The 110,604-nt window shown below is 68.9% G+C and carries 119 protein-coding genes and 1 riboswitch (2 of these 120 cut by a window edge); of the genes, 83 read left to right on the top strand and 36 right to left on the bottom strand.

Features of this window, described 5'->3' with window-relative positions:
* Both thrC and ABTW65_RS13690 read left to right on the top strand, forming a co-directional pair.
* Positions 1-77, top strand: the 3' portion of a protein-coding gene (gene thrC, locus ABTW65_RS13695; RefSeq protein WP_350660845.1) for a threonine synthase. Its footprint begins 1,195 nt before the window's first position; the window shows 77 of its 1,272 coding nt (coding positions 1,196-1,272); its start codon lies off the left edge, out of view; it ends in the stop codon at positions 75-77.
* Positions 78-118: 41 nt separating this feature from the next.
* Complete coding sequence (locus ABTW65_RS13690; protein ID WP_350660843.1) at positions 119-1,039, top strand: SGNH/GDSL hydrolase family protein; 921 nt, start codon at positions 119-121, stop codon at positions 1,037-1,039.
* Positions 1,040-1,146: 107 nt separating this feature from the next.
* Here ABTW65_RS13690 and ABTW65_RS13685 read toward each other — a convergent pair whose 3' ends face one another.
* From ABTW65_RS13685 to ABTW65_RS13660, 6 genes are all read right to left on the bottom strand, one after another.
* Positions 1,147-2,769: an AMP-binding protein gene (locus ABTW65_RS13685; RefSeq protein ID WP_350660841.1), complete on the bottom strand. Its 1,623-nt coding sequence runs from the start codon at positions 2,767-2,769 to the stop codon at positions 1,147-1,149.
* A gap of 74 nt (positions 2,770-2,843) precedes the next feature.
* The gene (locus ABTW65_RS13680) at positions 2,844-4,412 is read right to left on the bottom strand and encodes an AMP-binding protein (RefSeq protein WP_350660839.1); all 1,569 of its coding nucleotides are present in this window, start codon (positions 4,410-4,412) and stop codon (positions 2,844-2,846) included.
* 17 nt (positions 4,413-4,429) lie between these two features.
* Positions 4,430-5,680, bottom strand: coding sequence for an RNA polymerase sigma factor (locus ABTW65_RS13675; protein ID WP_350660837.1), 1,251 nt, complete (start codon positions 5,678-5,680; stop codon positions 4,430-4,432).
* Positions 5,681-5,694: 14 nt separating this feature from the next.
* Positions 5,695-6,033 carry a YciI family protein gene (locus tag ABTW65_RS13670; protein WP_350660835.1) on the bottom strand — a complete coding sequence of 113 codons (339 nt, stop codon included), beginning with the start codon at positions 6,031-6,033 and terminating at the stop codon, positions 5,695-5,697.
* Positions 6,030-6,377 (bottom strand): YciI family protein, encoded by a 348-nt coding sequence (locus ABTW65_RS13665; RefSeq protein WP_350660833.1) that lies wholly within the window; start codon positions 6,375-6,377, stop codon positions 6,030-6,032. The genes ABTW65_RS13670 and ABTW65_RS13665 overlap by 4 nt, the downstream gene beginning before the upstream one ends.
* A complete protein-coding gene (locus ABTW65_RS13660) occupies positions 6,374-6,739 on the bottom strand; it encodes a YciI family protein (protein ID WP_350660832.1) in 366 nt (121 codons plus the stop codon). The genes ABTW65_RS13665 and ABTW65_RS13660 overlap by 4 nt, the downstream gene beginning before the upstream one ends.
* A 128-nt stretch (positions 6,740-6,867) precedes the next feature.
* On the opposite strand from ABTW65_RS13660, the gene ABTW65_RS13655 reads away from it, so the two are divergent.
* The 16 genes from ABTW65_RS13655 (at position 6,868) to ABTW65_RS13580 (ending at position 26,223) form a co-directional block, all read left to right on the top strand.
* Positions 6,868-10,731, top strand: a complete 3,864-nt coding sequence (locus ABTW65_RS13655) for a Pls/PosA family non-ribosomal peptide synthetase (RefSeq protein ID WP_350660830.1) — start codon at positions 6,868-6,870, stop codon at positions 10,729-10,731.
* Between the two features lie 168 nt (positions 10,732-10,899).
* Positions 10,900-12,234: a M1 family metallopeptidase gene (locus ABTW65_RS13650; RefSeq protein ID WP_350660828.1), complete on the top strand. Its 1,335-nt coding sequence runs from the start codon at positions 10,900-10,902 to the stop codon at positions 12,232-12,234.
* A gap of 27 nt (positions 12,235-12,261) precedes the next feature.
* Complete coding sequence (locus tag ABTW65_RS13645) at positions 12,262-12,783, top strand: GNAT family N-acetyltransferase (RefSeq protein ID WP_350660825.1); 522 nt, start codon at positions 12,262-12,264, stop codon at positions 12,781-12,783.
* Positions 12,784-12,858: 75 nt separating this feature from the next.
* A complete protein-coding gene (locus ABTW65_RS13640) occupies positions 12,859-13,557 on the top strand; it encodes a response regulator transcription factor (protein ID WP_350660823.1) in 699 nt (232 codons plus the stop codon).
* Entirely contained in the window at positions 13,554-14,969 is a 1,416-nt protein-coding gene (locus tag ABTW65_RS13635; protein WP_350660821.1) for an ATP-binding protein, read from the top strand. Before ABTW65_RS13640 ends, ABTW65_RS13635 begins: the two co-directional genes overlap by 4 nt.
* Before the next feature lie 101 nt (positions 14,970-15,070).
* Entirely contained in the window at positions 15,071-15,637 is a 567-nt protein-coding gene (locus ABTW65_RS13630; protein ID WP_350660819.1) for a hypothetical protein, read from the top strand.
* Entirely contained in the window at positions 15,634-16,725 is a 1,092-nt protein-coding gene (locus ABTW65_RS13625) for an efflux RND transporter periplasmic adaptor subunit (protein ID WP_350660817.1), read from the top strand. The genes ABTW65_RS13630 and ABTW65_RS13625 overlap by 4 nt, the downstream gene beginning before the upstream one ends.
* Positions 16,718-17,407: an ABC transporter ATP-binding protein gene (locus ABTW65_RS13620; RefSeq protein ID WP_350660815.1), complete on the top strand. Its 690-nt coding sequence runs from the start codon at positions 16,718-16,720 to the stop codon at positions 17,405-17,407. The genes ABTW65_RS13625 and ABTW65_RS13620 overlap by 8 nt, the downstream gene beginning before the upstream one ends.
* Complete coding sequence (locus ABTW65_RS13615) at positions 17,404-18,612, top strand: ABC transporter permease (protein WP_350660813.1); 1,209 nt, start codon at positions 17,404-17,406, stop codon at positions 18,610-18,612. The genes ABTW65_RS13620 and ABTW65_RS13615 overlap by 4 nt, the downstream gene beginning before the upstream one ends.
* A gap of 207 nt (positions 18,613-18,819) precedes the next feature.
* A complete protein-coding gene (gene groL / locus ABTW65_RS13610) occupies positions 18,820-20,454 on the top strand; it encodes a chaperonin GroEL (protein ID WP_350660811.1) in 1,635 nt (544 codons plus the stop codon).
* A gap of 255 nt (positions 20,455-20,709) precedes the next feature.
* Positions 20,710-21,582 carry an alpha/beta hydrolase family protein gene (locus tag ABTW65_RS13605; protein WP_350660809.1) on the top strand — a complete coding sequence of 291 codons (873 nt, stop codon included), beginning with the start codon at positions 20,710-20,712 and terminating at the stop codon, positions 21,580-21,582.
* A 287-nt stretch (positions 21,583-21,869) separates the two neighbouring features.
* A complete protein-coding gene (locus ABTW65_RS13600; RefSeq protein WP_350660808.1) occupies positions 21,870-22,445 on the top strand; it encodes a hypothetical protein in 576 nt (191 codons plus the stop codon).
* Positions 22,446-22,447: 2 nt separating this feature from the next.
* Complete coding sequence (locus ABTW65_RS13595; protein WP_350661251.1) at positions 22,448-22,978, top strand: nucleotidyltransferase family protein; 531 nt, start codon at positions 22,448-22,450, stop codon at positions 22,976-22,978.
* Positions 22,979-23,052: 74 nt separating this feature from the next.
* A complete protein-coding gene (locus ABTW65_RS13590) occupies positions 23,053-23,931 on the top strand; it encodes an AAA family ATPase (RefSeq protein ID WP_350660806.1) in 879 nt (292 codons plus the stop codon).
* 35 nt (positions 23,932-23,966) lie between these two features.
* On the top strand, positions 23,967-25,100 hold the full coding sequence (locus tag ABTW65_RS13585; protein WP_502890577.1) for a vWA domain-containing protein: 1,134 nt from the start codon (positions 23,967-23,969) through the stop codon (positions 25,098-25,100).
* Complete coding sequence (locus ABTW65_RS13580) at positions 25,093-26,223, top strand: XdhC family protein (protein ID WP_350660802.1); 1,131 nt, start codon at positions 25,093-25,095, stop codon at positions 26,221-26,223. Before ABTW65_RS13585 ends, ABTW65_RS13580 begins: the two co-directional genes overlap by 8 nt.
* A gap of 12 nt (positions 26,224-26,235) precedes the next feature.
* On the opposite strand, the gene ABTW65_RS13575 is transcribed toward ABTW65_RS13580, so the two are convergent.
* Positions 26,236-26,694, bottom strand: coding sequence for a GNAT family N-acetyltransferase (locus tag ABTW65_RS13575; protein WP_350660800.1), 459 nt, complete (start codon positions 26,692-26,694; stop codon positions 26,236-26,238).
* A gap of 139 nt (positions 26,695-26,833) precedes the next feature.
* Between ABTW65_RS13575 and ABTW65_RS13570 the strand changes: the two genes are divergently transcribed.
* The 12 genes from ABTW65_RS13570 (at position 26,834) to ABTW65_RS13515 (ending at position 46,188) form a co-directional block, all read left to right on the top strand.
* A complete protein-coding gene (locus tag ABTW65_RS13570; protein WP_350660798.1) occupies positions 26,834-28,060 on the top strand; it encodes a transcriptional regulator in 1,227 nt (408 codons plus the stop codon).
* Between the two features lie 98 nt (positions 28,061-28,158).
* Positions 28,159-28,674 (top strand): (2Fe-2S)-binding protein, encoded by a 516-nt coding sequence (locus tag ABTW65_RS13565; RefSeq protein ID WP_350660796.1) that lies wholly within the window; start codon positions 28,159-28,161, stop codon positions 28,672-28,674.
* Entirely contained in the window at positions 28,671-31,148 is a 2,478-nt protein-coding gene (locus ABTW65_RS13560; protein ID WP_350660794.1) for a xanthine dehydrogenase family protein molybdopterin-binding subunit, read from the top strand. The genes ABTW65_RS13565 and ABTW65_RS13560 overlap by 4 nt, the downstream gene beginning before the upstream one ends.
* Entirely contained in the window at positions 31,145-31,999 is an 855-nt protein-coding gene (locus tag ABTW65_RS13555) for an FAD binding domain-containing protein (RefSeq protein WP_350660793.1), read from the top strand. Before ABTW65_RS13560 ends, ABTW65_RS13555 begins: the two co-directional genes overlap by 4 nt.
* Positions 32,000-32,002: 3 nt before the next feature.
* A complete protein-coding gene (locus ABTW65_RS13550) occupies positions 32,003-32,716 on the top strand; it encodes an SRPBCC family protein (protein WP_350660791.1) in 714 nt (237 codons plus the stop codon).
* A 107-nt stretch (positions 32,717-32,823) separates the two neighbouring features.
* On the top strand, positions 32,824-34,305 hold the full coding sequence (locus ABTW65_RS13545; protein ID WP_350660788.1) for a flavin-containing monooxygenase: 1,482 nt from the start codon (positions 32,824-32,826) through the stop codon (positions 34,303-34,305).
* A gap of 162 nt (positions 34,306-34,467) precedes the next feature.
* On the top strand, positions 34,468-35,436 hold the full coding sequence (locus ABTW65_RS13540) for an AraC family transcriptional regulator (protein WP_350660786.1): 969 nt from the start codon (positions 34,468-34,470) through the stop codon (positions 35,434-35,436).
* Between the two features lie 175 nt (positions 35,437-35,611).
* Entirely contained in the window at positions 35,612-35,857 is a 246-nt protein-coding gene (locus tag ABTW65_RS13535) for a hypothetical protein (RefSeq protein WP_350660784.1), read from the top strand.
* 1,182 nt (positions 35,858-37,039) lie between these two features.
* Positions 37,040-45,016, top strand: coding sequence for a DNRLRE domain-containing protein (locus tag ABTW65_RS13530; protein ID WP_350660782.1), 7,977 nt, complete (start codon positions 37,040-37,042; stop codon positions 45,014-45,016).
* Entirely contained in the window at positions 45,016-45,270 is a 255-nt protein-coding gene (locus tag ABTW65_RS13525) for a DUF8617 domain-containing protein (RefSeq protein WP_350660780.1), read from the top strand. Before ABTW65_RS13530 ends, ABTW65_RS13525 begins: the two co-directional genes overlap by 1 nt.
* 74 nt (positions 45,271-45,344) lie before the next feature.
* Positions 45,345-45,776, top strand: a complete 432-nt coding sequence (locus tag ABTW65_RS13520; protein WP_350660778.1) for a hypothetical protein — start codon at positions 45,345-45,347, stop codon at positions 45,774-45,776.
* A gap of 163 nt (positions 45,777-45,939) precedes the next feature.
* Positions 45,940-46,188 carry a hypothetical protein gene (locus tag ABTW65_RS13515; protein ID WP_350660776.1) on the top strand — a complete coding sequence of 83 codons (249 nt, stop codon included), beginning with the start codon at positions 45,940-45,942 and terminating at the stop codon, positions 46,186-46,188.
* Between the two features lie 33 nt (positions 46,189-46,221).
* Here ABTW65_RS13515 and ABTW65_RS13510 read toward each other — a convergent pair whose 3' ends face one another.
* The 7 genes from ABTW65_RS13510 to ABTW65_RS13480 all read right to left on the bottom strand — a co-directional run bounded on the left by ABTW65_RS13510 (position 46,222) and on the right by ABTW65_RS13480 (position 52,013).
* Complete coding sequence (locus ABTW65_RS13510) at positions 46,222-46,953, bottom strand: tetratricopeptide repeat protein (RefSeq protein WP_350660774.1); 732 nt, start codon at positions 46,951-46,953, stop codon at positions 46,222-46,224.
* Complete coding sequence (locus ABTW65_RS13505; protein ID WP_350660772.1) at positions 46,950-47,852, bottom strand: VWA domain-containing protein; 903 nt, start codon at positions 47,850-47,852, stop codon at positions 46,950-46,952. Before ABTW65_RS13505 ends, ABTW65_RS13510 begins: the two co-directional genes overlap by 4 nt.
* A complete protein-coding gene (locus ABTW65_RS13500) occupies positions 47,849-48,922 on the bottom strand; it encodes a VWA domain-containing protein (protein ID WP_350660770.1) in 1,074 nt (357 codons plus the stop codon). The genes ABTW65_RS13505 and ABTW65_RS13500 overlap by 4 nt, the downstream gene beginning before the upstream one ends.
* Complete coding sequence (locus tag ABTW65_RS13495) at positions 48,913-49,416, bottom strand: hypothetical protein (RefSeq protein WP_350660768.1); 504 nt, start codon at positions 49,414-49,416, stop codon at positions 48,913-48,915. The genes ABTW65_RS13500 and ABTW65_RS13495 overlap by 10 nt, the downstream gene beginning before the upstream one ends.
* A complete protein-coding gene (locus tag ABTW65_RS13490; RefSeq protein WP_350660766.1) occupies positions 49,403-50,290 on the bottom strand; it encodes a DUF58 domain-containing protein in 888 nt (295 codons plus the stop codon). Before ABTW65_RS13490 ends, ABTW65_RS13495 begins: the two co-directional genes overlap by 14 nt.
* 11 nt (positions 50,291-50,301) lie before the next feature.
* Entirely contained in the window at positions 50,302-51,315 is a 1,014-nt protein-coding gene (locus ABTW65_RS13485; RefSeq protein ID WP_350660763.1) for an AAA family ATPase, read from the bottom strand.
* 86 nt (positions 51,316-51,401) lie between these two features.
* Positions 51,402-52,013, bottom strand: coding sequence for an alpha-ketoglutarate-dependent dioxygenase AlkB (locus ABTW65_RS13480; RefSeq protein WP_350660761.1), 612 nt, complete (start codon positions 52,011-52,013; stop codon positions 51,402-51,404).
* 89 nt (positions 52,014-52,102) lie between these two features.
* Between ABTW65_RS13480 and ABTW65_RS13475 the strand changes: the two genes are divergently transcribed.
* Positions 52,103-52,873 (top strand): GntR family transcriptional regulator, encoded by a 771-nt coding sequence (locus tag ABTW65_RS13475; protein WP_350660760.1) that lies wholly within the window; start codon positions 52,103-52,105, stop codon positions 52,871-52,873.
* Positions 52,874-52,896: 23 nt separating this feature from the next.
* Here ABTW65_RS13475 and ABTW65_RS13470 read toward each other — a convergent pair whose 3' ends face one another.
* On the bottom strand, positions 52,897-53,247 hold the full coding sequence (locus ABTW65_RS13470) for a DUF8819 family protein (RefSeq protein WP_350660758.1): 351 nt from the start codon (positions 53,245-53,247) through the stop codon (positions 52,897-52,899).
* Positions 53,248-53,324: 77 nt separating this feature from the next.
* On the opposite strand from ABTW65_RS13470, the gene ABTW65_RS13465 reads away from it, so the two are divergent.
* The gene (locus tag ABTW65_RS13465; protein ID WP_350660756.1) at positions 53,325-53,582 is read left to right on the top strand and encodes a DUF4031 domain-containing protein; all 258 of its coding nucleotides are present in this window, start codon (positions 53,325-53,327) and stop codon (positions 53,580-53,582) included.
* 41 nt (positions 53,583-53,623) lie between these two features.
* Here ABTW65_RS13465 and ABTW65_RS13460 read toward each other — a convergent pair whose 3' ends face one another.
* From ABTW65_RS13460 to ABTW65_RS13425, 8 genes are all read right to left on the bottom strand, one after another.
* On the bottom strand, positions 53,624-54,871 hold the full coding sequence (locus ABTW65_RS13460) for an MFS transporter (RefSeq protein ID WP_350660754.1): 1,248 nt from the start codon (positions 54,869-54,871) through the stop codon (positions 53,624-53,626).
* Positions 54,872-54,911: 40 nt separating this feature from the next.
* Positions 54,912-55,529, bottom strand: a complete 618-nt coding sequence (locus ABTW65_RS13455; protein WP_350660752.1) for an HD domain-containing protein — start codon at positions 55,527-55,529, stop codon at positions 54,912-54,914.
* Positions 55,530-55,546: 17 nt separating this feature from the next.
* Positions 55,547-56,743 carry a phosphoglycerate dehydrogenase gene (gene serA / locus ABTW65_RS13450; RefSeq protein WP_350660750.1) on the bottom strand — a complete coding sequence of 399 codons (1,197 nt, stop codon included), beginning with the start codon at positions 56,741-56,743 and terminating at the stop codon, positions 55,547-55,549.
* A 74-nt stretch (positions 56,744-56,817) separates the two neighbouring features.
* Entirely contained in the window at positions 56,818-57,681 is an 864-nt protein-coding gene (locus ABTW65_RS13445) for a L,D-transpeptidase family protein (protein WP_350660748.1), read from the bottom strand.
* Between the two features lie 132 nt (positions 57,682-57,813).
* Positions 57,814-58,470 carry an exonuclease domain-containing protein gene (locus tag ABTW65_RS13440; RefSeq protein WP_350660746.1) on the bottom strand — a complete coding sequence of 219 codons (657 nt, stop codon included), beginning with the start codon at positions 58,468-58,470 and terminating at the stop codon, positions 57,814-57,816.
* A 48-nt stretch (positions 58,471-58,518) separates the two neighbouring features.
* On the bottom strand, positions 58,519-58,929 hold the full coding sequence (locus ABTW65_RS13435; protein ID WP_350660744.1) for a hypothetical protein: 411 nt from the start codon (positions 58,927-58,929) through the stop codon (positions 58,519-58,521).
* A gap of 37 nt (positions 58,930-58,966) precedes the next feature.
* Complete coding sequence (locus ABTW65_RS13430; protein ID WP_350660741.1) at positions 58,967-59,263, bottom strand: DUF2087 domain-containing protein; 297 nt, start codon at positions 59,261-59,263, stop codon at positions 58,967-58,969.
* A complete protein-coding gene (locus ABTW65_RS13425; RefSeq protein WP_350660739.1) occupies positions 59,260-60,267 on the bottom strand; it encodes a TIGR01777 family oxidoreductase in 1,008 nt (335 codons plus the stop codon). Before ABTW65_RS13425 ends, ABTW65_RS13430 begins: the two co-directional genes overlap by 4 nt.
* A gap of 92 nt (positions 60,268-60,359) precedes the next feature.
* Between ABTW65_RS13425 and ABTW65_RS13420 the strand changes: the two genes are divergently transcribed.
* Together ABTW65_RS13420 and ABTW65_RS13415 are read left to right on the top strand one after the other, a co-directional pair.
* Positions 60,360-60,974 (top strand): hypothetical protein, encoded by a 615-nt coding sequence (locus ABTW65_RS13420; protein ID WP_350660737.1) that lies wholly within the window; start codon positions 60,360-60,362, stop codon positions 60,972-60,974.
* Positions 60,971-61,594, top strand: a complete 624-nt coding sequence (locus ABTW65_RS13415) for a TetR/AcrR family transcriptional regulator (RefSeq protein ID WP_350660735.1) — start codon at positions 60,971-60,973, stop codon at positions 61,592-61,594. The genes ABTW65_RS13420 and ABTW65_RS13415 overlap by 4 nt, the downstream gene beginning before the upstream one ends.
* 13 nt (positions 61,595-61,607) lie before the next feature.
* Here ABTW65_RS13415 and ABTW65_RS13410 read toward each other — a convergent pair whose 3' ends face one another.
* Positions 61,608-62,510, bottom strand: a complete 903-nt coding sequence (locus ABTW65_RS13410) for an aminoglycoside phosphotransferase family protein (RefSeq protein ID WP_350660733.1) — start codon at positions 62,508-62,510, stop codon at positions 61,608-61,610.
* 54 nt (positions 62,511-62,564) lie between these two features.
* Positions 62,565-62,861, bottom strand: coding sequence for a DUF1905 domain-containing protein (locus ABTW65_RS13405; RefSeq protein WP_350660731.1), 297 nt, complete (start codon positions 62,859-62,861; stop codon positions 62,565-62,567).
* 73 nt (positions 62,862-62,934) lie between these two features.
* Here ABTW65_RS13405 and ABTW65_RS13400 point away from each other — a divergent pair, with 73 nt between their 5' ends.
* The 3 genes from ABTW65_RS13400 to ABTW65_RS13390 are packed head-to-tail and all read left to right on the top strand — an operon-like array spanning position 62,935 to position 64,342.
* A complete protein-coding gene (locus ABTW65_RS13400; RefSeq protein WP_350660729.1) occupies positions 62,935-63,399 on the top strand; it encodes a pyridoxamine 5'-phosphate oxidase family protein in 465 nt (154 codons plus the stop codon).
* Positions 63,389-64,042, top strand: coding sequence for a hypothetical protein (locus ABTW65_RS13395; RefSeq protein WP_350660727.1), 654 nt, complete (start codon positions 63,389-63,391; stop codon positions 64,040-64,042). Before ABTW65_RS13400 ends, ABTW65_RS13395 begins: the two co-directional genes overlap by 11 nt.
* 42 nt (positions 64,043-64,084) lie before the next feature.
* Positions 64,085-64,342, top strand: coding sequence for a hypothetical protein (locus tag ABTW65_RS13390; protein ID WP_350660726.1), 258 nt, complete (start codon positions 64,085-64,087; stop codon positions 64,340-64,342).
* A gap of 7 nt (positions 64,343-64,349) precedes the next feature.
* Here ABTW65_RS13390 and ABTW65_RS13385 read toward each other — a convergent pair whose 3' ends face one another.
* Entirely contained in the window at positions 64,350-65,999 is a 1,650-nt protein-coding gene (locus ABTW65_RS13385) for a DNA repair helicase XPB (RefSeq protein ID WP_350660724.1), read from the bottom strand.
* Between the two features lie 9 nt (positions 66,000-66,008).
* A complete protein-coding gene (locus ABTW65_RS13380; protein WP_350660722.1) occupies positions 66,009-68,003 on the bottom strand; it encodes a helicase-associated domain-containing protein in 1,995 nt (664 codons plus the stop codon).
* Positions 68,004-68,285: 282 nt separating this feature from the next.
* Here ABTW65_RS13380 and ABTW65_RS13375 point away from each other — a divergent pair, with 282 nt between their 5' ends.
* From ABTW65_RS13375 to ABTW65_RS13365, 3 genes are all read left to right on the top strand, one after another.
* Positions 68,286-69,113 (top strand): PP2C family protein-serine/threonine phosphatase, encoded by an 828-nt coding sequence (locus tag ABTW65_RS13375; RefSeq protein WP_350660720.1) that lies wholly within the window; start codon positions 68,286-68,288, stop codon positions 69,111-69,113.
* On the top strand, positions 69,110-71,044 hold the full coding sequence (locus ABTW65_RS13370) for an FHA domain-containing protein (RefSeq protein ID WP_350660719.1): 1,935 nt from the start codon (positions 69,110-69,112) through the stop codon (positions 71,042-71,044). Before ABTW65_RS13375 ends, ABTW65_RS13370 begins: the two co-directional genes overlap by 4 nt.
* A 126-nt stretch (positions 71,045-71,170) precedes the next feature.
* Positions 71,171-72,316, top strand: coding sequence for an RDD family protein (locus ABTW65_RS13365; RefSeq protein WP_350660716.1), 1,146 nt, complete (start codon positions 71,171-71,173; stop codon positions 72,314-72,316).
* 78 nt (positions 72,317-72,394) lie between these two features.
* On the opposite strand, the gene lepB is transcribed toward ABTW65_RS13365, so the two are convergent.
* Positions 72,395-73,159: a signal peptidase I gene (gene lepB / locus ABTW65_RS13360; RefSeq protein WP_350660714.1), complete on the bottom strand. Its 765-nt coding sequence runs from the start codon at positions 73,157-73,159 to the stop codon at positions 72,395-72,397.
* A gap of 113 nt (positions 73,160-73,272) precedes the next feature.
* Between lepB and ABTW65_RS13355 the strand changes: the two genes are divergently transcribed.
* Genes ABTW65_RS13355 through ABTW65_RS13345 form a run of 3 tightly spaced genes read left to right on the top strand, consistent with a single transcriptional unit; the run spans position 73,273 to position 75,914 of the window.
* Complete coding sequence (locus ABTW65_RS13355; protein ID WP_350660712.1) at positions 73,273-74,355, top strand: nitrate- and nitrite sensing domain-containing protein; 1,083 nt, start codon at positions 73,273-73,275, stop codon at positions 74,353-74,355.
* Positions 74,356-74,364: 9 nt separating this feature from the next.
* On the top strand, positions 74,365-75,210 hold the full coding sequence (gene larE, locus ABTW65_RS13350; protein ID WP_350660710.1) for an ATP-dependent sacrificial sulfur transferase LarE: 846 nt from the start codon (positions 74,365-74,367) through the stop codon (positions 75,208-75,210).
* Positions 75,207-75,914 carry a M50 family metallopeptidase gene (locus ABTW65_RS13345; RefSeq protein ID WP_350660708.1) on the top strand — a complete coding sequence of 236 codons (708 nt, stop codon included), beginning with the start codon at positions 75,207-75,209 and terminating at the stop codon, positions 75,912-75,914. The genes larE and ABTW65_RS13345 overlap by 4 nt, the downstream gene beginning before the upstream one ends.
* On the opposite strand, the gene ABTW65_RS13340 is transcribed toward ABTW65_RS13345, so the two are convergent.
* On the bottom strand, positions 75,911-76,309 hold the full coding sequence (locus ABTW65_RS13340; RefSeq protein WP_141806239.1) for a cold-shock protein: 399 nt from the start codon (positions 76,307-76,309) through the stop codon (positions 75,911-75,913). The genes ABTW65_RS13345 and ABTW65_RS13340 overlap by 4 nt on opposite strands.
* 461 nt (positions 76,310-76,770) lie before the next feature.
* On the opposite strand from ABTW65_RS13340, the gene ABTW65_RS13335 reads away from it, so the two are divergent.
* The 5 genes from ABTW65_RS13335 to ABTW65_RS13315 all read left to right on the top strand — a co-directional run bounded on the left by ABTW65_RS13335 (position 76,771) and on the right by ABTW65_RS13315 (position 82,434).
* Positions 76,771-80,085 (top strand): sensor histidine kinase, encoded by a 3,315-nt coding sequence (locus tag ABTW65_RS13335; RefSeq protein WP_350660706.1) that lies wholly within the window; start codon positions 76,771-76,773, stop codon positions 80,083-80,085.
* Complete coding sequence (locus ABTW65_RS13330; RefSeq protein ID WP_350660704.1) at positions 80,082-80,477, top strand: roadblock/LC7 domain-containing protein; 396 nt, start codon at positions 80,082-80,084, stop codon at positions 80,475-80,477. Before ABTW65_RS13335 ends, ABTW65_RS13330 begins: the two co-directional genes overlap by 4 nt.
* A 28-nt stretch (positions 80,478-80,505) precedes the next feature.
* Positions 80,506-80,856 carry a DUF742 domain-containing protein gene (locus ABTW65_RS13325; RefSeq protein ID WP_179659719.1) on the top strand — a complete coding sequence of 117 codons (351 nt, stop codon included), beginning with the start codon at positions 80,506-80,508 and terminating at the stop codon, positions 80,854-80,856.
* Between the two features lie 13 nt (positions 80,857-80,869).
* Complete coding sequence (locus ABTW65_RS13320) at positions 80,870-81,448, top strand: GTP-binding protein (protein ID WP_008360949.1); 579 nt, start codon at positions 80,870-80,872, stop codon at positions 81,446-81,448.
* Between the two features lie 176 nt (positions 81,449-81,624).
* Entirely contained in the window at positions 81,625-82,434 is an 810-nt protein-coding gene (locus ABTW65_RS13315; protein ID WP_350661249.1) for a DUF3027 domain-containing protein, read from the top strand.
* A gap of 2 nt (positions 82,435-82,436) precedes the next feature.
* Here the strand turns inward: ABTW65_RS13315 and ABTW65_RS13310 are convergent, their stop codons facing one another.
* Positions 82,437-82,823, bottom strand: coding sequence for a DUF2530 domain-containing protein (locus ABTW65_RS13310; protein WP_350660703.1), 387 nt, complete (start codon positions 82,821-82,823; stop codon positions 82,437-82,439).
* Positions 82,824-82,913: 90 nt separating this feature from the next.
* Between ABTW65_RS13310 and ABTW65_RS13305 the strand changes: the two genes are divergently transcribed.
* From ABTW65_RS13305 to ABTW65_RS13265, 9 genes are all read left to right on the top strand, one after another.
* Positions 82,914-83,063, top strand: a complete 150-nt coding sequence (locus ABTW65_RS13305) for a DUF1059 domain-containing protein (protein ID WP_091052351.1) — start codon at positions 82,914-82,916, stop codon at positions 83,061-83,063.
* Positions 83,064-83,140: 77 nt separating this feature from the next.
* Positions 83,141-83,602: a MarR family winged helix-turn-helix transcriptional regulator gene (locus tag ABTW65_RS13300; protein WP_350660701.1), complete on the top strand. Its 462-nt coding sequence runs from the start codon at positions 83,141-83,143 to the stop codon at positions 83,600-83,602.
* The gene (locus tag ABTW65_RS13295) at positions 83,599-84,849 is read left to right on the top strand and encodes an MFS transporter (protein WP_350660699.1); all 1,251 of its coding nucleotides are present in this window, start codon (positions 83,599-83,601) and stop codon (positions 84,847-84,849) included. The genes ABTW65_RS13300 and ABTW65_RS13295 overlap by 4 nt, the downstream gene beginning before the upstream one ends.
* Positions 84,850-85,112: 263 nt before the next feature.
* Positions 85,113-85,484, top strand: a complete 372-nt coding sequence (gene rpsL, locus ABTW65_RS13290) for a 30S ribosomal protein S12 (protein ID WP_091052356.1) — start codon at positions 85,113-85,115, stop codon at positions 85,482-85,484.
* Between the two features lies 1 nt (position 85,485).
* Complete coding sequence (gene rpsG / locus ABTW65_RS13285; RefSeq protein WP_141806234.1) at positions 85,486-85,956, top strand: 30S ribosomal protein S7; 471 nt, start codon at positions 85,486-85,488, stop codon at positions 85,954-85,956.
* Positions 85,957-86,039: 83 nt separating this feature from the next.
* Positions 86,040-88,154, top strand: a complete 2,115-nt coding sequence (gene fusA, locus ABTW65_RS13280) for an elongation factor G (RefSeq protein WP_350660697.1) — start codon at positions 86,040-86,042, stop codon at positions 88,152-88,154.
* A gap of 84 nt (positions 88,155-88,238) precedes the next feature.
* Positions 88,239-89,432 carry an elongation factor Tu gene (gene tuf, locus ABTW65_RS13275; RefSeq protein WP_160026986.1) on the top strand — a complete coding sequence of 398 codons (1,194 nt, stop codon included), beginning with the start codon at positions 88,239-88,241 and terminating at the stop codon, positions 89,430-89,432.
* Positions 89,433-89,594: 162 nt separating this feature from the next.
* A complete protein-coding gene (trmB, locus tag ABTW65_RS13270) occupies positions 89,595-90,323 on the top strand; it encodes a tRNA (guanosine(46)-N7)-methyltransferase TrmB (protein WP_350660695.1) in 729 nt (242 codons plus the stop codon).
* Between the two features lie 57 nt (positions 90,324-90,380).
* Positions 90,381-91,007, top strand: a complete 627-nt coding sequence (locus ABTW65_RS13265) for a hypothetical protein (protein ID WP_350660693.1) — start codon at positions 90,381-90,383, stop codon at positions 91,005-91,007.
* Here the strand turns inward: ABTW65_RS13265 and ABTW65_RS13260 are convergent.
* Positions 90,994-91,845, bottom strand: coding sequence for an RDD family protein (locus tag ABTW65_RS13260; protein ID WP_350660690.1), 852 nt, complete (start codon positions 91,843-91,845; stop codon positions 90,994-90,996). The two genes, ABTW65_RS13265 and ABTW65_RS13260, sit on opposite strands and share 14 nt — an antisense overlap.
* A 23-nt stretch (positions 91,846-91,868) precedes the next feature.
* On the opposite strand from ABTW65_RS13260, the gene ABTW65_RS13255 reads away from it, so the two are divergent.
* The 5 genes from ABTW65_RS13255 to ABTW65_RS13235 all read left to right on the top strand — a co-directional run bounded on the left by ABTW65_RS13255 (position 91,869) and on the right by ABTW65_RS13235 (position 95,523).
* Entirely contained in the window at positions 91,869-92,864 is a 996-nt protein-coding gene (locus ABTW65_RS13255; protein WP_350660688.1) for a stage II sporulation protein M, read from the top strand.
* 39 nt (positions 92,865-92,903) lie between these two features.
* Entirely contained in the window at positions 92,904-93,470 is a 567-nt protein-coding gene (locus ABTW65_RS13250) for a helix-turn-helix transcriptional regulator (protein WP_350660686.1), read from the top strand.
* 2 nt (positions 93,471-93,472) lie between these two features.
* Positions 93,473-94,114 (top strand): nucleotidyl transferase AbiEii/AbiGii toxin family protein, encoded by a 642-nt coding sequence (locus ABTW65_RS13245; protein ID WP_350660684.1) that lies wholly within the window; start codon positions 93,473-93,475, stop codon positions 94,112-94,114.
* Complete coding sequence (locus ABTW65_RS13240; RefSeq protein ID WP_350660682.1) at positions 94,111-94,575, top strand: hypothetical protein; 465 nt, start codon at positions 94,111-94,113, stop codon at positions 94,573-94,575. The genes ABTW65_RS13245 and ABTW65_RS13240 overlap by 4 nt, the downstream gene beginning before the upstream one ends.
* A 31-nt stretch (positions 94,576-94,606) precedes the next feature.
* Positions 94,607-94,712, top strand: a riboswitch (guanidine-I (ykkC/yxkD leader).
* Between the two features lie 34 nt (positions 94,713-94,746).
* A complete protein-coding gene (locus tag ABTW65_RS13235) occupies positions 94,747-95,523 on the top strand; it encodes a class I SAM-dependent methyltransferase (RefSeq protein ID WP_350660680.1) in 777 nt (258 codons plus the stop codon).
* A 6-nt stretch (positions 95,524-95,529) separates the two neighbouring features.
* On the opposite strand, the gene ABTW65_RS13230 is transcribed toward ABTW65_RS13235, so the two are convergent.
* The 5 genes from ABTW65_RS13230 to ABTW65_RS13210 form a co-directional block, all read right to left on the bottom strand.
* Positions 95,530-96,831: a DUF58 domain-containing protein gene (locus ABTW65_RS13230; RefSeq protein ID WP_350660679.1), complete on the bottom strand. Its 1,302-nt coding sequence runs from the start codon at positions 96,829-96,831 to the stop codon at positions 95,530-95,532.
* 91 nt (positions 96,832-96,922) lie between these two features.
* Positions 96,923-97,906: an AAA family ATPase gene (locus ABTW65_RS13225; RefSeq protein ID WP_350660676.1), complete on the bottom strand. Its 984-nt coding sequence runs from the start codon at positions 97,904-97,906 to the stop codon at positions 96,923-96,925.
* Complete coding sequence (locus ABTW65_RS13220; RefSeq protein ID WP_350660674.1) at positions 97,903-99,045, bottom strand: DUF4350 domain-containing protein; 1,143 nt, start codon at positions 99,043-99,045, stop codon at positions 97,903-97,905. Before ABTW65_RS13220 ends, ABTW65_RS13225 begins: the two co-directional genes overlap by 4 nt.
* On the bottom strand, positions 99,042-99,653 hold the full coding sequence (locus ABTW65_RS13215; protein WP_350660672.1) for a DUF4129 domain-containing protein: 612 nt from the start codon (positions 99,651-99,653) through the stop codon (positions 99,042-99,044). Before ABTW65_RS13215 ends, ABTW65_RS13220 begins: the two co-directional genes overlap by 4 nt.
* A complete protein-coding gene (locus tag ABTW65_RS13210) occupies positions 99,650-100,648 on the bottom strand; it encodes a glycerophosphoryl diester phosphodiesterase membrane domain-containing protein (protein WP_350660670.1) in 999 nt (332 codons plus the stop codon). The genes ABTW65_RS13215 and ABTW65_RS13210 overlap by 4 nt, the downstream gene beginning before the upstream one ends.
* A gap of 516 nt (positions 100,649-101,164) precedes the next feature.
* Between ABTW65_RS13210 and rpsJ the strand changes: the two genes are divergently transcribed.
* The 21 genes from rpsJ to rplO form a co-directional block, all read left to right on the top strand.
* Positions 101,165-101,473 carry a 30S ribosomal protein S10 gene (rpsJ, locus tag ABTW65_RS13205; RefSeq protein WP_008360994.1) on the top strand — a complete coding sequence of 103 codons (309 nt, stop codon included), beginning with the start codon at positions 101,165-101,167 and terminating at the stop codon, positions 101,471-101,473.
* Positions 101,474-101,483: 10 nt separating this feature from the next.
* A complete protein-coding gene (gene rplC, locus ABTW65_RS13200; RefSeq protein ID WP_350660667.1) occupies positions 101,484-102,140 on the top strand; it encodes a 50S ribosomal protein L3 in 657 nt (218 codons plus the stop codon).
* 2 nt (positions 102,141-102,142) lie between these two features.
* The gene (gene rplD, locus ABTW65_RS13195; protein WP_350660665.1) at positions 102,143-103,036 is read left to right on the top strand and encodes a 50S ribosomal protein L4, sunset domain variant; all 894 of its coding nucleotides are present in this window, start codon (positions 102,143-102,145) and stop codon (positions 103,034-103,036) included.
* On the top strand, positions 103,033-103,329 hold the full coding sequence (rplW, locus tag ABTW65_RS13190) for a 50S ribosomal protein L23 (RefSeq protein ID WP_008360999.1): 297 nt from the start codon (positions 103,033-103,035) through the stop codon (positions 103,327-103,329). The genes rplD and rplW overlap by 4 nt, the downstream gene beginning before the upstream one ends.
* Positions 103,330-103,345: 16 nt before the next feature.
* Positions 103,346-104,182 carry a 50S ribosomal protein L2 gene (gene rplB / locus ABTW65_RS13185; RefSeq protein WP_091052382.1) on the top strand — a complete coding sequence of 279 codons (837 nt, stop codon included), beginning with the start codon at positions 103,346-103,348 and terminating at the stop codon, positions 104,180-104,182.
* 3 nt (positions 104,183-104,185) lie between these two features.
* Positions 104,186-104,467, top strand: a complete 282-nt coding sequence (gene rpsS, locus ABTW65_RS13180; RefSeq protein ID WP_008361004.1) for a 30S ribosomal protein S19 — start codon at positions 104,186-104,188, stop codon at positions 104,465-104,467.
* Positions 104,464-104,883: a 50S ribosomal protein L22 gene (gene rplV / locus ABTW65_RS13175; RefSeq protein WP_160027010.1), complete on the top strand. Its 420-nt coding sequence runs from the start codon at positions 104,464-104,466 to the stop codon at positions 104,881-104,883. Before rpsS ends, rplV begins: the two co-directional genes overlap by 4 nt.
* A complete protein-coding gene (rpsC, locus tag ABTW65_RS13170; RefSeq protein WP_350660660.1) occupies positions 104,883-105,716 on the top strand; it encodes a 30S ribosomal protein S3 in 834 nt (277 codons plus the stop codon). Before rplV ends, rpsC begins: the two co-directional genes overlap by 1 nt.
* A gap of 3 nt (positions 105,717-105,719) precedes the next feature.
* A complete protein-coding gene (gene rplP, locus ABTW65_RS13165; protein ID WP_183544361.1) occupies positions 105,720-106,139 on the top strand; it encodes a 50S ribosomal protein L16 in 420 nt (139 codons plus the stop codon).
* Positions 106,139-106,381, top strand: coding sequence for a 50S ribosomal protein L29 (rpmC, locus tag ABTW65_RS13160; RefSeq protein ID WP_008361011.1), 243 nt, complete (start codon positions 106,139-106,141; stop codon positions 106,379-106,381). The genes rplP and rpmC overlap by 1 nt, the downstream gene beginning before the upstream one ends.
* Positions 106,382-106,383: 2 nt before the next feature.
* A complete protein-coding gene (gene rpsQ / locus ABTW65_RS13155) occupies positions 106,384-106,662 on the top strand; it encodes a 30S ribosomal protein S17 (protein WP_091052388.1) in 279 nt (92 codons plus the stop codon).
* A gap of 172 nt (positions 106,663-106,834) precedes the next feature.
* Positions 106,835-107,203 carry a 50S ribosomal protein L14 gene (gene rplN, locus ABTW65_RS13150; RefSeq protein ID WP_008361015.1) on the top strand — a complete coding sequence of 123 codons (369 nt, stop codon included), beginning with the start codon at positions 106,835-106,837 and terminating at the stop codon, positions 107,201-107,203.
* A complete protein-coding gene (gene rplX, locus ABTW65_RS13145) occupies positions 107,203-107,562 on the top strand; it encodes a 50S ribosomal protein L24 (protein WP_091052390.1) in 360 nt (119 codons plus the stop codon). Before rplN ends, rplX begins: the two co-directional genes overlap by 1 nt.
* Positions 107,563-107,564: 2 nt before the next feature.
* Entirely contained in the window at positions 107,565-108,125 is a 561-nt protein-coding gene (gene rplE, locus ABTW65_RS13140) for a 50S ribosomal protein L5 (protein WP_091052391.1), read from the top strand.
* Between the two features lies 1 nt (position 108,126).
* Positions 108,127-108,312 (top strand): type Z 30S ribosomal protein S14, encoded by a 186-nt coding sequence (locus tag ABTW65_RS13135; protein WP_011757321.1) that lies wholly within the window; start codon positions 108,127-108,129, stop codon positions 108,310-108,312.
* A gap of 86 nt (positions 108,313-108,398) precedes the next feature.
* Positions 108,399-108,806, top strand: a complete 408-nt coding sequence (gene rpsH, locus ABTW65_RS13130; protein ID WP_179659690.1) for a 30S ribosomal protein S8 — start codon at positions 108,399-108,401, stop codon at positions 108,804-108,806.
* 22 nt (positions 108,807-108,828) lie between these two features.
* A complete protein-coding gene (rplF, locus tag ABTW65_RS13125; RefSeq protein WP_350660654.1) occupies positions 108,829-109,383 on the top strand; it encodes a 50S ribosomal protein L6 in 555 nt (184 codons plus the stop codon).
* Positions 109,383-109,766 (top strand): 50S ribosomal protein L18, encoded by a 384-nt coding sequence (gene rplR / locus ABTW65_RS13120; protein ID WP_008361025.1) that lies wholly within the window; start codon positions 109,383-109,385, stop codon positions 109,764-109,766. The genes rplF and rplR overlap by 1 nt, the downstream gene beginning before the upstream one ends.
* A 34-nt stretch (positions 109,767-109,800) precedes the next feature.
* The gene (rpsE, locus tag ABTW65_RS13115) at positions 109,801-110,412 is read left to right on the top strand and encodes a 30S ribosomal protein S5 (RefSeq protein ID WP_141806211.1); all 612 of its coding nucleotides are present in this window, start codon (positions 109,801-109,803) and stop codon (positions 110,410-110,412) included.
* Positions 110,412-110,594 carry a 50S ribosomal protein L30 gene (gene rpmD, locus ABTW65_RS13110; protein ID WP_008361029.1) on the top strand — a complete coding sequence of 61 codons (183 nt, stop codon included), beginning with the start codon at positions 110,412-110,414 and terminating at the stop codon, positions 110,592-110,594. Before rpsE ends, rpmD begins: the two co-directional genes overlap by 1 nt.
* A 1-nt stretch (position 110,595) precedes the next feature.
* Positions 110,596-110,604, top strand: the 5' end (the start) of a protein-coding gene (gene rplO, locus ABTW65_RS13105; RefSeq protein WP_350660651.1) for a 50S ribosomal protein L15. It continues 432 nt past the right edge of the window; 9 of the gene's 441 nt are visible here — the first part of the coding sequence; the start codon lies at positions 110,596-110,598; the stop codon falls past the right edge of the window.

Below are 110,604 nucleotides of genomic sequence, written 5' to 3'. Positions count from 1 at the left end.
GCGGCATCGTTGGCCCCCGCGCCACCATCGCCCCCAACTACGACGCTTTCGAGGAAGCCGGGCTCTCCCAGGCGTAGGTTAATTTCGCGTTCACATCCGTGGGGTACACCTAAGGAATGTGAACACCACGAAGACGAGTGAAGAGGCCAAGTGGCTCGGCATGGTCGCCGCCACCGCCGGGGTCGCCGGCGCAGTCGGTGTGGTGGGGGCGGCGGCCGGTGCCGGATTCGTGACGCTGCTGAAGAGACAGGCGGCGCACGCGCGCGACGTGATCGGCAAGCCCCTCGGTGAGGAGGCGATCGATGCCGACAAGGTCTACAAGAAGACCTACGGAGGTACGCCGGTCGAGCTCCTCATCCTCGGCGACTCGATCGCCGCCGGGCTGGGTGCGGAGACCAGGAGCGGCACCCTCGGCGCCCGGCTGGCCAAGGGCACGGCCAAGGCTCTGCTGAGGCCTGTGCGGCTGCGTACGGCGGCCGTGGTCGGGGCCGAGACGTCGATGGTCCCCGCGCAGCTCGAGTCGCTGCCGGAGGGCTACCGGCCCGATGTCGCGGTGGTCATCGTCGGTGGGAACGACGTCACCCATCGGGTGCCGCAGAAGGACTCCACCCGGGTGCTGGGGGAGGTCATCGACGCGCTGCGCGAGCGTGGTGCCGAGGTCGTCGTCGGCACCTGCCCGGACGTAGGCGCGGTACGCCCCCTGCCGCAGCCGCTGCGCTCGCTCGGGCGCAGGATCGCCAAGCAGTTGGCCGAGGGACAGCGAGAGACCGCACTGGCCCGGGGCGCCCACGTCGTCTCGCTCTCCGAGGTCGTCGGCCCGTTCTTCATCACCAACCCCGACGAGATGTTCGCGATCGACCACTTCCACCCCAGCGCGATGGGCTACAAGCGCACCGCCAAGGCGATGCTGCCCTCCGTACTCGCCGCCCTCGGGCAGGTCCACCAGGTCCCGTTCGGACACCACCTGCCCGAGCTCCCGCCCGAGGCGACCGAGCCGCCGGATCCTGACACGAACACCGGTCGAGTCGGCTCGTCATAACGCGCCGACTCGGCGAGCTCTCACGTTCCCGGTCCACGATCGGCTCCTATGGGCTGATATCGACTCATTCGATGAAGGTGCGGATATCAGCCCATGGGGCCTCTGGGTTAGCCCGTGGGGGTCCTACTCGCCGTGTCGGTGTCGTCCTCGCCCGGGATCTTGCCGCCGGTGCTGAGCATGTCGGCGGTGAGGCCGGTGGCGGCGCGGTAGTCGACGGTCCCCGCCGGCGTACGCGGCACCGACTCGACCAGCAGGACGAGCTTGGGCTCGTGGGACTCCCCGAGCCGGTCGCGGGCGTGCTTGCGCAGGTCGGCAGCGGTGGTCTCGGTGGACGGGGCGGGCTGCACCAGCGCCGCGACCTGCTGGCCCCAGCGCGGGTGGGGCATGCCGAAGACGGCGGCGTCGACGACGTCCTCGTGGGCGAGGAGCACGCCCTCGATGGTCTCGGGGTGGATCTCGAGGTCCCCGGTGCGTACGAGGGTGGCGGCCCTGCCGAGCAGGGTGATCGAGCCGTCCTGCTCGCGGCGGGCGAGGTCGCCGGGGAAGGTCCAGCGCCGGTTGTCGACCAGCTTGATCGCGGTGGCCGAGCGGGCGTTGTCCTTGTAGTAGCCGAGAGCCGACGGACCGGAGCGGGCCAGCAGGCCCTCGACGCCGGGCGCCGCCGGGGTGAGGTCGGGGTTGAAGACCTCCACCTCCGGACCCACCATGAACCGCGCCTCGCCGGGCACGAGCGCCGTGCCGTCGTCGGCGCGGGAGCCGGTGACGCCGGTCTCCAGGGTGCCGTAGGAGTCGACGATGACCCGGCGGGCGAAGGCGTTGCGCAGAACGCCGAGGACGCCGTCGGAGAGCGGCGCCGCGGTGTTGGAGACCCCGGCGAGCGAGTGCAGCGGCCAGCGCTTCTTGCCGGTCAGCCGGGCCTTGGCGACCGGTCGCGCCTGGGCGTCGCCGAGGAGCGTGATCGCGGTGGCGCCGGCCTGCTCGGCGAGGTCGAGGAAGGCCTCCGCCGAGAACGACGCAGAGGTGTCGAGCACCGCGGTGCCGCCGGCGACCAGCGCCCGCAGGAGCAGCAGCTGGCTCTGACCGTGCAGCAGCGGACCGCCGGCGAGCAGGACGACACCCGAGTCGCGAGCGGCGGCCTCGGCGGCGAGCCCCGCGACCGACGGGATCGGAGCGTTGCGGCGGACGGTGTTCAGCGCCGCCCAGATCAGGTCCTCCTGGCGCCAGACCGCACCCTTCGGGGTGCCCGTGGTGCCGGTGGTGAAGATGATGTGCCAGTCGCCGGGCGTACGTCCGACGCTCGGCCGCTCCTTGGACGCCGCGGCGACCTTGGCGTCGTAGTCGGGGCCCAGGACCACGCGGTGGTCCAGTTTCAGGTCGAGCTCGTCGAGGTCATCGGTGAACTCGGGGGAGACGATGGCCGCGACGCAGTCGGTGGCGGCGTACGTCCTGGCGAGCTCGTCGCGCCGGTAGGCGTGGTTGATGTTGACTGGGATCGTGCGGGCCTTGAGGCACCCGTAGAGGGCGTCGACCCACTCGATCCGGTTGGTCGCGTGGACGGCGACCTGGGCACCCGGCTCGAGGCCGACGCTCAGCAGGTGGTTGGCCAGGCGCGTGGCACGCTCGTCGATCTCGGCGTACGAGTAGGCGCGGTCGGTGGTGACGACTGCCGTGCGGTCTGGGATCGCATCGGCCATCGCTTCCAGGATGTCGGGCAGTGTGAGGGGGATCACGGCGGACACAGAGACGTAGGCTTTCCAGGGGTAGGGCCGTACGGCACCGAACCGTACGTCGGATCAGCCGGTCGTCACCTACGCGCCTCGAGCAGCTCGGCAGCGACCGTAGCGCTCGCACGATAGTCCACCTTGCTCACGGGCGTGCGGGGGACTCGCTCCACGAGCAGGATGTCCTTTGGCACCTTGTAGGCGGAGATGAGGCTGCGGCAGTGCTCGCGGAGCGCGTCGGTCGAGGTCGCGGCGCCCTCGCGGAGCTGCACGAGAGCGGTGACCTGCTGGCCCCAGCGCTCGTGCGGGGTGCCGACGACCGCGGTGTCGAAGACGTCCGCGTGGCGAAGCAGGACCGACTCGACCTCCTCGGGGAAGACCTTCTCGCCGCCGGTGTTGATGCAGCCCGACCCGCGGCCCAGGACGGTGATCGAGCCGTCCTCCTCGCGCCGCGCGAAGTCGCCCGGGATCGACCAGCGCTGTCCGTCGACCTCCTTGAAGGTCGCGGCGGTCTTGACCGGGTCGTTGTAGTAGCCCAGCGGGATCGATCCGGTGCGCGCGAGCATCCCGGTCTCACCCGGCGCGCAGGGCTTCATGTCGGTGTCGAAGACCTGTACGTCCATCCCCACCTGGAACTTCGGCGCGGCCTGCGCGCCCTCGTTGCCGTCGTCGACCTGCATGCCGGCCGCCCCGGACTCCGAGGCGCCGTAGGAGTCGAGGATGTAACGGCCAGGCAGCGCCTCGCGGAGCTGGGTGCGGACGCCCGCGGAGAGCGGGGCGGCGCCGTTGGAGACCGCGAACAGGCTGCTCAGGTCCCATCGCTCCGGCTCGCGCAGGATCGCCTCGGCGACCGGGCGGCCCATCGCGTCACCGAGGAAGGTGAGCGAGTTGACCCCGGCGGCCTGGACGAGGTCGAGGATCGTCTCGGGCGACCAGGTCGGCTCGGTGTAGAGCGAGACGGTGCAGCCGGCGACATGGCCGTTGCCCATGATCCACTGGCTGCCGCCGTGCATCATCGGGCCGCAGGCCAGCAGCACCATCGGTGACTCCTGTGCCGCGGCCTCCTCGGCGAGCTGCTCGACGGTGTCGAAGGGCGCTCCGAACCGGCTCGCGTTCATCGCTGCCCGGATGATGTCCTCCTGGCGCCACACGACGCCCTTCGGCATCCCGGTGGTGCCGCCGGTGTAGATGACGTAGCGGTCGTCGGGGCTGCGCTCGATGTCGGGGCGCTCCTTGGATGCGGCGGCGACCGCGGCGTCGTACTCCTCGCCCATCACCAGCGTCGGGATGCCCAGGCCGAGCGCGGCGACCGCCTCTACGTGCTCCGGTCCGATGATCGCCGCGACCGCGTCGGAGTTGCGGTAGAGGTGGTCGAGCTCGTCGTGGAGGTACTTGTGGTTGATGTTGATCGGCACCGCCCGCGCCTTCATGCACCCGTAGAAGGCGTCGACCCACTCGATCCGGTTGCGGGAGTGGACGGCGACGTGGTCGCCCGGCTTGATGCCCTGCCCGAGGAGGTGGTTGGCCAGCCTGGTCGCGCGCTCGTCGACCTCGGCGAAGCTGTAGGCGTGTTCCATCGTGAACACGGCGGTGCGGTCGGGGATGGCGTCGGCCATCGCCTCGAGGATGTCGGGGAGAGTGATCGGGGTCACAGCACCGAGTGTGACAACTAGAACGTGTTCTCGTCTAGCGATTGGGGTGCAAAACCTTCCAAGTCACCCCGTCGCCGGACGAGGTCGGCCCGCTCCGGCCCGTGCGTGCATAGCGCGATGGCCTCCGCATACGCCTCGATCGCGTCGTCGTGACGCCCCGCCCGCTCCAGCAGTTGGGCACGTACGGCAGGCAGCCGGTGTCCCGGGAGAGCGACCGAGTCCAGCGCCGCGAGCCCGGCCTCGGCGCCGTTCGCCTCGGCCACCGCGACGGCCCGGTTGAGGCGTACGACCGGAGTGTCCTGGAGCGCGAGCAGCTCGTCGTAGCGATCGACGATGCGCTCCCAGGCGGTCGTCTCGGAGCTGGGGGCGAGGGCGTGCTCCGCGGCGATCAGCGCTTGGAGGAGATACGGGGCAGGGGCCGCGTGGGCGAGCGGGGTGAGGATCGCGAGGGCCTCGGCGATCTCGTCGGTCCGCCAGCGAGTCCGGTCCTGGTCCGGGAGCAGGACGAGGGCGCCGTCCGGTCCGATCCGGGCAGTCCGGCGCGAGTGCTGCAGCAGCATCAGGGCGAGGAGGGCGTCGATCTCCTGGTCCGGCTCTGGAAGGACCGACCGCAGCACCCGAACCAGCCGGATCGCCTCGCCCGCCAGGTCGGTGCGTACGACATCGGGACCGGTGCCGGGGGCGTAGCCCGCCGTGAACGCGAGATAGGCGACCTCGGCGACGATCCCGACCCGGCCGGCGAGATCTGCGGGCACCTCGAAGGAGGCGCCCGCGAGGCGCTTCCGCGCTCGGGTCAGCCGCGCCGCCATCGTCGCCTTCGACTGCAGGAAGAGGCGCCCGATGTCCTCGGTGGAGACGCCGAGAACCAGCCGGAGGGTGAGAGCCGCGGCGGCTTCGCGGGACAACGTCGGGTGGGCGCAGAGCAGCACCAGCCGCAGCCGCTCGTCGGTGACCGTCTCGCCGCCGGCCCCGAGCGGCACCGTGGCCAGCACCTGCTGCGCCTCCTGGGTCAGCGCGGCGTCGACCACGAGCAGCGGCATCTTGCGGGCCAGCACCTCCTCCGAGCGCATCCGGTCTACGATCCGCCGCCGCGCGGTGGTGAGCAGCCACGCCGGTCCGTTGACGGGCTCGCCGTCGATGGGCCAGCTCCTGGCGGCCGCCTCGAAGGCGTCGGCCAGGCCGTCCTCGGCCAGGTCGAGACGGCGGAACTGCGCGACGAGCAGGGCCAGCAACCGGCCCCACTCCTCGCGCAGCACCTTCTCCAGCATCGCCGTGGGTCGCCCTAGTCCGCCGCGCGGATCTCGATCGCCGACTCGACCGTGGCGAGCAGCCGGCAGCACTCGGCCAGGTCGTCGCGATCCTCGGACTCCACGACGTAGAGCCCGGCCAGGTGCTCGGCCGTCTCGGTGTAGGGACCGTCGGTGACGCCGGAGGAACGCACGGTCACCGCCGTCGACGGAGCGGCGAGCACCGCGCCGTACCCCCATAAGATCGTGTGGCCGCGCTCGGCGAGCAGAGCCGTGAACTTCTCGTGGACGGCGAACAACGCGTTCCGGTCCTCCTCCGGCTTCGCCTGCCACTCGGCCTCGACGTTGGGGATGAGCAGGTAGTAGCGAGTCATCGGATCTGCATCCCCTTCGTCGGGCGGATCTCGACCGCGAAGTACTTCGGAAGCAGCTTCGCGAGGGCGACGGCGTCGTCGATCGTGGGCACGTCGATCACGTAGTAGCCGCCCAGCTGCTCGACCGACTCCGCGAACGGGCCGTCGGTCACGGCACCGTCCTCGTGGACGGTCAGCGACGTGGTGGCCGGCTGCAGGGCGTCGCCGTCGATCAGCTCGCCCCGCTCCGCGACCGCCTTCGCGAAGGCACTGAAGTCTGCGTACGCGGTCTGCTTCTGCTCCTCGGAGAGGGCGTCCAAGCGGGCCTCGTGGTCGGGACCACCGATCAGCAGGAGATACCTCATGCGGACGTCCCCTCGTGCTCGACGACCTCGCGGACCTCGAGCGCCGTCTCGAGCTCGGCGAGCACCTTGCAGCACTCGAGCATGTCGTCGGCGTCGTCGGTCTCGATCGTGTAGAAGCCGGTCACGTGCTCGACGGTCTCGGCGAACGGGCCGTCGGTGATCACGACCCCGTCACCGGTCTTGCGCAGCGTCTTGGCCTTGCTGGAGTGGTGGAGCTCGGCGCCGCCGGTGACCTTGTGGCCGCGTTCGGCGAGCAGCTTGGCGAACCTGCCGTGCACCTCGTATCCGGCTGCCTTCTCCTCCGGCGACGACTCGGCCCAGAAGGCCTCGTTCGTCGGCAGCAGCACCATGTATCTGGTCATCGTGATCCCTTTCGTCCGCTCGGATTGAGTCTGTCATCGGGGATGACGGGTGGGACAAGGCCAAATCGACACCGGGAAGGAACGAAGATGTACGTCATCCGTTCAACTATCACCGGAAGGCTCCGCGTGTGACCGACCCCCTGCTGCGAGGCGACCTCGCGCCCGAGCCCCGGACGCTCGTCGACATCTTCCGGGCCACCGCGGCCCAGGTGCCCGACGAGCCGGCCGTCGACGCGGGCAACGGGCTGCTGACGTACGCAGAGCTCGAGGAGGCCGCCGACGGGCTGGCAGCCGAGCTCAACGCCGCCGGGATCGGGCCGGGGGACAAGGTCGGGCTGCGGATCGCGAGCGGCACCACCGACCTGTACGTCGCGATCCTCGGCATCCTCTGCGCGGGCGCTGCCTATGTGCCGGTCGACGCCGACGACCCCGAGGAGCGGGCCCGGCTGGTCTTCGGTGAGGCGAAGGTCGCCGCGGTCGTGACCAACGACCTGCGAGTCACACTGATTCCGATGGGCGGGCCTGGCGATCCCGGCGAGGCACGCGAGGAACGTGAGCCGGAGGAGCCGTCGACCGAGGACGACGCGTGGGTGATCTTCACCTCCGGGTCGACCGGCACCCCGAAGGGCGTCGCCGTCACCCACCGCAACGCCGCCGCGTTCGTCGACGCCGAGGCGCGCCTCTTCCTCCAGGACGCGCCGATCGGGGTCGGCGACCGGGTGATGGCGGGTCTCTCGGTGGCCTTCGACGCGAGCTGCGAGGAGATCTGGCTGGCGTGGCGCTACGGCGCCTGCCTGGTCCCGGCCCCACGGGCGCTGGTGCGCTCCGGGGTCGACGTCGGCCCGTGGCTGGTCGCGAACCAGATCACCATCGTCTCGACGGTGCCCACGCTGGTCGCGCTGTGGCCGGCGTCCTCGCTGGACCGAGTCCGGCTGCTGATCACCGGCGGCGAGGCGATCCCGCCCGAGCTCGCCGCCCGACTGGTCACGTCCGACCGGGAGGTGTGGAACACCTACGGCCCGACCGAGGCGACGGTGGTGGCCTGTGGCGCCCAGCTGACCGCCGAGGGGCCGGTACGGATCGGCCTCCCGCTCGACGGCTGGGACCTCGCCGTCGTCGACCCTGCCACGGGCGTCCCGGTCCCCGAGGGCGAGACCGGCGAGCTGATCATCGGCGGCGTCGGCCTGGCGCGCTACCTGGACGCGGCCAAGGACGCCGAGAAGTACGCCCCCATGCCCACCCTCGGCTGGGAGCGCGCCTACCGCTCCGGCGACCTGGTCGTCAACGACCCCGCCGGGTTGCTATTCGGCGGGCGCGCCGACGACCAGATCAAGCTCGGCGGCCGGCGCATCGAGCTCGGCGAGATCGACAGCGCCCTGCTGCAGCTGGACGGGGTCGTCGGGGCCGCGGCGGCTGTGCGGAGGAGCGCCGCGGGCAACAGCCTGCTGGTGGGCTACGTCACCGTCGACGACACCTTCGACCAGGCCACCTCCGTCGCCCGGCTCCGGGCCGACATGCCGGCGGCCCTGGTGCCGCGACTGGCCGTGGTCGACAGTCTCCCGACGCGTACGAGCGGGAAGGTCGACCGCGACGCACTGCCGTGGCCGCTCGCCTCGGGTGCGGGTTCGGGGGAGGGGCTCAGCGACACCGAGGCCTGGCTCGCCGGGCTGTGGAACGACGTCCTCGGCGCCGAGGTCACCGGGCCGACGGCGGACTTCTTCGACCTCGGCGGCGGCAGCCTCACCGCGGCGCAGATGGTCAGCCTTATCCGCGAGCGCTTCCCCGAGGTCGCGCTCGGCGACATCTACGACCAGCCGTTGCTCGGCGCGCTGGCCACCTACATCGACGAGATGGGCAGCTCCGCCGCGGTCTCCGAGCACGAGGTGCCGGCCGTACGCCTCAAGACCCAGGTCGCGCAGGTGGTCGCGACGATCCTGCTGCGCTGCCTTGCGGCACCGCGCTGGCTGACCTGGATCCCGCTCGGGTCGACGCTCGCCCAGCCGTGGGCGCCCTGGCTGCCCTCGCTCAGCTGGTGGGTCCTCGTACCGGCCGTCCTCGCCTTCCTGACCCCGCCCGGCCGGATGCTGCTCGCCGCGGGCGCGGCGCGACTCATCCTGCACGGCGTACGTCCGGGGGATTACCCCCGCGGCGGCAAGGTCCATCTCCGGCTCTGGCTGGCGACGCACGCCGTCGACGAGCTCGGCGCGCACGGTCTCGCCGGGGCACCGTGGATGCTCTGGTACGCCCGGCTGCTCGGCGTGCGGATGGGCAAGAACGTCGACCTGCACAGCCTCCCGCCGGTCACCGGCATGCTCACCCTCGGCAAGGGCTGCTCGATCGAGCAGGAGGTCGACCTCTCCGGTCACTGGATCGAGGGCGACGTGCTCCATCTCGGCGAGGTCGAGGTGGGTGAGCGGGCCAGGGTCGGGGCGCGGTCGACGCTGCTGCCCGGCGCCGGGGTCGGCGACGACGCCGAGGTCGGACCGGGTTCGGCGGTCTTCGGCGTGGTGCCGGCGGGCGAGTTCTGGTCGGGTTCGCCGGCTGGCCGCGCCGCCCGGGAGGCGCGCGGCCCGTGGCAGCCGCCCGAGGCGCGAGCCCGGGTCTGGATGCTGCTCTACGGCATCGCGGCCGCCGTCCTCGCCCTGCTCCCTGCGGTCGCCATCGGCGTCGGGGTGCTCGTCGGAGTCGCCCTCGCCGGCGTGCCCACCTCCTACACCGACATCGGGGCGCTGCTCGCCTGGAGCCCGGTCGCGGTGGCGGCCGGCTGCGCCACGCTTGCCGCGCTGATCTGGGCGGTGGTGCGGCTCGCGGGCCTGGCGATCGCCCCCGGCGTACATCCCGTACGCAGCCTGGCCGGTGTCGCGGTCTGGTCGACGATGCAGGTGCTCGACGAGGCGCGCACCTGGCTCTTCCCGCTCTACTCCTCGACGCTGACGCCGCTGTGGCTGCGGGCGCTGGGGGCGAAGATCGGCAAGCACGTCGAGGCCTCGACGGTGCTGATGATCCCCGGGCTGACGCAGGTCAACGACCAGAGCTTCCTAGCCGACGACACCCTGATCGGCGGCTACGAGCTCGGCGGCGGCTGGCTGCGGGTCGAGCGGGTGAAGATCGGCAAGCGGGCCTTCGTCGGCAACTCGGGGATGGCGGCGCCGGGCCGGAAGGTGCCGAAGGCGTCCCTGGTCGCCGTGCTCAGCGCGGCCCCGCGCCGCAAACGCGCGCAGAAGGGGGAGAGCTGGCTCGGCTCGCCGCCGGCACCGCTGCGCCGGGCCGCCGGCGAGACCGACTCGGGACGTACCTATGACCCGCCGGTCCGGCTCAAGATCGCCCGGGCGCTCGTCGAGCTGGCCCGGCTGGTGCCGCAGACGCTCGCGATCCTGCTCTACGCCGGCGTCGGCTACGTGCTCGTGAGGGTCTGGGAGGCGACCGACCTCCTCGTCGCGATCCTGGTCGCAGGGCCGGTGCTCGCGGCCGCCGGAGCGGTCGCCGCCGGCATCACGGTGGCGGCGAAGTGGCTGCTCGTGGGCCGCATCCGGGCCGGGTCGCACCCGCTGTGGAGCTGGTTCGTGTGGGCCAACGAGCTGGCCGACACCTTCGTCGAGGTGCTCGCCGCGCCCTGGTTCACCGGAGCCGTGTCCGGCACCCCGGTGCTCAACCTCTGGTTCCGAGCGCTCGGCGCGAGGATCGGCCGCGGCGTGTGGATCGAGACCCACTGGCTGCCCGAGACCGACCTCGTCGAGCTCGGCGACGGCGCCACGGTCAACGCCGGCACCGTCGTGCAGACCCACCTGTTCCACGACCGCGTCCTGGCCCTCGACGAGGTCGTCCTCCGGCGCGGCGCCACGCTCGGGCCCAACTCGGTGATCCTGCCCGCAGCCGCCATCGGCCGGCATGCGGTCGTCGGCCCGGTCTCGCTGGTCATGCGCGGGGAGAGCCTCCCCGACAAGACCCTGTGGATCGGCAACCCGATCGGCCCGTGGGACCAGGCGGCCTAAGAGGGTGCCTCTGAACCCGGATACGCCGACCAGGCGCCGTCCATCGCGCGCCCTGGCGGCGTTGTCGTCGGTCGACGGCCAACCCCGGGCCGCCTCCCTCCTCCGCCTTGCCAGGCCACACGCTGAACGACACCTGCCTCGACGCCGAGTTCAGAGCCACCCTCTAACATGACCGCCGTGCCGAAGCTCCCCGCAGCCGACCCCTACCTTCCTGGTCACGGGGATCCGTCGTGGAGCGCGACCCACTACGACCTCGAGCTCACCTACGACCTGGTCGGTAACCGGCTCGCGGGCACGGCGACGATCCGCGCGGTCGCCGTCGAGGACATCAACCGCGTCGTCCTCGACCTCGCTCACCTGCGGGTGCAGAAGGTCGCGATCGACGGCCGCCCGCCGGCCAAGTGGGCCCACAATGACCACCGCCTGGTGCTGAACCTCCGCTCGCGGATCGCGGCCGGCGAGGAGTTCGTGGTCACGGTCAGATACTCCGGCAAGCCCCGCCCGGTGGTGCTGTCCCACCACGGAGACGCCGGCTGGGAGGAGCTCGACGACGGCGTCATCGTCGCAGGTCAGCCGCATGGTGCGCCGACCTGGTTCCCGTGCAACGACCGTCCCTCCGACAAGGCCCGCTACGCGATCAGCGTGACCACCGCGCCGGGCTATGCGGTCATCTCCAACGGCGAGCTGACCTCCCGCGTACGCCGCGGCAGCGGGGAGACCTGGCGCTACTGGCAGGCCGAGCCGATGGCGACCTATCTCGCCACGGTGCAGATCGGGCGCTACCGGGTCGTCGACATCGCGACGAGCGAAGGGCCGGGCGGCCGGGTGCCGATCCGGGCTGCGTACCCGGTCGACGCCACCGCCGGGTTCGAGGCCTCCTTCGGGCGCCAGCGGGAGATGATGGCCTACTTCACCTCGGTCTTCGGCCCCTACCCGTTCGCCTCCTACTCCGTCGTGGTCACCGACGACGAGCTCGAGATCCCGCTCGAGTCGCAGTCCCTGTCGACCTTCGGGCGCAACCACCTCACCGGCGAGTGGTCGGAGGTACGCCTCGTGGCCCACGAGCTCGCCCACCAGTGGTTCGGCAACGCGGTGACGCTGCGCGAGTGGCGCGACATCTGGCTGCACGAGGGTTTCGCCTGCTACAGCGAGTGGCTGTGGTCCGACGCCTCCGGGGGCCGCTCGTGCGGCGAGCACGCGCGCCACCACCACCGCCGGCTGAAGGCGCTGGCGCAGGACCTGGTCCTCGCCGACCCCGGTCCGGCGGACATGTTCGACGACCGCGTCTACAAGCGCGGAGCGCTCACCTTGCACGCACTGCGGCGCACCGTCGGCGACGAGGCCTTCTTCAAGATCCTGCGCACCTGGGTCGCCCGGCACAGCGGGGGAACGGTCACCACCGCCGATTTCGAGGCCCTCGCGGCCGAGGTCTGCGGCCGCGACCTCACCCCGCTCTTCGACGCCTGGCTACGCCGGCCGGCGCTGCCGGACCTGCCCGCCTGATTGTCGCTCTGCCGTATTTTGGGGCTCGTGCCTGAGCTGACCTTCCGTGATGCCAACTTCTCCGACGTGGACGCCCTGGTCGGGCTGATCGAGTCGGCCTACCGCGGCGACGCCTCCCGCGCCGGGTGGACAACCGAGGCCGACCTGCTCGCGGGCCAGCGCACGGACCCCGAGGGCGTACGCGAGGTGATCACCGCTGCCGGATCTCGCCTCCTCGTCGCCGAGCGGCCGGGCGAGATCGTCGCCTGCTGCCAGCTGCAGAAGCGCGAGGCGTACGTCTACTTCGGCATGTTCTCGGTCTCGCCGCAGCTGCAGGGTGCCGGCGTCGGCAAGGCCGTCATGGCGGAGGCCGAGCGGATCGCGCGCGAGTGGGGTGCGGAGGAGATCCGGATGACCGTGATCCGTCAGCGCGAGGACCTGATCGCGTTCTACGAGCGGCGCGGGTTCGTTCGTACGGGAAGCTTCGAGCCGTTCCCCTACGGCGACGAGCGCTTCGGCCGCCCGCTGCGTGACGACCTCGAGTTCGCCGAGCTCGCGAAGCCTCTCTGACTCTGGCCCTGTGACCAAGCTCTGCCGGGCTGCGGCTTTCATCTCCTCTCAGGATCCCGAGGGATCCTGAGAGGCGTGACCACGACCTCAGCCGAACCTGTCCGGGTGCTGCTCGTCGACGACGAGCCGGACGTGCGCACGAGCCTCAAGGGCGGGCTCGCCTTCGAGGGGTACGCCGTGACCACCGCCGCGGACGGCGGCGAAGCGCTCGGGCGTCTCTCCGAGGACGTACCGGACCTGGTGATCCTCGACATCGGGCTGCCCCACATCGACGGCCTGGAGGTGTGCCGGCGGGTGCGCTCGCGGCATCTCGACGTGCCGATCCTCCTGCTCACCGCCCGCGACGGCACCGAGGAGCGGGTGACCGGGCTCGACGCCGGGGCCGACGACTACCTGGTGAAGCCGTTCGCTCTCGAGGAGCTGCTGGCCAGGATGCGTGCGCTGCTGCGCCGCCGGGCCGGTGCCGGGGACAGGCTGCTCCGCTTCGCCGGGATCGTCGCCGAACCCGCCCTGCGCGAGGTCACCGTGGACGAGCGGCGCGTGGAACTGACCCGCACCGAGTACGACCTGCTCGAGCTCTTCTTGCAGAACCCGCGCCGCGTGCTCTCCCGCGACACCATCCTCCGCGAGGTCTGGGGCTTGGACTTCGACTCCGGCTCCAACACGCTCGACGTCTTCGTCGGGTGCCTGCGCCGCAAGACCGAGTCCGGCGGCGGGCCGCGCCTGATCCACAACGTACGAGGTGTCGGCTACGTCTTGAAGGAGCCGTCGTGAGGCAGTGGCCGATCCGGGCTCGGATCGCGCTGCTGTCGGCGGTGGTGGTGGCCCTGGCGATCGTGCTGGCCAGCGTCTTCGCGTGGACCGCGACCCGGGCCACCCTCTTGCGCCAGATCGACAGCTCGCTCGGCGACCGGCTGGTCATCCGGGGCACGATCGACGAGGACGGGAAACGGGTCACGGCGTTCAGCGAGAGCCTGACCGAGCGGATGTGCGAGGACCCGCCCATCCTGCCGCCGGACCTGGCCGCGGAGGACGCGCCGGTGCCGCAGGTGCAGCTGGTCAAGGGCGACGGGACGACCTGCCTGCTGGGCAAGCAGAAGCGGCTGGTCGAGCCCAACGCCGAGGAACGGGCGGTCGCCGAGTCCGGTAACGGCGAGGTCGTCCGTGACACCACCACCGACGAGGGCACGCGGGTCAGGGTGCTGACCAAGCCGGTCGAGCCGGGGCTCGCCGCCCAGTCGGTGCGCTCGCTGGAGGAGGTCGACGCGACCCTGCGCAGCCTGGCCGGGCTGCTCGGCCTGGCCAGCCTGCTGGGGGTGCTGTTCGCGGCGTTCGCGGGCATGCTGCTGGCCCGCTATCTGGTGGGCCCGATCGAGCGGCTGACCGCGGCCGCCGAGTACGTCGCCGCGACCGACGACCTCGACGTACCGCTCGACGTCGAGCGTGCCGAAGGCTCCCGCGACGAGGTGACCAGGCTGAGCGCCGCCTTCCACGCCATGATGACCCGGCTGGCCGGCTCTCGGCGGCGCCAGCAGCAGCTGGTGGCCGACGCCGGTCACGAGCTGCGTACGCCGGTGACGAGCCTGCGCACCAACGTCGAGTGGCTGATGCGGCTCGACGACAGCGGCCGGCCGCTGCCGCCCGAGCAGCGCCGCCGGGTGGCGCAGGCCGTGCTGGGTCAGGTCGAGGAGCTGGCCGACCTGGTCACCGAGCTGAGTCACATGGCCCGGGGCAACGGCGATGCCGGCGACGACGTCGCGCCCGGTCCGGTCCAGGTCGACGAGGTCGTGCTGCGAGCCGTCGAGCGCGCCCAGCGGCGGGATCCGTCGCGCCGTTTCGACCTCGACCTCGAGCCGCACCAGATCACCGGCGACCCGGCGGCGCTGGAGCGGGCGGTGGTCAACCTGCTCGACAACGCGCTGAAGTTCTCCGACGGGCCGGTCTCGGTCGTGGTGCGCGACGATGAGGTGTACGCCGCCGACCGCGGCCCCGGACTCTCCGACGCCGAGGCGGCGCTCGCCTTCGAGCGCTTCTGGCGCGCCGAGACCGACCGCGAGCTGCCCGGCTCGGGCCTCGGGTTGGCGATCGTCGCCGAGGTCGCCGCCCGCCATGGCGGCACACCGTTCTTCCGTGCCCGAGAGGGCGGCGGGAGCGAGGTCGGCATCCGGTTCTCCGAACGTCACTGACCTTCTTCACGGACCTCTCAGGTTGCCCAGCGAAGACTCACAAAGCGGACTCCTAGCGTCGGCGTCATCCGAAGGACGGACGAGACGACCAGGAGGACCAGATGCGACGGATGACCGTGGCGATCGGTGCTGCGCTGTTGGCGATCACGCTGGCTGCGTGCGGCGGCGGCGCCGACGACGGTGGCGTGGCCACCCTCAGCGACAAGGATGCCGACAGCTCGGCGAGCCCCTCGGCCGACGCCGAGGACGTCGAGCAGCAGTGGCTCGACTTCGCGGCCTGCATGCGCGAGAACGGCGTGGACATGCCCGACCCGGAGTTCAGCGAGGACGGTGGGGTGCGGATCCAGGGGCAGGGCGGCAAGGGTGGGATGCCCGACCCGGAGGTCCGCGACAAGGCGATGAAGGCGTGCGAGGACAAGCGTCCCGAGGGTGGCATCGGAGGTGAGCGCGACCCCGAGCAGGTCCAGGAGATGCAGGACCGGGTGCTCGAGTTCGCCGCCTGCATGCGGGAGAACGGCGTGGACGTACCCGACCCGGACTTCAGCGGTGGCGGCGTCATGATGCGGATGCCCGAGGGCATCGACCCCGAGGACCCGAAGGTGCAGGCCGCCGAGAAGAAGTGTGCCGAGGAGTCCGGCATGGACGAGATGCGGAAGGGTCCCCAGTGAGCGCCCGCGCGCCCCGTCGCCGGGGCCGGACGGTGCTGGCCGGCGCGGCCGTGCTGCTGGTGGTCGCCGGGCTCGGCGTCGTCGGCTTCGCGGGCTACACCCGCTTCCTCACGCCCGCCGAGGGTGCTGCGGAGGAGACGCCGTCGGGGAGCACCGCGAGCGTCGAGCGGCGTACCCTCGCCGACGTCGAGCAGGTCAGCGGCACCTTGGAGTACGACGACTCCTTCGACGTCGTCAGCTCCGCCCAGGGCACGCTCACCGAGCTGCCGGAAGAGGGCAGCGTCCTCGAGCAGGGGGACGTGGCGTACCGCGTCGACGACGTGCCGGTCATCCTGCTCACCGGATCCACCCCGATGTGGCGTCCGCTCGACCTGGGCTCCGAGGACGCCAAGGACGTACGTCTCCTGGAGCGCAATCTGAAGGAGATGGGCTACGACCCCGGCACCGTCGACAAGGACTTCACCGAGTCGACGCAGTCGGCCCTCTACGACTTCCAGTCCGACCACGGCCTGGCGGAGACCGGCACGGCCGACCCGGCCGACTTCGTGATCACCCCGGGAAAGATCCGGATCGGGGCGCACAAGGCGACCCTCGGCCAGCAGGTCGGACCGGGCGGCGGCGCGGGGCTCTACCAGGCAGCCAGCACCGACCAGGTCGTCGCGGTCGGTCTCGACCCCGACTCCGAGGCGCTCGCCAAGGTCGGCGCCGCGGCGACCGTGACCCTGCCCAGCGGCAAGGAGGCGAAGGCGAAGATCACCTCGGTCGGCGCCCTGGAGCAGTCGACGGGCAACGAGGGCGAGACGACCTCGGTCATCCCGATCACCCTCACCCTCGATGATCCGAAGCTCGCCGAGGGGATGAGTCTGGCCACCGTGTCGGTAGACCTGACCAGCGAGACGAAGAAGGACGCTCTCGCGGTGCCGGTGACGGCCCTGGTCGCTCTGGCCGAGGGCGGGTTCGGTGTCCAGAAGGTCACCGGCGACACCGAGACGCTCACCGGCGTCGAGGTCGGGCTCTACGCCGACGGCTTCGTCGAGATCACTGAAGGACTGGCCGAGGGCGACACCGTGGCGGTGCCCGATGAGTGAGCGCGCGAGCGTCCTGGAGATGCGTGACGTACGCAAGAGCTACGGTGACCTGGAGGTCCTCCACGGTGTGAACCTGCAGGTCAGCGCGGGGGAGCAGGTCGCCATCGTCGGCCCGTCGGGATCGGGGAAGTCGACCCTGCTGCACATCGTCGGCACCCTGGAGCGACCCACGAGCGGGGCGGTGGTGATCGACGGGTACGACACCACCGAGCTCTCCGAGGCCGAGCTGGCCGGGCTGCGCTCGCACCGTGTCGGGTTCGTCTTCCAGAGCTTCCACCTCATCGACGGTCTGTCCGCGACCGAGAACGTCGCGCAGGGCCTCCTCTACAGCGGCGTACGCCGCGCCGAGCGCATGCGCCGGGCCCGCGAGGTGCTGGAGCGAGTCGGCCTCGGTCATCGGCTCGGCCACGACCCACGGATCCTCTCCGGCGGCGAGCGACAGCGGGTGGCGGTCGCGCGGGCGCTGCTCAACCGGCCGGCCATCGTCTTCGCCGACGAGCCCACCGGCAACCTGGACAGCCACTCCGGCGAGGAGGTGCTCAACCTCTTCGACGAGCTGCACCGCGACGGCACCACGATCGTGGTGATCACCCACGAGCACGAGGTCGCCGCGAGGATGGCCCGCCAGGTCGAGATCCGTGACGGCCTGATCACGCACGACTCCCTGGTGGTGGCGGCATGAGCGGACGTACGCGGGTGGGGTCGTCCCGGGTCTCCATCTCCGACCAGGCCCGCGCCGGAGGCCGGGCGCTGCGGGCACGCAAGCTGCGCAGCCTGCTCTCCGCCTTCGGCATCGCGATCGGAGTGGCCACCGTCGTGGCCGTGCTCGGAATCTCCCGGTCATCCCAGGCCGACCTGCTCGAGCAGCTGGACTCGTTGGGGACCAACCTGCTCGAGGCCAAGGCGGGGGAGGGGTTCGGGATGGGCGGTGACACCGCGATGCCGCAGACCGCGGCCACCCAGGCGCGCAACATCGAGCCCGTGGAGGGCGTCGCCCAGGTCACCGACCTGTCGGCCGCTCCGCTGCGCAGCTCGCTGGCCGACCCCTACCGAACCAACGGGCTCTCGGCGAAGGCTGCCACCCCGGACACCCTCGACACCCTCGCGGGGGAGATGGCCGAGGGCCGGTTCCTCGATGCGGCGGTCGACGACTTCCCGGTCGTGGTGCTGGGATCGGTTGCCGCAGAACGGCTCGGGATCACCTCGGTCGGGAGCGGGGTCTCGGTCTGGATGGACGGACGGGCCTGGCAGGTCGTCGGCATCATGGAGCCGCTGCCGCTCTCCCCGGACCTGGACCGGGCGGCCCTGGTCGGCTACGACGCCGCGGAGGTCTATCTCGACGACGAGCTGGACCCCTCGCTGCTCTACGTGCGTACGGCCCCGGACGCGGTGGACGCGGTCAGCGGCGTACTCGCGGCCCAGGTCAATCCCGAGGCTCCCGAGAACGTCGACGTCTCGCGTCCCTCCGACGTGATCGCGGCCAAGGCCGCGGCCGAGGACGCCTTCACCTCGCTCTTCCTGGGGCTGGGCGCGGTCGCTCTGCTGGTCGGCGCGGTCGGCACCGCCAACGTGATGGTGATGTCGGTGCTCGAACGGCGCCGCGAGATAGGTCTGCGCCGGGCGCTGGGCGCCACCGGACGCCACATCCGCACGCAGTTCCTGGTCGAGGCCGTGCTGCTCTCGCTGGCCGGCGGCGTACTGGGGGTGATGGCCGGGGCCGTGATCACCTTCGGGTACGCCAGGTGGAAGGCGATCACCTTCGCGATGCCACCGGAGTCGGTCGGCTACGGCCTGGCCGCGGCCCTCCTGATCGGCATTCTGGCGGGCGTCTACCCGGCCGCCAGAGCCGCGCGGCTCTCGCCGACAGAGGCGCTGAGAGCGGCGTGACCGACACCCGTCGGCGCTTGCACTCGCAGGGGTCGAGTGCTAAACATGAGGCTGGCACTCTTACCATGAGAGTGACAACAACCGGACCGGTGACGTTGAGGCGTCGCGAGCGGCAGGGAAGGGTTCTGCCGGGAGTGGCGTCGTCCGTCGCGGGCAACCCATCGGACCGGATCCAACGAACTTCCCAAGTGAAGGATCGCAGGAGCAATGCCGAAGCTCATCGCTTTCAACGAGGAGGCCCGCCGGGGTCTGGAGAAGGGTCTCAACACCCTCGCCGACGCCGTCAAGGTCACCCTCGGTCCCAAGGGCCGCAATGTCGTGCTCGAGAAGAAGTGGGGTGCCCCCACGATCACCAACGATGGTGTTTCCATCGCCAAGGAGATCGAGCTCGAGGACCCCTACGAGAAGATCGGTGCCGAGCTGGTCAAGGAGGTCGCGAAGAAGACCGACGACGTCGCCGGTGACGGCACGACGACCGCGACCGTTCTCGCCCAGGCGCTCGTCCGCGAGGGCCTGCGCAACGTCGCCGCGGGTGCCAACCCGGCCGGCCTGAAGCGCGGCATCGAGGCGGCCGTCGACGCCGTCACCGAGCAGCTGCTCGCCCAGGCCAAGGACATCGAGACCAAGGAGCAGATCGCTGCTACCGCCTCGATCTCCGCTGCTGACACCACCGTCGGCGAGATCATCGCCGAGGCGATGGACAAGGTCGGCAAGGAAGGCGTCATCACCGTCGAGGAGTCGAACACCTTCGGGCTCGACCTCGAGCTGACCGAGGGTATGCGCTTCGACAAGGGCTACATCTCGGCCTACTTCGTGACCGACCCGGAGCGTATGGAGACCGTCCTCGACGACCCGTACATCCTGATCGTCAACTCGAAGATCTCCAGCGTCAAGGACCTGATCCCGGTCCTGGAGAAGGTCATGCAGACCGGCAAGCCGCTGGTCATCCTGGCCGAGGACGTCGACGGCGAGGCTCTCTCGACGCTGGTCGTCAACAAGATCAAGGGCACCTTCAAGTCCGTCGCCGTCAAGGCTCCGGGCTTCGGTGACCGCCGCAAGGCCATGCTGCAGGACATCGCGATCCTCACCGGTGGTCAGGTCATCTCCGAGGAGGTCGGCCTCTCCCTGGAGACCGCCGGCATCGAGCTGCTCGGCCAGGCCCGCAAGGTCGTCATCACCAAGGACGAGACCACCATCGTCGAGGGTTCGGGCGACCAGGGTCAGATCGAGGGCCGGGTCAACCAGATCCGCGCCGAGATCGAGAAGTCGGACTCCGACTACGACCGCGAGAAGCTCCAGGAGCGCCTCGCCAAGCTGGCCGGCGGCGTGGCCGTCATCAAGGTCGGCGCGGCCACCGAGGTCGAGCTCAAGGAGCGCAAGCACCGCATCGAGGACGCTGTCCGCAACGCCAAGGCTGCTGTCGAGGAGGGCATCCTCGCCGGCGGTGGTGTCGCGCTGATCCAGGCCGCCGCCGTTGCCTTCGAGAAGCTCGAGCTCGACGGCGACGAGGCCACCGGTGCCTCGATCGTCAAGGCCGCCATCTCGGCGCCGCTGAAGCAGATCGCCATCAACGCCGGCCTCGAGGGCGGCGTCGTGGCGGAGAAGGTCGCCGGCCTCCCGCAGGGCCACGGCCTCAACGCCGCCACGGGTGAGTACGTCGACCTGCTGGCCGCGGGCATCATCGACCCGGCCAAGGTGACCCGCTCGGCGCTGCAGAACGCCGCGTCGATCGCCGCGCTGTTCCTCACCACCGAGGCCGTCGTGGCCGACAAGCCGGAGAAGGCCGCCGCTGGTGGCGACCCGACCGGTGGCATGGGTGACATGGGCGGTATGGGCTTCTGAGCCCGTCTCGCTAGAGCACACGCGAGTGCCCCCGCCGTTGGCGGGGGCACTTGTCGTTTCTCTGGTGTCGTGGCGGCGAGGGTTACTCTCGACGGCATGGGCCTGAAGGCTGCGTCGGCGCTGGCGATATCGGCCGTGCTTCTCGCCGGATGCGGCGGCGAGCCAGCTGCTGCGCCGTCGTCACGGGCAGCGACACCGTCACCCTCGGTGTCACCAACCGCGCCTTCGCCGAGCCCGTCGGAGACGCTGCCACCGGTGACCGACAAGGTCTCGCTCCCGCAGCTGATGCGAGAGGACTTCCCGGGCGGGGAGGTGAAGGTGCTGCGGGAGGCGGGGAGCACGGATGCCTACCGGCGCTTCGAGATCAGCTACCCGAGCGGCCCGCTGACGATCACCGGGGTGCTCTTCCGGCCGCGCGGCCAGGGGCCGTTCCCCGGGGTGGTCTTCGCGCACGGCCACATCGACACCGACATCTACGTCACCGGGCAGGGGCTGCGGCGGGAGCAGGACCGGCTGGCGCGGGAGGGCTATGTCGTCCTGCACACCGACTACCGCGGCCACGCCGGATCGTCCCCGATCCCGGAGGGCACCGAGGAGGACGAGAGCCGCCTCGGCTACACCCGCGACACCATCAACGCCGTCCAGGCGATGAAGCGGCTTCCGTACGTCGACCCCGACCGCACCGCGCTGCTCGGCCGCTCCATGGGTGGGGGAGTGGTGATGAACGCGCTCGTCGCCCAGCCGGGGCTGGTGCGGGCCGGGGTGACGTACGCGTCGGTCTCCTCCGACATCGTCGACAACATCAACCGGTGGGCGGTGCCTTCGCGGCCTGACGAGGTGGCCCGGCTCTACCGGCAGTACGGCGATCCGGAGACGGAGCCGGAGTTCTGGGAGGGGCTGTCGGCGCGGACGTACTTCGACCGGATCGAGGTCCCGCTCCAGATGCACCACGGGACCAATGACGAGTCCTGCCCGATCAGGTGGGCATACACCACGCGGGACCTGCTGGAGACCGCGGGCGTACGCCAGCGGCTGTGGGTCTACCCGGGAGAGCAGCACGCCTTCGGCCCGCAGTGGGACCTCTCGATCCGGCGGGTCATCGGGTTCCTCGATCGTCAGCTGGCATGACCTGACCAGGCGTCGAGGAGGGGCCCAGCGGTCCCATCTTTTTGGGGACTTTCGACACTGTCTCGACAACAGCTCGGTAACGCAACATTGGTGCTCCACACAGTGGCCGACTGCGGGGAAGCGTCTGGATCTGGGGGGCTTTGAAGCCCAAGGGAATATCCGGGTGAAGTTCTGCAGCGGCGGGCGGGGTCAGGGCTCTTCGAAGCCAGGGCCCCGCCTGCGTGTGTCAACCTGCGGACCTCCGGCGGGTCCCCGGATGGCACCCACTCATGAGGCATGATGTTGGCATGAGCGTCGACCTCGGACCTAAGACCGGGATGCAGCCGCCGCGGTCACCATGGCGTTGGGTTGCGGCCGTGGTCGCCGCCGCGGTCGTGCTCGTCGCGATCGTCGCCTCCTTCGGCCTCCTCAGCTCCGACGACACTGCCGAGGACCCCGACGCCGCGCCGCCGTCGCCGACCGCGACGGTCACCGAGACCGCGCCGGTCCCTTCGTCATCCGCTCCGGCTGGAGGCGCCGGGACGACCGAGCTGACTGTCGTCGCGGACGCCGCCCGGTGCATCCCGCCGACGTCGAAGTGGCTCTCCCAGAACGCCGCGCTGGCCTTCGAGGGCACCGCGGAGAGCGTGACCAAGAGCGAGGCCGTGCTGCGGGTGAAGACGTGGATGTACGCCGATGGCGTCGGTGGCACCGACACCGTCAGGATCACCCTGCCCGCGCCGAGCACGATCCCGATGCCCGAGTTCGAGAAGGGCAAGAACTACCTGGTCGCGGCCAAGGGTGATGCCCAGGTCATCGGCTGTGGCTACAGCGACGTCAAGAGCGCGAAGCTGCAGAAGCTCTACACCGCCGCGTTCAAGTGACGATGGTCGCCGGCCTGCTCCTGGCCGCCGGCGCGGGTCGGCGGATGGGGATGCCCAAGGCACTGGTCGACGACTGGCTGGTGCGGTCGATCGACGTATTGCGCGAGGGTGGCTGTGACGACGTACTCGTCGTGCTCGGCGCCGCGGCCGACGAGGCGCGGGCGCTGCTCCCGGTCGATCAGCGGGTCGTCGTCGCCGAGGACTGGGACGAGGGGATGGGGGCTTCGCTGCGGGCCGGCCTGGCGGCGCTCGGACCGGAGATCGAGGCGGCCGTGGTTCATCTTGTCGATCTTCCGGATGTTGGGGCTGACGTGGTGGCGCGGGTGGTCTCGACGGGCTCCCTCGCGGTGCTCGCCCGGGCGGCGTACGCCGGGGTTCCGGGTCATCCGGTGCTGATCGGGCGCGATCACTGGGCGGGGGTCATCGAGGCAGCCGTCGGCGACCAGGGCGCCCGAGGCTACCTGAAGACCCATGACGTACGCCTGGTCGAATGCGGCGACCTGGCAGGCGGGGACGACGTCGACCGGCGCTGAACGAAAATTCGTTCGCCCCCCTCGTAAGAGGTTGTCCAACCCTGAGCCAACGCTTCGCGTTCTAGGCTCAGGTCATGGACCTGACGCCCCGGGAGATCGCTGACCGCCTGGCGGCGACCGGATACCTGGCCGACCCGGAGCTGGCGACGGTGACGTTCCTCGGGCTGAGGATGCAGCGGCCGCTGCTGCTCGAGGGCGAGCCCGGGACCGGGAAGACCGCCCTCGCGGAGGCCGTCGCCGAGGCGCTCGAGCTGCCGCTGGTGAGGCTGCAGTGCTACGAGGGGATCGACGCCACCCAGGCGCTCTACGACTGGGACTTCGCCCGCCAGATCCTCCACCTGCGTGCCCTCGAGGCGTCCGGTGGCGCGGGGGAGGTGGAGGAGGCCGAGAAGTCCCTCTACGACGAGCGGTTCCTGCTCGCCCGCCCGGTGCTGGCCGCGCTGCGTCAGGCTCCGTCGGTGCTGCTCGTCGACGAGGTCGACCGGGCCGACGACGAGTTCGAGGCGTTCCTGCTCGAGGTGCTGTCCACCTACCAGGTGACGATCCCGGAGTTCGGCACCGTCGCGGCCACGGTCCCACCGGTCGTCGTGCTCACCTCCAACCGCACCCGCGAGCTCCACGACGCCCTCAAGCGCCGCTGCCTCTACCACTGGATCGATCACCCCGGCCTGGCCCGCGAGATCGAGATCGTACGCAGCCGAGCCCCCGAGGTCGCCGACGAGCTCGCCCGCCAGGTGGTCACGGTGGTCCAGCAGCTGCGCGGCGCCGAGGGCGCGAACGCCCTGCTCAAGCCCCCGGGGGTCGCCGAGACCCTCGACTGGGCCCGTGCTCTGCACCATCTCGGGGTGTCCGAGATGGACCTGGAGAGCGCCGCCGCGACGCTCGGCGCGCTCGTCAAGCATCGCGAGGACGCCGACCGCGTCCGGGCTGCACTGGACCGGCTCCTGACGTGAGCGACTTCTCTGGCAAAACTGGCACTTCTCAGGCAATGCAACACCTGAGAAGTGCAGGAATACCCGGTGAACCGGGTATTCCGACAGCGATCTTCCTCGGCTTCACCCGGGCGCTCAGGGCGGCCGGGGTGCAGGTGACCCAGGACCGCGCCCACGGGTTTCTGCAGGCGACCGCGATCGTCGGCGCCGGAGACCCGACCGCCACCTACACGGCCGGCCGGGCGACGCTGTGCGCCGGCCCCGACGACCTGCGCCGCTACGACCAGGTCTTCGAGGCCTGGTTCGGGTCGACCGCGACGCTGCCAGGGCCGCAGGGGCCGCCGCGTACGGTCTCGGTCACCTCCACCCTTCCCGAGACCGAGCCGCAGGAAGGCGAGGGAGAGGGCGAGGAGACCGACGACCTCATCAGGGCACGCGCGAGCGAGATCGAGACCCTGCGCCATCGCGACGTCGCCGACCTCGACCCGGCCGAGCAGGAGCGGGTCGCAGCACTGATCGCGCGGCTCCGCCCCCGGGCACCACGGCGGAGGACGCCGCGGCAGGACCCCTGGCGGCGAGGGCGCGTCGATGCGCATCGCACCCTGCGGGCCAGCCTGCGACACCTCGGCGAGCCGGCCGGGATCCACTACCGCAGGCGCGGTGAGCGGCCGCGCCGCGTCGTGTGGCTGATCGACGTGTCCGGCTCGATGAGCTCCTACGCCGACGTGCTGCTGCGGGTCGCCCACCGGGTGAGCTCGACGACCGGGAGTGGGGCGGTCTTCACGATGGGCACCAGGCTGACCAACGTCACCCGCGCGCTGCGCCACCGCGACCCCGACCGTGCACTCGTCGCGGCCGGCGAGACGGTGCCCGACTGGTCGGGCGGGACCCGGCTCGGTGACAACCTGCAGGCCTTCCTGCGGCGACACCAGGGACTGGCCAGAGGCGCGGTGGTTGTCATCGCGAGCGACGGCTGGGAGCGCGGTGACACCGCGCTCCTCGAGGAGCAGGCGGCGAGACTGCACCGTCTCGCTCATCGCGTGGTGTGGGCCAACCCACATCGTGGCAAGGTTGGATATGAACCACTGCAGCGAGGCATCGTCGCGGTGCTGCCGCACGTGGACGACTTCGTCGCCGGACATTCCCTGGCGACGTACGAGGATCTGGTGGAGGTGATCGCGCGTGCGTGACGTACTCGACGATCTGATGAAGTGGTGGGAATCCGGCGAGACCGTGGCGGTGGCCACCGTGGTGGCGACGTTCCAGTCGGCCCCCAGGCCGCCGGGCGCCTCGATGCTCGTCGGCCCCGACGAGAGCGCGGTCGGCTCCGTCTCCGGGGGCTGTGTCGAGGGCGCCGTCTACGAGGTCGCCCGCGAGGTCGCGGAGACCGGCGTCCCGGAGCTCAACCGCTACGGCGTCTCCGACGACGACGCCTTCGCGGTCGGGTTGACCTGCGGCGGCATCCTCGACGTCTTCGTCGAGAAGGTGTCCCAGGAGACGTTCCCTGAGCTCGGCGAGCTCGCCGAGGACGTACGCAGCGGCAGCCCGGTCGCCCTGGCGACCGTCATCGAGCACCCCGACCCCGAGATCCTCGGGCGCCGCGTACTCATCCGCCCCGAAGGGGTCAAGGGGTCGCTGGGCAGCGCCCGGATGGACGACGCCGTGCACGACGACGCGCTGGGGCTCTTGGCTCACGGCACCAACCAGACGCTGTCGTACGGCATCGACGGTGAGCGCCGCGGCGAGGGCATGCGGGTCTTCGTCTGGTCCTTCGCGCCCAAGCCCAGGATGCTCGTCTTCGGCGCGATCGACTTCGCCGCCGCCGTCGCCCGCGTCGGTGCGTTCCTCGGCTATCACGTCACCGTCTGCGACGCCCGCCCCGTCTTCGCCACCAACTCGCGCTTCCCCGAGGCCGACGAGGTCGTCGTCGACTGGCCCCACCGCTTCCTGAACCAGGAGGTCGAGGCCGGCCGCATCGACCAGCGCACCGTGATCGCCGTCCTCACCCACGATCCGAAGTTCGACGTACCTCTTCTCGAGGTCGCCCTCCGCCTCCCCGACATCGCCTACGTCGGCGCGATGGGCTCCCGCCGCACCCACGAGGACCGCCTCGCCCGACTGGTCGATGCCGGCCTCACCGACGAAGAGATCGCCCGCCTCAGTAGCCCCATCGGTCTCGACCTCGGCGCCCGTACGCCGGAGGAGACCGCCATCTCCATCGCCGCCGAGATCATCGCCGGCCGCTGGGGCGGCTCCGGCGAGCGCCTGGCCAGCACGCAGGGCCGGATCCACCAGGACGTGGAGTACCGCTGACGCGCGGGTGCGCTACAGCTCCTTCTCGTAGTAGAGGGCCTGTGGCCCGGAGCCGCGGCCCTCGTGGTTGTCGAAGCCGAACTTCTCGTACAGCGCCCGGGCCGAGGTGTCGTCCTCGCTCGTCCCCAGGTCCATGTACGTCGCGCCGCGGGCTTTCGCCTCGTCGATGATCGCCTGCAGCAGGATGGTGCCGAGGCCGTGCCCTCGGCGGTCGGGCACGACATAGAGCTCGGCGAGGTAGGCCTCGAGCTCGTCGGCCGTGGTCTGCAGGCGAAAGCGGGTGATGCCGTGGCCGACCACGGGGTCGCCGATCAGCATCACCGTCGTGTCCCCGTTCTCGACGAGCCGGCTGAGGTGCTGGGCGAGCTCGTCGGCCGGCGGGGCGGAGTAGGCGTACTCGGTGTTGAAGTCGATCTGCAGTCTGGCCGCGGTCTCGAAGTCGGCCCAGGTCGTGGCGGTGCGCGTCTTCATGCACCCACTGTGACACCGCCGTGGGAGCCGCGATGGAGCGTGGCGTGAGCGGGTACCACCGAGGGGATCGTGAGGTGCGTCACAGGGTGCTACCTTGGCAGAACCGAGCCTCAAACGGCCGAGCTCCAAAGGGGGAGTGATGGTTCGTAGCGATCTGCAGGAGCGCCGTGTCAGCGCGGCGCGGGCGTGGACCGCCTTCGTGGAGAGCGGCGATGCCGCCGAGGACTTCGTCAGGCCGGAGATCCTGACCAGCTGGACGCGCTCGGCGACGGCCGTCAGACCCGACGTGCGCGAGGCGCCGCTGGCGGACGAGGACGAGACGCGCGAGATGTGGCGCGGGTCGCCCCTCCAGGTGGCGGTCGAGCGGGTCGAGGAGGAGCTGCGGTGCACCGCCGACGACGGCGACCTCGTCATCGCGGTGACCGACCCCGACACCCGGGTGCTGTGGACGTACGGCGGGAGGGTGATGCGGCGGAAGGCGGAGTCGGTCAACTTCGTGCCGGGCGGCCGCTGGGACGACGAGAGCGCCGGCACGAACGCGCTCGACCTCGCCAACCGGAACAACGCCCCGACGATGGTCTTCGGACCCGAGCACTATGCGGAGGTCGTGCACAACTGGGTCTGCTGGGCCGCGCCGCTCCACGACCCGGTCACCGGCAAGCACCTCGGTGTGCTCGACCTCTCCACGACCTGGGACCGCACCCACCCGATCGGGCTGGCCACCGCCCGCGTGATGGCGCGGCTCATCGAGGGCGCGCTGCCGAAGATGCCGACCCAGCGGGGCACCGACGAGGCGATCGAGCAGCCGGGTCTGGTGCTGACGCTCCTCGGCACCGCCGAGACCTGGCTCGACGGGCAGCGGCTGCTGCTCAACCGTCGCCAGACCGAGATCCTCGCCCTGCTCGCGCTCCACCCCGAGGGCCTCTCGCTGGAGCGGCTGCACGCGATGGTCTACGGCGACCAGGCGGTCACCTTCTCGACGCTCAAGGCCGAGGTCTCCCACCTGCGCCATGCCCTCGGCGGCCAGGTCGCCTCCCGTCCTTACCGCCTGCTGATGCCGGTCGTGACCGACGTCGAGCAGGTCCTCGCGCTGGTCCGGCACGGCCGGGTGGCCGCTGCTGTCGAGGCGTACGGCGGTGATCTTCTGCCCGGCACCAACAGCCCGGCGCTGGCCGAGATGGCCGAGTACGTCGCGGTCGCGCTGCGCGAAGCGCTGATCGCCGACCCGCAGCCCGATGCGGTGCTGAGCTACAGCGAGCTGGCTCCGTACGACACCGAGGTCGTCGACGTCTGTCTGCGCCGCCTGGGCGGCAGCGCGCACCCCGCGTTGCCCCTGCTCAGGGCGCGCCTGGCTGCCAGCCGCTGACCAAGAAGGGGTACGGCACCCGAGCAGCCAACCGGGGCCCAACCCTGCGCGTCCTACTGTGATCTGGCCCACACAGTGACGTCTGGCAGGGAGACAACATGGCCCGGATCAGCATGCGCGTCGACGGTATGAAAGTCACCGACGACGTCGAACCGCGAACGCTGCTCGTGCAGTACCTTCGCGAAGGACTCGGCAAGACCGGCACGGTGATCGGTTGCGACACCAGCAACTGCGGCGCCTGCACGGTCCATCTCGACGGTGACTCGGTGAAGTCGTGCAACGTGCTCGCGGTGCAGGCCGACGGGTGCGAGGTGACCACGATCGAGGGCCTCGCCGACACGGTCGAGAGCGACCTCCACCCGGTCCAGGAGGCATTCCGCGAGTGCCACGGCCTGCAGTGCGGATTCTGCACGCCGGGCATGATCATGCAGTCCGTCGACCTGCTCAAGCGCAACCCTCAGCCCAGCGAGGAAGAGATCCGCGAGGGCATCGAGGGCAACCTGTGTCGCTGCACGGGCTACCACAACATCGTCCGCGCGGTGCAGTACGCCAGCGGCCACCTGGCCACGGCTGCCAGCCCCAAGGGCGCGACCGAGGAGGTGGACGCGCTGTGACCGCCGTAGAAGCTCGTCCGGAGCAGACCAACGAGATCGGCCGCGACCGTCGCCGCAAGGAGGACGCGCGCCTGATCACGGGACGGACCCGCTGGACCGACAACATCAACCTGCCCGGGATGCTGCACCTCGCGATGGTGCGCAGCCCCTTCGCCCACGCCCGGATCACCGGCATCGACACCAGCGCCGCGGAGGACTCCGAGGGCGTGGTGACCGTGCTGGCCGCCAAGGACTTCGACGAGAGCCTGGGCGTCTGCATCAACGCCTGGCCGATCACGCCCGACCAGAAGACGCCGGCCCACCCGCCGGTCGCCACCGACCGGGTCACCTTCGCCGGTGAGATCGTCGCGATCGTGGCTGCCCGGTCCGCGGCCGCCGCACGAGACGCCGCCGAGATGGTCGAGGTCGACTACGAGGAGCTCCCCGCGGTCGTCTCCCTCGAGGAGGCGGTCAAGGACGAGGTGCTCGCCCACCCCGACCTCGGCACCAACAAGTCCGCCCTGTGGGTCTTCGACAGCGCCCAGGCCGGCACCGGTGGCAACGTCGACGAGGCGATCGCCTCCGCGAAGAGCGACGGCATCGTCATCGAGCGGACCTACCGCCAGCAGCGCCTGATCCCGGCGTTCATGGAGCCCCGCAGCGTGGTGTGCGACCCGACCGGCGAGCAGATCACCGTCTGGAGCGCCACCCAGATCCCGCACATCCTGCGGTTCGCGTTCGCCGCGACCACAGGCGTGCCCGAGTCGAAGATCCGGGTGATCGCGCCCGACGTCGGCGGCGGCTTCGGCGGCAAGCTCCAGCAGACGCCGGAGGAGATGATCGTCTTCGCGATCGCCCGCCGGCTCGGCAAGCCGGTCAAGTACACCGAGACCCGCTCCGAGTCGCTGCTCTCCGCTCACCACGGTCGCGACCAGATTCAGAAGCTGACCCTCTCGGCCACCAAGGACGGCCAAGTCACCGGCCTCAAGGTCGAGCTCGACGCCAACCTGGGGGCGTACGTCGCCATCGTCGGCGGCGGTGTCCCGGTCCTCGGCGCGTTCATGTTCAACGCGATCTACAAGTTCCCGGCCTACCAGTTCAACTGCCAGACGGTGTTCACCAACACCACCTGGACCGACGCCTACCGCGGCGCGGGACGGCCGGAGGCGACGTACGCCATCGAGCGGCTGATGGACGAGCTGGCCGCCGAGGTCGGGGTCGACCCGCTCGAGATCCGGGAGAAGAACTGGATCAAGCACGAGGAGTTCCCGTTCACGACCATCGCCGGTCTGACGTACGACTCGGGGAACTACGAGGCGGCGACCGCCAAGGCGAAGGAGATGTTCGGCTATGACGAGCTCCGTGCCGAGCAGCAGCAGCGCCGCGCCAACAACGACCCGGTCCAGCTCGGCATCGGCATCTCGACGTTCACCGAGATGTGCGGCCTGGCTCCGTCCCGGGTCCTCGGCAGCCTCGACTACGGCGCCGGTGGTTGGGAGCACGCTCAGGTGCGACTGACGCCGACCGGCAAGGTCGAGGTCATCACCGGGGCCAGTGCGCACGGACAGGGCCACGAGACCGCGTTCAGCCAGATCGTGGCGGACCGTCTCGGCGTGGCTTTCGAGGACGTCGAGGTGCTCCACGGCGACACCCAGATCGCGGCCAAGGGCTACGACACCTACGGGTCCAGGTCGCTGGTCGTGGGTGGTGAGGCGCTGGTGCGGGCTGCCGACAAGGTGCTCGAGAAGGCCAAGCCGATCGCGGCCCACCTGCTCGAGGCGAGCGTCGACGACATGGAGTTCACCGGCGGAAAGTGGACGGTTCGCGGCACCGACCAGGGGATGTCGATCGGCGAGCTGTCCACGGCGGTCTTCGCCGCGCACAACCTGCCCGACGGCGTCGAGGCCAACCTCGACTCCGAGGCCACCTTCGACCCGGAGAACTTCAACTTCCCGCACGGAACCCACCTATGCGCGATGGAGGTCGACACCGAGACCGGCCAGGTGAAGATGCGGAAGTACGTCTGCTGCGACGACATCGGCAACATCATCAACCCGCTCATCGTCGCAGGTCAGGTGCACGGTGGCCTGGTCCAGGGCATCGCCCAGGCACTGTGGGAGGACGCGGTCTACGACGACGCCGGGACGCTCGTCTCGGGGAGCTTCGTGGACTACCTGCTGCCGACGGCGGCCGACACGATCAGCTTCGACATCGACCACACCACCTCGCCCGCGACCACCAACACGCTCGGCACCAAGGGCGTCGGCGAGGCCGGCACGATCGCCTCGACGCCGGCAGTGGTCAACGCGGTAGTCGACGCGCTGCGCCCGCTGGGCGTGCACGACGTCACCATGCCCTGCACGCCCGAACGGGTGTGGCGGGCGATCAACGAGGGTTCGGCCGGTGGCGAGACCACCGGTGCGGCCGCACCACACTTCGACCAGTCGACGGGCATGTCCGGGAACGTCGACCGCACGGAAGGAGACGTCCAGTGATTCCCGCATCGTTCGACTACGTCGCCCCGACCACGGTCGAGGAGGCACTGGCCGCCCTCGCGCAGTACGGCGACGAGGCCAAGATCATCGCCGGCGGGCAGAGCCTGCTGCCGGTGCTGAGGATGCGCCTCAACGCTCCGGAGTGGGTCATCGACCTCGGTCGCATCGACTCGCTCCGCGGCGTACGCGACGAGGGTGCGGCGATCTTCGTCGGCGCCATGACGCGCCACTGTGACGTCGCGACCGATCCTCTGGTCGCCGAGCACGCGGCGCTGGTAACGCGTGCCACGGCGACGGTCGCCGACGAGCAGGTACGCCACCGCGGCACGTTCGGTGGCGCGCTCGCCCACGCCGACCCGGCGGGCGACCTCGGAGCCCCGGCTCTTGCCCTGGACGCCGAGTTCGTCATCGCCGGGCCGGCCGGCGAGCGGGTCGTCCCGGGTGCGGAGTTCTTCCAGGGGCTCTTCGAGACGGCCGTCTCGGAGGACGAGCTGCTCATCGGCGTACGCATCCCGAAGCACACCGGATGGACGGCCCACTACGAGAAGTTCGTCCGGGTCGCCCACCAGTGGCCTATCTGCGCTGTCGGCGCGACCCTCAAGGTCAACGGCGGCGTGATCGAGGGCGCGGCGATCGGTCTCACCAACATGGGCTCGACCCCGTTGCGTGCCGCCGGCGTCGAGCAGGCGCTGGTCGGCCAGCAGGCCACCGAGGAGGTCGTACGCAACGCCGCGGCCCTGGCCGCGGACGGCGCCGAGCCGCCCTCCGACCTCAACGGCGACGCCGACTACCGGCGTCATCTGGTCACGGTGCTGACCCGGCGCGCCATCACGAAGGCGCTCGGGGGCTGAGGCGTGGACCTGACGCACCAGTTCACGGTTCCGACCTCGGTCGAGGAGACCTGGAACAGCTTCCTGGACATCGGCTCGATGGCCGAATGCTTCCCGGGAGCCCAGGTCACCTCGGCCGAGGGCGACACCTTCACCGGCACGGTGAAGGTCAAGCTCGGTCCGATCGCCATGGTCTACGCCGGCTCCGGCACCTTCGTCGAGAAGGACGAGGCCGCCCGCCGCCTGGTCGTCGAGGCCAAGGGACGGGACAAGCGTGGCAACGGCACCGCCGGTGCCAACGCGACGCTGACGATGGCCCCGGAGGGCACCGGCACGAAGGTCGAGGTCGTCACCGATCTCGCCGTCACCGGCAAGCCCGCCCAGTTCGGGCGCGGGGTCATGCAGGACGTCTCCGACAAGCTGCTCGGCCAGTTCGTCGCGTGCCTGGAGTCGAAGTCCGCCCCACCGTCGGTCGAGCCCGCGAGCGAAGCGAGCGGTGTCGAGACCAACACGGCTCCATCGAGCGCGGGAGGGGACCGTGTTGGTCTCGACACGCCTCCGCCTAGCGGCTCCGGCGGCTCGACCAGCACGGGGCCGAAGCACGCCCAGCAGCCCGAGGCGCTCGACCTCGGCGCCACGGTCGTACCGGTGCTGATCAAGAACTACGGGAAGAAGATCGCCGTCGGGGTGGCCGTCATCGCGGCGGTGGTGATCGTCTACAGGCTCCTGCGAGGTTGAACCCGTCGCGCAAACCGGATACCACCCGCGCAACGTGGATAGCGAGGGCCGTTCGACCTCTCTAGCGTTTCCATGACGCAGATCCCGCTGCGAGAGGAAACAGAAAAGTGAAGATCGCGGTCATCGGTGCCGGGTTCGCAGGCGTTGCCTCGGCCAAGGTGCTCACCGAGCTCGGTCATGACGTCACCGTCTACGAGAAGGCCCCGGATGTCGGCGGCGTCTGGAGCCGGACCCGTCGTTACCCGGGCCTGACGACGCAGAACAACAAGGACTCCTACACGCTCTCGGACCTGAGGATGCCCAAGGTGTTCCCGGAGTGGCTCAGTGGCGAGCAGGTGCAGAGCTACCTCGAGATGTACGTCGAGAAGTTCGAGCTCGCCCCGATGATCAAGCTCTCCACCGAGGTGCGGAGTGCCCAGCCGGCTGGAGGGGGCGGCTGGGACATCGCCGTGGCAGGTGAGGACGGCGAGACGACCGAGCACCACGATCACCTGATCGTGGCCAGCGGCGTCTTCTCGGAGCCGTTCGCCCCTGCGTACGACGGGGTCGACGAGCTCGAGGCCGCCGGCGGCCGGATCCTCGCCGCGAGCGAGCTGCACGACCTGGAGACCGTCAAGGGCAAGGACGTCGTGGTCGTCGGCTACGGGAAGTCGGCCTGCGACGTGGCCGTCGAGATCGCCAAGGAGGCGGCCTCGACCACCGTGGTCGCACGGCAGCTGCTGTGGAAGATGCCCCGCAAGATCAAGGGCGTCCTCAACTACAAGATGCTGCTGCTCACCCGCCTGGGGGAGGGGCTGTTCCCCTACCAGAGCATCCGCGGGGCCGAGAAGGCCCTGCACGCGGGCGGATCGAAGATGGCCGGCTCGATGGTCGGCAGCGTCGAGTCGGTCACGAGCAGCCAGCTCAAGCTGAAGAAGCTCGGGCTGCTGCCCAAGGGCCAGTTCACCGACATCGCCCGCTCGACGGTCTCGCTGGCCACCGAGGGCTTCTTCGAGGGCGTCGAGGCCGGTGACATCGCCGTCGAGCGCGACACCGAGATCGCCGCGTTCGTGACGAAGGACGGCAAGCCGTACGCCGAGCTCGCCAACGGCCGGGCGGTGCCCGCCGATGTCGTGGTCACGGCGACCGGCTTCAAGCAGGAGCTCCCGTTCTTCTCCGAGGAGATCCAGGACCAGCTCACCGACGACAACGGCGACTACCAGCTCTACCGCCAGATCCTGCCGCTGAGCGTGAAGGACCTGACCTTCGCCGGCTACAACTCCTCGTTCTTCTCGCCGCTCTCGGCCGAGATGAGCGCCGTCTGGATCGGCTCGCACCTCGGTGGCGGCCACGAGGTCCCGCCGGTGGAGGAGATGGAGGCCCACGTCACCGCGCGACTGGCCTGGATGCGGGAGCGCACCGACGGCCACCACGCCCGCGGCACCAACATCATCCCATTCTCGATGCACAACATCGATGAGGTTCTCGGAGACGTCGGCATCGACGTCAGCAAGCGGGTCAAAGCAGTGCAGTGGCTGCTGCCGATCGACCCGAAGGCGTACGCCTCCATCACTCCCAGACTCGTGGAGAAGCTGGCAGCGAGGAGCTAGTACGGCGAGATGCCGGTACTCCTGGGTGGGACCGGCATCTCGTTCGGGCCGGGTCAGGACCTGGGCTGGGACCTTAGACAGTGATTGCGCCGTGTTCGCGTTGACACGGTGCGGGCTCCGCTACGCTCTTCGGTCAATCGAGCCACGCGCCAGGAGCCTCCATTGCCCCGTCCCCTGCTGGGCCGCCACACCGTTGTCGCCACCACTGACGTGGACCAGGCCAGAGAAGCCGTAGCCGAACGATTCTGTGCCCATTACCTGGCGCTGACCAAGGCCGGTTCCCACCTCGACATGGTGCACAACGCCGCGCCGCTGGGCGAGGACGTGATGCTCAACTACATGCGCTACGGCGACGAGGTGCGGATCACTCCGGGCACCTTCGACGACTTCTACCTGATCCAGCTCCCGCTGGCAGGCAGCGCCAAGGTCAAGGTGGGGGAGCACGTCGTCCTCGCCGACCGCACCCGCGCTTCGATCGGCTCGCCGACCGAGCCGGTCGACATGCTCTGGTCCGACGGCTGCGAGAAGCTGCAGGTCTACATCCGGCGCAGCGCCGTCGAGGAGGCGGCCGCAGGCATCGGCGGCTCGGGGCCGGTGGTCTTCGACCCCACGCTCGACCTCGGCCGGCCCGAGGTGCGCGACTGGCTGAAGATGGTGCGGATGGCCTACGACAACGTCGAGGCCGGTGGCTCGCTGATGAGCTCTCCGCTGGTGGCAGCGCCCTACGAGCAGGCCCTCATCGGAGGACTGCTGACGATCCAGGCCAACACGTCCCTCGAGATCGTCTCCGAGACCGGATCCCCCACCATCTCCCGTGCCGTACGCATGGCCGTGGACCTCCTCGAGGCCCACCCCGAGCGCCCCTGGAAGGTCGCCGAGCTCGCCCAGAAAGTCGGCGTCTCCACCCGCACGCTGCAGGAGGCGTTCCAGCGCGACCTCGACACCACCCCGCTGGAGTACTGGCGGCGTACGCGGCTCGACCGCGCCCACTCCGACCTGCTCGCCGCCGACGCGACCGCCACCTCGGTCACCGAGGTCGCCGCCCAGTGGGGCTTCTTCCACCTCGGCCGGTTCTCCCAGGCGTACCGGGCACAGTTCCAGGAACTCCCGTCTCAGACCCTCATGCGATGACTACGCGCCCCCTCTGAATCGATACCACCATGACGGGCTGGCGATTCACGGCCTCGATCCGCGGAGGTTGCGCGCGCTCAGCACTTGAAGGCGAATACCAGAAGGCCATGGCGACGTGTGGGCCGCGCATCGATCCGCTCCTGAAACTGTCCGCTATATCGGGTACGCCTGCCGCATGACCGTGCAACTGCTGGAAGGCCCAAGCCGCTGCGCGATGGCGCAGACGAGCTCGCCGCAGCAGTCGGCCTGGTCGACTAACGCGCGAATCTCTTCGCGCCATCGAAGAGGCGTTCCTCTCGGCCATCCGGACGATCGGCTCGCCGACCAGACCCGCCATCGCAGCCTCAACGTCCTCCTCGACCGCCACATCCGGCCCCTCAAAACCCTGGCTGCCACTTCCAGCAGCGACCTCGGACTCTGAGCGAACAGCGCCGATGGCCGCCGCGGTCGAGAGGGGACGTCTGGTCCGGAGAGCGGCACATTGGGTGACCTTGAGTAAAGACTTCCGAATTGCCGTGGCGGCCGATGCGGATGCCCGTATAGGTTCCTGGCTCGCTGCTCGGGCACGACTTTGATTCGTTCTGTACGCGTGTGTAGCCGTTTTCGCGTACAGATCTCCCCCACTGCTTCTCTCCAGGAGTTCTCGTGCCTTCTGTGTCTCGAGCGATCGTTCGCGCTGTTTTGACGTCCGTGATCGGACTGTTGAGCGTGGTGCTGATGCTGACAGGGCTGGCGTTGCCGGCGACCGCTGCGCCTCCGGCTATGGCCGGCGCCGCTGCTCCGCGGGTCGCACAACTGAAGGCGCCAAGTCCGGCGGTGGCGGCGAAGCCGTCGGCGCGGTTGAAGTCGGCTGCAGCCACGGTGGGGGAGAAGCGTCGTAAGGATGCGGGTTCGGTCAAGCCGTATCGGGTGCGGGAGTTGGCGGGCCAGCGGCGCGAGCGGTCGACGACGCATCTGATGTCGGATGGGACGCGTCAGGTCACGTTGAGCACGGCGCCGTTGCACTGGCGTAAGTCGTCTTCGGATGAGTGGCAGCCGATCGAGACCGAGGTCGACCCGGGCGCTGGCGCGACGGCGTTCGCGAACGAGTCGAACGTGTTCGAGACCCGCTTCGGCAAGTCGCGCCACGATCTGGCCTCGGCCACGGGCGATGGCTGGTCGGTCTCGCTGGGCGCGGTCGGCCAGGATGGGAAGCTGACGCCCGAGGCGAAGGGTTCCCAGGTCGATGTCGACGATGTTTTCGGCTCGGCCGACCTGCGTTACACGGTGGCGGCGGGTGAGTTGAAGGAGGAGATCCTTCTTCCCGATGCCGCGGCCGCCCCGGCTGGGGGTTTCGCCTTCGCGTTGGACATCAAGGGTCTGGTTGCCCGAGAGATCGAGGGTGGTGCGATCGGTCTCTACAAGAGCAAAGAAGCCAAGCGGCCGCGGCTGGTGCTGCCGGCGCCGTTCATGACGGATGCGGCCGGGGTGCGTTCGGATGCAGTGACCCAGAAGTTGGGTGAGACCGAGGACGGCACGACGACGGTGACGGTCACACCTGAGGCGGACTGGCTAGGCCAGAAGTCGCGGGAGTGGCCGGTCAGCATCGACCCCACGCTGGTGTATGCCGGACGCCACGGATGGTCAGGACACCTCGATCGCTCAGGGTGCGCCCACGACGAGCTATCCGGGGGCCTCGACGATCACGGTCGGAAAGGGCACCTCGGGTCTATTCCGTGGGTTGTTCAAGTTCGACACCTCGGCGATCCCTACCGATGCGCAGGTCTATGCCGCGCAACTGCGGTTGCACTTCTCGTCGGTGCACAACACCGAGACCGACCCGATCGAGATGCGTGCCTATCAGGTCACGAAGGCGTGGACTGAGGACACCGCGACCTGGGACGGGATGAACACCTCGTTCACGAACATCAACTACTTCAACCAGTTCCTGGTCGATGACTCCGACAGCGGCGCGACCTCGTTCAGCGGTCCGTGGAAGGACGCCGCAGACACTGGGGCGATCTACGGTTCGTACTCCTCGCTGGGCTCGGGGACCACGGCCGACACGTTCGACTGGAACGCGAAGCTGCCGTGGGCAGGGCTCTACGAGACCGACATGCGCTACCTGCCGGGCGCCTCGCGAGGGACGCCGACCTACACCGCGACCGGTGATCAGGGCACGAGCCTCTCGGTCGGGATCGACCAGACCGCGACGGCGGGGCCGTGGATGCGGGTCTCGACCCAGCAGCACTTCGCCCCGGGCGCGACGGCCCGGATCCGGATGACCCGCCAGAGCGGTTCGACCGCGACTGCGCCGATGGCGGATGCGGTGCGGTGGATGGAGTACGCCCGCGCGTTCAAGGGCGCGACGCAGCGCGATGGCTGGCACACCTACGGTGTGGGGTCGATGGTGCAGAATTGGGTGGAAAACCCGGCATCGAACTTCGGGCTGACGGTCAAGGCCTACAACGAGTCCACCACCCCGCTGGGTGGCCCGTACTACCACTCCAGCGATGCCCCATACGCCACGGAGGCCGAGGGCGACACGCGTCCGCAGCTGGTCGTGGTCCTTGGGCAGCCCGGCCCGGTGCAGAGCGTCCCGTCCACAGTGCACGCCGATGGCCCGGAACTGTCGTGGTCCTCGGCCTCGGACCCGTCCTTCGCGCAGGACGATGATGTCGCGGAGTATCAGATCTTCCGTGGCTGCGTGTCGCTGCCGCAGGCCGCGTGCGCGACTCCGGTGGGTGAGGACTTCACCACCGAGTACGCCCGCAACGGAGCGTTGAAGCTGGTCGGCACGGTCCCGGCGGACACGCTGCAGTTCCGTGACGACACCGCGGTTGCCTCGACCGGGACCGAGAAGGCGTCCTACCGCTACTGGGTGGTTGCCCGCACCGTGGCCGATACCCAAGCTCCGTCCTCGGGTGGTAGTGCTGAGGAGGGCCGCGACGGCACGGCGGTGGGGGCGCCTGTGACGGTCCAGACCCCACAGGAGGGCCGGATCGCACGGATCTTCACCGCCAGCCCAACGGTGGATGTCGCAGACACAACCCTGTCGGCCGCGAAGCCGACCACGAACCTGCCCAACCCCGATGAGGTCACCGCGGGGGACCGGACCTGGGTGCAGGCCGGCAACAACCACGCCACCTACGGTGATGAGCGGGCGGTGTTCGGGTTCGACACCTCCCCGGTCAACCGGCGAGTCAAGGTGACCTCAGCCTCCTTCGAGCTATGGAAGTCCTCGGGGACCGGTGCCACCTCGACCTACGACCTGCACGAGCTGACCAGCGGGTTCGTCGAGAACCAGGCAACCTGGCAACGGGCCTCGACGGCGCAGGACTGGACCGATGGTGGCGCCTACAAGGCCACCGCGGTCGCCTCGGCGAGCATCGGCAACGGCCCAGACAGGGTGACCTTCGACAGCACCGGGTTGAAGTCTACGGTGCAGGGCTGGGTCGACGGGACCGCGGGCGCCCCGAACGGGCTGCTGCTGAAGATCCGCGACGAGGCAGCCTCGACCCATCGAGTCTGGTTCTTGAACAGCGAGGCACTCGATCCGAACCTGCGGCCCCGGCTGCGGGTCGAGCACCTGGTCAAGAACGACGACCAGGTCTTCGAAGCGCCCACCATGCCGCAACGCTTCGTGCCGGGCACGATCACCCGCGTTCCGGTGACGGTCACCAACACCACCGACACCGCCTGGCCATCGACCCTGGAACTCACCTACCGGTGGACCGAGCCCGATTCGCCCCAGGACATCACCGTCGAGGGTGACCGGCTCAAGGTCGCGGTCGGGCGGGTGTTGGAACCGGGAGAGTCGGTCGACCTGACCCTGCCCGTACGTACCCCGATCAACTCCGACACCGGGTCGAAGCGACTTGCCTATGACTTCTACCTGGACCTGCGCAACACAACCGACGGCACCTGGTGGTCCGCAGCGCATGCCTACAAGCCAGGTGGTGGCCAGAATTCCACGCCGGGTTGTGCAATGGTTGCGACCGGGTTGCTGTGCCAGGACCGCTATGTCGAGTCCGCGACCTCCAACGCGCTCGGGTTGGAGAAGTTCGGTACCTACACCGGTGAAGAGACCGGTGCCGGCTCGCAGGTCTTGACGAACCTGTCTTCGGGCAACGAGTCGTGGTCCTATGAAGCGATCTCGAACCCGTCGGTCGGCCCGTCCGCCTTCGTGCGTGCCACCTACAACTCCAAGGATGCGACAGACGCGGGCGCAGGCTGGGGTATCTCGATCCAGCCCGGCACCCTGACCCGTCTCGGGTCGAGGCTCTCGGTCCCCACAGGTGGATCGACCAACAACCTGATGACCTTCGTCGATGGTGACGGCACCGGCCACACCTACAAGATCCACGACGACACGACGACTCCCAACATTCTCGAGTACGACCGTCCCGCGGGGGTGGCGTTGGAGTTGCATCGCGATGCGACGGCGCCGGTGCGGGAGCAGTGGGTGTTCACACGTCCGGACGGAACCCGGTTCTTCTTCGCGCAGCAGGATGCGCCTGAAGAGAAGGACCCCGCCACGGGCCAGGTGGTTGCGACCGCGGTGGATGCCGGGCTGCAGACTGCGGTCGTCGACACATATGGCAACCGGCTCTCCTTCGGCTATTCGAGCACCGGTGACCGCCTGGAGACGGTGAAGGACTCCCAGGGTCGTACGGTGCTGTCCCTCAACTGGGATGCTGCTGGTCTGACCTCGATCACCGACATCGCCGGCCAGAAGCTGTCCTTCGGCTACAACGCGGCCCACATGCTGACCAGCCTGAGCGACACCGCGGTCCCGGTCGAGGGGGTGTCCACAGCGCCGGTGAAGCGGTTCGGGTTCACCTACACCAACGACTCGGCCAACTCGAACACGTTGATGACCTCGATCACCGACCCGAGGGACAACGTCTCCCGGATCGCGTACTTCACCTCGACGGAGAACTCTGCCTACGCCAACTGGCCCAAGACGTTCACCGACCGCCGAAACAAGACCACCGACTTCACCTACTCCGACCCCGACGGCTCCGAGGGAGTGGACAACCGCGCGGTGGTCACCGACAACAACACGACCGCCTCCCCGGGCGGCGGCACCCCAGGTAGCCCGGGGGACACCGTCACGACCTACCGGGTCGACGGGTACGGCCGGACCACCTCGGTGACCGACTCGCTGCAGCAGACCACCAAGCTCGGCTGGGACAAGGACCACAATGTGATCCGGCTCGAGGAAGCCAACGGCGCGGTCTCGACATGGGACTACGACAACCGCACCGGCTATCCCCTGACCATCCGTGATGCCCAGGCCGTGAAGACCGGGGGAGCCGGGGTCAAGCTGACCTATGAGCGACTCCCGAACGCACCGGGCGCCCCGACAGCGTTGAAGACCAAGACCAGCGCCGCCGGCCGGAAATGGACCTTCACAAACGACCCAGCCACCGGTGGGTTGAAGAGTGTGGCGGACCCGCTCGGAAACACGACCAGCTACACCTACAAGCCCGAGGGTCTGCTGGCCACGGCGACCGATGCGAACGGCGCGGTCACCACCTACAACACCTACGACGTCTCCGGGATGCCGACCAAGGTCACCTCGCAGATCACGGCCACGACCGACAGGTCCTCGTCGATGACCTACGACCCCCGCGGCAATACGCTGACCGTCACCGACCCACTCAACAACGTCTCAACGGTCGAGTACGACGGGTTCGGCCGCCCGACCAAGGTCACCACCCCCGGCGATGACTCCGCTCCAGGCTCGCCGAAGGCCACCCGTACGACGGTGTCGGCCTACGACCTCAACGACAACCTGACCTCCTCGACCGCCGCCAACGGCGCGGTCACCACCAGCACCTACAACGCGGCTGATCTGCCGACTCGGCAGGCCCTGCCGGACAACAACACCACCGGCAGGGCCATCACCACCTCCTACGACGACCTGGGTCAGCTGATCGAGCAGACTGCCCCCGAAGGCGTGGCCACCACCAGCAACGCCAACGACTTCGTCACCCGGTACGTCTACAACAAGGTCGGTCAGCAGATCCGCGTCGATGTTCCGTTCGTCGACACCGACGGGACCAGCAAGACCGCCACCACGACGTCGAGCTACGACACAGTGGGGAACCTGGTCATGACCGTCGACCCGGTCAAGAACGCCACCACCGCGGACTCCGACTACACCGCCAAGGTCGGCTACGACCTCAACCACCGCCCCATCACCTCAACGGACGCGAAGGGGTACGTCACCAAGACCGAGTACGACGCCGACGGTCTTGTGACTGCGACCGTAGACCCGCGCGGCGTCCGGGTCCGCAAGGTCTACGACACCGCCGGCCGCCCGATCGAGACCCACGTCCCACACACTGCCTGGGGAGCCACGTCCGCGAGGGACCAGGTCACCAAGACCGCCTACGACAAGGTCGGCCAGGTCATCAAGACCACCAGCCCCACCGGTCGCGCCTCGGAGACGATCTACAACCTGGCCGGCGAGGTGACCCAGACCAAGGCGCCGTTCAAGAGCGGTGATGCGGCTTACCCGAACCCGACCTCGACGTTCTTCGAGTACGACGCCGCTGGCCGTTTGAAGCGTCAGTCGCAACCCACGTTCGACGCCACTGCCCCGGCCGCCGCGGATCAGTGGACCAACTTCACCTACTTCCCCTCGGGCGAGATCAAGACCACCACCGACCCGCACGGCCTGGCTACCTCTTACCTCTATAACCAGCTCGGCCAGCAGACACAACGCAAGTTCAACAACCCCAACGCTGACGCGGCATCGACCCGCACCACTTCGATGTCGTATTACCCCGACGGGTCGGTGGCATCCAACGATGACCAGGCACCCCGTGAGCTGATCAAGTACTACAGCAACGCCAACAGTTCCATGTTCACCGCCGCACCCAGCGCTGCTTGGACCACGGTGAGCAACACGGGTCAGGACTCCAACATCGACGGCTCCAACTACGTCTGGCATGCCGCTGCAGCCGCCGGATCCACCGGTGCGTCAGATACGGCGACATGGAAGGTGACCCCGGACAACAACGACACCTATGAGGTCAGGGCCTCCTGCCCGGTCCGCGCCGACACCACCACCGCCGCGGTTTACACCATCAACACCGCAGATGGTGCCAAGACCGCCACCGTCAACCAGAAGACTTGCACCAGCGCCCAGAAGTGGATGTCCCTCGGGACCTACCGGTTCGATGCCGGCATCACCAAGACCGTCGTCCTCAAGCCGTCTGCGGACGGTGTCGTGGTTGCCGATGGGGTGTCCCTGGTCCCGTCGGCTGCTGGCCCGAGCAAGGCGTATGCGTACACCTATGACCGCAACGGTCTGACCACCGAGGTCAAGGACAACACCCCTGGTGCGAAGTCCGACACCTACCGGACCAGTTACGACGGCCTCGGTCGGGCCAAGTCCTCCACCGAGCTTGCTGGCACGACGACCAGGCGCACCACTTCCTACACGTACGATCTGAACTCGAACCTGACCAGCACCTATGCCGACCGCAAGTTCGATGCTGACACGGGTTCTGGGAACCTGGCTGCGACTCGTTACACCGGATATACCTACGACGTACGCAACATGGTCGCCACCGTCGCCACTGGCCCCCAGTCGACCTCTGCAAACAGTCGCTACTCCTACGAGTACGACTCTCGCGGGCTCCCGGTCTCGCTGACCAAGCCCAACGGGAACCGGGTCGGCTACAGCTTCTACGAGGACCGGTTGCTGCGGACCTCCGATGAGCGCACCAGCGCGGACCGCGGCAAGCAGGTCGTCGCGGCCCACACCCTGGATTACAACGAGGATGGTCAAAAGTCCTTCGATGTGGCCAAGCTCGATCAGGCTGGCTCTACCGGGACCCTGGATCAGCGCTCGACGTTCGCCTACACCCCCGCCGGGCGGCTCGCCTCGGTCGACAAGACCGGCGCGGATGCAGGAGACGATGAGACCTACGTCTATGACGCGGCCGGGAACACGACCAAGCAGACCATCGGGGCGATCACCACGACCTCGACCTTCGACCGTGACCGCCTCTCGAGCAGCGTGGTCACCGGCGCCGGTACCACTTACAGTCGCTATGACCCCTACGGGCGTTTGATCAGTCGGGACAACGCCGGCCAGACGATCGAGCGTTACGCCTACGACGGGTTCGACCGAACTATCCGGGAGCAGCGCTATGACTCCGCGGGTGTCTTGCAGCTGACCAAGAACCAGTCCTTCGACCCCTTCGATCGTACGACCTCGCAGTCCACTGCGATCACCGGGAAGCCGACCAAGTCGGTGCGGTTCACCTACCTCGGCACCAGCGACCAGGTCGCGGTCGAGGAGGAGAAGAACACCGGTGGGGCGTGGGAGGTGTCCAAGAACTACGCCTATGGTCCCGACGGGTCGAAGCTGCAGCTGACCGATACCCCGGTCAACGGGACCACGACCAAGACCCAGTACTACGGCACCAACCCGCACGGCGACATCGAGACGATGACCAGCACGGACGGGACCACTGCCTCGACCTACCGGTACACGGCCTATGGTCAGCCGGACAAGAAGGGCACCACCGGCGAGGACGCCTACTCCACCGCCGCCAGCGAGACCGACAAGATGGCGGCTGATCTCGACAACGTGAACCCCTACCGTTTCTCCGGGAAGCGGATCCATGGCGGCACCGGGACATATGACATCGGGTTCCGTGACTACGACCCCGGCATCAACCGGTTCCTGACTCGCGACTTCTACCAAGGCGCCCTCAAAGACCTCGCCCTCGGCACCGACCCATGGAGCACCAACCGGTACGCCTACGCAGGTGGCAACCCTGTCGGGATGGTTGACCTGGATGGCCACCGAGCAGTCGGCATCGATGGTGAGGAGTGCTCGAGGTGTGACTCCAGGGTGACCCAAAAGCCAGAAGGAGTTGCCGACGATGAAGGCGACTTCGATGGGTACCCCGAGACCGAAAGCGCCGACCCATACGCCGATCTCCCCGTCATGTGTGACCACACGGGACAGCGCTGCGGTTACGTCGCCGGTTTCGGGAACGAGATCCCAGGGCCTACCTATGAGGAGTCACGAGAGAACGTCGCCGTTGCATACCTCGCCGCCGTTGCCATAGCCGCCTGCGCATTGGCACGGCAGGCATGCGCGGCCGGGGCAGCAGAGTCCGTCCCAGGCGCTGAAGGCATCGCAGCCACGGGTGGAGCAGCGGGTGGCGCAGGCTTCTTCGCGTGGCTCCTCGGTCGGGGAGAACGAGGTGCCGCGAAGGGCGGGTCGCTGTCGGTAACAGCGGCGAATGCGTCGGCAAGCGAACTCCGGGCGGCGGAGCATATGTCCTCGCTTGGGCGAAACGTGGAACTGAGAGACCCTGTGGGCGCCCGTGGGACGGCGACGAGCGACCTACTTGTAGACGGGTTGCAGTACGACGTATACACGCCGACGTCATCGAATCCAAATAGCATCATCCGTGCGATTGCGAAGAAGGGCTCGCAGGTTCAAGGTGGTGGCGTGGTCCTTGATCTGAGCCAGACGAGCGTCACTCGTGCCGACCTAGGAGACATCATGGCGAGGGTAGCCAACAGTACGAGCCGCGTTTCCGATGTGGTGGTGCTCCCCTGATGGCCAAGTTTCAGTGTGTTTGTGGCTACACGATCCGCACCAGCGGCGACATTCCGCATCCGTATCAGTGGAACTTGCTTGCAGACCAAACATTCGACGAACTCCCGGAAGTTGTGGATCTTGACAAGCTGTACATGGACGCAACGGTGATGTTCAAGTGTCCGAGCAGCGGGCACCTGTGGATCTATTGGGACGGTGTCGAGGCTTCGCCAACTCTGTACTCCCCAGCGGAGGGTCCTTGGTTGCCAGGCTGAGCCAACCGGCAGAGCCGCGGCGGCAGCGACGCAATGAGCGCGGAACTGCGTACGTTCGATTGGGAACGCGGGTGGTGGCCACCTCGCCGCTGGAGCCGGCGCTTCGACGGTCGTATGTTGACGGGATCTACCAGTCCGACCACGTGCTGCGCGGATACGCGTGGATGACTGTTGTTCCGGTCGGACTGGCGCCGCTGATCGAGGAGAGCGCCAAGGCGTTCCCGACGCTGCAGGCCCGTCGCGCGGATTCCGGCGTGCTGGTGGTCGAGGTAGGGAAGCGGCCCGAAGACTACGAGGAGGCGATGGTGCAGACGCTGTGGGAGTGTTTGGCGCCGGTCTTGCCCAGTGGTGTGCCTCGGAGGGCGAAGGTTGGTCCTTCGCAAGGGTTGGTCTTCCGTGACCCGAGAACGTCGCTCCATTCCATCTTCCGGCAGAGCCCGGGGCTGGGGACGGGCGATGACGTTGACTGCGCAGGCGATGTCAGTGGCTATGGCGTCAACGCATAGCGATTCTGCCCGGTCAGGATCAGTCACGCTGTTGGTGACAGTGATCGGGATGGCTGGATGCGGGTGGGTCGTGTATCTGTCATTCCGGAGAGGCGGGCTCATGCACTCCTTGAGCGGAACGCGGTCGACCAATGAGCTGAAGCTTCGGGCATCGTATGCTTCCTTGCCTGCATCCATCGGGTTCACCTGCGCGGCGGCCGTACTGGCTTTCTATAGATGGTTTGACCCGACGGAAGATGTCGCACGTGGCCTTGCCTATCTACTTCTCGTCGCTTTTGTTTGTGGTGGTGCCTGGTCAATCAAGGAGTTCTACTGGCCGACGCTTCGGCGAACGCCGAATTGGTTGATCAATGAAATGCAGGGCGATGAAGGTCTGCGCGCTGCGATCTATGGAAGAAGAGATCTCCCATAGGAAAGCCGCAGCTACGTGAAGGTTCATTGAGGTTCACCACTGGGGCTCGTCGCTGAACCCGCCGTAGTCGTCCAGGTCGGCGTCGTCGCGGCGGTAGGACTCGCCGTCGCCGTTGCGCCGGTCGAGCTTGTCTTCCTTCTCGTCCTGGTTCTGCGGCTCCTCGGGCGGGTCTTCCTGCTCGTTGGGCTTGACCCGCACCTTCGGGGTCAGCTTCTCCTTCAGGCGCTCCTCGACGGACTCGCCCTGCTGGGACTGCTCGGGGCCCTGGCCGGAGTCGGTGGGGCAGTCGCCCTCCTTCAGCGTGGCCAGTGCTTCCTCGTACGCCGCCTTCGCACCGGCTTGGTTGCCGGCGTCCCGGGCGCGGTCGCCGATCGCCTCCTGAGTCAGCGACATGTTGATGCGTACGGTGCACTCGTGGTCCTCGGGCACGCGCTCCAGCGCCTCGCCGTAGTAGGCGACCGCGCGGGCGTTCTCGCCGAGCAGGAAGGCGGCGTTGCCGGCGTCGAAGTGGGCGATCCACGACTGCAGGAAGTTGAGGTCGCGGTTGGCGGAGTAGTGCTCCATCGCGGTCGCGGCGTCGCGTACGTCCCAGGCATCCCGGCCGCCGCGGTCGTGGTGACCCATCAGGATCACCTTCCCCAGGAAGGCGATCCCGATCACCACCGGCACGATCCCGGCGAGCAGCAGCGCGCGCCGCACCTGCTCGCGAGGAGTGCGTTGCGGTTGCGGCTCGGTCGAGTCGACAGGTGTCTCGGTCAGGGTCACGACAGCACCTCCTCGGCCTCGTGTCCACGGCGACGATGGCCCCACAGCTCCCACAGCAAGAGTGCCAGGAGCGGGAAGCCGAAGATCCAGGCCCGGGACACCTCGCCGCCGGCGGAGGTCTCCTCGGTGAGCATCTCGGAGTCCCAGGTCGAGGCCTCCGTGGTGATCTCCTTGGTGTCCTTCGTCGTGCGGTGAAGCGTCTGAAGACCCATCTGACCTGCGATCTCACGCAGGTTGGCCAGGTCGATCCGGGAGCGGGCGTCCTGGCCCTCGCCGTCCTTGAGGTAGCCGTCCTGGGGACGTTCGTCGTCCCAGGGCATCCGGCCGCCCTCCTCGGTGCCGTAGCCGAGCACCACGCCGCCGGCCGAGAGATCGTCGACCTCGCTGAACGACTGCTGGTCGACGCCCTCGCGGGTGTTCTCGCCGTCGGAGGCGAACACCACGATCCGGCGCCGCTCGGGGAAGCGCTCCTGGTCACGCTCCAAAGCCTCGATCATCTCGTCGCGCGGAGCATCGACCATCGATCCGGACCCGTCGAAGGCCCGCTCGGCGTAGAGCCCGTCGACCCAGGCGTTGAAGGCGGTGGTGTCGTAGGTGAACGGCATCTCCGTGCGGACGACCTCGCCGCCGAAGGTGATCGCGCCGAACCGTACCGAGGGCAGCGCCGCCGAGAGCGCCTTGAGGTCCTTCTTGAGCTGCCTCATCCGCGCCTCGCCGCCGGGCGCGTCCTCGGCGACCATCGACCGGGTCCGGTCGACCACGACGAGGACATCGAGATCGGCCGTACGCATCTCCGCCGGCGCTGCGCCCCAGCTCGGTCGCACCAGGACGACGACGGTGAGCAGGACGATCAGCGCGCGGCGTACGAGCGTGAGGATCTGCCACCCTGCGGCGCTCATCGTGCCACCTCGCTCGGTGGCCGGGACTGTGGAGGCAACGAGCCTCCCGGCGGCCGGGACGACGGGCCCGTGGACAGCGTGCCGGAGCGGACAAGGGCGTAGACCCATCCGGCGATCAGCATGAGGACGCCGACGACGATCGTCGCGATCGGCCAGCCGGGAGCGTCGCGGATCTGGTACTTCGGCGGCTCGACGACCTCGTCGGCGGAGAGCCGGTCGATGCCGGCCAGGATCGACTCGATCGAGCCGTCGTCGCCGAGCAGCGAGAAGGTGCCGCCGGTGTCGGTCACCGCCTTGTCGAAGGTGGCGCGCTTGTCCTCCTGGAAGCTGAGGTCGGCGGAGCCGATGCCGTAGAGCTGGACGTCGCGCTCCTTGGCGAACTCGGTGGCCTCGGGCAGCGTGTAGACCGGCGGGCCGCCCTGCGGGTCGTTGTCGGAGGCGACGATGACCGCCCGGCCGCGCTCGGAGTTGGACAGGTCGAAGCGCTTGACGCAGGAGACGATCCCGTCGCTGATCAGGCTCGCTCGCTCCTTGCCGAGGTAGGTGCCGGCGACGTACTCCTGGTCGCCGAGGGCGAAGGCCCGGCCGGCCCGCGCCAGCTCGTCCTGCACCCAGCCGTAGTCGTCGGTGAGCGGGAAGACGGTGACCGCGGCGTCGCTCCACAGGACCAGGCTGACCCGCTCGCCGTTGAGGCCGGCGACGAGCTGGGAGTAGGCCTGGGTGACCTGGGTGTCCTCGTCGAACATCGAGGTCGAGGCGTCCAGGCAGAGCACGATGTCACGGGTGGAGTAGCGGTTCTGGGTGATGTCGGTGGTCTGCGGCCGAGCGATCAGCCAGATGCACCCGATGACCGCGAGCGCGATCCCCGCGGTCTGCCACCACGACAGCCACTTCTGCTGGGCCGCGAGCTCACGGAACCGGGGGAGCCGCTTGAGCCGCTCGGTGTGGGCGACGAGCACCGCGTCAGTCGGGCGGCGATGCACCCGGGCGGCGAGGACGACGATCGCGGCGATCGCGATGACGGTGACGACCAGCACGATCGCGGCGAGAACCGGCCATCTCAGGTCCATGTCGTCACCACCTGACGGGCCCGGCTCAGCGCCTCGGGGAAGCGCTCGGCAGCCTTACCCTCCTCCTCGGAGGCGAAGGCGGGCGGGTACATCACCTCGACGGCCATCGCCAAGGGGCGCGTGCGGGGGTCGCTGCGTACGGTCGCCTTCAGGTCGGCGAGGACCATCTTGTCGGCCGGGATCTGGCTGACCTCGGCGATGTAGTCGCGCACGGTGCGGCTCAGGTGCTGGTGGCCGACCCGCGCCGGTACGTCGCCGCGGTGCACGGCCCTCTCGATCCGGTCGATCTCTGCCAGGTGCTCGGCACGGAAGTCGCGAGGCGCGGGTACCCAGGGCGTCTCGACCTCGACGACCGGCCTGCGCTTGCGGGTCAGCAGGATGACCGCGAGGTAGTAGAGCGCCACTGCGGCGAGCAGCGCGAGCGCGAGCACCAGCCACCAGCCCGAGTGGGCGAGCGGCTGCTGGAACTCCTCGGGGACGCTACCGGCGCGCATGACGGTGCCTCTGCAGGAGATGGAAGACCGCACCGATGGCGGTGGCATCGTCCTGGACCCGCTGGTAGGCGATGCCCAGGCGGTCCAGGGTGCCGCGCAGGCCGTGCTCCTCGGCGGCTGCCAGCTCGGCGTACTGGGCCTGGAGGACCGCGTCGCCGGTGAGCCACCCGGGCAGGGCGGAGACGGTGTCGATGTCGACGGTCGGTGCGCTGCCGCGCACGGCGGTGGTGGGGTCGAGGTCGTCGATGCCGGCGACCAGGACCTCGTGCTGGACGGTGAGGCGACGCAGGACCGCAGCCATCTCGTCGCTGACCGAGTGCTCGTCGGTGACGACGAGCAGAATCGCCCGGCGGCGTACGTTGGTCGCGATGTGGCGCAGGACCGCGACGATGTCGGCCTCGGCGGCATCGGGGGTGATCGCGTCGTGGGCCTGGCCCAGCGCCCGCTCGAGTGCGACCTCGGTGTCGGCGGCTTTGGTGAGCTTCTGGGTCTCCGAGTCGCCGTAGGCGACCGCGACCTTGTCCCCGTGGCGCACGCCCAGCCAGCCGACCAGGCCGGCCGTGAAGATCGCCAGCTCGCGCTTGGTCGTGGTGCCGGTCGCCTGGGCAGCCATGCTCCGGCCGGTGGAGATCGCCAGCAGCACCAGATGCTGGCGCTCGGCGGTGAACCGCTTGACCAGCAGGCTCCGGGACCGGGCCGTCGCCTTCCAGTCGATGTCCTTGACGTCGTCGCCCGGGACGTACTCCCTCAGGTCGTGGAAGTCCATGCTGCGCCCGGTCTGGACGCTGGCGTACTCCCCGTCGAGCAGGCCCAGGACCTTGCGGTGGGCATGGATCATCAACCGCGTGCGGATCCGGGGAAGGTACGTCGCCATGACTGCGCCACTCAGGGGCTCGGGACAGCGCGGACCAGCGCGTCGACCAGCATCTCGGGCTGGACCTTCTCGGCCAGCGCCTCGAAGCTGAGGTGGAGCCGGTGGCGCAGGATGCTGTGGCGCAGCTCGCGCACGTCCTCGGGGGTGACGTAGGAACGGCCGAGCAGCAGCGCCGCGGCGCGCGACGCCTGCAGGAACGCGATCGAGGCACGCGGGGACGCGCCGATCTCGACGTAGGAGCCCGTCTCCGGCCCGAGAAGCTGGCGGGCGTTGCGGGTGGCCTGGACGAGGGCGACGATGTAGCGCTTGATCGCCGGGTCGACGTAGACGCGCTTGGCCAGCTCCTGGAGCCAGATCACGTCGTCGGGGTCGGCGACCGGACGGGTCACCTCGTGGTCGGGTCCGAGCGTGCCGGCCTCGATCCGCTCCAGGACGACGAGCTCCTCGGCGTCGCTGGGGTAGTTGACGATCTCCTTGAGCAGGAACCGATCCATCTGCGCGTGAGGGAGGACGTACGTCCCCTCCTCCTCGATCGGGTTCTGCGTCGCGAGGACCATGAACGGGCGCGGCAGCGGATGGATGTGGCCCGCGATCGACGTCTGGCGCTCCTGCATCGCCTCGAGCATCGCGCTCTGCGTCTTGGCGGAGCTTCTGTTGATCTCGTCGAGCAGCACGAAGTTGGCGTGCACCGGGCCGAGCTGGGTCTCGAACTCGTGGTTGCGCTGGTCGTAGACCTGGGTGCCGATGATGTCGCTCGGCAGCAGGTCGGGGGTGCACTGGATCCTGGAGAACTGCGCCTTGACCGTCTGTGACAGCGTCGAGGCGGCCAGCGTCTTGGCCAGGCCGGGCACGCTCTCGAGCAGCACGTGACCCTCGGAGAGCAGCGCGATCAGCAGCGCCGTCCTGAGCCGCTCCTGGCCGACCACACGGCTGCTGAAGGCGGTGCTGACCCGCCCGACGATCTCCTTCGCCCTGGCGATCTCCTCAGCGGACGGCGGGGCGGTGGGTGGTGCGGTGGTGGTCAAGGCGGCTCCAGAGGCGTCGGCTGTCAGTCCCATCCTTTCCTACCAGCGTACGGACCGCATCTGGGGCCCACCTAAGAGGTCGCCTCTCAGAAGACGTTGCGGGGGCGGAACTGGACCGAGATCCGGGGGCCGGCGGAGGCGACCTTGGGGATGGCGTGCTCCCAGGTGCGCTGGCAGGAGCCGCCCATGACGACGAGGTCGCCGTGACCCATCTGGATGCTCATGCCCTTGCCGCCGCCGTGGGGGCGTAGCGCGAGGCGGCGGGGGTCGCCGACGGAGACGATCGCGACCATCGTGTCGTTGGTGCGGCCCCGGCCGATCTTGTCGCCGTGCCAGGCGACCGAGTCGTGGCCGTTGCGGTAGTAGCAGCAGCCCGCGCTCACGAACGGCTCGCCCAGCTCGGGCAGGTAGTGGGCGGTGAGGCGGCCGCGGGCCTCGGCGAGCCGGGGGTGGGGGAGCGGGTCGCCCTGCAGGTAGGTGTGCAGGAGCCGGGGTACGTCGACGACGCGGTCGTACATCTGCCGGCGCTCCTCGCGCCACGGGACGTCGCTGACCAGCGCCGCGAAGACGTCGTCGGGATCGGGCAGCCAGCCGCGGGCGATGTCCACCCAGGCCCCGCGGTCCAGCTGGATCCGCTCGTAGGTCGTCTCGGAGGTCTCGTCGTCTGTGGGGGCGAAGAGTGTTCCCTGGAAGTCCACCTCTTCACCATACCTCGTGATCGAACATGTGTTCTACTGAGATCGGACATTGATGTTTCGTTGCAGCTGGTCTGCCTCATCTCGTTGCAATGTCACAACTTGACCAAACTCGGGACGTACGCGAGGTGTACACCTACGCTCTGCTCATGGTCCGGTCGGTCGAGGGAGAGCGGTCGCTCAAGCACGTCCAGATCCGTGAGTACGTCAGGGAGCTGGTCATCGGCGAAAGCCCTGGTGCCTCCGCGCCCTCCGAGCGCGAGCTGGTCCAGAAGTTCAGCGTCGCCCGGGCCACCGTGCGGCAGGCGCTCGACGCGCTCGTCGCCGACGGTCTGCTGGTCCGTATCCCGGGCCGGGGCACCTTCGTCGCGCGCCCGCCGCGGGCCGCGAGTCCGGTGCTCGGGTTCAGCGAGGAGATGGCTCGCCGGGGGATGCAGGCATCCTCCGAGACGCTGCTGCTCGGCCGCGAGAAGGCCGGGCCCACCATCGCTCGGGCGCTGAGCATCAAGGAGGGTGCGGCAGTCATCCACTGGCGGCGCCTGCGCCGCGGTGACGGGGTGCCGATCTGTATCGAGGACGTCTACCTCGACGAGGCGATCGTGCCCGGGATGCTCGAGCGGACCGCGCCGACCAGCCTCTACGCAGAGCTGGCCAGTCGCCACATGCGGCCGTCGTGGGTCGACGACACGTTCCGCGCCGATGTGGCCAACATCGAGGAGGCCACCCTGCTCGGCCTCTCGGTCGGCGTCCCCGTTCTCCGCAGGCAGCGGAAGTCGGTTTCGGGGGACCGCTACGTCGAGGTGTGCCGCTCGGTCTACCGCGCCGACCGCTACGCGCTGCACCTGCAGCTCGGTCCGTCCTGACCCTTCCGAACTTCCCGGCTCGGTCAGAGGTCGCCGAGGGGTGCGACCACGTCGCCGCTCTCCTCGCAGATCCAGATCGGGTCCGGACCTCCCAGGTCGGGGGTGATGTGGAGCGAGTGCACCGGCGCCTCGGGCGGACACGTGGTGCAGACCGGCCATCTCGCGGCGGCCTCGCCGTCGAAGAGCAGATCCTGCACGTCCTGGGCGACCAGGCCGGCGACGTACGCCTTGCCCTCCGGCCACTGCTCCACCCACCAGCCGCGCTCTGTCATCGCGTCCTCGAGAGCCGAGACGGCTGCCGCACCGGCGAGTCCGCGGGCATCGAGGTCATGGAGCACCCTCGCCCGAGCCTCGAACAGCACTGTCGTGTTCATCACGGACCATTCTTGCCGACCGGTCAAGGCTGTGGGCGGAGCCTGTGGTCTCAGGGTGAGCACGGTAAGAATGGCCCGTGATCCTCATCGACCCGCCGAACGTACCCAGTCGCGGCCGGATGTGGTCCCACCTCGCCAGCGACACCTCCTACGAGGAGCTGCACGCCTTCGCGAGCCGGATGGGAATCCCGGCCCGAGGCTTCGACCGGGACCACTACGACGTACCCGCCGAGGCCTACGACGTCCTCGTCGCTGCGGGGGCCGTCGAGGTCACCTCCCGGGTGCTGGTCTCCGCTCTCCTTGCCGCCGGCCTGCGCCGCCGCAAACCCCGCTAGCCGAGACGTCGCCCCGGTCGGTCGAGACGGCACCGCGGTGACTACTCGGCCGGCGCGGGTGACTTCTCGCCCGGCGGGTGTGACGCCTCGGCGGGGGTGGACATCCGTCGGGTGGTGAGCCAGATGCCCGCGGCGATCAAGAGGCCGAGGCCGCCGCCGAGGACGAAGCCGCCCTGCCAGCCGATCAGGTCGATGGCGAACCCGGCGGTGGGCGCGCCGACGGCGCTGCCGAGGGTGATGGCCGAGCCGTGCCAGCCCATCACCTCCCCGCGTACGGACGAGGGGACGCTGCTGGTGATCGCCTCGAGCGCGGCGGTCAGGGTCGGGGCGCAGAAGAAGCCGCTGAGCAGGAGCAGTACGGCGAACGAGATCGGGTCCCAGGCGAACGCGGTGAGCACCGTCGTCGCACCCAGCAGGACGAGCATCACCGCGGTCGAGGGGTGGCTGTTGAGGGCGCCGTAGATGAGGGCGCCGAGCAGCGAGCCGAGCGCCCAGATCGCCATGACGAGCCCGAGCAGGGCGGTGCGGTCGAAGTCGCGCATCGCGGCCACGGTGCCGAGGTCCTCGGCGATGAGGATGAGCGAGGCGGTGAAGGTGCCGGCGAGCAGGAGCGTGACGCCCGGGTTCACCCATGACGGGAGCCCGAAGCGGCGGCGCGCCGGGGCGCCGGTGTCACTGGGGACCGCGTCGCTCGGGACGGTCGGCTCGCCCTCGGTGATCATCGGGTTGAACAGCCACAGCACGACCGCCGCCACGATCCCGAGCCACTGGATCAGCAGCATCGCCCAGGAGGTGCCGAAGTAGCTGGCGCCGAGGACGCCGATGACCGGACCGACCATGAAGCCGAGCTCGGTCATGATCGCGTCGGCGCTCAGTGCCGCCGTGCGCTGCCCGGGGCCGACCGAGCGGAGCATCACCTGGCGCACGATCGAGAAGGACGGGACGGTGAAGAGCCCCGCGACCGCGACCAGCGCGAGCAGCGGAAGGTAGCCGACCCAGGGAGCGATCGACCAGGCGATCGGGAGGACGGCCAGCGGCAGCAGGAGCGTACGCCGCAGGCCGAGGCGGTCGAGGAGCCGGCCGAGCCAGGGCGCGGAGACCGCCATCGCGATCGCGAGGACCGTCGAGACCAGCCCGGCCTCGGCGTAGGAGCGGTCTAGGGGGCCGACCACGTGAAGGGTCACGATGACAGCGGACGCCGGCATCGGAATTCGCAGGAACAGACCCAGCACGAGGATGCGGCGAACGTCGGGGATCCGCCACAGGTCGGCGTACGTCTGGAAGCTCACCGACGAATTCTGTCACCGGTGAGCGGTTCTTTACGAATCGTTATCGGTCAGGTGACAGGTATGTGCTCAGGGTCTCCATCTCGGCCGAGATGTTGGCCCGTGCGGCGGCCTCCCAGCTGATCCTCGCGAAGGGTGTCGAGAAGAGTGATTCCTTCTCCAGCAGCCGCTCCAGGACCTGGGCGCGACCGACGCGGAACTCCTCGTCGGACAGGTGCTGGTACTCCTCGCGGACGGTCGCGGCGTACTCCGCATAGCGCTCCTCCGGCGCCGCCAGGATCGCCAGGTCGGCATCGGAGAGCACCCGGCCGCTGTGGTCGTCGGGGGCGGGGTCGTGGGTCTCGGTCAGCCGCACCAGCCTGGCGACCTCGGCCACCGCGTCATCCTGCAGGTAGCCGCCCAGCGCGTCCTCGGCCCAGGTGGCCGAACGCTCCTCGGCGTCCCGCTCCCCGTCATAGACGGAGTCATGGAAGAACGCTGCCAGCGTGACCGTCAGCGGGTCGAAGCGCTCTCCCTCCGCCCGCAGCTCCTCGATCCGGTCCAGCACCTCGGTGAGGTGCCGGCGGTCGTGATAGCGGCGGGTCGGGTCGTCGTACGCTGCCAGGACGTCATCGAGAAGGTCGGTCGCCTCTGGCAGCGGCCAATGTTGCGGGAGCTCCATGAGCCAGAACGCTAGCGTCAGGCGTGGTAGGCGCGCACCCACCGGGTGTGCGGGTTGGCTGTGATCTTCTCCAGCGTCGTCGCAGGTACGTCGATCACGTCGGTGACCACGAAGCCGGTCTCACCTGCGGTGGCGAGGTATTGGCCGGTCACGTTGACACCCTCGGCGGCGAGCAGCGCGTTGAGCTCGGCGAGCACACCCGGGACGCTGTCGTGCAGCAGCGCGAGGCGGGCGCCCTCGGCCAGCGGCGGCGGCTGGACGGCGGGCAGGTTGACGCTCAGCGCGGTCGACCCGGAGCGGACGAAGTCGCGCAGCTTGCCGGAGACGAACCAGCCGATCTCCTCCTGCGCCTCCTGCGTCGAACCGCCGACGTGCGGGGTCAGGATGACGTTGTCGAGACCCTGCAGCGGGCTCTCGAAGGCGTCGCCCTGGGCCTTGGGCTCGATCGGGAAGACGTCGAGCGCGGCGCCGGCGATGTGGCCGGACTCGATGTGCTTGCGCAGCGCGTCGTTGTCGACGAGGAAGCCTCGCGCGGCGTTGATGAACAGCGAGCGCGGCTTCATCTTCGCGAACTGCTCCTCGCCGAACATGCCCAGGTTGCCCGGGCGTCCGTCGATGTGGATGGAGACCACGTCGGCCTCCTCCAAGAGCGCGTCGAGCGACTTCATCCGGCGCGCGTTGCCGTGGGCCAGTCGGTCGGCGATGTCGTAGAAGATGACGTACATCCCCAGCGCCTCGGCGATGTTGGACAGCTGGGTGCCGATGTTGCCGTAGCCCACGATGCCCAAGGTGCGGCCGCGGATCTCGTGGGAGCCCTTCGCGGACTTGTCCCAGACGCCGGCGTGCATCTTCTCGGTCTTCTCCGGCAGCCGTCGCGCCAGGGAGATGATGTAGCCGATGACCAGCTCGACGACCGAGCGGGTGTTGGAGTAGGGGGCGTTGAAGACAGCCACGCCGCGCTCGGCAGCGCCGGCCAGGTCGACCTGGTTGGTGCCGATGCAGAAGCAGCCGATCGCCTTGAGGTCGGTGGCCGCGTCCAGCACCCGCGGGGTGATGTGGGTGTTGGACCGGATGCCGAGCAGCGTCACGCCCGGAAGGTCGGCCACCAGCTCGTCCTCGGAGAGAGACTTGCTGCGCAGCTCGACCTCGAAGCCGGCCTTCTCGAGGTTCTCGACAGCGACGGGATGGATGTTCTCCAGGAGCAGCGCCTTCATGGCTCAAGCCTAAGACTCCGGACGTACGCCTCCTCAATCCTGCCCGAGGGCCGGACGTCGGCCCGCGGCGATGCTCAGGACCAGTAGATGACGACGCCGTCGCCGATGTTGACCTGGTCGTAGAGCGAGGTGATGGCGCCGTAGTCGCGTACGTTCACGCAGCCGTGGGAGGCGCCGTTGTAGCCGTTGGCGGCGAAGTCGGGGGAGTAGTGGACCGCCTGGCCGCCGGAGAAGAACATCGCGAACGGCATCGGGGTCTTGTAGATCGACGACACGTGGTCGCGGCTCTTGGCGAAGACCGAGAACTGGCCTTCGCGGGTGGGCAGCTCCTGGGAGCCGAACCGCACCTCGACGCTCATCTGCACGCTCCCGCCGACGACCCAGCGCAGCACCGAGGTGGACTTGTCGATGCACATCACCCGGCCGGTCAGGCAGCGCGGGTCGAGCTTGCCGGCGGGCACCGGCGGCGGCGCGTTGGTCAGCTCGGCCTCGGTCGGCTCGCGGGTCATCGCGCGGAGCCGGTCGAGCGTGGTCTGGTCCACGAAGCCGGTGACCGCGATGCCGCGCTTGGCCTGGAAACCGGAGACGGCCTCGGTGGTGACGTTGCCGTAGAACCCGGTCACGCCCGCGTTGAACCAGCCGATCTGCTTCAGGCGCGCCTGCAGGTCACGTACGTTGTCGCCGCTGTCGCCCTTGCCGAAGAGCCGCGGGCCCGAGGTCGGGGACGGCTTCGGCTCGGGCTTCGGCTTCGCGCTGGGCGACGGTGTCGGAGTCGCGCTGGGCGACGCCGACGGGCTGGCCGAGGGAGAGCCCGCGGCCGGTGAGGCCGTTGCCTCGGACCCCGGCGCGGCGGCCGGCTCCACGGCACAGGCCGCGACCGTCGTTGCCAACAGGGCGGCGAGCGCCCCGGCGATCAATCCCCGGATGACCATCTTCATCGCCTCACTTCGGACCAGGGCCCTCAAGGTGCTGTTACTTCAAGTAACGCGGGGCCGACGACATAGTGATGTCCGAACCGGGTTCTCCGGTTGCATTTCTGCGGAAAATGTCCCGGATGTTGGGACGATCTCTCAGTGAAGCGGTCGCCGGACGCGGCTGAACCAGCGGCGTACGGTCCGCTTCAGCCGGTCTCGCGAGGTGTTGCACTCCACCAGCGGCAGCATGAGACCGACCCGGTCGGCGTCGGCCAGCTCGCGCAGCAGGATCTCCGCGGCCACCCGGGTGTCGTCACCGGCGTCGTGGGCCTTCAGCTGCTCGACCGCGTAGTAGGCCGCGATGGTGGCCAGCGACTTGTCCGGCACCTCCAGCGCGAGCGCCTTCGCGAACCGCATCGTGCACAGCCACTCCAAGACCTCGAGTCGTACGCCGGCGCGGTCCGACTCCACGGCCACGAACGTCCAGTCGAACGGAGCGTTGTGGGCCACGAAGACCCGGCCGGCGAGGCGCTGGGCGATCATGGGGGCGACGTCCCGGAAGAGCGGCGCGCCGGCGAGGTCGGCGCTGGTCAGTCCGTGGACCTCGACCGGCCCCGGGTCGACGCCCGCGCCGGGATTGACCAGTGTCTCCCACTCCGACTCGGCGGTGCCGTCGGCGGCGATCTGGCGGATCGCCACCTGGATCACACGGTCGCGGTAGGGGTCGAGCCCGGTCGTCTCGACGTCGAGGACCGCGTAGCCCTGTCGGGTGCCCGGGGCTCGGCTTCGGCCGCGTGATTCGGTGGAGGTCACAGTGCTGACGCTATCGGTGACCACCGACATTCGAATCTTGCCCGCGCGTCAGCTCACCGCGACCACGATGCCGACCACGACGAGCACCAGCACCGCCATCATGGCGAGGAAGCCGAGCAGACCCGGCTTGCTCTGCTTCTCGTGCCCGATCGCACCCCTGTTGAACGTGGTGAACGGGGCGGCGTAGAAGACCGGGACGGTCTGGCCCTCGGCGACGTCGAAGTTCATCGAGGCCCGACCGAATTTCCAGGTCCACTGCGTATACATGTCCACGGTCCAGTGGCCGGGCGGCACCGGGAAGACGTTGCGGCCGTACTGCGTCGGCATCTGGTGGCCGTTGAGCAGCGCGGTCGGCGCGATCATGTTGGAGGTCATGTGGCTGCCCTGGATCGTCAGGTCGATCCAACCCACGGGCGGCTGTCCGGGCACTGGCTGGCCCGACTGGTCCGGCATCGTCATGGGCCGAATCATGCCCGACGGACGGGGCCCTCGCCGCTCAGACCTCCACACTCCCGCCGTCGCGCCAGTAGAAGCCGCCCTCGCGCATCATGAAGCCCTCTTCGTGGAGGTAGCGGCGCAGCGCGGCGACGTCGTCGTGGAACCGTCGCAGGATCTCGTTGACCTCCTGCTCGGGGTAGACCTTGCCCGGCTCGAAGGCCTGCGCGAGCTGGTTGAGCACCACCAGCTTCTTGACGTGCTTCGACGGGATCGTCAGCAGCCGCCCGTCCTTGCCGAAGAACCTTCTCAGGGTCTCGGCGTCGTCGGGTCGGGGCTGCCAGGTCGCGCGGGTCACCTTTTCATCGTGGCCGATCCGGCTGGGCGATGCGACTGGTTTGTCTGCCGCGTCCGCCGCCGTGCCCGGTCCACGAGGTCGTGGGCGGCGGCCGCCCAATCGGCGTACTCGAACTCGAAACCCTCCTCCAGCAGCCGCCCTGGGACGACGCGACGGCTCTTGAGGAGCAGCTCGGTATCCGTACGCAGCGCCCAGGCCCCGATCTCCGCCATCCAGCGGGTGGCGGGCAGCCCGATCGGCATCCTGGCCTCCTTCCGCAGCGTGCGCATCAGGTCGCGCTGGGGCAGCGGTCCTGGTGCTGCCAGGTTCATCGGTCCGGCCATGTCGTCGCGCTCGATGAGCAGATCGCAGGCGCGTACGAAGTCGGTCTCATGGATCCAGGAGACGAACTGGTCACCGCCGGCGACGGGACCGCCGAGGCCGAGGCGCGCCATGGTGAGGAGTACGTCGAGGACGCCGCCCTTGTCGGGGCTCATCACCATCGCCGAGCGGAGCGCCACCTTGCGGGTCCGCGGTGTCTCCGCTGCGGCCTGCTCGGCCTCCCAGCTCTTGGCGATCCTCGTCGAGAACTCCCAGTAGGCGGGGGTGTCGGGCTCGCTTCCGCCGATGATGCCGGTCGCCTCGTCGTTGGGGGCGTCGAAGCGGTGGGCGTAGATCGTCGCGGTGCTCATCTGCAGCCAGGTGCGCGGGGGAGCCGATGCCTTGGCGATCGCCTCGCCGACGACCCTGGTCGACTCGACCCGCGAGTCCATCATCTGCTTCAGGTTGGCCTCGGTGTAGCGGCAGCTGACCGTCCGGCCCGCGAGGTTCACCACCACGTCCGCGCCGTCGATCTCGTCGGCCCACGGGCCGATCGTCCGGCCGTCCCAGACCTGATGGCGTACGCCCTCCTCCAGTCGTTCGGGGTGGCGGGATAGCACCACGACCTCATGTCCTCGAGTGCTCCAGGCACGCCGCAGGATGCCTCCGACCTGGCCGGTTCCACCGGGGATGACGATCTTCATGGGAGCGACCATACGGCCTATTTGAGCGATCGCTCAAGAGATGCGCTACCTTGAATTTGAGCAATCGCTCAAATGGGTTCGAGGAGGCGTACGTGGTGGTTCGAGTGCGGATCTGCTTCTGGGCGCTTCTCCGAGGATGGCTGTTCGGTGTGGTCCTCGGGTTGGTCGTGGGTGGTGGCTTCGGGACGCTTCTCGTGCCTGTCCTCGGGACGGTCGTCGGCGGGACGACCGGAGCCGTCATGGGTGCGATCGTGGGTCTGCCGTTCGCGGTTCTGGTGGCGCCCGCGTCGCTGCTTCCGCGCTCTGTGGTCGTGGACCGGGCCTGGCCGGCGATCGTTGCCGCGGGACTGTCGTTTGTGCTGCTCAGCAAGGTCATGTTCTCGGGGGCGAGCCTGGATGTTTCGGAGGACCTCGCGATCTTCGTCGGCGTGAGTGCCGTTGCCGCTCTGATCACGGGGCTCTTCGGGCGTGCGATCACCCGCCGTGCGCGGATCCGGGCGCTGCGTACTCCTGAGACCTTCGTCTACTTCGCGTTGGCAGGGACGCTGGTGTCGGCCGCGCGATTCGTGATGTCGGATGGATGGATCCACGCCGGGCCGTGGATCGCCCTGCTCTGCGTGTTCGCAGGCTTCATCGGTGGCGGCATACTCGGTCTCGTCCTGATCGGCTACAACCTGCTCGTCACCAAGGAGCCTGCCGCAGAATGAACCCCACCAAGGCCAAGCTGATGCTGGCGGTCACCGACCTGCTCAAGGAGGACGGGATCGCCGGTCTCTCGGCGCGCGCGGTTGCCGACCGGGCGGGGGTCAACCAGGCGCTGGTCTTCTATCACTTCGGAACCGTCGTGGATCTCGTCGACCAGGCGTGCCGGGCGGTGTCGGACGAGGCGGCGGCGTCCTACCGGGAAGAGTTCGGGCAGGTGACCTCGCTGAGCGAGCTGCTGGAGCTCGGGCGGGGGCTTCACGAGCGCGAGCGAGCCGCAGGCAACATCACGGTGATGGCTCAGCTCCTAGCCGGTGCGCAGCGGGACAAGACGCTGGCCGAGACGGCGCGCTACGCGTTGGGCCGGTGGAACGAGGAGATCGAGGCCGCGGTCGCTCGTGCCCTGGAGGGAAGCCCTGTCGAAGGCGTGGTGGACGCGCCTGGGCTGTCGCGTGCGATCAGCTCGGCGTTCATCGGCCTCCTCATGTACGACGGCGTCGACCGCCCCGGCGCCGAGTCGGCCTTCGCCTCCCTCGAGCAGCTCGGCACGCTCGTCCAGGTCATCGAGGATCTCGGGCCCGCGGCCCGGCTCGTCCTCCGCTCCCGGCTCAAAGGCCGCGGCTAGGCACAACCCAAGCTCAACCCGCCACCGCCGCGCGGGCCATGACGAGGCGGTCGGCGCAGCGTACGGGCATGGTCTGCCAGTAGTAGGGGAAGGTCATGACGGCGATGAAGAGCGCCCAGCCGCGACTGCGGAGCCAGGTGGCGTCGTCGACGTCCAGGATCCTGCGGAACTCGTCGCGGCCGGCGGCGTCGAGGAGCTCCCAGGCGCAGATCAGGTCGACGGTGGGGTCGCCCACGGAGAGGGCGCCGAAGTCGAGTACGGCGGTGAGGCGGCCGTCGCGGGCGAGGAGGTTCTCGGCGAGCAGGTCGCCGTGGAGCCAGTGCGGTTCGGTCGGCGCCAGGGGAAGGGTCATCACCTCGTCCCAGACGGCCTCGACCGCGTCCAGGTCCAGCTCGAGGTCGGTGAGCTCGCGACACTCACGCAGGCTCGACCGGACGTCGGCGTCGAAGCCGGCGATCGGCTCGCCGCGATACCAGCGCAGCTCGGTGTCGTCGAGCGCCTCCTGGGGCACCTCGGTCCGGCGGAGTCCGGTCACGACCTCGGCCAGGTCCGCAGCGGTGACGTCACCCGCGCCGGGGGCCGGCTTCTCGCCGTCGAGCCAGCGCACGACGCTCCAGCGCTCGGGATAGCCGAAGCCCGGCTCGCCGACCGCCATCACCTCGGGCGTGGCCACCGCGAGGCTGGTCGCGAACCCGGGCACCCACCGCGCCTCCTGGGTGATCGTGGCCGAGCCGCGGGGCTGGCGGGGGAGGCGTACGAGATGCTCCTCGCCCAGCCTGAAGAGCCGGTTGGTCGACCCGGTGGACTCCAGCGGGCGGAGGGGAAGCTCTGCGTACGCGACGAGGTCCCGCCTCAGCAGGGACCGCACCACGTCCTCGTCGATCATCAGCTCGTCGTCGTGCATTCGGGCGCTCATCGTGGCCGAGCCAACCATGCCGGTGGCCGGTTGCGCGCGGGATTTTTGCGAGGGTCAGACGAGGGTGATCGAGACGAGCGCCCGGTCACCGACCTGGAGGTCCTCCCGGCGGCGTACGTCCTTCTTGATCGGCAGCGCATAGCCTTCCTGACCTGGGAAGACCGACGTCCTCCAGGTGGTCGTGCCGATCCGCGCCTCGACCCTCACCGACCCGAAGCCGCGGGGCGGACCGGTCGCGATCGACGCCTCGCGGATGTCCTCGGTGACCTCGGGTGGCGCGGTCACGAAGATCCAGGCGTCGGTCGCTTCCTTCCACGGCCACAGCTCGGCCTCGAACTCCCAGGTCTCCATGTGCTCATCCTCCCCCAAAGCCTCATCCGGAAACCGCTACACCGCCGGGGCGACTGCGGCTTAGGGTGCGGCCATGGCTGCCGACCCTCGCTCCCTCGCCCAGAGACTCGCCGACACCCGAGCCCGTCTGGAGAACGACATCGACCTCTGGATCGCCTCCGCGCACGATGATCAGCCGTGGCTGGTGCCGATCTCGTTCGTGTGGTGGGAGGGCGAGATCTGGATCGCGAGCATGGGCGGTGCGCGCACCCAGCGCAACCTGTCCGCCTCCTCGGTCGTACGCCTGGCGCTCGGCGAGCTGCGCGACGTCGTGATCATCGACGGTCGCGCCGAGGTCGAGCCGATGGAGCGTACGCCGAAGCGGGTCCTGGAGATCTACGCCGAGAAGCAGGGCGGCGACCCGAGCATCTGGGCGGACAGTCTGATCCGCGTCCGGCCGACGAAGATCCAGGCCTGGCGGGAGTCCAACGAGCTCGAAGGACGCCACCTGATGCGGAACGGCCGCTGGCTGGACGAGGCTGGGTCCGATGGAAGCTGAGATCCCGCTGACCGAGGACACCTTCCGCGCGCTCGCCCGATCCTCGCCGTGGCGCTTCTCTGCCCTGCACTTCACGTGGCGGACGCGGGACGAGGGCGACGTCGAATGCTGGTTGCGCCGACCTGGCTGGCTCCGCGTACGCGATGCCGACGGGGATCGCGTGGAGAGGGGTGAGGCTCCGGTGTTCGATCCGGCGCCGGTCCTGCGCGCCGACGGTCTCGTGGAGAGCCGGTCGCGGGCCTACACCCACGACATCGACGACCCGATGTGGAACAACTACGTCTTCGTGTCGATGCTCGATCCCGAGGAGCTCTCCTCCGATGTCGTGCTGAGCGACCTGCGCTCGGAGGAGCGAGGGGGTCGGGCGACCTGGTGGGCGAGGGCGGTGCCCGGAGACGAGTACGAGCCGCGATGTGGCTGCTGTCCGCTGCTGTGGTCCTGGGTCTCCGACCGCGACGAGTACGGCGACGGTGACCCGGGCTGGGAGCCGTCCGCGGGGACGATCTACCCCGAGGCGTACGACATCGCGCTGGACGTCGCGACCGGGATCGTCGTGCAGCTGACCCCGGTCGGAGGCTCACGGCCCGATCTCGGCTTCGAGACCACGATCCATGAGGCAGAACTGTCGGTGGTCTCTGTTTAGGTGGTGGTGAGGACGACATCCGATCCAGACGGAGGAGATGTCATGACCATCAGCACGACCATCGATGAGGAGATCGAGCGGTTCGAGGAGGAGCTCGGCGAGCGGCCTGCCTGTGAGTGCAGCTGCGGCAGCCCGGACAGCGACGCGGAGCCTTGTGGCGAGGTAGCGTCGTACGCGGTGACCGTGCTCTGTCCCGACGACCGCTGCACCCACACCTATCTGTTGTGCCGGGAGTGCCGGGACCAATGGGTGCAGAACTGTCCACCACCTCACCAGCTGCGCGTCGTTGCGCTCGGGTGAGGTGAGATCAGGACGTGAGGTCGTCGAGAGAGTCGGCGTCGACGATCCGGTACGCATAGCCCTGCTCGGCCAGGAAGCGCTGGCGGTTCTGTGCGAAGTCGGCGTCGACGGTGTCGCGGGAGACGATCGTGTAGAAGTGCGCGGTCTTGTTGCCGTCGCCGGGGCGCAGCAGCCGGCCGAGCCGCTGGGCCTCCTCCTGGCGGGAGCCGTAGGCCCCGGAGACCTGGATCGCGACCTCGGCCGAGGGCAGGTCGATGGAGAAGTTGGCGACCTTGGAGACGACCAGCAGGTCGAGCTCGCCGGAGCGGAAGGCGTTGAAGAGCCGCTGTCGCTCCTTGACCGACGTCTTGCCCTCGATCACCGGGGCGTCGAGCGAGGCGGCGAGCTCGTCGAGCTGCTCGAGATACTGCCCGATCACGAGCGTCGGCTTGCCGGCGTGGGAGGCGACGATCTCCTTGACCACGTCGATCTTGTGGTGCGTGCACGAGGCGATCCGGTAGCGCTCGTCGGGCTCGGCGGTGGCATAGACGAGCCGCTCGTCGGCGGGCAGCGTCACCCGCACCTCGACGCAGTCCGCCGGGGCGATCCAGCCCTGCGCCTCGATGTCCTTCCACGGAGCGTCGTAGCGCTTGGGGCCGATCAGGGAGAACACGTCGCCCTCGCGCCCGTCCTCACGCACCAGCGTCGCGGTCAGGCCGAGCCGGCGCCGCGCCTGCAGGTCGGCGGTCATCCGGAAGATCGGGGCGGGAAGGAGGTGGACCTCGTCGTAGACGACCAGCCCCCAGTCGCGGGCATCGAGCAGCTCCAGGTGGGGATAGGCGCCCTTCCGGCGCATGGTCAGCACCTGGTAGGTGGCGATGGTGACCGGCCGGATCTCCTTGACCGACCCGGAGTATTCGCCGATCTCGTCCGGGGTCAGTGAGGTGCGGCGTACGAGCTCGTCCTTCCACTGCCGCGCGGAGACGGTGTTGGTGACGAGGATCAGCGTGGTTGCCTGGGCGTGCGCCATGGCGGCGGCGCCGACCAGCGTCTTGCCGGCGCCGCAGGGGAGCACGACGACCCCGGAGCCGCCGTGCCAGAACGACTCAGCCGCCTCCGACTGATAGGGGCGCAGCGTCCAGTCGGTGTTGTCCAGCGCGATCGAGTGGGCCTCGCCGTCGACGTAGCCCGCGTAGTCCTCGGCCGGCCAGCCGAGCTTGAGCAGCGCCTGCTTGAGGTTGCCGCGCTCGGAGGGGTGGACGACGACGGTGTCGTCGTCGAGCCGTTCGCCCAGCATCCCGGCGACCTTCTTCGCCCGGATGACCTCTTCCAGCACCGCCCGGTCGGAGGAGACCAGCACCAGCCCGTTGGCCGGGTTCTTCTCGAGACGGAGCCGGCCGTAGCGGGCCATCGTCTCGGCGACATCGACCAGCAGGGAGTGCGGTACGGGATAGCGGGAGAACTCCAGCAGCGTGTCCACCACCTGCTCGGCGTCGTGCCCGGCCGCGCGCGCATTCCACAGCCCCAACGGCGTCAGCCGGTAGGTGTGGATGTGCTCCGGTGACCGCTCCAGCTCGGCGAACGGCGCGATCGCCTTGCGACACTCACCTGCCCGGGCATGGTCGACCTCGAGCAGCAGCGTCTTGTCCGACTGGACGATCAGGGGGCCGTCGTTCACCGCACCAGCCTACGGCGACGTCGGGCGCACACTCCTGATCCGGGACAGCGCGAAGGAACGTACGTCGTCCTCGACCCGGGCCGCGAGAGAGCCACCGTCGATCCCCAGCGGCTCGACACGGGCTTCGCCGCCGACGCCGCGGCCGTCGACGTAGGAGATGACGACCTGCTCCCCGGCATCGATGGCCTCGTGGAGGATCGCCATGGTGGAGGCCGGCTCGGCCGGAGCCGGGCGGGAGGCCGCGGTCTCGTCGCCCGCCTTGACTCGCGCCGCCACCGCGGACGCACGCGCAGCGAGGTGGGCCTCCTGGGCACCTGCCGGGCGCTGGCCGTGGCGGGCCTTGGCGCGCTTGGCGTCGGTGCGCGCGACGTGGACGGATCCGTCGGGTGCCTCGACGACCGGGGCCAGGCCCAGCTCGCGCAGCCGGGGGAGGAGTGAGTCGAGCGCGACGGTACTGACGACCACCGTCGGCGCCAGCCGCCGCAGCCCCAGCGACTCGGCCGCCGGGTGGGCCAGCAGTTCGGCCAGCGCGGCCTCGTCGTCGCTGCGCAGGTAGGCGGCGGCGAACCCGACCCGGACCGTCCCGAACGTACGCGCGGTGTCGTCGACCAGGTAGGTCAGTGCCTGTGGGACGGGGGTGCGGGAGGCGGCGGCGAGGAACGCGTGGATCTCGGTCGCGGTCCAGCCGCGGTCCATGGCCCGGCGCACGGACTCCTTGGTGAACCGGTAGACCGTCGCCCCGCCGTGCGACTCCACGGTGGCCACCACGGCCAGGGTGCGGGCCAGCGCGGGCTCCAGCGGCCCCGGCGCGACCGCGGTCAGGTCACCCTGGAGCAGCACGTGGTCGACCGGCTCCGGCAGCAGCCCGGCCAGGGTCGGGACCGGGTCCTCGCCAGCCACCAGCAGCCGACCGTACGCAGCCAGCCCCCCGAACGCGGCGACCCCGAGCGTCTCCGCCTCGGTGAGTGTCCAGGCCACCAGCGACTCGCGGGACTCGGTGCGGGTGCGCGGCCGGCGCGGCCGCTCCCAGGCGAGGCGGGTGACGACCGCGGCAGGGCCGGTGCCGGCGGCGAGGACCTCACCGTCCGGCAGGGCCGCGAGCAGGCGCAGAGTCTGCCGCCGCGTCGCCACGGCCGACGTCCCGGCGAGGTCGGGTGCCAGCGCGTTCCACGTCTTCCCAGCGGGGTCGCGCTGGCCGACGAGCCCGGGAAGGCGCGGCGATGCCAGCCAGGCGCCGGTGACGTGCGACCAGCGGGCCGCCAGGGGCTGCTGGAGCCACTGGTCGAAGAGCTCGGTCGGCATCCACGACGGATCGCCCTCCTCATCGGTGCCCAGCGCGAGCAGCCCCGCGGCCCAGGCGACCTCGATCAGCAACGCCGCGGTGGGCTCGGTGACATGGAGCCGCTCGGCCGTCGTCTTCAGGTCCCGGACCGTCAGCCCTGCCCCGCCACGCAGCGATCGGGGTGGCGCCGCGCTCCAGGCGTCGAGGAGCAGCTCGAGGTTGCGTACGAGCTCGAAGGCGGCACCCGCGGCCGCCCGGTCGACCAGGTTGGAGGCCCGCGAGGAGGTCGGCAGAGGTGGCGGGACGTCCACGGGAGTGACCGTGGTCCGTCCGCCCCGCAGGGCGAGGCCGACCTCGCCGGGCAGGGTCAGCATCCCGTCTCCCGAGGACACCAGCAGCCCGCGGGCGATCAGCTCCTCCGCCGGTCCGGCCGCCTCAGCCACGGATACACCCGGGCGCGCGCGGGAGGAGGAGGCCTGCCCGCCGCCGGCGTCGACGGCCTCCAGCATCGCGCGTGCCTCTGCGGACACAGCCGCCAGGCTGCGTACGACTTCTTCCTGGTCAGCGGCGAACGGCTGCAGTCCGGAGGTGCCCGGCGAGCCCCGCAGCACGGCCGAGACACCGGTCACGGCGCGGAGGCCGTCGAGGGAGTGCCACACCAGGCAGGTGTCCTCCAGATGAGAAAGTGCCCGTGTCGCGGCGTCCACTTCAGCGTTCAGCATGGAAGATAAGTGGGCTTTGGTGGTTTGATTCGCGAGGACAACGGCATCAAGCACGATCAGCTCGAGATGGTTAAGGTCATCCATCGCGTAGTGCAAGGATGTGCGAGTGGCTGCTCGGGCGGCGAGTTGGCCGGAGTCATGAGGGGACGGCGTGGCGAGATCAGGACGAGCAAGAAGCAGGCGTGAGATGCGCTCTGTGGGCCAAGAGCGCAACTGGTCTGCGAGAGAGCGGAAGCCTGTGTCCATCGGCATCACGCTATCCCGGCAGGCCTAGGGGGCGAGATGTCCAGGAAAGTAGTGATCGCGCACGGGGCCGCGACAGATGTCGGTCAGGTGCGGAAGGTCAACGAGGACTCCCATGTGGCCGAGCCACCGGTCTTCGTCGTCGCGGACGGTATGGGCGGCCACGACGGTGGTGACATCGCCAGCGAGATGGTGATCCAGGAGTTCGCCAAGCTCGGCGGCACCCATTACGCGTCCGAGTCCGGCAGCCAGGCGATGGTCGAGGCCCTCCAGGCCGCACAGGACCGGATCGTGGCCTTCGCGCTCGAGCAGCGCTCGCGCGGGGCCTCGGACTACCAGTCCGGCACCACCTGCGCCGCGGCTCTGATCGCCGACGGCGGAAGCAGCCCGTTGTGGATCCTGCTCAACGTCGGCGACTCGCGCATCTACCGGTTCTTCGACGGCACGCTGAGCCAGCTCAGCCGGGACCACAGCCTGGTCCAGGAGCTGGTCGACTCCGGTCAGATCACGCGCGAGCAGGCCGAGCATCACCCGGAGCGCAACGTGGTGACCAGGGCGCTGGGCGGGATGGCCCCCGCGGTCCCCGACATCTTCCAGGTGACGCTGCCCGTGGGCGCCCGGCTGATGCTGTGCTCGGACGGGGTGAGCGGAATGATCTCGGATTCTGAGATCGCCGACATCCTCGCGGCGGAGGACACCGACGCCCGCGACACGGCCGAGAAGCTCGTCGCCGCCGCGGTCGAGGCAGGTGGCCGGGACAACGCCACCGCGATCGTGGTCGATGTGATGGGATTGACCGAGGAGAACCCGTATGACTCGGAGCAACAAAGGGTGAGTATGGAGCAGAAGCTAGGAGTGCTGCCATGAGTGAGCCAGCAACCATCGCAAGCACGTCCTACATGCCGGGCACGTGGTTCGGCATCATCGGTGAGAGCGCCACGGTGCTGCTCCCGCCCTCGGAGAAGAGCCGGGCGGGCGCCATATGGGCGCTCGTCGACGACGGTGCCGGGTTCGACGAGGTGCTCGACGCACTCGTCGCGACCGGGCTCAGCTCGTTGCCGGGCTTCGTCCTCATCTCCGGGGACGTGACGCCTGACGGCGGCAGCGTACGCACTGTCGTGCGCGGCCCGTCCGTGGTCTCGTTCGAGGCCGGCGAGGGCGCCGTCGAGGTCGACGGCTCGTCGTCGAAGACGTGGGTCGAGCGCACCCTCGAGGGTGTCACCAGGATGTCCGTCTCGCTCGGCGAGGAGGGCGCGACCGGTGAGCCGATGACGGCGCTCGGTGGCCTGCTGCGGGTCTCGGGGCTCGAGGTTCCGCCGCCCGCCCCGGAGTCCGCCCAGGACGACTCGCCGGAGAGCCGCGCCGGTTTCGTCGCTGCCCCGGTGGCGGTCGAGGAGGGCGTCGACGACAGCGTCGACGAGCCGACCCCGGCCGACCCGCTCACCGATCCTCTTCCCGAGGAGAGCTACGCCGACTCCGACGACCTCGACTCCGCCGATGAGCTCGACTCCGCCGAGGAGCAGGGTCTCGACGAGGACGAGCCGGTCGCGGCTCCGCCCTCGCTCTCGGTCGTGCCGCCGATCCCGGTCTCGGGTGACCTCCCCGGTCTCGGGGCCAACTCGGAGTCGGACTCCGACGCGGAGGCAGACCTCGGCCCGGACTCCGGCTTCAACGAGGAGGCCGAGGCTGACGAGCCGATCTCGGTCAACCGTGGCGACGAGTCCGGCGAGGCGTCGGCCCCGCGTCACGACGACCTGACCGAGCCGACCGAGGCGTTCGAGATGCCGGCCGCGGCCGAGGACACCGACGACCAGGACTTCCCCGAGCCCGTCTCCGCCGGCTACGAGGACGACTACGCCAGCGACGAGCACGCCGCTGCCGTGGCGTCGTCCTTCGGCCCCTCGGCGGTCTCCCCGGAGCCCGTGCCCGACACGGACGTCGCCTCCGACGCCGAGACCGAGGTCCTCCCGGCCGTCGACGAGGAGTCCTACGACAGGCCCGAGTCCTACGACGAGCCCGAGTCCGCCCCGGCGCCCGGCTTCGGCCCGCCGTCGATGCCGCCTCCGCCGCCGCTGACGACGCCCCCGCCGCCTCCGGTGGACGCACCGCCGCCTCCCTTCGAGGACGTTCCGGCCGAGGGTCTGATCGACGCCGCGCCGAGCGACGCACCGATCGAGGCGCCGTCCTTCGACGGCCCGCCGACTGACGCTCCGGTGACCGACATCCCGCCGGCGCCCCCGGCCCCTCCGGCGTTCCCGGCCCCGCCCGCGCCGCCGGCTCCGCCCTTGGCGCCGATCCCGGAGACCCACGACGAGCCGGTCTGGGAGGAGCCCAACCCCGATGAGGACGACCACGACGGTCTGACCCGCATCGGTGTCGGCGAGGACCTCAACGCCGGTCTCGCCGGTATCCCCGGCCAGCCCGAGGCCCCGAAGGTGACCGCCTACCCGGTCGCACGCCTGGAGTTCTCCAGCGGCGACCGCGTCGAGGTCGACCGGGTCGTCCTGGTCGGCCGCGCCCCCGAGGCGAGCCGGTTCACGCCCACCGAGCAGCCGATGCTGGTGACCGTGCCGAGCCCCCACCAGGAGATCTCCTCGACCCACTGCGAGATCCGTCCCGGTGCCGGGGTCGACCACGGCGCAGCCGTGGTCACCGACCTCGGCTCGACCAACGGCACCGTGCTGGTCCAGCCCGGTCTCGGCCCGGAGGACCTGCGCCCCGGCGTACCCGTCCAGCTCATGCCGGGTGCCGTCATCGACCTCGGTGACAGTCTGACGATCCGGGTGACCAACCCATGATCCAGCGGCTCTCGCTCATGTCGCCGGCCTCTGTGGAGGCGGCGGCATGAGCGAGCGCCAGCGAGCGACGATGGGCCTCAGGCCGCCGCGTCCGTATTCTTTGCTTCTTCGTACGGAGGCGGCGGCATGAGCGTGGCCGGCCTGCCGGCTCCAACCGTCGAGGCTGCGATCGCGGAGCCCGACCGTCGGTTCTACGCCTTCGCCATCGACCGGGTGATCGCGTGGGCGATTTTCGCCGCGGCGGGGTTCGCCGCCTGGCTGATCTTCTTCCGCAACGGAAACCCGCTGCCCGGCGCCGGCCTGATCGTCGGCGTGGTGCTGGTGGTCTGGTTGGTCGGCACCGTACTCACCGGCTCCGGGGGCAAGACCCCCGGCAAGATGGCCCTCGGGCTCCGCGTGGTCAGCGATGACTCCGGAGCTGCGGGCCGCCCCATCGGCGTCGGCAAGGCGTTCGTACGCCAGGCCCTGCTCGGTCTCTGCACGATCCCGACGCTCGGCATCGGCACCGCCACCTTCGCCTGGGTCGCCGCGATGGACGACCGCGGCCGGCGCCAGGGGTGGCATGACCGCCGTGCGGGCTCGGTCGTGGTCGACGTACGTCCTCCGGCGGTCGTCGAGGCCGAGGAAGAGGCCCCGGCACCGCGCCGCATCGTCAACCTGACCACCATGCGCCTGAAGCAGGCCGAGGCGACCCCCGAGCGGGCCGAGCGGCCGCAGACCCCCGCCGCCCCGACCCAGAGCGCGGCTCAGGCCGCGGCCGAGGCCCAGGCTGCCCCGACCCAGGTCCCGGCACCGATCGCGCGCCAGGCGCCACCGGCCCCCGTGCCACCGGCTCCCATGCCGCCTGCTCCGCCCGCCCCGCCGGCCCCGGTCGCGCAGTCGTCGGCTCAGCCTGCCCCTCCGCCGCCACCCGCGCCTGCTCCGCAGCCCGCGGCGACGGCTCGCTGGCGGGTCACGTTCGACACCGGCCAGAGCTTCGTGGTCGAGGGTCTGGCCATCGTCGGCCGCGGCCCCGAGCCGCGTCCCGGCGAGGAGGTCGCCCACCGGGTGGCCCTCTCCTCGAGCGACATGTCGCTGTCCAAGACCCACGCCCAGTTCCAGGTCGCGGCCGACGGCACCCTCGTGGTCATGGACCGCGGCTCCACCAACGGCACCACCCTGATCCGCAAGGGTGCCGCACGAGCCCTCGGCGCCCGCCGCCCCGCGGCCCTCGTCGACGGCGACAAGGTCAAGTTCGGCGACCGCACCATGGATGTGGTTCGCGAGGCCTGACCGCCGAAAGGTCACCCGCGCCGGCCGAGACGTCACACAGTTGACGTCTCGGCCGACGCGCATGACGCCTCGGCGAGGTCAGTCAACGGAGTCGAAGGTCTCCGGGCGGTGCTCGACGCCGAAGCGGTCGGTGGGCCAGAAGACGACGGCGACACGGCCGACGACGTCTGAGACGGGTACGAAGGCGTTCGAGCAGGCCTCGTCGCCGGACTTCTGACGCTCGGGGCTGCACAGATGGAAGGACGAGTCGGCGGAGTTGGCGCGGTTGTCGCCCATCACGAAGAGCCGGCCCTCGGGAACGACAGCCTTCCAGCCCTTGCAGCCGCCTTGGGTGTACGACCCGTTGTCCTGCGCCATCGGACCGTCACAGGCATCGGCCGGAGCGATGAAGGAGGACGCATCCAGGGGCGTGCCGTTGACGACGACGCGACCCGAGTCGCAGCACTCCACGGTGTCGCCCGCGACTCCGATGACCCGCTTCACCAGGTGGTCGCCGGTCGGGTAGAGCCCGACCTTGGCGAGCACGGCCCGGAAGCCGGTGGGCGCGGGAGGGATCTGGTTGGTCGAGAGCCAGCCGCCGGGGTCGGCGAAGACGACGACGTCGCCGCGCTCGGGCGTGCCGCCCATCCAGTAGGACGGCTTCTCCACCAGTACGCGGTCGTTGACCTCCAGCCCGGGCTGCATCGACTCGGAGGGGATGTAGAAGGCCTGGGCGAGGAACGTCTTGATGACGACGGCGAGCAGGATCGCTGTCACCGCGATGATCAGGATCTCGACGAGCGACCTCAGAACTCCCCCCTGCCGTCGGCCCGATCCTGCCGACGCCTCCCGCTCTGCCCCCATGGTGTGACCCTATCCAGACGACGGGTCGGGCCCGGGCGCTATCCAGAATTCACAGGCGCGTGCCGTCGCTCCTGTCCTAGGGTTCCTCACTCAGCCGGACCCGAGAGGGCGTCATGACCAACACACTGGAATCCCCGACCCATGAGCGGGCCAAGAAGGGCACGTGGGCGATCTGGACCGTCCTGGCCCTGGCCGTGATCGTCGCCATCGTGGCGGGAGTCCTCGCCTATCTCGGCGTCTCGCGGGCGACCGGCCAGGAGGCACCCAGCGCGAGGACCGTGACGCTCGCCGAGGCCCTCCCGGAGACCTTCAACCTCGCGGTCAACCTGTCCTTCGAACGCGATGCGATGATGGCCGGCGTACCTCCCGTCGTGCTCCGACCGATTCAGCAGATGACCGACGAGTCGGCGCAGGCGTGGCGTGGTCGGGCGCAGGAGATCGAGAGCGGCGACGACAAGGAGCTCGACGCGACGCTCACCCAGATCGCCGAAAGGCTCGACGGCATCGACGAGCTGCGTACGCAGATGCGGGACGATCGCGCCAAAGGGACAGCGAGCTATACAGCTCTGGCCAACGACCTGTTCAGCATCGCGGGCGATCTGCCGAACACGGGCGACGGCCAGGCCGCCTCGTCGATCGAGGCGATCGGCCACATGCCCGAGGCGTGGGAGGCGTTGGGCCAGGAGCGCGCGATCATGATGGCCGTACTTGCCAGGTCACCGTCGCCTGGCAAGAAGCAGATCAGCGACGACGAGATCGCGGCGCTCACCGAGGCCGAGGCCGGACTGCGGCGCTCGCTCGCCGCCTTCTACGAGGGGTCCTCACGGGATCAGCGCAGGGCACTCGACGGGCTGACCGACGGCACGGCCACGGAGGGCGCCACAGGCGTACCTGCTCACCAGGGCGTCAGCGAGATCATCACCGGTGGCGGCACTGCCCTGACCCTGGAGTCGTACGTCGCCTCCAGCACCGAATTCATACGCGGCCTGCAGGAGGTGCTCATCGCCTCCGCCCAGGAGATCGCCGAGGAGGTGCGGGCCGACCGCGACGATGCCACGCGCACTGCGCTCGCCGCAGTCGTTCTCACCTTCGCGGTCGTGAGCGTCCTCGTCGTAGTCGTGATCGTGCTCGTGGTCCTGCTGGTGGTCCTGGTCTCCCGGCGCCGATCCACGAACACGCGTGGAGCCCGCGGATAGGGTCGGGGCGTGTCCGATCTCGACCAACGGCTCAACGCTCTCGAAGCGGATCTCAAGACTCGGGGAAGCGTGCTGGTCGCCTTCTCCGGTGGCGCCGACAGCGCCTTCCTCCTGGCGGCCGCTACCAGAGCTCTGGGCAGCGACGGCGTCGCCGCCGCGACCGGCTATTCGCACAGCCTCCCGATTGCGGAGAGGGACCCGGCCGCCGAGTTCGCGACGAGCCTCGGCGTACGCCTCATCACCCCGCAGACCCACGAGATGGAGCGGGAGGGTTACCGGGCCAACGGCACCGACCGGTGCTTCTTCTGCAAGGCGGAGCTGCTCGACACCCTCATGCCGCTGGCCCGTGAGCTCGGCCTGGCCCACGTGGCCACCGGCACCAACGCCGACGATGCGATCGAGGGGCTCAACGGCCTCCGGCCCGGCATCCGCGCGGCCGCTGAGCGTGGCGCGATCACGCCGCTCAGGGACGCCGGCCTGTCCAAGGCACAGATCCGCGAGGCCTCGCGCCGCTGGGAGCTGCCGACCTGGGACAAGCCGGCCGCGGCCTGCCTCTCCAGCCGGATCGCCTATGGCCTCGAGGTCACGCCGAGGCGCCTCGCGCGCGTAGAGAGAGCAGAGCAGGGCGTACGCAGCGTCCTGGCCGCCCGCGGCCACGACGCGGCCAGGGTGGACCTGCGCGTGCGTGACCATGGGGAGAAGGCCACGGTGGAGCTGTCCGCTACCCTCCTGCCTCTCGACCCCCACCATGCCGACGAGGTGCTCAAGACCGTGACAGACGCAGGATTCCCGGCCGCGGAGATCGACCCACGGGGCTTCCGCTCCGGATCGATGAACCAGAAGGCAGCCAAGTGAGGGAGTTCTGGGACACGATCAGCGCGACCCAGACCGTCCCCGAAGCGCCCTGGCTCATCGGCGCCGGACTCGTCGCGCTGGTGCTGGTCGTGTGGCGTGGGAGCTGGCGCACCGTACGCCTCGGCGTCACCGTCGTCCACGAGGCCGGTCACGCCGTGGTGGCCGTCCTGGTCGGTAGGCGCCTGGCCGGGATCAAGCTCCACTCCGACACCTCGGGTGTCACCCTCTCGCGCGGCAAGCCGTCCGGGCCGGGGATGGTGGCGATGCTCGCCGCCGGCTACCTCGCCCCGGCGCTCCTCGGCCTGCTCAGCGCGACCATGCTCGCCGCGGGTCACGCCCTGGGACTGCTGTGGCTCCTGGTAGCCGCGATGCTCGTGCTGCTGCTGTGGGTGCGCAACGGCTACGGCCTCGTCGTCCTGCTGGTGCTCGGCGCCGCTCTGGGCGCGATCAGCTGGTACGCCGACGGCCGCATCCAGACCATCGCCGCCACGCTGGTCACCTGGCTGCTCCTGCTCGCCTCACCGCGGCCGCTCCTGGAGCTCCTCGGCCGCGGCGAGCGAGGTCGCCGAGGCTCCGACCCCGACCAGCTCGCCGGCCTGACCGGCATCCCGTCGGTGCTCTGGATCCTCGTCCTGCTGGCCGTGAACCTCGCCGGCCTCGTGGTCGGCGTGCAGACCCTGATCCCAGACCTGAGCTGGATCTAGAGCTCGAACTCGTCGGCGATCTGACGCAGCGCGGGGGAGACCTTCTTGGCCAGCTCGCGCGTGGGCGGGCGGCCCTGGGCGTAGCCGTCGCGGATGTCGTCGAGGAGCTTGATCACGTTCTCGACGATCAGCTCCATCTCCTCGGGGTTGCGGCGCTTGGCGGCACGCTGGCGCCCGGAGACGGACGGGGCGCGCTCGAGCACGGTCACCGACAGCGCCTGCTCACCGCGGCGCCCCTGGGCGATGCCGAACTCCACGCGGGTGCCGGCCTTCAAGGTCTTGGCAGCGCCCTCGGGGAGCGCGTCGGCGTGGACGTACACATCCGGACCGTCGTCCTGCGACAGAAACCCGAAGCCCTTGGTGGCGTCGAACCACTTGACCTTGCCAGTAGGCACGGCAGCTTGCCCCTTCCTCGCGCATCAGCGCTTCAAACGTACGTCGCCCGGCGACTGTGACGGCCGACGCGGGAGAGCCTAGTCCTCAGCGCCCAGGGACGCGTGAGGTATTCCCCTCTCCGGCCATCGACGCATCCACGGATGGCTCGCCATGTCGTCCCTCGTGCGGGTGGGGCCTATACTCCGCCTACCCCTCCATAGATTTGCAAATGATTTCGTACACCATTGGTAATCGAGACCACTTATGACGTAAGTTTGCGTCGCCAAAGACTGCAGACAGGTACGCCCGGGTGCCAGCAGACTTCGCGGCGGGGGACTGGGGTGTGCGCCACAGACGGTGCACGCCTCTCGGGAATGATGTGACATGGCCACGAGAGGGAGTAATGGCCGAGCCATACGCAAGCACAACCCACCGTCCGGAACGTAAGCCCTGGCAGGGAATTCGAGCGCGCCTCATCTTCGTGCTGCTCATCCCGACCATCGCGGCGATGGTGTTCGGCGGGTTGAGCATTTCGCGCGCCCTCTCAGCCCAGGCGGAAGCACGCCAGGCCGAGACTGTCGCCCAGGCATTGCCTGACACCTACGAACTCGCGATCAACATCCTGTTCGAGCGTGACGGAGCGCTCGCGGGTGTTCCAGAGGTCGTCATGCGGCCGCTTCAGCAGAAGACCGACGAGTCGATCGAGGCATGGAGCGCCAAGGCGAAGGAGATCGACGCCGGCGACGACAAGGACCTCGAGAACAGCATCGTCGAGATCCAGCAGGCGCTGAACGGCATCGACGACCTGCGTTCGCAGATCCAGGAGAAGGACACCGCGGTCGAGGCCCAGTTGGCCTACACGACCGTGATGAACAACCTCTTCGGGATCTCGTCGCAGATGCCGACCCTGGAGAACGACGAGGTCTTCTCCAAGATCTCCGCGATCAGCAACGTGCGTCCCGCCTCGGAGGCCATGGGCGCCGAGCGCATGATCATGATGAAGGCGCTGAGCACGAAGGCTGCCAAGGAGGCCGACGGCGCGGTCAACCCCGACGTCCTCACCGACGAGGAGTTCGCACAGCTCGCCCGCGCCGAGGCCAAGTGGCGTCTGTCGACGGCCGACTACTACGCGAAGACGTCCGACAACATCCGTCAGCAGCTCGACGAGCTGACCAGCGACACCACCGACGTGGGCTCGACCGGGGCGCCTGCCCACCGGGTCGTCAACCAGGTGATCTCCAGCGGCAGCATGGACCGGGTCAAGATGACCCCGGACGATTACACCGCGGCCAGCACGGAGTTCATCCGTGGTCTGCAGAAGATGATCGTCCAGACTGCGCAGGAGATCAGCGACGACGTCGAGCAGATCAAGAGCGACGCGACCCGCGACGCCATCGTCATCGGTCTCCTCGTTCTCGGTGTTCTGATCTTCGCCCTCGCCGTCGGTCTGGTCGCGGCCCGCTCGATCCTGTCGCCGCTGAGCCAGCTGCGCCGCCTGGCCTACAACCTGGCCAACCACGACCTGCCTGAGCGAGTCGCCTACATGAACCAGGCCGAAGGCCCGGTGGACACACATGTGGAGCCTCTGGACATCGCGCGTCGAGACGAGATCGGTGACGTCGCGGACGCGTTCGACGCGGTCCACGTCGAGGCGATCCGGCTGGCGGGCGAGCAGGCCGAGCTGCGTACGAACGTCGACAAGATGTTCATGAACCTCTCCCGCCGTTCGCAGAGCCTCGTCGAGCGTCAGCTCCAGCTCATCGACCAGCTCGAGGCCAACGAGCAGGACCCCGACGACCTCGCGAACCTGTTCCGCCTGGACCACCTCGCCACCCGAATGCGCCGCAACGACGAGTCCCTCCTGGTCCTCGCCGGTGGCGAGATCGGCCACGCGGCTCGTGGTCCCGTCCCGGTCCTCGACGTGCTCCGTGCCGCGGCCTCCGAGATCGAGCAGTTCGCCCGGGTCGACATCGACTCCGACGAGAACGCCGAGTTCGAGGGCGCGATCGCGGGTGACCTCGTGCACCTGCTCGCGGAGCTGATCGAGAACGCCACGAACTTCTCCCCGCCCGACACCGCTGTCACGATCCGCACCTTCCGCGCCGGCCCGGCCGCGCCGCTGCTGGTCGAGATCGAGGACCTCGGTATCGGCATGACGCCGGAGGAGCTCGACGCGGCCAACATGAAGCTGCGCCGTGCGACCGGCCTCGACGCCGACGTCGCCCGGATGATGGGTCTGGTCGTGGTCGCGCGTCTGGCGGCGCGTCACGGTCTCTACATCGAGCTCGTTCCCAACCGCCCCCGCGGTGTGGTCGCGCGCGTCGAGATGCCGGTCACCACGATCGTCGGCGCCCACGCCGAGGCCCCCTCCGGCCAGCAGCAGGGCTTCGACGCCTACGCGTTCCAGCAGGGTGGCTACGGCCAGCAGACCGGCGCCTACCCGACCACCGGCGAGCTTCCCTACGAGATGCAGTACGGGATGCCCGCCTACGACGCCCAGCCGTACGCCGGTGGCAACCCCTATGACGTGCCGGTCGGTGCTCTTCCGGCCCCCGAGGCGCCCGCGGCCTCCGCGGCAGCGCCCCCGGCCCTGCCGAGCCGTACGCCCGGTGCGTCCAATCACCCCAACCTCTCCAACGGCGGTGCGGCGGCCTTCCCGCAGCAGGGTGCCAACGGCCACTCGGGCCAGCACAATGGCTTCGGTCAGAGCGGACCGCAGACGGGCCAGCTGCCCGCATACGGCGGTGTCCCGCCGATGCCGGGCGACCCGGGCTACGAGTCTCCGGCCGCGCGCACGGGCAGCTTCCCGGCGCAGCCGCAGCAGTTCAGCGGTGGCCAGCCGCAGTACGGGGGAGACCCGTTCGGCGGCGACCCGTTCGGCGCCAACCAGCCGCCGGCGCCGCAGCAGAGCCCCAGCGGCCAGCAGCAGAACTTCCTGTCCAACATGCTGCCGGTTCGCAAGGCCGAGGACCTGGCCGCGCGCTTCCCCGACGGTCGCTTCGACCCGAGCACCGAGACCGGCGAGCTGCCTCGTCGCGACCCGGGCGGTCAGGGCGGCAGCCCGTTCGGCACCGACACCGGCGCGTTCCGCACCTTCGAGCGCCCCAACGAGCGCACCACCCCGCGGACCCCGCCGCCGGGCTTCGGTCCCGACGACGACCCGTTCGGTCCTGCCGGTGACGCGATCGCCCCGGGTGCCCCGATGGGGCCGCTGGCTCCGGAGCCGACCAACTCGCCGAACCCGCTCGACTCGACCACCGAGGTTCCGATCCTCGATGACGAGGGAAGCTCGATCTTCGACGACCTCCAGTCCGAGTGGTTCACCCGTCGTCGCCCGCTCGGTGCGCGCCGGGCGATGGAGTCCAAGGGCGATCCGCTCAGCGACCCGATCGCACCGGCCGCCAAGGCCGCTCCGGCTCCGAAGGCCGACGCGCCCCGTCCGGCAGCAGCCCCCGCGGGCGAGCCGGTCGACGAGCCGGTCGCTCAGGACGACGAGCCGACCACGCCGGTGAGCTGGTCCTCGCCGGGCGACGAGGGCTGGCGCAGGGCGCAGGAGTTGGAGCAGCTGCAGGAGCAGGAGCCGGCGACGATCACCCAAGGTGGACTCCCCGTTCGTGTCCCGGGCCAGAACCTGATCCCAGGTGCTGCCCCTGCGGTCACACCACCGTCATCAGGTCCGCGTAACATGGACGCGCGCCGCACCCGTGGCATGTCCAGCTTCCAGAAGGGCGTCAGCCGCGCCCGCAACAACCCCGCTGATGCGGAAAGCAACCCCGAAGGTGAGGAGCAGCAGTGACAACGGCCCCCGCAGGACTGGACTGGCTTGTCGACAGCCTGACCCAGCGCACCCCTGACATCGCTCACGCGATCTTGGTGTCGGCTGATGGCATGCCGATGGCCAGCTCCGTCGACTTCCCCCCGGACCGGGCCGACCAGCTCTCGGCGATCGCCTCCGGTCTCACCAGTCTTACCCAGGGAGCAGCTCGCTGCTTCGCTGCGGGTAATGTCCAGCAGATGGTCATCGAGATGGACGGTGGCTATCTGGTCCTCATGGCGGTTGGTGAGGGCTCCAGCCTTGCTGCCCTCGCCGCCCCCGACTGCGATCTGGGACAGGTTGGCTACCAGATGCAGCTGTTGATCTCGCGTGTTGCCAGCGCCCTCACCCCCGATACCAGAACCGGCGCCTGATCAGTGCCCCGACCCTAGGACCGAGATCGTGAGCAACCACGCATCCGAACCGCCGCCGCTGGTCAGGCCGTACGCCCTGACTCGTGGCCGCACGCAACCCAAGCGCGTCTTCCCGATTGAAGCACTGGTGATCACTGATCGTTACGTGATCGATGGCTACGTCCGGTCGCCCGAGGAGCGGACGATCGCAGAGCTCTGCCGCGAGAGCCGTTCCGTCGCTGAGGTCGCGGCGCTCATCCGGGTGCCCCTGGGTGTCGCCCGAGTCCTGATCGGTGACCTTGCGGAGCGCGGCGTGGTGCAGGTGCACGCCAGCAAGGTCCCGGACGCCCCGGACACCGCTCTCCTCGAGCGCGTGCTGTCCGGCCTGAGGAAGCTTTGACAGGAGTAATGCAGTGACCACCGACTCCAAGCAGGCGACGATGTCTGCGAAGATCGTCATCGCCGGCGGGTTCGGCGTTGGTAAGACGACCTTCGTGGGCTCCGTCTCGGAGATCGTCCCCCTGACGACCGAGGCCGTGATGACGCAGGCGACCGCCGGCGTCGACGACCTCTCCGCCGTGCCCAACAAGAAGACGACCACGGTCGCGATGGACTTCGGTCGAGTCTCCCTCGACTCCGACCTGATCCTCTACCTGTTCGGCACCCCCGGACAGAACCGGTTCTGGTTCATGTGGGACGACCTGACCCAGGGCGCCATCGGCGCTGTGGTGCTCATCGACACCCGTCGCCTCGCCGACTCCTTCGGCGCGATCGACTACTTCGAGTCCCGCAACGTGCCGTTCGTCGTGGCCCACAACGTCTTCGGCGCCAACCAGGCCTACAAGCCGGAGCAGATCCGCGAGGCCCTGGCTCTGCGCCCGGACATCCCGATCGTCACCTGTGACGCCCGCGACCGCCAGTCGACCAAGGCGACGCTGATCTCGCTCGTCGAGTACGTCCTTTCCATGGTCTCCACGCGCGCTCTTCAGTAGCCAAGCGTCCCCAACACCCGCCGTAGCACTGCTCCGGCGGGTGTTGGTCGTTTCAAGGGCTGTCATGACTGTGCAGTAGAGGCGTACGTCTGGGAGGATCACGCGTTGTGCGGAAGTTCAGGTTGTGGTGGCGCAAGGTGACCCCGAAGTGGAACCTGAGACGCCTGTGGGCGAAGATGTGGACCGTGATCACGACCCCGTACGCCGATGCGACGGCCGTCGCTGCCGTCGACGAGGCCCGCGCCGCGCTCCTGTCCGACGTGCCAGCCGGTGACGTCGGAGAACATCTCGGCCATGTGGTCGAGAAGGGTGCTGGCCCGGGCGTCGTGACCCACCTGTTCGCCTGCACCCGCAAGGGGTACGTCGGGTGGCACTGGTCGGTCACGCTCGTCACCGTGCCCTCGCTCGACGGCCCCGGATTCGGTGTCGATGCTCCGGTGACCGTCAACGAGGTCGTCCTCGTTCCGGGTGACGCCGCGATCGTCGCGCCGGCCTGGGTGCCCTACCGCGAGCGGATCAAGCCCGGCGACCTCTCGCCCGGTGATCTGCTCCCGGTCGAGGACGACGACGCGCGGCTGGTCCCGACGTACGCCTTCGGTGACGACCCGCTCGACGCCGACGAGAAGGCTCAGGTGCGCGAGGTCGCCAAGGACCTCGGCCTCGGCCGCGTCCGGACCCTGTCCACCTCTGGCTTCGACGCCGCCGCCGAGCGGTGGTACGCCGGTGACGGCGGTCCCGAGGCGCCGCTGGCGCAGGCAGCCCCCGACCAGTGCCACAGCTGTGGCTTCCTGGTCCGGCTGACCGGCCACCTGGCCTCGAGCTTCGGTGTCTGCGCCAACGGCGACGCCAACGACGACGGCAAGGTGGTCAGCCTCAACCACGGGTGCGGTGCGCACTCGGAGGTGCGGCTGGCGAAGAAGCACGAGCCGCAGCCGCTGCCGGACCCGGTCTTCGACACGATCAGCGACGACGCCGAGGCCTTCTAGCTCTAGACGAGGCCCTCGGCGCGCAGCCGGCGGGCCTTGCGGCGCCGGGTCAGCTCGATGCCGATCGCGCCGATGCCGAAGGCGGCCAGGCAGGTCCAGATCCACCAGGTCCAGCCGCGGTCGTTGAGCAGGCCCCAGAAGGGGAGCAGGGCGACGAACCCGACGAGCCAGCCGAGGGTGGCGAGCTCGAAGGCGCGGATGCCGTCCTGGTCGACGAGCTCGATCTTCGGCTCGGGTGCGGCCTGGACCGGCTCCTCGACAGGCGGCTCGTCGTAGCCGTAGGCCTGCGGGTAGCCGCCGTCCTCGGTGTAGTAGTCGCCGTCGTACCCCTCGTACTGCTGCTCCGGGTAGGTGCCGGAATAGTCGTCGTCGCGGTACTGGTCGCTCATACCTCCCAACCTTAGTGGGCCTTGGGTGGACGATACGCTGGGGCTGTCGAGCACTTCTCGGCATGGCCCCGACGACCTGGGAGGTCCCTGATGGCTTCGCTCCGCTGCCCCTGTGGCACCAACTTCCGCACGGAGACCGACGACGAGCTGGTCGAGAAGGTGCAGGAGCACCTCGCGGAGGCTCACCCCGGCCGCACATACAGCCGCGACGACATCCTGATGCTCGCCGCGATGTCCTGACTCTGTGACGGCGCCCTCACCAGGGCGCCGTCTCTTCCAGGAATAGTTAGCGCCGGTAAGCAGTTATGCTTACCGACATGCCTACCGCACAGCCCGCTTCCGCGCCCGACGCGGCCTCCGACATCCCCGAGGTCGCCTCGGTGCTGCGCACCTCTGTCATGCGGATGCGCCGCCGCCTGGCCAACGAGCGCCACCCCGACAACGACCTCTCCCTGGGGTCGATGGCGGTGCTCGGGGCGTTGTACGCCAACGACGAGATGACCCTCGGCGCCCTCGCCGGGCGCGAGCGCGTCCAGCCGCCGAGCATGACCAGGATGGTCAACTTCCTCGAGGAGGGCGGCTACGTCGTCCGCCGCCAGGGTGAGACCGACCGCCGCCAGGTGCTGGTCTCGATCACCGACAAGGGCCGCCGGACCGTACGCAAGGACCGGCTCAGCCGGGACGCCTGGCTCGCCCAGCAGCTCGTCGACCTCGATGCGGACGAGCTCGCCGCCATCCGCACAGCCGCTTCGATCATGGAGAGAATAGCCACCAGTTGAGCCCCACGTTCCGTTCCCTGCGTAGCCACAACTACCGCCTCTACCTAGCCGGCAGTGTCGTCTCCAACGTCGGCACCTGGATGCAACGCATCGCTCAGGACTGGTTGGTCCTGAGTCTCGGCGGCGGGGGAGCGGCACTCGGTATCACCACCGGTCTGCAGTTCCTGCCCATCCTCCTGCTCAGCCCCTATGCCGGGGTCATCGCCGACCGCTTCCCGAAGCGTCGTCTGCTGCAGGCGGCCCAGGGCTGGATGGCCCTGATGTCGCTGCTGCTCGGTGTGCTGGCGGTGAGCGGCCACGCAGAGGTGTGGATGGTCTACGTGATCGCGTTCCTCTTCGGCACCGGCGCCGCCTTCGACGGCCCGGGCCGGCAGTCGTTCGTCTCGGAGATGGTCCACCCCGACGATCTCACCAACGCAGTCGGCCTCAACTCGGCCTCGTTCAACCTCGCCCGCCTGATCGGGCCGGCGCTGGCCGGGCTCCTCATCGGCTGGCTGGGGAGCGGACCCGAGGCGACCGGCTGGGTCATCCTCGTCAACGCCGTCTCCTACCTCGCCGTGATCGGCCAGCTCCAGCGGATGAACACCGCCGAGCTGCACTCGCCCGATCCCGTCGCCCGGCGGCGCGGGATGCTGCGCGAGGGCATCGCCTACATCCGAACGCAGCCCAAGATGCTGATGGTCCTGGTGATCATCTTCTTCGTCGGCACCTTCGGGGCGAACTTCCCGATCACCTCGGCGCTGATGGCGACCGAGGAGTTCGGCAAGGGCGCCAGCGAGTACGGCCTGCTCGGCACCGTCCTGGCCATCGGCTCGCTCTCCGGCGCCCTGCTCGGCGCCCGCCGCACCCGGATCCCGCTCAAGCTGATCGTGCTGGCCGCGACCGGCTTCGGCCTGACCGTCATGGTGTCCGGGCTGATGCCGACGTACGCGCTCTTCGCTCTGATCTCGCCCGTGCTCGGCTTCTTCACGATCACGACCCTCAACGCCTGCAACGCCACCATGCAGACCGAGGCGGCCCCGGAGTTCCGCGGCCGGGTGATGGCGATCTACATGACCGTCCTGATGGGCGGCACCCCGCTGGGTGCGCCGCTCATCGGCTTCGTCGGCGAGCACTTCGGTGCCCGCACGACCCTGTACGCCAGTGGCGCTCTGGTGCTGTTGGGTACGCTTGCGGGGGTGCTGCTCCTCGCCGCACTCAGAGGTGGTATCCGGGCCGTTTTGACCCCCTCTCAAGCCGCCGGGTAGCCTCTGAAGCGTGTCTGGGACAACCAGGCCGTCGCGCGTGCCCGGAACAAGCTCGAGAAATGGGTCTCGGACCCGGGTTCGGCGCCCTCAAGTGGGGATTCGGTTCGAAAGATCCGTCTTCGTGCTGTTGAGGTAAGGGCGACACGCCCGACCTCGGGGGCGAGGCGGGACCAGTTGGTATCGCACCACCTGGACGCACAACATTTGATCCTTCGCGGCAGAGCGCCGCGTAGTGAGAGCAGAAAAGAAGGGGAACCACCGAGGTGCCCACAATCAACCAGCTGGTCCGCAAGGGCCGCGAGGACAAGGCGACGAAGTCGAAGACGCCTGCCCTCAAGGGATCGCCGCAGCGCCGTGGCGTCTGCACGCGCGTCTACACCACCACCCCGAAGAAGCCGAACTCCGCCCTCCGGAAGGTCGCCCGTGTGCGCCTCTCCTCCGGCGTCGAGGTCACCGCTTACATCCCGGGTGTGGGTCACAACCTTCAGGAGCACTCCATCGTGCTCGTCCGCGGCGGTCGTGTGAAGGACCTCCCCGGCGTGCGTTACAAGATCATCCGCGGCACGCTCGACACCCAGGGTGTCAAGAACCGCAAGCAGGCCCGTTCGCGCTACGGCGCGAAGAAGGAGAAGTGACATGCCTCGTAAGGGTCCCGCTCCCAAGCGTCCGCTCGTCGTCGACCCCGTCTACGGCTCGCAGCTCGTAACCCAGCTCGTCAGCAAGGTCCTCCAGGACGGCAAGAAGCAGGTTGCGCAGCGCATCGTCTACACCGCCCTCGAGGGCTGCCGCGAGAAGACCGGCACCGACCCCGTGGTCACGCTCAAGCGTGCGATGGACAACGTGAAGCCGGCCATCGAGGTCAAGTCCCGCCGTGTCGGTGGCGCTACCTACCAGGTCCCGATCGAGGTCAAGGGCACGCGTGGCACCACGCTCGCGCTGCGCTGGCTCGTCGGTTACGCCCAGGACCGTCGTGAGAAGACGATGGCCGAGCGCCTCATGAACGAGATCCTCGACGCGAGCAACGGCCTCGGTGCCGCTGTGAAGAAGCGCGAGGACACTCACAAGATGGCCGAGTCCAACAAGGCCTTCGCGCACTACCGCTGGTGACGTAAGGCGGGGTGCCCGCCGCACAATGTGGGCACCCCGCCCATCCAGACCGAAGACAATCTCTTTAAGGAACGCTGAAGACAGTGGCCGTCGACATCACCACGGACCTCAATGTGGTCCGCAACATCGGCATCATGGCGCACATCGATGCCGGTAAGACCACCACCACCGAGCGCATCCTGTTCTACACCGGTATCTCTTACAAGATCGGTGAGGTCCACGACGGCGCTGCCACGATGGACTGGATGGAGCAGGAGCAGGAGCGCGGCATCACGATCACGTCCGCCGCGACGACCTGCTGGTGGAAGGACCACCAGATCAACATCATCGACACCCCCGGGCACGTCGACTTCACCGTTGAGGTCGAGCGCTCGCTGCGCGTCCTCGACGGCGCCGTCGCCGTCTTCGACGGTGTTGCCGGTGTCGAGCCGCAGTCGCAGACCGTGTGGCGTCAGGCGAACAAGTACGCCGTCCCGCGGATGTGCTTCGTCAACAAGCTCGACCGCACCGGTGCCGACTTCTACATGGTCGTCGACTCGATCGTCGACAAGCTGCACGCCACCCCGCTGGTGCTGCAGCTGCCGATCGGTGCCGAGGCCGACTTCATCGGCGTCGTCGACCTGGTCGAGATGCACGCCAAGGTCTGGCGCGGCGAGACCGCGATGGGCGAGGACTACGTGATCGAGGAGATCCCGGCCGACCTCGCCGACAAGGCCGCGGAGTACCGCGAGAAGCTGGTCGAGACCCTCGCCGAGGCCGACGACGACATCATGGAGGTCTACCTCGAGGAGGGCGACGTCTTCGACGTGCCCACCCTGAAGGCTGCCATCCGTCGCGCGACCCTGGCCGACAAGCTCAACCCGATCCTCACCGGCACCGCGTTCAAGAACAAGGGCGTCCAGCCCCTGCTCGACGCGGTCATCGACTACCTGCCCTCGCCGCTCGACGTCGAGTCGATCATCGGCCACGACGTCAAGGACGAGTCGGTCGAGGTCTCCCGGAAGCCTTCCGAGGACGAGCCGTTCTCCGGTCTGGTCTTCAAGATCGCCTCCGACCCGCACCTGGGCAAGCTGTTCTACCTGCGTGTCTACTCCGGCAAGGTCGAGGCGGGTGCGACAGTCGTCAACCCGATCAACGGCCGCAAGGAGCGGATCGGGAAGATCTACCAGATGCACTCCAACAAGCGCGAGGAGATCGCGTCTGTGGGTGCCGGCCAGATCGTCGCGGTCATGGGTCTGAAGGAGTCGAAGACCGGTCACACCCTGTGTGACCCGACCCACCCGGTCGTTCTCGAGTCGATGTCGTTCCCGGCTCCGGTGATCGAGGTCGCCATCGAGCCGAAGACCAAGAGCGACCAGCAGAAGCTCGGCACCGCGATCCAGCGTCTCACCGAAGAGGACCCGACCTTCACGGTCAAGTCCGACGAGCAGACCGGCCAGACGATCATCGCCGGTATGGGCGAGCTCCACCTGGAGGTCTTCGTCGACCGGATGAAGCGCGAGTTCAAGGTCGAGGCAACCGTCGGCAAGCCGCAGGTCGCCTACCGCGAGACGCTTCGCAAGAAGGTCCAGAACCACAGCTACACCCACAAGAAGCAGACCGGTGGTTCGGGTCAGTTCGCGAAGGTCGTCATCTCCGTCGAGCCCAACGTCGACGAGGAGACCGGTCTGGGTGCCGGCTACGAGTTCGCCAACAACGTCACCGGTGGTCGCGTGCCGAAGGAGTACATCCCTTCGGTCGACCAGGGTGCTCAGGACGCCATGGAGTTCGGCATCCTCGCCGGCTTCCCCATGGTCGATGTGAAGGTTTCGCTCGAGGACGGCGCCTACCACGACGTCGACTCCTCCGAGCTCGCCTTCAAGATCGCCGGCAACCAGGCCTTCAAGGAGGCCGCCCGCATGGCGAAGGCCGTTCTGCTGGAGCCGATGTTCGCCGTCGAGGTCACCACCCCGGACACGTTCCTGGGCACCGTGATCGGCGACATCAACTCCCGTCGCGGCCAGGTGTCTTCGCAGGAGGAGCGTCACGGCGACATGGTCGTCCAGGCGCTCGTCCCGCTGTCCGAGATGTTCGGGTACGTCGGTGACCTCCGGTCCAAGACCAGTGGTCAGGCGTCGTACTCGATGGAGTTCGACTCGTACGCCGAGGTTCCCACGAACGTCGCCGACGAGATCATCAAGAAGGCCCGTGGCGAGTGACCTTCGGGTCGCCCGTCCAGGGACTTCGGCAGCAACACCTTTCAGTACGAGTCAGTAAGAAAATCACACCAGGAGGAGCCCACAGTGGCTAAGGCGAAGTTCGAGCGGAACAAGCCGCACGTCAACATCGGCACCATCGGTCACATCGACCACGGTAAGACCACCCTTACCGCGGCGATCTCGAAGGTGCTGCACGCGAAGTACCCGGACCTGAACCCGGAGTTCGCGTTCGAGGACATCGACAAGGCCCCCGAGGAGCGCCAGCGCGGGATCACGATCTCGATCGCGCACATCGAGTACCAGACCGAGTCGCGTCACTACGCTCACGTCGACTGCCCGGGTCACGCGGACTACATCAAGAACATGATCACCGGTGCCGCGCAGATGGACGGCGCGATCCTCGTGGTTGCCGCCACCGACGGCCCGATGCCGCAGACCAAGGAGCACGTGCTCCTGGCCCGCCAGGTCGGCGTGCCGTCGATCGTCGTCGCGCTCAACAAGTGCGACATGGTCGACGACGAGGAGCTCATCGAGCTCGTCGAGATGGAGGTGCGCGAGCTCCTCAGCGAGTACGAGTTCCCGGGTGACGACCTCCCGGTCGTGCGCGTTGCCGCCTACCCCGCCCTGCAGGGCGAGGAGAAGTGGATGAACTCGGTTGCCGAGCTCATGCAGGCCGTCGACGACTACATCCCGACCCCGGCTCGTGAGACCGACAAGCCGTTCCTGATGCCCGTTGAGGACGTCTTCACGATCACCGGTCGTGGCACCGTCATCACCGGTCGTATCGAGCGCGGCATCGTCAAGGTCGGTGAGGAGGTCGAGATCGTCGGCATCCGCGAGACCTCGCAGAAGTCGACCGTCACCGGCGTCGAGATGTTCCGCAAGCTGCTCGACGAGGGCCAGGCCGGCGAGAACGTCGGGCTGCTGCTCCGCGGCACCAAGCGCGAGGACGTCGAGCGCGGCATGGTTGTCATCAAGCCGGGCACCACGACCCCCCACACCAACTTCGAGGGCTCTGTCTACATCCTCTCGAAGGAGGAGGGTGGCCGTCACACCCCGTTCTTCAACAACTACCGTCCGCAGTTCTACTTCCGGACCACGGACGTGACCGGCGTTGTGACCCTCCCCGAGGGCACCGAGATGGTCATGCCGGGTGACAACACCGAGATGTCGGTCGAGCTCATCCAGCCCATCGCGATGGACGAGGGTCTGAAGTTCGCTATCCGTGAGGGCGGTCGCACCGTCGGCGCGGGTCGGGTTACCAAGATCATCAAGTGATCGTCTGATCCACAGTGAAGGGCCCCCGGAGCCGCAAGGCGAAGGGGGTCCTTTGCTGTGGTCAAGCGATCGAACGAGCGCTGACTCGGCGCAAACGGACCGGAGCGAAGCGAGGACCGGATTGCGCCGCGTCGGCGCGGGCACGAGACCAAGGCGAAAGAAATGACAGATCCAACCGAAGGCGTACGCCCCGCAAGACCCCACCAGAAGCTCCTGGACGACGGCCGCACGGTAAGAGAGGTCCTCACCTACACCCGACGCGGCAGCCGCCTGGACCCCAAGCAGCAGCGCGCCTGGGACGCGTACGCAGCGGAGTGGGTGATCCCCGACGAGGCGGTCGACGAGCCCGGTTTCTCGCTGGAGAGCTGGTTCGGCCGCAAGGCACCCCTGGTCGTCGACATCGGCGGGGGAGTGGGAGAGGCGACGGCGGTGCTCGCGGCCAACCGTCCCGAGGCCAACATCCTGGCGCTGGAGGTGTGGCGGCCAGGGGTCGCGGAGAGTCTCGCCCGGGTGGGCGCCGCGGGCGCGACGAACGTACGTTTCTGCAGCGTCGACGCGCTCTGGACGCTCGAGAATCTCGTTGAGCCGGAGTCGGTCAGCGAGGTCTGGACGTTCTTCCCCGACCCGTGGCACAAGACCCGCCACCACAAGCGGCGGCTGGTCACTCCCGCCAACGCGCGGATGATCGCGGAGCGGCTTGCGCCCGGCGGGATCTGGCGGCTGGCGACCGACTGGGTCGAGTACGCCGAGCAGATGGTCGAGGTCCTCGACGCCGAGCCGCTGCTGAGCGGGGGTGTGGTCGACCGTTGGGACGAGCGCCCGGTGACCAAGTTCGAGCGCAAGGGACTGGCCAAGGATCGGGTCATCACCGACCTGCTCTACCGACGTTGACCCGAACTACCCGTGTCGTGACCGATCTGTAGGCGCGGAACCGTCAAGATCAGCGGCATGAAGTTGTACGCCGACAGGCCCTCGCGCCTCGCCGCCCAGCTGTTCGCCGACCTGCTGACGGTGGCGTGGATCGTCGGATGGGTTCTCCTCGGCAGGTTCGTCCACGAGATGGTCTCGGCGCTCGCCGTGCCCGGCGAGAAGATGGACGACGCCGGCACCTCGCTCTCCGCGAAGATGCTCGAGGCGGCTGGGAAGGTCGATGACCTGCCGCTGGTCAAGGACGGCATCGCGGTCCCGTTCGAGGGTGCCGCGAAGGCCGCCGACCAGCTCCGCGCCGCGGGGGAGGCGCAGGTCGAGGCCGTCTCCAGCATCGCGCTCGGGCTGGCGATCGCGGTCGTGGTCGTCCCGGTGCTGATGTGGCTGATGGTCTACGTGCCGCTGCGGTGGCGGTTCATCCGCAACGCGACCTCGACCCAGCGGTTCCTCGAGGCGGGCACGGCCGCCGATCTCGTGGCGCTGCGCGCGATGTCGACCCAGCCGCTGCACAAGCTCGTGAAGATCAGCGACGACCCGATCAGGGCCTGGCGCGAAGGCGACGTCGACGTGGTCACGAGGCTGGCTGCGCTGGAGCTGAAGTCAGTCGGGCTGAGCGCCAAGCGCCTTGCGCGCCCTAGCGTGAAGTGAGCCTCGCCCGGAGCTCCGCGTCGCGAGCGAGCCGGGCGGCGTCCCGATCGCGGCGGGTGGCGAGCACGGCGGCCAGGTAGGCCTCGGGCGGGGTGCCCGGAGGCGGGCCCGGGGCGACGTACGTCTGCATGTGGGTCGCCAGGCGCTCGGCGAGAGCGTGGCGGCGGACCGGGTCGGTGTAGGTGCCGACCTCGCCGGAGAGGAACCGTCGCACCGCCAGGGACAGGCCGACCGGGATGGTGGCGACGTCCGCGCGGGAGGCCCAGGCGGCGAGCCCCGGGGGCATCTGGATCGGCGCCGGGGGACGCAGCGGCACCCGCACGCGGATGACGTACGTCCCGGCCGCGATGTCGCCGAGCCGCTTGCCGCGTGGATGAATCATCGCGGAGAGGAAGGCGACGGCGCCGCTGGTGGCGTAGATCTCGACGACGCCGATCAGTGCGCGTACGAACGCATGGTGGAAGCTGATCGCCCCGCCGTCGTCACGCACGGTACGCAGGCCGAGAGCGAGCTTGCCGAGCGACCGGCCGCGGGTGAGCGTCTCGATGGCCGTCGGGAAGACCACGAGGACCGAGGCGGTGGCGGCGATGTAGGCGGCCCAGGCCAAGGCCTCGTCGGTCGCGGGAGCGGCGGTCAGGAAGACGAACAGCGTCACGATCAGCAGTGTCATCACCACGATCACGTCGATGAGGCCCGACAGCAGCCGCATCCCGAGCCCGGCGGCTGGCAGGTCGAGGGCGACGGCGTCGCCGGTGACCAGGTCGTCCTCGGTGAGCAGTGCGCGTTCCTGGGGCCGTTCCTGGGGGCCTCGCTCGGGCGATTGCGGCGCGGAGGTCATGGCGGTCAGCGTACGCTGCGGGCGTGGATCTCGACGCGTATCTGGCCGCTACCGCCGCCGACCGGACCAGGCTCGAGCAGCTGCTGGCCGAGCGCCGGTTGAGCGGTGCCCAGGCCGACGAGCTGGTCGAGCTCTACCAGCGGGTGAGCACCCAGCTCTCGGTCGTACGCAGCAACGCCCCCGACCCGACGGTCGTCCAGCATCTTTCGGTGCTGCTGGCCGCTGCCCGCAACCGCACCACCGGCACCCGGACGAGCACCTGGTCCGGTTTCCTGCGGTTCTTCACGCATCGGTTCCCGGCCGCGCTCTACCGGCTGCGCTGGTGGTGGCTGGGGATGATGATGGCCAACGTCGTGGTCACCGCGGTGATGATCTGGTGGCTGCTGCGGCACCCGGAGGTCGAGCAGTCGTTGCTCGGACCGGAGCAGGTCAAGCAGCTGGTCGAGCACGACATCGAGGGCTACTACAGCGAGCACGCCGCCTCGTCGTTCGCCACCCAGGTCTGGGTCAACAACGTCTGGGTCTCGTTCATCTGCATCGCCCTTGGTGTGCTCGGGCTGCCGGTGATCTACTCGATGTTCCAGAACATCTCCAACCTGGCGATCCTCGGCACCCTGATGCATCGCAACGACCGCGGCGGCCTCTTCTGGGGCCTGATCCTTCCCCACGGGCTGCTGGAGCTGACCGCCGTCTTCGTCGCCGGCGCCGTCGGGCTGCGGATCTTCTGGTCGTGGATCGACCCCGGCTCGCTGACCCGAGGGCAGTCGATGGCCCGGGAGGGCCGAACCGCCGCCGGCATCGCCCTCGGCCTCATCGTCGTACTCCTGATCTCAGGCATCATCGAAGCCTTCGTCACCCCCTCGCCCCTACCCACCTGGGCCCGCGTCGGCATCGGCATCCTCGCCGAGCTCGCCTTCTTCGCGTACGTCTTCATCGTCGGCCGCGCCGCCGCCTCCCGCGGCGAGACCGGCGACATCGACGAGCGCCTGCTCGAAGACAGGGTCGCCACCCAGTCCTGAATGTTCCCAGTCGGGAACATTTGAGCGTACGCTGGAGACATGGCAACGATGTCTCCAGGCGAGATCGGCGAGCTCGTGCGCAGCGTGCGCAAGACGCTTGGCCTGACCCAGGCTGAGCTCGCCGAGCTCGCAGGCGTCGGCCGCCGATTCGTCATCGAGCTCGAGGCCGGCCACGGCCGCGCCGAGCTCCGCAAGGTTGCCGACGTGATGCGGGCCGTCGGGCTCGAGGTCTCCGACGAGCCCGATCCGATCGAGATGGTACGTACGCCGAGCGGGCTCGTCTCGTTCCGGACCGTGATGAGCCGGATCGGCCGACCGCTGTCAGTGCCAAACCGCCTGTGGCGGCTCGACCCCGAACGGGCCACCGCGACCGTGACCCTGCCGCACAGCGTTCATTGGTCGGGCGGCGGTAACACCTTCGACCTTGCTGATTGGAACGACCGAGCACTCGCGTACCGCACGCTGATGCTGGAGGCGACCCCATCGGTCCTGGTCGACTATGTCGACGGCCGGCAGCTCGTCGACATGTGGGACGACATGTTCGTGCCGCCCGAGATCCGTCAGGCGTGGCAGAGCGCGGTGTCGGACTTCCGAGAGGCCGCCTAGCGATGAGCCAGACGGATCTCATCACGGCCTTCCAGGAAGAAGTTGCCCGCACATTCTTCGATCTCCCGGAGTCTGAAGGGTTTCTCCTCGCAGGTGGTGCTGCGCTGATCGCGTTAGGTGCGGTCGAGCGGGTCACTGACGACCTCGACTTCTTCGCTGCACGTGGAGAAGGAGACGTGCCTGCCGCGAAAGCCGCATTCGTCGCGAGATGTCGCGATCGTGGTTGGCAGACGGCGATCGTCTGGGAGGCCGACGAGTTCGTACGCCTCTCTGTCATCGGCGCCGACGACAAGATCGAGGTCGACCTCGGCATCGATGCCAGCCTCATCCTGCCGCCGACGGTCACGTTCCTCGGACCAACGATCGGTTTGGAGGAGAATGCCGGGCGCAAGACACTGGCTCTCTTCGGCCGTGCAGCCCCACGGGACTTCGTCGATGTGTTCAACCTCGCCCAACGGTTCGGCAAACCGAAACTGCTTGAGCTGGCGGCTGAGCGGGACCTAGGGTTCGACCGGAGAGTGTTCGGTCAGATGGCGCGCATAGTGAATCAGATCAACGCTCGACAGTTCCCGCTCGATGAAGATTCCGTGCCCGACCTGGTGGCGTTCTTCAACGGTTGGTCTGAAGAGCTTCGAGTTGAATGAGGGATCCAGTGGCATGGTGGCGGAGATCCAGAGCGGCCAGACCCAAGGCGTACGCGCTGGAGTTTCCGCACGTTGCGACCGAGGACGAGCAGCGGAATCAGGTTCGAGCGCTGTTGAGGCTGCTTCGGCCCCATGGATCTGAGTTCCAGACCGACATGCCGGCCTTCGCGGAGGCGCCGCCTGCGGTCGTTGATGCCCGAGCCTTCCTGCGATCGCTCAAGGGAACGAAAGCGGAGTCCGAGAACTATGCGATGACGAGCCTTGTGGACTCGGCCGATGACCGACTCTGGGAAAGCTTCGTCCAGGTCGCGCCGTATGCCTTTTCGGCTGAGTTCTGGCAGGCGGGTCGATATCTCGTCTCCGTCGCGGACGAAAGTCAGAGTGTCGTTGTCTACCTTGTGCCCGACTCCGACATTCACTCTGCGGTTGCTGACCAGTTCGATCTTCGCCTGCTCGACTGACATGCCGGTACGCATTAGCGTTGGGGCCACGACGGGACGCAGCTAGGGTTCCGGTGCCATGGCACGCCTGGTCCGAGCGCTGCGACCCTTCACCGCCATCGGTGAAGGGCATCTGACGGGACAAAAGCCTGGTTGAGTGAAGTCGCTACCTGATCACGTCCAGGAGCGCTCATGTCCAAGACCAACTATGACGGTCCCATCCACCGCGACTATGCCCGTGGTCGAGCACTGAAGGCGGAGCAGTACGCCGCCTGGGCAGATGCCTTCGACCAGCGATTGCCGCGGCGCAGACCGCTCGTCGGTCTCGATCTTGGATCGGGCACCGGCCGCTTCTCGCCGATGCTCGCCGATACGTTCGGGCCCGTTGCCGGGGTCGAACCGTCAACAGGGATGCGCGAGACGGCCAAGCGGTCATCGGCGCACGAGGATGTCCGCTATCTGCCAGGCAGCGCTGAGGAGATCCCGCTCGAGGACGAGTCGGTCGACTACTGCCTGATGTTTCTTGCCTGGCATCACGTCACGGACCGTTCTCGCGGTGCCGAGGAGATCGCGCGCGTGCTTCGTCCTGGCGGCGTACTCCTGTGCCGTGCGCAGTTCAGTGACCTGATGCCCGACCTCTGGTGGCTGCGGCACTTCCCTCACGGTGCTGAGGTGGATGCGGCGATGTATCGCCCGCTCGCCGAGGAGATCGAGATCTTCTCGGCCGCTGGGCTGATGCGGTCGCCCGGGCTCGTACGGGTCGAGATGCCGTCCGCGGAAACCAAGGGTGAGGTGTTCGAACGGCTCCGGCTGCGTACGCTCTCGACTCTCGTGCGGATGCCCGATGAGGACTTTCGCACCGGCATCGCGGCGCTCGAGGCCGAGGTGGGTCAGGATCCCGGTGCGCTGGTGCCGCAAGAGTCGATCACGATGTTGGTGATGTCGAAGCCCGACGCGTCTGAAGCTTGATCGACCTCAAAGCTGACCGGTGGCCTTGAGCTGCAGGTAGTGGTCGGCGAGAGCGGGCGGGAGGGACTCGGCGTCGGCGTCGACGATGTCGACGCCGAGGGTGCGGAGCATGGCGGCGGTGTGGTCGCGGCGGCGGAGGGTCTGCTCGGCGGCGGCCGCGGCATAGACGTCCTCGAGGGTGTCGCGGGAGGCGGCGGTGGCCTCGAGCTCGGGGTCGCGGACGGAGGCGATGACGACGCGGTGGTGCTGGGTCAGTACCGGGAGGACGGGGAGGAGCGACTCCTCGATCGCGTGCGGGTCGAGGGGAGTCAGTAGGACGACGAGCGCGCGGTGGCGCCCGAGGCCCGCGACCGCGCCGGCGAGGTTGGACCAGTCGGCTTCGGCGATGACCGGTTCGAGGTCGGCCATCGCCTCCTGCAGCCGTTGGGTGACGTCGCGATGGCCGGCGAGCCGGACCCGGGAGCGTACGCGCAGGTCGCCGGCGATGAAGTCGATCCGGTCACCGGCCCGGGAGGCGATGGCGGCGAGCAGGAGCCCGGCGTCCATCGCCGAGTCGAGCCGCGGTACGCCGCCGCCGGCGCCCTCGATCCGGCCGGCCGAGGTGCGGGAGGTGTCGAGCACCAGCACCACACGACGGTCCCGCTCCGGCTGCCAGGTGCGGACCACGACGGTGCGGGAGCGGGCAGTGGTGCGCCAGTCGATGGAGCGTACGTCGTCACCGCGGACGTACTCCCGCAGCGAGTCGAACTCCGTGCCCTGCCCACGCACCCGCACGGCGGCCCGGCCGTCGAGCTCGCGCAGACGCTGAAGCCGCGAGGGCAGGTGCTTGCGCGACTCGAAGGCGGGCAGCACCCGCACCGAGCCCTCCACCGGGATCGTGCGCTGCCGGGCGCCCAGACCCAGGGGCCCGTACGCCCTCACCGTCACGCCCAACGCTCGCAGATCTCCGCGGCGGCGCGGCTGCAGCGGCGTACGAAGCCTGGTGCTGTCGCCGCGACCGAGCCGGATCCGATGGCGGTTGTGGCCAGCGCCGGCGGTCGGCTGCCAGGCATCACGCACCAAGGCCCGGAAGCTGCGGGCGGGGGAGTGGACCATCAGCTCCGACGTCGTCGACTCGCCCAGCCTGATCCCGCCGAGCGGGACCCTGCTGATCTCCAGGGTCGCCGGCTTCGGTGCCAGGAGTACGTCGAGGAGCGCCAGCGCCACGACGAGCAAAATCCAGACCGCAGCAGTGCTCGCGGCCGGGCGTAGCACCACCGGGACGATGCCGGCCAGCATCAAAAGTGTGACGCGCCAGGTGATTGCCATCAGCTCGACCTCGAGCCGACGTGATCGCTGACGACTCGATCTGCAGAACTGACGTCTCGGCCTGCAGAACTGACGTCTCGGCTGGGGGTGGTCATCGGGGGACGGGGACGGCGCCGATGGCGGAGGAGAGGACCTGGGAGACCTGGACACCCTCGAGCTCGGCCTCGGGGCGAAGGGCCAGGCGGTGGGCGAGGGTGGCGTGGGCGAGCGACTTCACGTCGTCGGGGGTCACGAAGTCGCGGCCCGCGAGCCAGGCCCAGGCGCGCGCGGAGCGGAGCAGCGCGGTGGCGCCTCGCGGGGACACCCCGGCCGACAGCGACGGGGACTCGCGCGTCGCCCGGGCGATGTCGACGATGTAGCCGGTGACCTCGGGGGAGACCTGGACCGTCGAGACGTGCTGCCGGGCGGCCTCGATGTCGGCGCCCGAGGCGACCGCGGTGACCCCGGCGCCGGCGACGTCGCGCGGGTCGAAGCCGGAGGCGTGCCGGTTGAGGATCTGCACCTCGTCGGAGCGCGAGGGCACCGGCAGGACGACCTTCAGCAGGAACCGGTCCAGCTGGGCCTCGGGGAGCGGGTAGACGCCCTCGTACTCGATCGGGTTCTGGGTCGCGGCCACCAGGAACGGGCGCGGCAGTGGGCGGGTGACGCCGTCGACCGAGACCTGGCCCTCCTCCATCGCCTCGAGCAGCGCCGACTGGGTCTTCGGCGGGGTGCGGTTGATCTCGTCGGCGAGGAGCAGGTTGGTGAAGACCGGCCCCTCCCGGAAGGTGAGCTCGCCGTGGGACGACTCGACCACCATCGACCCGGTGATGTCACCGGGCATCAGGTCGGGGGTGAACTGCACTCGGCGGGTCTCCACCGAGAGCGCCGCCGACAGCGACCGGACCAGCAGGGTCTTGGCGGTGCCGGGTACGCCCTCCATGAGCACGTGGCCGCCGCACACCAGCGCGACCAGCAGCCCGGAGACCGCGGCGTCCTGCCCGACGACCGCCTTGGCGACCTCGGCCCGGACCGCGGTGAGTCGCTCCCGCGCGCCGTCGGGCGACACGTTGGCGATGGTCTCGGATTGGGTCATGGGTGTCGTACCTCTTCCTCAAGGGCCGCCAGCGCGTTGGCCAGCGTGATCAGGTCTTGGTCGTTCTGGATCGGGGCATCGTTGAGCAGCGCGGAGACCTCGAGATCGGGTCGTCCGGTGCGCTGGACGACGGCGCGTACGACGGCCTCCGGGGCGGCCTCGCGCCCGAGCCGCAATCGCTGGGCGAGGCGGGTGCGGGCGGCCTGCCGCAGCGTCGTCGCGGCATGGGTGCGGTCACCGGATCGGCGATAGAGCCGGCCCAGGCTGCGCGTCGTCTCGCCGGCGCGGACATGGACCGGCAGCGGCTCGACCGCCAGCGGACCCAGCCGCCGTCCGCGGGCGATGGCGAAGGCGACGACCGCGAGCAGCAGGAGCCACAGGGCCGGGTTGATCCAGCGCGGCAGCAACGAGCTGGGGGAGTGGGCCTCGTCGGGGGCGAGGTCGTCGAGGGAGGGGACGTACCAGACCAGGCGGTCGTTCTCGCCCAGCAGCCGCAGCGCCACCGCCGCGTTGTCCGCCCGCAGGATCTGGTCGTTGGTCAGCACCTGCGGCGCACCCCAGACGGTGAGGCCCTCCGCAGGCGCCAGCACCGCGCCGCCTTCGTGCGGGAAGCAGGAGCCGGCGTCGTACGCAGTGACCGCATCGGCCTGGATGCTGAGCCCTTCCCAGCGCTGGTCGGCGCAGCCTGCCTCGACCTTCTCGGGCGTCTGGGCGACGGCGTAGGGGATGCCGAGCATCGCCGACACGTAGGGCGCGGGCTCGGCCAGGATCAGGTCGGCGGCGTCGTCGGTGCGGTCGCGCAGCCGGGAGGCGGTGTCCTCGCCGAGCGCGTCGGTGCCGGTCACGAAGACCGTCGTGTCCTGCCCGATCTCGGTGCTCTCCAGGCGCTTCGACGAGCGGACGATCTCGACGTCGACCCCGTGCTCCTCGAGCACCTGGACCAGCGCCCGGGTGCCTTCGGGATCGGGGCTCTCGGGGTCGTAGGGGGCATAGGACTCTCCGCCCTTCGGTGTCGCGATGTACGCCAGGACGACCGCGATCACGAAGGCCAGCGCGACGTACAGAATCGGCCGGTTCCGTCGGAACCAGCTCAGTCGTCCGGTCGAGTCTGCCGGGCTTGTCGGGACCTGCGTACTCATCGCGCCACCGCCAGCTCCTGCTCGAGAGCGAGTACGCCCTCGGCCTGCTCGCGCGTGGCTGGATGGTCGCCGTAGAGCACCTCGTTGAACAGCTCCGCGGCCTGCCCGGCCCGGCCCTCGAGCGACATCTCCCGCTCCAGGCTCGCCGCGACCTCGGCTGCGGTCAGCCCGGGGTCGTCCGCGAGCCGGCCGCGCTCGACCTGTCGTCTGGCCAGGGCCCGGAACCCGTCGATCACCGCGGCGCCGTGATCCCCCGAGGCGTACGCAGCCTCGGCCCGCGCCCGGAGCGCGGCCGCGGAGAGCGACTCGTCGGTGAGGACGTCGCCGTTGCGGTCGCGGGCGACCCGGGGACTGCGCCGGGCCCGCGAGACCAGCAGACCGAGCCCGACCAGGAGCGCTGCGAAGACGACCATCGCGGCGACGGTCTGAGCCCAGGGCACCTCGCCGGCCGACGGGAGGCCATCGGAGAGGGTGCGCTCGATCCAGCGCAGGATCCGTTCGATGAGGTCGAGGTCGTGGTACTCCGGCCCGGCCAGCTCGCGCCGAAGCCAGGAGCGACCCTCCTCGGGCGTCGGCGTCAGAGGAGGAGTCTGTTGAAGGAGGATCATCTGCTCAGCAGCCCGGCCTGCTCCATCAGCTCGACCTCGTAGGACTCCTTGCGGATGCGCTGGTCGAGATACTGCAGGTTGGTCACCGCGCCCGTGAACGGGGTCGTGATGGCCGCCGCGATCACCTGAGCGATGGCGCTGCTGCCGAGAGTCGCCAGAACGTAGTACTCCGGCGCGACCACGGCGACCACGCTGCCGACCAGGCTGATCGGGAACGCGACGATCTGCGAGGCGAACCCGACGATGATCGCGGTCAGCAGCGCGATTCCCAGGAGCCGCCAGAACTGGCCCCTCGACAGGTTCCATGCCCGGCGGATCGCGCCGAAGACACCGTTCTGCTCCAGCATCAGCGACGGTACGGAGAGTAGGTAGAGCCGTGTGGAGGCGAAGATCCACCCGGCCACCAGCACCGGGATCATGAAGAGACCGACCACGATCGCAGGAATGGGGCTGTCCACCACGACCGCGAGCACGACCACAGGAACCGCGGCGACGATCCAGGAGAGCACGCCGAAGACGGCGAACAGTGTCGCCAGCCCGACCAGTCGCCAGCGCTTGCCGTGCGTTGCCGACCATGCCTGGCCAAGCGTGAGCTTGCGGCCGAGTGCCGCCGCGTGAGCGACGTGCGAGATCATCCCCGACACCAGGATCATGCCGAACCCCTGCAGGACCGCACCGACGACGTACGACCCGAACGCCGTGACCATACCTATGAGTTCGGAGGTTCCCGGCGTGTAGGCCGGATCCTCGAGCGAGGTGCCGAGGAAGTCCAGGCTGTCGCCGGTGAAGGTCATCGCCGCAGTCACGCCCAACGGGATGGCCATCGCAATTGCTGCGACGAGGACCGAGGCGCCGACTGTGGCACCGGGGTTGAAGCGTACGAGCCGGAAGGCGCCGTCGAGCATGTCGCCGAGACCCAACGGACGCAGCGGGATCGCTCCCGGCTTGTGGGTAGGCGGCAACGGCTGGGTCCACCCTGGTTGCACAGACTGCACAGGTTGGGACTGCACCGGCTGGCCCGGTGGGGGCGGGGTCGACGGGTTCGCCGCGCCCTGCTGAGGTTGCTCACCCGGTGGGGGTGGCCACGCTCCTGACATCCTGATGCTCCTCGTCGCGACGACCGGCGAACTCGCTCGGTTGGGGGCATCCTCTCAGAGCGACCCAGACGACATCGTTGATTTGGAGCCACCTGCGTACGCGTGACAAGATTCTCTGGTTGCTCCAGTGAACTGTTCGCTGGGGTGTGCACACCTTGACTACTGAATCGCGTCACCTGAGCAGGCTGATCAGCCTGTCCGGATGTGGTCTGTGGTCGCCGTGTGCCCATCCCGAAGGCGTGGTTCCAGTGAAGCTGATGGTGAAGGTCCCCTCGAGAAGGCCGGCGTAGCGCGCAGAAAATATGCGACACGCCCGACCTCGGGGGTCGGAGCCAGAGGTGAGCAACCGGGCCGACTCAGCCGGAGGAAGCCTGTAGCACGCGGCACGCTGACCAAGAAGGACGAGAGAGACAGATGGCGGGACAGAAGATCCGCATCAGGCTCAAGGCCTATGACCACGAGGTGATCGACACCTCGGCGCGAAAGATCGTGGACACGGTCACCCGTACGGGTGCCAAGGTCGCCGGCCCGGTGCCGCTGCCGACCGAGAAGAACGTGTACTGCGTCATCCGCTCGCCCCACAAGTACAAGGACTCGCGCGAGCACTTCGAGATGCGCACCCACAAGCGCCTCATCGACATCATCGACCCGACCCCGAAGACTGTTGACTCCCTCATGCGGCTCGACCTGCCTGCTGGTGTCGACATCGAGATCAAGCTCTGAGGTTGACGACATGACGATCGAACGCAACGTGAAGGGTCTCCTGGGCACCAAGCTCGGCATGACCCAGCTGTGGGACGAGAACAACGTCGTCGTCCCCGTGACCGTCATCGCGGCGAACACCAACGTCGTGACCCAGGTCCGCACCCCCGAGGCCGACGGCTACAACGCCGTGCAGATCGGCTACGGCGAGATCGACGGCCGCAAGGTGAACAAGCCGGGCGCCGGCCAGTTCGAGAAGGCCGGCACCACGCCGCGCCGCCACCTGGCTGAGATCCGCACCGCCGACGCCGCGACGTACTCCGCCGGCCAGGAGCTCCCCGTCGACACCTTCGCCATCGGCGAGGAGATCGACGTGACGGGCACCTCGAAGGGTAAGGGTTTCGCGGGTGTCATGAAGCGCCACGGCTTTGCCGGTGTCAGCGCTTCCCACGGTGCCCACCGTAACCACCGCAAGCCGGGGTCGATCGGCGCTTGCGCCACCCCGGGTCGCGTGTTCAAGGGCGTCCGCATGGCCGGTCACATGGGTACTGACACCGTCACCACCCAGAACCTGACCGTGCACGCCGTCGACACCGAGAAGGGCCTCATCCTGGTCAAGGGTGCCATCCCTGGCCCCAAGGGTGGCCTCGTGGTCCTCCGCTCGGCTGCTAAGAAGCTGGAGGCCTGATCATGGCTATCAAGACTGTCAAGGTCGACTTCCCGGCTGAGATCTTCGATGTTGAGGTCAACATCCCGCTGATCCACCAGGTCGTCGTCGCGCAGCAGGCCGCTGCGCGCCAGGGCACGCACTCCACCAAGACCCGCGGCGAGGTCCGCGGCGGTGGACGCAAGCCCTACAAGCAGAAGGGCACCGGTCGCGCCCGTCAGGGTTCGACCCGCGCGCCGCAGTTCGCCGGTGGTGGCACCGTCCACGGCCCGCAGCCGCGTGACTACAGCCAGCGCACCCCCAAGAAGATGAAGGCTGCCGCTCTCCGCGGTGCCCTCTCCGACCGGGCTCGTGCCGGCCAGATCCACGTGGCCGAGTTCACCTTCGAGGCGCCCTCGACCAAGACCGCGCTGACCGCCCTCAAGGCGATCTCGGACGTCAAGCGTTACCTCGTCGTCCTGGACCGCTCCGAGGCCGTCGCCGCGCTGAGCCTGCGCAACGCCCCTGAGGTGCACCTGCTCTGGGCCGACCAGCTCAACACCTACGACGTCCTCGTCTCCGACGACGTTGTCTTCTCCAAGCCGGCCTTCGAGGTCTTCATCTCGGGCAAGCCGGTCGTCGCCGCCAAGGAGACCGTCACCATCGGTGAGGTCGAGAAGGACGCGATCAAGGAGGCTGCTGTCGAGCCCGCCAAGGAGATCGACCTCCCCGAGGGCGCTGTCGCGCCGCTCGAGGACGGCTCGGCCCCCGAGGGCTTCGACATCAAGGGCAACGTCAAGGGCAAGGACAAGAAGTTCCACGCCCCGGGCGGCCGTTGGTACGAGTCCACCAAGGCGGAGTTCTACTTCAAGTCCGCCGAGGACGCTATCGCGGCTGGTTTCGTTGAGGCCGGCAAGAAGAAGGAGGCCGACAAGTGAGCACGCTGCACTACGACCCCCGCGACATCCTGATCGCGCCGGTGGTCTCCGAGAAGAGCTACGGCCTCCTCGACCAGAACAAGTACACCTTCATCGTTCGCCCCGACGCGAACAAGACCGAGATCAAGATCGCGGTCGAGAAGGTGTTCGACGTCAAGGTGACCTCGGTCAACACGATCAACCGCAAGGGCAAGGCCCGTCGTACTCGTTACGGCCTGGGCAAGCGCCCCGACACCAAGCGCGCGATCGTCTCCCTGGCTGAGGGCGACCGCATCGACATCTTCGGCGCGTGAGAAGGACTGACTGAAAATGGCTATTCGTAAGTACAAGCCGACCACCCCGGGCCGTCGTGGCTCGTCGGTGGCCGACTTCGCCGAGATCACTCGGACCACGCCGGAGAAGTCGCTGACCAAGCCCCTTCCCAAGAAGGGCGGCCGCAACAACCAGGGTCGCATCACGACCCGCCACATCGGTGGCGGTCACAAGCGTGCGTACCGGATCATCGACTTCCGTCGCTACGACAAGGACGGCGTGCCGGCCAAGGTCGCTCACATCGAGTACGACCCGAACCGCACCGCCCGCATCGCCCTGCTGCACTACTTCGACGGCGAGAAGCGCTACATCCTCGCGCCCGTCGGCGTCAGCCAGGGCACCGTCGTGGAGTCCGGTCCGACCGCCGACATCAAGCCCGGCAACAACCTCCCGCTGCGCAACATCCCGGTTGGTACCACCATCCACAATGTTGAGCTGCGTCCCGGTGGCGGCGCGAAGATCGCCCGCTCCGCCGGCATGAGCGCCCAGCTGGTCGCTCGTGAGGGCTCCAAGGCCACGCTCCGCATGCCTTCGGGTGAGATGCGCTTCGTCGACGTGCGCTGCCGCGCCACCGTCGGCCAGGTCGGCAACGCCGAGCAGTCCAACATCAACTGGGGTAAGGCCGGCCGTATGCGGTGGAAGGGCGTTCGCCCGACCGTCCGCGGTGTCGTCATGAACCCGGTCGACCACCCGCACGGTGGTGGTGAGGGTAAGACCTCCGGTGGCCGTCACCCGGTCAGCCCCTGGGGTAAGCCCGAGGGCCGTACGCGTAAGCGCAAGGCCTCTGACTCGCAGATCATCCGCCGCCGTAAGAGCGGGAAGGGTAGGAAGTAAGCAATGCCTCGCAGCCTGAAGAAGGGCCCCTTCATCGACGATCACCTTCAGAAGAAGGTCGACGCCGAGAACGAGAAGGGGACTCACAACGTGATCAAGACCTGGTCGCGCCGCTCGATGATCGTGCCCGAGATGATCGGTCACACCATCGCGGTGCACGACGGTCGCAAGCACGTCCCGGTCTTCGTGTCCGACTCGATGGTCGGTCACAAGCTGGGCGAGTTCGCCCCGACCCGCACGTTCAAGGGTCACATCAAGGACGACCGGAAGGGACGCCGTCGATGACCACCACCGAACGGCAGCGCATCAGCGCCCGCCGCGACTCCCTGCTCGGCGACCAGCCGGGTGCCTTCGCGAGTGCCCGCTTCGTGCGGATCACCCCGCTGAAGGCACGCCGCGTCGTCGACCTGGTCCGCGGTCTGCCCGTTGACGAGGCTCTGTCCCTGCTGCAGTTCGCGCCGCAGGCAGCCTCCGAGACTGTTTACAAGGTTCTCGAGAGCGCCATCGCCAACGCGGTGACGACCGAGGGTCTGGACCGTGACGACCTCGTCGTCTCGGTTGCCATGGTCGACGAAGGTCCGACCATGAAGCGCTGGCGTCCCCGCGCCCAGGGTCGTGCGACCCGCATCAACAAGCGGACCTCGCACATCACCCTGGTCGTGCAGCCGGCCGACGTCGTCGAGAAGGGCGGTAAGAAGTAATGGGTCAGAAGATCAACCCGAACGGCTTCCGCCTGGGCATCTCGACCGACCACAAGTCGCGTTGGTACGCCGACAAGCAGTACAAGGAGTACGTCGGCGAGGACGTCAAGATCCGCAAGCTGCTCAGCAAGGGCATGGAGCGGGCTGGCATCGCCAAGGTCGAGATCGAGCGCACCCGTGACCGCGTCCGTGTGGACATCCACACCGCGCGTCCCGGCATCGTCATCGGTCGCCGCGGCGCCGAGGCCGACCGCCTCCGCACCGAGCTGGAGAAGCTCACCGGCAAGCAGGTTCAGCTGAACATCCTCGAGGTCAAGAACCCCGAGGTCGACGCTCAGCTGGTTGCCCAGGGTGTTGCCGAGCAGCTCAGCGGTCGCGTGCAGTTCCGTCGCGCGATGCGTAAGGCCATGCAGACCACCATGCGCTCCGGTGCCAAGGGCATCCGGATCCAGTGCTCGGGTCGTCTGAACGGCGCCGAGATGTCGCGTACGGAGTTCTACCGCGAGGGCCGCGTCCCGCTGCACACGCTCCGTGCTGACATCGACTACGGCTTCTACGAGGCCCGCACGACCTTCGGCCGTATCGGCGTGAAGGTCTGGATCTACAAGGGTGAGGTCTCCGGCTCGCGTGCCGAGCGTCAGGCCGCCCAGGCCGCCCGTGCGGGCGTCCCGGGTCGCGGTGGCGAGCGCGGCGGCCGTGGTGGCCGTGGCGGCGATCGTCCGTCGCGTGGCTCCCGTGGTGACCGCCCGAACCGCGCTGACCGCGCGGCGAAGACTGAGGCGCCGGCTGCCGCTGAGGCTCCCGCCGCCGAGACCACGACCCAGGAGGGCTGACCCATGCTGATGCCCCGTCGAGTCAAGCACCGCAAGCAGCACCACCCGAAGCGCACTGGCGTGGCCAAGGGTGGCACGAAGCTCGCGTTTGGTGAGTACGGCATCCAGGCGATCGAGGGTCACTACGTGACCAACCGCCAGATCGAGGCAGCGCGTATCGCGATGACTCGTCACATCAAGCGAGGCGGCAAGGTGTGGATCAACATCTACCCCGACGTCCCGCTGACCAAGAAGCCCGCCGAGACCCGCATGGGTTCCGGTAAGGGTTCGCCCGAGTGGTGGGTTGCCAACGTCAAGCCGGGCCGCGTCATGTTCGAGCTCTCCGGTGTCGACGAGAACACGGCCCGCGAGGCGATGCGCCGCGCGATCCACAAGCTGCCCATGAAGTGCCGTTTCATCACGCGAGAGGCTGGTGAGTTCTGATGGCTAACTCCCTGCAGGCGTTCGAGCTGGACGAGCTCACCGACGTCGACCTCGAGGCGAAGCTGCGCGAGGCCAAGGAGGAGCTGTTCAACCTCCGGTTCCAGGCGGCCACCGGCCAGCTGGAGAGCCACGGTCGGCTCCGCACCGTCAAGAAGGACATCGCCCGGATCTACACCGTGGTGCGTGAGCGCGAGCTCGGCATCCGCGTGGCCCCGGGCACCGAGACCACCGAGGAGGCCTGATCATGGCTGAGTCCACCACGGACACCACCGAGCGCAACACGCGCAAGGTGCGCGAGGGCCTCGTCGTCAGCGACAAGATGGACAAGACCATCGTCGTCGAGGTCGAGGACCGCGTGAAGCACCCGCTCTACGGCAAGGTCATGCGCCGTAGCAGCAAGCTCAAGGCTCACGACGAGCAGAACACCGCCGGCATCGGCGACCGCGTCCTGGTCATGGAGACCCGGCCGCTGTCCGCGACCAAGCGGTGGCGCCTCGTCGAGGTCGTCGAGCGCGCCAAGTGATCCTCGTCTCGTAAGAGACGGATCCGGCTGGCGACAAACGTCGCCAAATTGACCAAAGGGCGCAGGTCCAGCGACCATTGTTCGCTGGGCCTGTGCCCATCAAATCCCATTACGTTCGGCAAGGCTCGACCGCCCTGGATGCGGTTGAGAACCAGCTCGACAAGGAGAAGTAATGATCCAGCAGGAGTCGCGACTCAAGGTCGCCGACAACACTGGTGCAAAGGAGATCCTTTGCATTCGTGTGCTCGGTGGTTCCGGTCGTCGCTACGCCGGCATCGGCGACACCATCGTCGCCACCGTCAAGGACGCTATCCCCGGTGGCAACGTGAAGAAGGGTGACGTCGTCAAGGCCGTCATCGTGCGCACCGTCAAGGAGCGCCGCCGCGCTGACGGCTCGTACATCCGCTTCGACGAGAACGCCGCCGTCATTCTCAAGAACGACGGCGAGCCGCGAGGCACCCGCATCTTCGGCCCTGTCGGCCGTGAGCTGCGCGACAAGAAGTTCATGAAGATCATCTCGCTCGCGCCGGAGGTGCTGTGATGGGTCGCTCGCACATCAAGAAGGGCGACACCGTCAAGGTGATCGCTGGTAAGGACAAGGGCGGCTCCGGCAAGGTGATCGCTGTCCTCACCCAGGAGGACCGTGTCATCGTCGAGGGCATCAACCTCGTCAAGAAGCACACCAAGGTCCAGGACCAGGGCGGCCGCGCCGGCACCACCGGCGGCATCGTCAACACCGAGGCCCCGATCCACGTTTCCAACGTCCAGCTGCTCGAGGGTGGCGAGCCGGTTCGCGTCGGCTACCGCCGTGAGACGGTCCAGAAGCGTCGCCCCGACGGGTCGACGTACGCCGCCGAGCGCAGCGTTCGCATCTCGCGCAAGACCGGTAAGGACATCTGATCATGACCGACACCGCTGTGGCCCCGCGCCTCAAGACGAAGTACCGCGAGGAGATCGCCCCGGCCCTGCAGGCCGAGTTCGAGATCCCGAATGTCATGCAGATCCCCGGTCTGACCAAGATCGTCGTCAACATGGGTGTGGGCGAGGCTGCTCGCGACTCCAAGCTGATCGAGGGCGCTGTCAACGACCTGACCGCGATCACCGGCCAGAAGCCGCTGATCAACAAGGCGAAGAAGTCCATCGCGCAGTTCAAGCTGCGTGAGGGCATGCCGATCGGTGCGCACGTCACGCTGCGCGGCGACCGCATGTGGGAGTTCCTCGACCGCCTGCTCTCGCTCGCGCTGCCCCGCATCAGGGACTTCCGCGGCCTCAACGGCAAGCAGTTCGACGGCAACGGCAACTACACCTTCGGTCTCACCGAGCAGGTCATGTTCCACGAGATCAACCAGGACAAGATCGACCGCTCGCGGGGCATGGACATCACCCTCGTGACGACTGCCACCAACGACGACCAGGGTCGCGCGCTGCTCAAGGCGCTCGGCTTCCCGTTCAAGGAGAACTGAGATGGCGAAGACCGCTCTCAAGGTGAAGGCCGCCCGCAAGCCGAAGTTTGCGGTTCGCGGTTACACCCGCTGCCAGCGCTGCGGCCGCCCGAAGGCTGTCTACCGCAAGTTCGGCCTGTGCCGTATCTGCCTGCGTGAGATGGCCCACCGCGGTGAGCTGCCCGGCGTCACCAAGTCCTCCTGGTGAGCGATCACCGTTCCAACCACTGACGTTGAAGGTCCTCATGACTTTGTGTCGTGAGGAAACCACTACGAGAAAGGGCCGTTCGGCCAATGACGATGACTGACCCGATCGCAGACATGCTCACTCGTCTGCGCAACGCCAACCAGGCGTTCCACGATACGGTTTCGATGCCGTACAGCAAGCTGAAGCAGGGCGTCGCTGAGATCCTCCAGCAGGAGGGTTACATCACCAAGTACGAGGTGCTGGAGCCCACCGAGGGCCAGGTCGGCAAGACCCTGACCATCACCCTCAAGTACGGCCGCAACCGTGAGCGCTCGATTGCCGGCGTACGCCGCATCAGCAAGCCCGGTCTGCGTGTCTACGCGAAGCACACCGGTCTCCCGAAGGTGCTCGGCGGCCTCGGCGTCGCGATCATCTCGACGAGCCAGGGTCTGCTGACCGACCGCCAGGCGAACAAGAAGGGCGTAGGTGGGGAAGTCCTCGCCTACGTCTGGTAATCAGGGAAGGGAGAGAGAAGAAATGTCGCGTATTGGCAAGCTCCCCGTCCCGGTTCCGGCCGGCGTGGACGTCACCATCGACGGCCAGGTCGTGAGCGTCAAGGGCCCCAAGGGCTCCCTGTCGCACACCGTGGTCGACCCGATCACCGTCGAAAAGGGCCAGGACGACGAGGGCCGTGGCGTCCTCGACGTCAAGCGCCCCGACGACACCCGGGACAACAAGGCCCTCCACGGCCTGTCCCGCACGCTGATCAACAACATGGTCCTGGGTGTCACCGAGGGCTACGAGAAGAAGCTCGAGATCGTCGGCGTGGGTTACCGCGTGCTGTCGAAGGGCCCGACCAAGCTGGAGTTCCAGCTGGGTTACTCCCACTCGATCGTCTTCGACGCACCCGAGGGCATCACCTTCACCACCGACGGTCCGACCAAGCTCGGTGTCGTCGGCATCGACAAGCAGCTCGTCGGTGAGGTTGCGGCCAACATTCGCAAGCTGCGCAAGCCGGAGCCCTACAAGGGCAAGGGCGTTCGTTACGCCGGCGAGAACATCCGCCGCAAGGTCGGAAAGGCTGGTAAGTGATGGCCATCTCGCTGTCGAACAACAAGCACACCGCTTCCCGTGTCCGCTCGCGCCTGCGTCGTCAGGCCCGCGGTCGCAAGAAGATCGAGGGTACGCCGGAGCGCCCGCGCCTCGTCGTGACCCGGTCGGCCAAGCACATCACCGCCCAGGTCGTCGACGACCTGGCCGGCAAGACGCTTGCCTCGGCTTCGACCATCGAGGGCGACCTGCGGTCGGCCTCCGGTGACAAGACCGCCAAGGCCAAGCAGGTCGGCGAGCTGGTTGCGTCGCGTGCCAAGGCCGCTGGTGTGGAGACTGTCGTCTTCGACCGTGCCGGCAACAAGTACCACGGCCGTGTCGCCGCGCTCGCCGATGGCGCGCGCGAGGCCGGTCTGACCTTCTGATCGCAACGATCGAACGAGAGAAGAGGAAAGTCTGATGAGCGGAGCCCAGCGCGGACAGCGTGGTGGCGAGCGCCGAGGTCGCGACGACCGTCGCAACCAGAGCGCCGACAAGACCGCCTACATCGAGAAGGTCGTCGCGATCAACCGAGTTGCCAAGGTCGTGAAGGGTGGTCGTCGCTTCAGCTTCACCGCCCTTGTGATCGTCGGTGACGGTGAAGGTCTGGTCGGCGTCGGCTACGGTAAGGCAAAGGAAGTTCCCGCGGCGATCGCCAAGGGTGTCGAGGAAGCGAAGAAGCACTTCTTCCGCGTTCCCCGCATCCAGGGCACGATCCCCCACCCGGTGCAGGGTGAGAAGGCCGCTGGTGTGGTCCTTCTCCGTCCGGCCGCCCCTGGTACCGGTGTCATCGCCGGTGGTCCGGTGCGCGCCGTCCTGGAGTGCGCCGGCATCCACGACGTGCTGAGCAAGTCGCTCGGTTCGTCCAACCAGATCAACATCGTCCACGCGACGGTGGAGGCCCTCAGGATGCTCGAGACGCCTGAGGCTGTCGCCGCCCGCCGTGGTCTCCCCGTTGAGGACGTTGCCCCGGAGGCGCTGCTCAAGGCGCAGGCCGAGGCTGCGGCTCCCGCCGTGGAGGTGTCGGCCTGATGGCGCAGTTGAAGGTCCAGCAGAAGAAGGGCCTCGTTGGTCTGAAGCAGAACCAGCGAGACACCCTGCGTACGCTCGGTCTCAAGCGGATCGGCGACGTGGTCGTCAAGGAGGACCGCCCGGAGATCCGCGGCATGGTCCAGACCGTCCGTCACCTGGTGACGGTCGAGGAGGTCGACTGATATGGCACTC

Source organism: Nocardioides sp. NPDC127503 (assembly GCF_040302165.1).
Taxonomy (GTDB): Bacteria; Actinomycetota; Actinomycetes; order Propionibacteriales; family Nocardioidaceae; genus Nocardioides.
The sequence above is the reverse complement of the archived record's forward strand: the minus strand, read 5'-3'. Positions and strand labels throughout refer to the sequence as shown.

What these genes read in the sequence shown, in the direction of transcription:
- rplC (WP_350660667.1), top strand. Translation starts at nt 101,484, where the DNA reads ATGACGATCGAACGCAACGTGAAGGGTCTCCTGGGCACCAAGCTCGGC.
- ABTW65_RS13240 (WP_350660682.1), top strand. Translation starts at nt 94,111, where the DNA reads ATGAGGGATCCAGTGGCATGGTGGCGGAGATCCAGAGCGGCCAGACCC.
- rplB (WP_091052382.1), top strand. Translation starts at nt 103,346, where the DNA reads ATGGCTATTCGTAAGTACAAGCCGACCACCCCGGGCCGTCGTGGCTCG.
- trmB (WP_350660695.1), top strand. Translation starts at nt 89,595, where the DNA reads ATGACAGATCCAACCGAAGGCGTACGCCCCGCAAGACCCCACCAGAAG.
- ABTW65_RS13670 (WP_350660835.1), bottom strand. Translation starts at nt 6,033, where the DNA reads ATGACTCGCTACTACCTGCTCATCCCCAACGTCGAGGCCGAGTGGCAG.
- ABTW65_RS13455 (WP_350660752.1), bottom strand. Translation starts at nt 55,529, where the DNA reads ATGGAGCTCCCGCAACATTGGCCGCTGCCAGAGGCGACCGACCTTCTC.
- rpsC (WP_350660660.1), top strand. Translation starts at nt 104,883, where the DNA reads ATGGGTCAGAAGATCAACCCGAACGGCTTCCGCCTGGGCATCTCGACC.
- rpsJ (WP_008360994.1), top strand. Translation starts at nt 101,165, where the DNA reads ATGGCGGGACAGAAGATCCGCATCAGGCTCAAGGCCTATGACCACGAG.
- rpsS (WP_008361004.1), top strand. Translation starts at nt 104,186, where the DNA reads ATGCCTCGCAGCCTGAAGAAGGGCCCCTTCATCGACGATCACCTTCAG.
- lepB (WP_350660714.1), bottom strand. Translation starts at nt 73,159, where the DNA reads ATGGGGGCAGAGCGGGAGGCGTCGGCAGGATCGGGCCGACGGCAGGGG.
- ABTW65_RS13615 (WP_350660813.1), top strand. Translation starts at nt 17,404, where the DNA reads ATGAGCGGACGTACGCGGGTGGGGTCGTCCCGGGTCTCCATCTCCGAC.
- ABTW65_RS13575 (WP_350660800.1), bottom strand. Translation starts at nt 26,694, where the DNA reads ATGAAGACGCGCACCGCCACGACCTGGGCCGACTTCGAGACCGCGGCC.
- ABTW65_RS13425 (WP_350660739.1), bottom strand. Translation starts at nt 60,267, where the DNA reads ATGAAGATCGTCATCCCCGGTGGAACCGGCCAGGTCGGAGGCATCCTG.
- rpsH (WP_179659690.1), top strand. Translation starts at nt 108,399, where the DNA reads ATGACGATGACTGACCCGATCGCAGACATGCTCACTCGTCTGCGCAAC.
- rpmD (WP_008361029.1), top strand. Translation starts at nt 110,412, where the DNA reads ATGGCGCAGTTGAAGGTCCAGCAGAAGAAGGGCCTCGTTGGTCTGAAG.
- ABTW65_RS13400 (WP_350660729.1), top strand. Translation starts at nt 62,935, where the DNA reads ATGGCTGCCGACCCTCGCTCCCTCGCCCAGAGACTCGCCGACACCCGA.
- ABTW65_RS13650 (WP_350660828.1), top strand. Translation starts at nt 10,900, where the DNA reads ATGACCGCCGTGCCGAAGCTCCCCGCAGCCGACCCCTACCTTCCTGGT.
- ABTW65_RS13215 (WP_350660672.1), bottom strand. Translation starts at nt 99,653, where the DNA reads ATGATCCTCCTTCAACAGACTCCTCCTCTGACGCCGACGCCCGAGGAG.
- rpsG (WP_141806234.1), top strand. Translation starts at nt 85,486, where the DNA reads ATGCCTCGTAAGGGTCCCGCTCCCAAGCGTCCGCTCGTCGTCGACCCC.
- rplX (WP_091052390.1), top strand. Translation starts at nt 107,203, where the DNA reads ATGGGTCGCTCGCACATCAAGAAGGGCGACACCGTCAAGGTGATCGCT.
- ABTW65_RS13230 (WP_350660679.1), bottom strand. Translation starts at nt 96,831, where the DNA reads ATGGCAATCACCTGGCGCGTCACACTTTTGATGCTGGCCGGCATCGTC.
- ABTW65_RS13405 (WP_350660731.1), bottom strand. Translation starts at nt 62,861, where the DNA reads ATGGAGACCTGGGAGTTCGAGGCCGAGCTGTGGCCGTGGAAGGAAGCG.
- ABTW65_RS13435 (WP_350660744.1), bottom strand. Translation starts at nt 58,929, where the DNA reads ATGACGATGCCGGACCAGTCGGGCCAGCCAGTGCCCGGACAGCCGCCC.
- rplD (WP_350660665.1), top strand. Translation starts at nt 102,143, where the DNA reads ATGGCTATCAAGACTGTCAAGGTCGACTTCCCGGCTGAGATCTTCGAT.
- ABTW65_RS13620 (WP_350660815.1), top strand. Translation starts at nt 16,718, where the DNA reads ATGAGTGAGCGCGCGAGCGTCCTGGAGATGCGTGACGTACGCAAGAGC.
- rplR (WP_008361025.1), top strand. Translation starts at nt 109,383, where the DNA reads ATGGCCATCTCGCTGTCGAACAACAAGCACACCGCTTCCCGTGTCCGC.
- rplN (WP_008361015.1), top strand. Translation starts at nt 106,835, where the DNA reads ATGATCCAGCAGGAGTCGCGACTCAAGGTCGCCGACAACACTGGTGCA.
- ABTW65_RS13595 (WP_350661251.1), top strand. Translation starts at nt 22,448, where the DNA reads ATGGTCGCCGGCCTGCTCCTGGCCGCCGGCGCGGGTCGGCGGATGGGG.
- ABTW65_RS13370 (WP_350660719.1), top strand. Translation starts at nt 69,110, where the DNA reads ATGAGTGAGCCAGCAACCATCGCAAGCACGTCCTACATGCCGGGCACG.
- ABTW65_RS13225 (WP_350660676.1), bottom strand. Translation starts at nt 97,906, where the DNA reads ATGACCCAATCCGAGACCATCGCCAACGTGTCGCCCGACGGCGCGCGG.
- ABTW65_RS13390 (WP_350660726.1), top strand. Translation starts at nt 64,085, where the DNA reads ATGACCATCAGCACGACCATCGATGAGGAGATCGAGCGGTTCGAGGAG.
- ABTW65_RS13250 (WP_350660686.1), top strand. Translation starts at nt 92,904, where the DNA reads ATGGCAACGATGTCTCCAGGCGAGATCGGCGAGCTCGTGCGCAGCGTG.
- ABTW65_RS13600 (WP_350660808.1), top strand. Translation starts at nt 21,870, where the DNA reads ATGAGCGTCGACCTCGGACCTAAGACCGGGATGCAGCCGCCGCGGTCA.
- rplE (WP_091052391.1), top strand. Translation starts at nt 107,565, where the DNA reads ATGACCGACACCGCTGTGGCCCCGCGCCTCAAGACGAAGTACCGCGAG.
- ABTW65_RS13475 (WP_350660760.1), top strand. Translation starts at nt 52,103, where the DNA reads ATGTCACAACTTGACCAAACTCGGGACGTACGCGAGGTGTACACCTAC.
- ABTW65_RS13310 (WP_350660703.1), bottom strand. Translation starts at nt 82,823, where the DNA reads ATGAGCGACCAGTACCGCGACGACGACTATTCCGGCACCTACCCGGAG.
- ABTW65_RS13300 (WP_350660701.1), top strand. Translation starts at nt 83,141, where the DNA reads ATGCCTACCGCACAGCCCGCTTCCGCGCCCGACGCGGCCTCCGACATC.
- ABTW65_RS13505 (WP_350660772.1), bottom strand. Translation starts at nt 47,852, where the DNA reads ATGAGCGCCGCAGGGTGGCAGATCCTCACGCTCGTACGCCGCGCGCTG.
- rpmC (WP_008361011.1), top strand. Translation starts at nt 106,139, where the DNA reads ATGGCTAACTCCCTGCAGGCGTTCGAGCTGGACGAGCTCACCGACGTC.
- ABTW65_RS13495 (WP_350660768.1), bottom strand. Translation starts at nt 49,416, where the DNA reads ATGCGCGCCGGTAGCGTCCCCGAGGAGTTCCAGCAGCCGCTCGCCCAC.
- ABTW65_RS13585 (WP_502890577.1), top strand. Translation starts at nt 23,967, where the DNA reads ATGCAACACCTGAGAAGTGCAGGAATACCCGGTGAACCGGGTATTCCG.
- ABTW65_RS13660 (WP_350660832.1), bottom strand. Translation starts at nt 6,739, where the DNA reads ATGACCAGATACATGGTGCTGCTGCCGACGAACGAGGCCTTCTGGGCC.
- ABTW65_RS13245 (WP_350660684.1), top strand. Translation starts at nt 93,473, where the DNA reads ATGAGCCAGACGGATCTCATCACGGCCTTCCAGGAAGAAGTTGCCCGC.
- ABTW65_RS13135 (WP_011757321.1), top strand. Translation starts at nt 108,127, where the DNA reads ATGGCGAAGACCGCTCTCAAGGTGAAGGCCGCCCGCAAGCCGAAGTTT.
- ABTW65_RS13365 (WP_350660716.1), top strand. Translation starts at nt 71,171, where the DNA reads ATGAGCGTGGCCGGCCTGCCGGCTCCAACCGTCGAGGCTGCGATCGCG.
- ABTW65_RS13395 (WP_350660727.1), top strand. Translation starts at nt 63,389, where the DNA reads ATGGAAGCTGAGATCCCGCTGACCGAGGACACCTTCCGCGCGCTCGCC.
- ABTW65_RS13445 (WP_350660748.1), bottom strand. Translation starts at nt 57,681, where the DNA reads ATGAAGATGGTCATCCGGGGATTGATCGCCGGGGCGCTCGCCGCCCTG.
- ABTW65_RS13410 (WP_350660733.1), bottom strand. Translation starts at nt 62,510, where the DNA reads ATGAGCGCCCGAATGCACGACGACGAGCTGATGATCGACGAGGACGTG.
- ABTW65_RS13565 (WP_350660796.1), top strand. Translation starts at nt 28,159, where the DNA reads ATGGCCCGGATCAGCATGCGCGTCGACGGTATGAAAGTCACCGACGAC.
- rplV (WP_160027010.1), top strand. Translation starts at nt 104,464, where the DNA reads ATGACCACCACCGAACGGCAGCGCATCAGCGCCCGCCGCGACTCCCTG.
- ABTW65_RS13630 (WP_350660819.1), top strand. Translation starts at nt 15,071, where the DNA reads ATGCGACGGATGACCGTGGCGATCGGTGCTGCGCTGTTGGCGATCACG.
- ABTW65_RS13315 (WP_350661249.1), top strand. Translation starts at nt 81,625, where the DNA reads ATGTGGACCGTGATCACGACCCCGTACGCCGATGCGACGGCCGTCGCT.
- ABTW65_RS13570 (WP_350660798.1), top strand. Translation starts at nt 26,834, where the DNA reads ATGGTTCGTAGCGATCTGCAGGAGCGCCGTGTCAGCGCGGCGCGGGCG.
- ABTW65_RS13235 (WP_350660680.1), top strand. Translation starts at nt 94,747, where the DNA reads ATGTCCAAGACCAACTATGACGGTCCCATCCACCGCGACTATGCCCGT.
- ABTW65_RS13535 (WP_350660784.1), top strand. Translation starts at nt 35,612, where the DNA reads ATGACCGTGCAACTGCTGGAAGGCCCAAGCCGCTGCGCGATGGCGCAG.
- ABTW65_RS13375 (WP_350660720.1), top strand. Translation starts at nt 68,286, where the DNA reads ATGTCCAGGAAAGTAGTGATCGCGCACGGGGCCGCGACAGATGTCGGT.
- rplF (WP_350660654.1), top strand. Translation starts at nt 108,829, where the DNA reads ATGTCGCGTATTGGCAAGCTCCCCGTCCCGGTTCCGGCCGGCGTGGAC.
- ABTW65_RS13665 (WP_350660833.1), bottom strand. Translation starts at nt 6,377, where the DNA reads ATGAGGTATCTCCTGCTGATCGGTGGTCCCGACCACGAGGCCCGCTTG.
- ABTW65_RS13220 (WP_350660674.1), bottom strand. Translation starts at nt 99,045, where the DNA reads ATGAGTACGCAGGTCCCGACAAGCCCGGCAGACTCGACCGGACGACTG.
- rpsE (WP_141806211.1), top strand. Translation starts at nt 109,801, where the DNA reads ATGAGCGGAGCCCAGCGCGGACAGCGTGGTGGCGAGCGCCGAGGTCGC.
- groL (WP_350660811.1), top strand. Translation starts at nt 18,820, where the DNA reads ATGCCGAAGCTCATCGCTTTCAACGAGGAGGCCCGCCGGGGTCTGGAG.
- ABTW65_RS13355 (WP_350660712.1), top strand. Translation starts at nt 73,273, where the DNA reads ATGACCAACACACTGGAATCCCCGACCCATGAGCGGGCCAAGAAGGGC.
- ABTW65_RS13265 (WP_350660693.1), top strand. Translation starts at nt 90,381, where the DNA reads ATGAAGTTGTACGCCGACAGGCCCTCGCGCCTCGCCGCCCAGCTGTTC.
- ABTW65_RS13490 (WP_350660766.1), bottom strand. Translation starts at nt 50,290, where the DNA reads ATGGCGACGTACCTTCCCCGGATCCGCACGCGGTTGATGATCCATGCC.
- ABTW65_RS13380 (WP_350660722.1), bottom strand. Translation starts at nt 68,003, where the DNA reads ATGCTGAACGCTGAAGTGGACGCCGCGACACGGGCACTTTCTCATCTG.
- ABTW65_RS13525 (WP_350660780.1), top strand. Translation starts at nt 45,016, where the DNA reads ATGGCCAAGTTTCAGTGTGTTTGTGGCTACACGATCCGCACCAGCGGC.
- ABTW65_RS13260 (WP_350660690.1), bottom strand. Translation starts at nt 91,845, where the DNA reads ATGACCTCCGCGCCGCAATCGCCCGAGCGAGGCCCCCAGGAACGGCCC.
- ABTW65_RS13305 (WP_091052351.1), top strand. Translation starts at nt 82,914, where the DNA reads ATGGCTTCGCTCCGCTGCCCCTGTGGCACCAACTTCCGCACGGAGACC.
- serA (WP_350660750.1), bottom strand. Translation starts at nt 56,743, where the DNA reads ATGAAGGCGCTGCTCCTGGAGAACATCCATCCCGTCGCTGTCGAGAAC.
- rpsQ (WP_091052388.1), top strand. Translation starts at nt 106,384, where the DNA reads ATGGCTGAGTCCACCACGGACACCACCGAGCGCAACACGCGCAAGGTG.
- ABTW65_RS13470 (WP_350660758.1), bottom strand. Translation starts at nt 53,247, where the DNA reads ATGAACACGACAGTGCTGTTCGAGGCTCGGGCGAGGGTGCTCCATGAC.
- ABTW65_RS13675 (WP_350660837.1), bottom strand. Translation starts at nt 5,680, where the DNA reads ATGCTGGAGAAGGTGCTGCGCGAGGAGTGGGGCCGGTTGCTGGCCCTG.
- rplP (WP_183544361.1), top strand. Translation starts at nt 105,720, where the DNA reads ATGCTGATGCCCCGTCGAGTCAAGCACCGCAAGCAGCACCACCCGAAG.
- ABTW65_RS13415 (WP_350660735.1), top strand. Translation starts at nt 60,971, where the DNA reads ATGAACCCCACCAAGGCCAAGCTGATGCTGGCGGTCACCGACCTGCTC.
- ABTW65_RS13590 (WP_350660806.1), top strand. Translation starts at nt 23,053, where the DNA reads ATGGACCTGACGCCCCGGGAGATCGCTGACCGCCTGGCGGCGACCGGA.
- ABTW65_RS13530 (WP_350660782.1), top strand. Translation starts at nt 37,040, where the DNA reads ATGCCGGACGCCACGGATGGTCAGGACACCTCGATCGCTCAGGGTGCG.
- ABTW65_RS13500 (WP_350660770.1), bottom strand. Translation starts at nt 48,922, where the DNA reads ATGGACCTGAGATGGCCGGTTCTCGCCGCGATCGTGCTGGTCGTCACC.